The sequence below is a fragment of the Bacillus sp. TH13 genome (assembly GCF_016651175.1).
Classification (GTDB): Bacteria; Bacillota; Bacilli; order Bacillales; family Bacillaceae_G; genus Bacillus_A; species Bacillus_A thuringiensis_S.
The window spans coordinates 1-115343 of record NZ_JAEKEJ010000025.1 but is presented as its reverse complement, the minus strand read 5'-3'; the positions used below and the strand labels follow the sequence as shown (position 1 = coordinate 115343).

Sequence of the window (115343 nt, the reverse complement as noted above, 5' to 3'; positions counted from 1 at the left end):
ATACAATGGAAGGCTTATACCGTTTAGATAAAGAGAATAAACCAATCCCAGCTGCGGCAGAATCAAGTACGAAGAGTGAGGATGGTAAAAAATATACATTTAAATTACGTAAAGATGCAAAATGGTCAAATGGTGATCCTGTAACAGCGAAAGATTTCGTATTTGCATGGCAACGTTTATTAGATCCAAAAACAGCTGCTGAGTATGCATTTATCGCATTCCCAATTAAAAATGCAGAAGTAATTAATAAAGGAGAAAAACCTGTAACTGAACTAGGGGTTAAGGCAGTAGACGATTATACGTTAGAAGTTGAATTAGAACAAGCAGTACCATACTTCTTGAATTTAGTAGCATTCCCATCGTACTATCCATTAAATGAGAAATTCGTAAAAGAAAAAGGGGATAAATACGGTTTAGAATCTGATACAACTGTATATAATGGACCGTTCGTTCTTACTGATTGGAAGCATGAGCAAGGTTGGAAACTGAAGAAGAATGATCAATATTGGGATAAAAAGACTGTAAAATTAGATGAAATTAACTATAGTGTTGTAAAAGAGCCAGCAACTAATGTGAATTTATATGATAGTGGTCAAATTGATTTCGCTTTATTAACAGGTGAATTTGTTGATAAATTTAGAAATAATAAAGAGGAATATGGGGTGTATAACGAACCAAGTACGTTCTTTATACGTTTAAACCAAAAACGTGGTGGACAAGATACACCATTAAAGAGTAAAAAATTACGTGAAGCAATTGCCCTATCAATTGATAAAAAGAATTTAACAAATGTTATTTTAAATGATGGATCAAAACCTGCAGATTATTTAGTGCCGAAAGGCTTAGCAGCTGGACCTGATGGGAAAGACTTCCAAGGAACGTTTAAAAACGGCATTAAACCAGATGCGAAAAAAGCAGCTGCTGCATGGGAAGAAGCGAAAAAAGAACTTGGAAAAGATCAAGTTACAATTGAGTTTTTAAACTATGATACTGGTAATGCGAAAAAAGTTGGGGAATATGTAAAAGATCAAATTGAGAAAAACTTAAAAGGTGTAACAGTAAATATTAAACTTCAACCGTTTAAACAAAAACTTAAATTAGAATCAGATCAAGATTATGATATTTCATATGGTGGATGGAGCCCAGATTATGCGGATCCAATGACATATTTAGATATGTTTGAAAGTAAGCACTCTCATAACCAAATGAGTTTCTCTGATCAGAAATATGATGAAATAATTAAAAAAGCTGGTGGGGAATTAATGACTGATGCGAAGAAACGTTGGGAGGAGCTAGGAAAAGCAGAGAAATTACTTCTTGAAGAAGATGTAGCCCTTGTACCTTTATATCAAAGTGCTAGATCTTATGTTATGAAACCGCATGTAAAAGGTGTTGTTAAGCATAATATTAGCCCAGAATACAGCTATAAGTGGGCATATGTTACTGAAAAATAATAACAGTTGTGAAAGTGCTTCAAAGCAGTCTACCTGCTTTGAAGCACTTTTTTTATTGTACAATTCAATGCGAAAATGGAAGAGTAGAGAAAAAACGAAAGGTAGTAGATGGGGGATATCTGTAGTATGGTCATAGAAAACAGACTGTTAATGTTAAGTAAAATAAATTTTCTAAATATTTTAAAAATAACTTTACAAAACTAGAAAAAACAGTAGAATATTAATTAATAAGAATTTTCTGATAAATATTTATCAGAAAATCTCTCAAAATGAGTTTCGTACATATAATTGGGGGAGGGTACAAAAATGAAGAAAAAGATGAAAAAGTTCACGGCGGTTGTAGCGCCAGTTTTAGCGATGAGTATGGCGTTGACAGCGTGTTCTGGATCTGGTGGAGAAAAGAAAACAACTACGACGTCTAGTGGTGGGGAAGATAAAAAGTCTGATATTAAATATGCAGCGAAGCAAGTGTTAAATCGTACAGAGAATCAAGAAATTCCGACAATGGATACTTCTAAGTCTACAGATACGTTAGGGGCACAAATTTTAGGAAACACGATGGAAGGATTATATCGTCTTGATAAAGATAATAAGCCAATCCCGGCTGCGGCAGAATCTAGTACGAAAAGCGAGGATGGCAAAAAATATACATTTAAACTACGTAAAGATGCAAAATGGTCAAATGGTGATCCTGTAACAGCGAAAGATTTCGTATTCGCATGGCAGCGCTTACTTGATAAAAATACAGCGGCAGAATATGCGTTTATTGCCTACTATATTAAAAATGCAGAGGCAATTAATAAAGGTGAAAAACCTGTAACAGAATTAGGCGCAAAAGCGTTAGATGATTATACGCTAGAAGTAGAATTAGAAAAACCAGTACCGTATTTCTTAAACTTATTAGCATTCCCGTCATACTATCCGCTAAATGAAAAATTCGTAAAAGAAAAAGGAGATAAATACGGTTTAGAAGCTGACACGACAGTGTATAACGGGCCATTCGTTATGGCTTCATGGAAACATGAACAAGGATGGCAGCTAAAGAAAAATGATAAATATTGGGATAATAAAACTGTGAAATTAGAAGAAATTAATTATAGTGTAGTAAAAGAAGTTGCGACGAAAGTAAACTTATATGATACAGGATCAATTGACTTTACATTACTATCAGGAGAATTTGTAGATAAATATAAATCGAACAAAGATGAGTACGGTGAGTATTCAGAAGCAAGTACATTCTTCTTACGTTTAAATCAAAAGCGTAACGGACAAGATACACCGTTAAAGAGTAAAAAACTTCGTGAAGCAATTGCTTTATCAGTTGATAAAAAAGGATTGGCAAATGTAATTTTAAATAATGGATCAAAAGCAACTGATCAATTGGTTCCAAAAGGACTTGCGACAGGACCAGATGGTAAAGATTACCAAGATACATTTAAAAATGGTTTGAAATATGATCCGAAAAAAGGTGCAGCAGCTTGGGAAGCAGCGAAAAAAGAACTTGGAAAAGATCAAGTGACAATTGAATTACTAAGTTATGATGATGGAACTGCGAAAAAGATTGCTGATTATGTTAAAGATCAAATTGAGAAAAACTTAAAAGGTGTAACGATTAATACAAAGATTCAGCCGTTTAAACAAAAATTAAAATTAGAGACTGCACAAGATTATGAAATCTCTTATGCAGGTTGGAGTCCAGACTACGCGGATCCAATGACGTTTATTGATATGTTCGAGTCGAAGAGCCCATATAACCAAATGAGTTACTCAAATGCCAAATATGATGATATGGTATCAAAAGCAGGTAATGAATTAATGGGTGATGCGAAGAAGCGTTGGGAAACGTTAGGGAAAGCTGAAAAACTATTCCTTGAAGAAGATGCTGGGTTAGTTCCTTTATATCAAACAGGAAGAGCGTATGTAATGAAACCGAATGTTAAAGGAATTGTGAAACACAATATTAGTCCAGAATATAGCTTTAAGTGGGCTTATGTAACGGAAGGGAAATAATAAAAAAGAGCGTTTTAAAGGTAGATAAATGATTTTTAGAACGCTCTTTTACTATTGAATTAAATAGAGAAGAATAAGAAAAGTGGTACTTACATATAGTAGATGTGGGAGAATTCGTATAGTAGTAATAGATTGTTATTGAAGTAAATGAATTAATTATTATGAATATTATTAAAAATACTTTACAATTCGAGAAAAATTAGTAGAATAATAATTAGTGATAATTTTCTGATAATTTAAAATAGAAATCTCTCAAAGTTAGTTTCGTACATATAATTGGGGAGGGTACAAAAATGAAGAAAAAGATGAAAAAGTTTACGGCGGTTGTAGCGCCAGTATTAGCAATGAGTGTGGCGTTAACAGCATGTTCTGGATCTTCTGGTGGGGAGAAGAAAACGACTACGACGTCTAATAGTGGTGGGGAAGAGAAAAAATCCGATATTAAATATGCGGCAAAGCAAGTAATGAATCGTACAGAAACGAATGAAATTCCGACGATGGATACTTCTAAAAATACAGATACGTTAGGTTCTCAAATTTTAGGAAACACGATGGAAGGGTTATATCGTCTAGATAAAGATAACAAGCCAATTCCAGCAGCGGCAGAATCTAGTACGAAAAGCGAGGATGGCAAAAAATATACATTCAAATTACGAAAAGATGCAAAATGGTCAAACGGTGACCCTGTAACAGCGAAAGATTTCGTATTTGCATGGCAACGTCTAGTAGATCCAAAAACAGCTGCTGAGTATGCGTTTATTGCTTACTATCTTAAAAATGCAGAGGCAATAAATCAAGGGAAAGCAGAAGTTTCTACATTAGGTGTAAAAGCAGTAGATGATTATACACTTGAAGTCGAATTAGAAAGACCAGTACCATATTTCTTAAATTTAATGGCATTCGCGTCATACTATCCATTAAATGAAAAGTTCGTAAAAGAAAAAGGAGATAAATACGGTTTAGAGTCTGATACGACAGTTTATAATGGACCGTTTGTACTTACTGATTGGAAGCATGAGCAAGGATGGAAATTAAAGAAAAATGATCAGTATTGGGATAAAAAGACAGTGAAACTGGATGAAATCAATTATAGTGTAGTAAAAGAAGGGGCTACTAGAGTAAATTTATATGATACAGGTGCAATTGATTTCGCACTTTTATCAGGAGAATTTGTTGATAAATATAGAAACAATAAAGAGGAGTTTGGAGCATATTCAGAAACAAGTACGTTTTACTTACGTTTAAATCAAAAACGAGGTGGGCAAGATACACCGTTAAAGAGCAAAAAATTACGTGAAGCAATTGCTTTATCAATTGATAAGAAAGCTTTAACGAATGTCATTTTAAATGATGGCTCAAAACCAGTGGATTATTTAGTACCAAAAGGTTTAGCAGCTGGACCAGACGGTAAAGATTTCGCAGAAACGTTTAAAAATGGTTTAAAACAAGACTCTAAAAAGGCAGCGGCAGCCTGGGAAGAAGCGAAAAAAGAACTTGGAAAAGATCAAGTAACAATAGAGCTATTAAATTATGATACTGGTAATGCGAAAAAAGTTGGGGAGTATGTAAAAGATCAAGTTGAAAAGAATTTAAAGGGTGTAACAGTAAATATTAAACTTCAGCCATTTAAGCAAAAGCTAAAATTAGAATCAGACCAAGATTATGATTTCTCATATGGCGGCTGGAATCCAGATTATGCGGATCCGATGACATATCTTGATATGTTTGAGACAAAAAATTCGCAGAACCAGATGAGCTACTCAAATTCAAAATATGATGACATTATTAATAAAAGTAAGACGGAATGGATGGCTGATGCAAAAAAACGTTGGACAGAGTTAGGGAAAGCAGAAAAATTGTTACTTGAAGAAGATGTAGCGCTCGTACCTTTATATCAAAGTGGTAGATCGTATGTTATGAAACCAAATGTAAAGGGAATTGTGAAACATAATATTAGTCCGGAATATAGTTTCAAATGGGCGTATGTAGAAGAGAAATAGTAAAAGGAAAAAGCGTTTTCAAGTTGCAACATTGCACTTGAAAATGCTTTTTTTCTGTGCACTATTTTTTTCTGGATGAATATATGTATTATAGAAAACTTGAAGGAGAATCCCATGAAGCGAAACACATACATCGATTTCCTAGCTTATTACGGAATAGGAAGTGCTCATCCTGGTGGCTTTACGTTAACAAAACAATTGTTAGCACACCTGCCTTTTAAATATGGAGCGAATGTCCTTGAGATAGGTTGCGGTACGGGGAAAACAGCAGCGTATATGACAAGGGAATTTGGTTATAAAGTAACAACGGTTGAAAAGAATGAAATTATGATTCAAAAGGCAAAAGATAGATGGTTGTTTGAAGGGTTAGATATACAATTAATTGAAGGAAATATAGAGAATTTACCGTGTTTGAATAACTCATTTGAGTTCGTACTTGGAGAATCAATCATCGCTTTTACAGACAAAGAAAGGGTTATCTCGGAGTGTTATCGTGTATTACAGCAGGATGGTAAGCTTGTTGTCATTGAAATGATTATTGATAGGCACATTGATAAGGGTGAGGAAGAAAAAATCGTCCAATTATATGGCATGAAAGAACTATTAACTGAGAATGAGTGGGTACAATTATTTCAGAAAGCAAATTTTAAAAGAATCACAATTGCTGGCGGTGGCACGATTGCAGAAACGATCTCTGGCTATGTAGAAGAGCCAGAATGGAATGTATCCTCACATATTCCGAATGAGTTATATGAGGCGTGGGTACAGCATGAAAATGTACGGCTTATGTACCAACACATTTTAGGGTATCGTATTTTTATATGTGAAAAATAAAGAAAAAGAGTTGGCTAAAGGTAGTCAACTCTTTACTATGTTAAATGAAAAATAATGCAGCTAATGTAATTCCGAAGATGAAACCAAATCCGAGTTCAACACCCCAGCCACAACCGCCGCCACCCCAGCCGCCGCCACCACAACTACCGCAACCACGGCCACCACATCCGCAACTGCTGAATCCACCACCGCATCCAAATCCGCAACTATCACATCTGCTAAGGCCGCCGCAAAGGTCACAACCACCGTTTGCATAAGCATCATAGTATCCGAATCCTGAATCAAAAGATGAGCGCTGTTGCACCGGTTCGATCCATACAGAGTTTTGTGTCAAATCGATTATTTTACCTAAATGTATACGGCCATCACGGTCTTCAATCCGAACAACTTTTCCGAAATAACGTTGGCATGTATCATAACATTTTTGTCTATGCATATTCTTTCCTCCTTCCGCATTACAGTAATACGATATGTAAGGGGGACAAGTGCGGCTTGTACGAATGCCCTATCTATCATAATTGTTATAGGAAAGGGGAAATATAAGAAGAGGATATATAAGGAGGAAAAGGCATGAAATCTACAGATCAGTTTCAGACATACGAAGTACCATGGGAAGATTTTATTGAAGCGTTACGAGAGGAAATGAAGAAGCAAGTAGGGGCAGATATTATTGATACAGTAGTTTGCAATTTAGAAGATGGTTTTGAAGTGTATACATATGTGCAGGGGGATTTAGATTTTGAATATAAGGAAGCGCTTGAGAGCAAATACGGAAGTGATGCGAAGACACCTAATGTGTTAACGATAATGTTATTAGCTAGTATTTATAATACAGGTGAAGAGAATATACGCTTGCATGCGGATAATAAAGAGAATCCGATTGTTGAAGTGTATGTAAAGCAATGAAACACGCTGTGAAAGGCGTGTTTTTTATTTGTCACGCTATTTGTGGGCAGTAAGACCCCCACCTCAAAATTCAGCGGAAGCAAAGAAGTTAGGTAGGGGATCTACTGCCCGTAAATGCCCGATTGGTGAAGGCTAATAATCAGTGGGGGATGAACAAAACCCCATTGATTCAAGTTTCACTTTATATGATAAAATATTAGAAAATTGAGAAAGAAGGTGAAGGATTGGGAATTAAACATCTTAATTTAACAGTTACAGATGTAACAGCAGCTAGAGAGTTTTTAGAGAGGTATTTTGGTTTAATTTGTAGTGGAACAAGGGGGAATGCCTTTACAGTTATGCGTGATAATGATGGATTTATACTAACGTTAATGAAAGGAAAAGAAGTTCAGTATCCAAAAACATTTCATGTAGGATTTCCACAAGAAAGTGAAGAACAAGTAGATAAGATAAATCAAAGATTGAAGGAAGATGGATTTTTGGTCGAGCCTCCTAAGCATGCCCATGCGTATACGTTTTACGTTGAAGCACCTGGTGGATTTACAATAGAAGTGATGTGTTAAGTCAAAAATCAAACTTTTTGTTATGTGTTTTTAAAATAAAAAGTAGGAAAAGTCTGTTTTAAGTGTGGAGCTTAAACAGGCTTTTTTACTTATATAATTGGATAGAGAATGCTAGAAGGAATATTACCAAGTGTCTGATCTGTTTACATAATAAAGTTATGGTGGGTTAGTTGTCCTAAAATACAAGTCATATATCTTGTTTCCTCTCATAAATTTAAACATAGGAATTTGTCTACAAAGGTGGCGAAGCCTCATCATGAAAATCCGAATTTGTGCCACGTTCATGTTGTTTCTATTTATATGTTTACCTTTATCAGCTTTTGCAAAAGGAGAGGAGGCAAAGGAAAGGGTCGTTTCACTTGTATATGACGATTCGGGCAGCATGAGAAATAACGATCGCTGGAAATATGCCAATTATGCTTTGCAAAGTTTAGTTGCGCTATTAGATGAAAAAGATAAATTTTCTTACGTTCCAATGAGTAAGCCGAATGATCCATTAAACATTTCGTTAACGAAGGATAAAAGGCAAACAGAAATTGAGGGAATTGGAGCGTGGAAAACGTATTTAAATACTCCATTTAGCGCGGTAGAAACGGCGATGCAATCTATAAAAAAGGAAGCAGATATAGATGGAAAACGTGAATTTTGGCTTATTGTATTAACTGACGGGGCATTTAATGATTTAGAGAAAGATAAGGTTGGCGGAAAAGAACAAATTTTGCAGAAATTAGCCCAGTTTAAGAAAGAAATGGATGCAAAAAAAATATCGTTACATCCAGTCTTAATTACGATGGAAGAAGATTTAGGACAACAAGAAAAAGAACAATTAAACACGTTCAAAGAAATATGGAAGAAAGAGATAAATGGTGTTACGATGCCGTCAAGCGGAGAAGATGGCATTGTAAAAAGTGTAAATCAAGTGGCAGCATTAGTTGCAAATCGTGATCCATTCTCCTCTGTTGAATCGATTGTAAAAACGAAAGTAGTGGGGAAAAGAGTAGAGATTACAACACCGTTTCCATTAAAGCGTATGACGCTTGTACGACAATCGCCTTCTCTGCCCGATTATCAGGTCACACAAATTTCTAAACCATTACAATTACAATCTTCTTTTTCCATACATGCACCAGGAGAAGCAAAATTGTTCGGAAATATAGTTCATATAAGTACGGAAAATCAGGAAGTTATTAAACCAGGAACTTATACGATAGAAGTGGACCAGGACATTGAGAAAGAAGGACTACAAGTACTAGTTGAACCGGCGCTTAATTATACGGTTTCTACTTATGACAAAGATGATAGTAGTCAAAAAAATGTAGAGGAAATGTACGAAGGTGTTACTGCTGTTATTGAAGCGAAGCCTACGGAGTTGCCAGTTCAGTCTTCTTACTTTCAGGCAGAAGTAGAAATAGACGGAAAACAATATCCGATGAAGTGGGATGATAAAAGGCATGTGTTTTATTACGAAACTAAGCTTGGTAAAGGGTTAGTACGCGGGAAAGTTCATATGAATATAAAGGGGTTTTATAGACAGACGAAAGAATTTAAAATTGAAACAGCTGAGAAACCAAAATTATCACTTCAAACTGTTACAAAAGATTATGAAGAAAAAGTGACAAATTTAGAGAATAGTAAACCATTTGTTTTGCAGCCACAGTTAGATGGTAAGCCGATGACAGAAGAAGCTGTAAAAAAACTATTAAAATCTACTGGTGTCACATCTAAACAATCAATCAATTATGAAATAACGCAACATGGAAATCAGATCTATGTTTATCCTCGTCCCTATTACTCCGACACATTTAATTTTACAGATACCGGCACCGTAGAAGCTACCATCGTAATGCAGGATTCAAAATTACAAGAAGTAAAGAAAAACATAATATTCCATATTCAAGATGCTCCGTTTTATGAAAAATATGCGCTTATTTTTAAGTTTGTCATTCCTATCACTTTATTACTACTAGTAGTAGGAATCATTGTTTTAGGATGGATTGTTCGGCCAAGATTTCACCGGAAAGCACTACTGTATTATGAATGGGATCAAGAGGTAGCGAAAGATTGGCTATATCAATCTGAACCAGAATTACTTCGAAATAAATGGTGGAACCATTATTTTGGTATCCCATTTAGAGCAGAAAGAAAAACAGTGCAATCCGTTACGTTTATAGCGAAGAAAGGTTCGAAATCTGTCTTTGTAGCGAAAGAATCACAAGTAGTTGGAATGATTATTGATGGGATGTTTATAACAAAGGATGAAGTAGGAATGGAACATAAGACACTATATCCAAATGAACTTTTACTAATTGATAGGGGATATGGTAAGGAGATTTACAAGTACGAATGTGAATAGTAGATAGGGAAAAGAAGGGGATGGAGTATTGATTCTCTTTCCCTTTTTTCAAACAAGCAAGAATAGGAAGGTGGTTCACATGACATTACAAGTTCCAACAATATTAATTGGTTTAGGTGGAATCGGTAGTACTGTGACGCATCAAATATATGAAAAATTGCCTGAAGAGCGCCGGAAAAAGGTAGCAATGCACGTATTTGATACAGATGTGAATACATTGAGTAAATTTGATCATATTCGAAAGTTTAAGACACAAACGAGTTCTAGTAAAACGCCCAGGGAGTATATTGCAGGAGATCCAACAATCCCAGAGTGGTTTCCGATGGATCCGACTATACTTGATAAACCATTAACAGAAGGAGCAGGACAGTTACGCGTCATTTCACGTTTAGCGTTACGTGCTGCGATGAAAGAAGATAAATTAACGTCCTTTTGGCAAGAAATTGAGAAAATTTTTCCGGTTACAAGTGATCAAACAGAATATGGTGTGCGTGTCATTATAGTAACATCACTAGCAGGCGGAACAGGTTCGGGGATGTTTCTGCAAATTGCATTATATTTACGTGAAATGCTTCGGAAGAAATTGCAGCATCATAACATTTTAATACGCGGTGCGTTTTTAATGCCGGATGTTTTAGTAAAGACGAGAACAGTTAGTGCGAAAGAGTTTGAAACGGTGCAAGCGAACGGCTATGCATCGTTAAAAGAATTACATGCTATTACACTCGGTTCTACTGGGCAATTATCAAAACGCGGCGGTGTAACAATTGAATTAGAGTATCGCCCTGATCAAGTAGATGAAGACGGAAGAACGAATCATACAATTAAACAACATCATTTACCGTACAATTATTGTTTCTTATACGATTACGAAAACCTACATGGACACCATTTACACAATTTATCAGACTATATGGAACAGATGGCAAATACGATTTATTTACAGTTATTTAGCCCGATGTCCACAAGTCATTTTGCGCAGGAAGACAATCAAATTCAGCAATTGGCAGAATCGAGCGGAAAAGGGCGATATTGCGGAGCAGGAACGGCAAAGCTCATTTATCCATATGAACACGTGTTAAAATATTGTGCTTTAAAATGGGCTGTGCAAGGTTTAGATGAATCGTGGCTACATTTAGATCAACTATTTCAAGAGAAGAAGCAAAGATATGACCAAGATGTAAAACGTGGTATGCAGCGTGAAAAACCTGAACGTGGCAAAAGTTATTTAGAGGATTTGGAACATCTTGCTACCCGTCCAGAGCAAGCGCATATTTTCTATAGACAAATGTATAATGAAACGCGTGAAGGAGCAGAGGGTGGTAAGCTTGGAGTTGCGAAATCAAAACTATTTTTAGAGGCAGTAGAAAGTTATGTACAACGTACGGTGCAAAAAGATGAGGAATTAAATCGTCTGCAACATGAGTGTAAAATTTCAGCTGCGAAACTGAAAATGATGGAACAAATGAAAGGTGAAGTAGCAAGAGTGGATCATGCGGTTCGTTTATATGCCTATGCGATTCCGAGCCGTGTACATGAACATGTAACGACACTTTTATATGACATGATTGAATCAGATCGCTTTTCACCAAGTGGTTCTGAAGGGCAGTCCTATCAATTAAATACATGGTTTTTAAAAAAACAGATCCAGTTCACCCAGTAGCAGCACGTTTTATGTTATATGAAATTCGAAAGCAGTTAGTAGAAAAAATGAATCGACTACATGAAAATAATGAACAAAAGCGTAATGTAATTCAAAACTACGATAAAAAATTTAATGTGGGTAATATTGATGGGACGGTAACGGCTGTACGCCGAGTGGAAATTGCTCAACAACAAGGCTGGTTTGGAAAAATGATTAATAATCAGCAACGTTTATTCAAAAGAGAATTTGAAGACATCGTAACGCAATATGTACACAAATTAAATGAATATCGAAAAGAAATGCTATTAGAACTTGTATATCAATCGCTATATCAAGCAGTGAATAAAATGATTCAATATTGGGAAAGATTTTTTGATAATTTACATGAAACACGTGAAAATTTACTGTTCGAAATCCAAAAGCGCAGTAAGGAATTTGAAGGAAAAACAAACCCGACGAATGTATATGTATTAGCTGAGGAACAGCTGCAAGAAAAGATATGGCAAGATATGCAGCAACATTTAAATTTAGGTGTATTACCGAAAGATATATCAGCGGAAATTTATATGAGTTTGTACGGGGAATATTGTCGTGATGCGAAAACAGAAGAGATTCAGTCGAAAAAGGTAGAGGATTTCTACCGCGAACATATACTGAGCTATTGTTATGACGAACTGCAAGTACGCTATCGTGATAAATTAGAACTGAATATTATTGAAGCGTTGCGAAAAGAAGCAGATTATAAGAAACGTGATCGCGATGAATACGTTCGTGAAAAAATTGAAGACCTGTTCCATTTAGCGAGTCCATTCGTTCCGAAAGTTGCTCATCATAGGGAATTACAATATTGGGGTATACATCCTTCTTTAAAGAAAGAGCTGCAAGAGGAATTAATTCAAGAAATGTTTAAAGAAAAAGATACAGTACATGAAGCCTTTTCACCATTTGAAGTGATCTGTTATCGAGCGCATTATGGCTTATCGCTGCAAGACTTTCCTAAATTATCATCAGGACATATTTCAAACGGATTTATGAATGATAAAGGTGACTATTTCCAATCGTATTATCGCCGTGTAAACAAATTAAATAGTAAAAAATCTAGTTTAACGCCGCATTTGGATAAGTATTGGCACTTACCAGCCTTTATGCCAGATTTAAACGCGACTCAAACAAAATTAGATTATGATAAATGTAATCGTGCATTACTATACGCATATATGTATCGCTGGATTAGTTTAGTTGCTGTTGATGGACAGTTTGTGTATCAATATAACGGTGTAGGACGTAGCTTTTTAATTCAGTCGATGGGGAAAAATATTTCAAGCGAAAGTTATAAATTACACAGAGCGTTGCTTCATAATCCGTTTATTTATGAAAACATCTTGTCACGATTTGAAGAAGAGCAAGAAAAGGCGATGATACAAGGTGGACATTTATATACACATCCGTTCGTATTAGGAGCCCAAGATGTAAGATGGCTTAGAAAAGAACATGTCCACAATCTTTTAGATATGATTTTAATGTATGACCGTGAAGCGAAGTATGATCCGACGTTAGAAGAAACATCAGATGAATTATTAAGACTATTCCTTGATGAAATCGAGTTGTATTTCCAGAACTATTACGGTACAGGTGCTGATATGGTGGCAAAGAAAGAAAAAGAAATGTTTATTAAACAATTGTGGGATCGCTCGCATGCGAAAGGATATGTAGATCCAAATAGCGCTCCGTATAAAAAATGGCAAAATTTATTAAGTGTTCAAGATGAAGAAGAAACGCCAAAAACGAATGTATAATGAATGAAAAGGGAATCCTTAAAAGTGGTAATACAACTTTAGAAAAGAGGGATTCTGATGCCGTTTTTAGGAAGTGTATATCAAATATTTGGGTTATATCCGGAACTTTATTATGGGATGATTTCAGCGGAGCTGCAAGAGGAAGCTCAGAAGGAGCATCTTGAAAATAGTAGTGCAGAAGCTGAAGTGGAAGAATAAAAAAAGTGCAGATGAAAATCTGCACTTTTTTGTTAGTATTAAAATGGTGACATAACCCCAAACGAATTATTATTTTTAAATAATAATTCGTTTGGGGTTATTATGATTTTTATTGCATTGTATGTAATGAAAATTGTATGAAAATCAATGTAATAAAATGCGTATGAATATTAAGTTGGAAAACAACAATGTTTTCGAGAAAATAATTATGTATAAAAATAACATTTGATACATAATTAACTGATTATTTTTGAGTGATTTATTATTGACAATATAATTAATTGTATGATAAATTCAATCAGCATTCTTAATGGTTTTTTGGTACGATTAATATTTTGAAAATTCAATACGACATAAAAAGATTGATTTTTCTGTTTTTTTGAGGTGGTTACTAAGTCTATAGGGGAAGTGAACTATGTATATTTTTATTTTTAAAATAGAACAGTAATAAAGAATGTAACAAGTAAGAGATAAACTTGAAAAAGAGGTTTTAAAGAATGAGTCTTTTCATAAAGAAAGCAATGGATGAAGAAAAGAAAAAAGTATTGAATCAAACTTTAGGAGCGATTGATCTAACTCTTTTAGGTATTGGAGCAATTATTGGTACAGGTATTTTCGTATTAACTGGTATTGTAGCAGCGAAACATGCTGGTCCGGCGATTGTATTATCTTTTGTATTAGCGGCAATTATATGTGCATGTGTGGCTTTCTGTTATGCTGAATTTGCATCTACAGTTCCAGTTTCGGGAAGTGTATATTCATATACATATATGACACTAGGTGAGATTTTTGCATTTATAGTTGGCTGGTGTGTTATGCTGGAGTATTTATTAGCGACTTCTGCGGTTGCAGCAGGCTGGTCAGCATATTTTCAGTCATTGCTACTAGGTTTTAATATTCACATTCCTACGATTTTTGCTTCGGCACCAGGAATGGGGAAGGGTGGAATCATTGATTTACCAGCAGTTCTTATTATTTTAGTTGTTACATTTTTATTAAGCCGTGGTGCAAAAGAAAGTGCACGAATAAATAATATAATGGTTATTATTAAACTGGCTGTTATTGTAGGATTTATTGTTGTAGGGACACAATATGTAAGACCAGAGAATTGGCAACCATTTCTACCGTTTGGTTTTCACGGTGTGGTAGGGGGCGCTGCTACTGTATTTTTTGCTTTTTTAGGATTTGATGCAGTTGCAACAGCCGCAGAAGAAGTGAAGCGTCCACAACGTAACGTGCCAATTGGGCTACTTGTTTCCTTGTTCATTTGTACCGTTCTATATGTAGGTGTTTCATTCGTGTTAACTGGAATGGTTCCGTTTACGGAATTAAATGTTGCTGATCCGGTTGCATATGCGTTGCGCACTGTAGGAGAAGATAGAATTGCTGGGTTGTTATCGGTGGGAGCGATAGCAGGGCTAACAACAGTTCTGTTAGTAGCTATGTTTGCATTTGTTCGTGTATCTTACTCGATGAGTCGAGATGGATTGTTACCACAAAGACTTTCAAGTGTCCATAAACGTTTACAAACTCCATTTTTTAATACGTGGGTTACAGGTATACTAGCAGCTTTATTAGCAGGATTAGTGGATTTGAATTTATTAGCTAATTTAGTGAATATGGGAACGATAACAGCGTTTGTGTTTGTATCTATAGCTGTCATTGTATTAAGAAAGACACATCCTAATATGAAGAGGCCATTCCGTGCTCCTCTAGTACCTTTTTTACCTATCGTTTCGATAGTAAGTTGTATATATTTAGCTTTGAATCTTTCTAAGCTTACTTTAATTAGTTTTGTTGCATGGATTATAATAGGTGTTTTCATATATTTTGTATATGCTAAAAAACATAGTAATGTTAGAAATAGAAATAAAGTATAGTCCATTGAAATAATACTTGTAATGGAAATGCAAACACGCTACTTATTCATATAAGAACAAGTAGCGTGTTTTTGCTATTTAATAATCCCATTTTCTAAAATTTTAATAGTTGGTGCGACTTTCACATTAGCTTTTGAAAAGGCACTCGGCCAATCATCTTCAACTTGTTTCCATTCTTTATAGTGAAATGCTCTCGCATAATCACCAAATCCAAATGGATCAAGTTGCTGTTTTTGAATGTTGTGGATTAGATCGTTTAAATCTTTGTTTAGCTGTTTTGTAATAAGAGAAGTTAATTTCTTTCTATCTTTGTCTATATCCATGTTGAATGTAAGTTCAGATACGGAAACTTTAAAATCCATTGCAATATTAAATTTGAAGTGTTTATCGTTATAGCCTGTGTGAATGTCACGATTCATGCTAAGAACATTTATTGTTGCGAAATCTTTGCCGTCTGTATCTTTTAAATCACTATTATTTTCAACTTGAGTAGAAGGGATCTTCATTGTAAGAGAAACTGGTGTATTGGCCTTCTTTTGTAATAGAAGAAGGAGGGCACTTTCATATCGATTTAAAGACATCTTATAGATTCCGCGAGAAGTTAATAGTGCGGAACCGGTAACGATAATATCTTTCTTTCCTTTTTTTATTTCTGAGATAGCAGGTGTTATACCTTTATTAAAAGTTTGTCTATGAAATTCATGGAATGTCGTAAACACGGTCCGATTGTATAGTTTATTCGTATTAATTAAATCTGTTAAATATTCAGGAAGAGCAGGCTTATCTTTGAAATTATTATATATAACAGAAGAAATGGGGCCATCTACTGCAACCATGCGCATATTTCCTGTATTTTTAGGGTCGCGATACCAAACATCCAGATAAGGCATAGCTCCTTCTTGTTTTAAAAAATTCGTGCTAAACAATATGAGCTGTAACTTTTCTGTGGACACTAAACCGCTGCTTGAACTGTTAAACGTATCTTTTGCTTCTCGAGGTGTATGTACTTTCGCTTCATGAATTTCGTACTTTTTCTCTACATCTTCATTAAAAATAGGATTTACGTGATACACAATTAATTTTCCTTTTGCTTTTGCGTCAAAACCGTAAATTAATGAGATGGATTGTTTTTCTAAATCAAGCCGATCTTCACAACCTACTAAAAAAATTATGAGAAAACAAAATATAATAAAATGAATAAAGCGTCTCATTTAAACTTTTCTCCTTTTCCAATGCTGATAAAGTGTCATGTATAAGAGAAATACAACTGGGAATAGAAAAACGATAAAATAACTAGCAGTTCCCCAAAATTCCCGCAACGCACTTATCTGATAAGAAGAAGGGATATAAAAGAATAAGATGAAAATACACCCGAATAATAAAAAATAAATAGGTAATGAACTCCCTTTTTTGTTAAGTAATTGATTAATTCCATCTGAAGCAGTGAAAATATAAGGAATACAGGAATCAAAAATAATAAAGAGATAAAATGACAAAAAGATAATTTCAAATCGCTCAAGAAATGAGAAATGAAACGGTGTAACAAGAGAAAGAGTCGGCCATAAAAACTTTGTTATACCATCTGGACTAAAATAAATAAAAGAAACGAACGTGATTTGAAGATAAATAAATAACGTAATCAAATTCGCAATAATAATTCCTTTTTTGCAGATGCTTTGTTAGTTAAATAAGGATAAAGGACAAATGCAAACTCGAATCCGAGAAACGCAATGATAGTTGATTTCACGGTGTTTAGAATTGGTAGCCATCCTTCCTTGATGAGAGGAAGAAGATATATGAAATACCCATCTTTAAGAGGAATAAATAATAATAATGGCATCCAAAGTGTAAAGATGACAGTAAAAACAGCAAAACGACTAATAATAAGTGCCCCTTTACATGCAAGCATAAGCATTGGAATAGATAACAAAATCATAATTAAAGACATAGGAGATCTAGGTAAAATCCAAATATGAATAACGTATAAGAGGGAAAAAATTAAGGAAACAGCTGCGAGTACGGCATATAAAATCCAAAAAATCATTACTACTCTTCCTAGCCATTTTCCAAGATAGCGTATCAGCACATCAAGTAAAGTATATCCTGGATGTTTTTCCATGATTTTTACAATACATAGACTGACTAAAGTAGTAATGACACATCCGATAATAATAGACATCCAGCCATCTGTATTCGCTCCTTGTGCAACTTCACGCGGAAGTGTAAGTACGCCGAACCCGACTTGAACACCACTAATAGTTAAAATGTATTGAAATAAAGTGATCTCCCTCTTTGCACGTTTTGTCACTTATTCTCCTCCTTTTCCTCAACATCTCTTTGCCGGTTATCTTGTTTTAATTGTAGAGATAGTGGCCGTTTCTTCATAATTTTCCATGGGAAACGTACAAGGGTATCTTTTAAATCCGAAGCATATGACGGAGAAAAAGGACTACCATATGGCACACCAAGTGATTCCATAGAAAGAATATGGATGATAATAATTGCCATTCCAACCATAATTCCAATGACGCCAAATAAAGAGGCGGCTATCATCATTGGGAATCGAAGAAGCCGAATTCCTGCTGACATTTCTAAGTTGGGAATAATGAAGGAGGCAACCGCAGTAATTGATACGACGATAACCATAACGTTACTAACAATCCCAGCTTGAACCGCAGCTTGTCCAATTACAATTCCTCCTACGACGCCGATTGTTTGTCCAACAGGCCCAGGAAGCCGAATCGCTGCTTCTCGGAGCATTTCGAGAACTAATTCCATTAATAAAGCTTCTAATATGGGGGGAAAAGGAATTTTGGCTCGAGATTCTCCAATCGTTAACAACAATTTGAGCGGAATCACTTCATAATGGAAGGAAATCATAGCAATATAAAGAGCTGGAGCAAATATTGCAATAAATAGCCCAGTGAAACGAAGGAGTCGTATAAAAGATGGAATCATAGGTCTGAAGCTGTAATCATCTATCGTCTGGAAAAAGGATGAAAAGGTCATAGGTCCTATTAATACGCCTGGTGAGCGATCTACAACAACAGCAATTCTCCCATTCAAAATATGATGTGCCGTTGTGTCAGGACGTTCAGTGATAGACAATTGTGGGAAGAGAGTATAAGAATTATCTTCAACAAATCCTTCTAATTCACCGGTAGTAAGAATAGCATCTACTTTGATTGATTCGATGCGGCATGCCATATCTTGTACAATATCTTCGTTTGCAACATCTGCAAGATAAAGTAAAAAAACTTTAGAGGTTGCTCGTTCGCCAACAGTGAATTCTTTCACTTTTAATTCGCGATTTGGAATATAGCGACGAATAAGTGCGATACTATCACTTGCCACTTCATTAAATCCTTCGTGTGAGCTTTTTATGGAAGTCTCTGTTGTAGGTTCTTCAATACTCCTTTTTGGCGCCGCTTGTGTATCTAGTTCTAAAGCTGATAATTGACCGTTTATAAATAAAATACTTTTGCCATGTAAGAGAGATTGCTCAATGTCTATCCACTTCTGAACTTTTTTAATATTCCCTATAGAAACAGAAGATTCCCAAAAATCATCTTCATTCCATTCTTTAAATAAGAGAGGCCGAAGAATATCTACATTAATAACAGTTTTATCTACAAGTCCTTCCATATATATAAGAGCAGCTTCTTTTCCGTTTTTTAACGGGAAAGTGCGTGTAATTAATTCTGGAATACCACTAAATAATTTGGATAAGTGTTTAAGATTAAGCGGCATGGAGGAAGAAATTTCTTTATTTAATACAGTTTCAGATTGCTCGTGTGTAGAGAAAGATTTTTCGCCCTTTATCCATTTTCGAAAAGATCCCATATATTCACCTTATTCCTCGTTGAACTTTATATGGGTTATTATGGATAGTTACATACAGACATATGCGCAGTTTAAAATTTATATTGTATATTTGTACATTTAACGCTATAATTATAGTGTTAAAGATGGAATCGTGATATGACCTGTTATGAATCTATCGTTTTATTTATGAATAAATGGATTGGTATTTTAGCAAGATGTGCTAATAAACTACTCCACCATGATGATAGCGTGCCAAAAATATGGTGCGTATATTTTCGTGGTGGAGTTTTTTTATTCTCAAAAAGGGGGAAAGACCATGAATGACAACATGGTTCATATTACAATTGACGGAAAAAAGTATACAGCGGAGCCTGGTTCGACGATATTGGGTGTTATTAATGAGAACGGGATTGAACATCCGCAAATTTGTTACGTGCCAGAAGTAGATCCTATTCAAACATGTGACACTTGTATTGTAGAAGTTGACGGAAAGTTAATGCGTTCTTGTTCGACGATAGCAACGGAAGGTATGAACATTGAACGTGCTTCTGTTGGCGCAAAAGAAGCACAAACAGAGGCGATGGATCGGTTACTAGAAAATCATTTATTATACTGTACAGTATGTGACAACAACAATGGGAACTGTAAACTGCATAATACAGCAGAATTAATGGAAATCGAACATCAAAAATATCCTTATGAACCGAAAGTTGATGTAAGTGAAGTTGATATGACGCATCCGTTTTATCGCTATGACCCTAATCAATGTATTGCATGTGGTCAATGCGTTGAGGTGTGTCAAAACTTACAAGTAAATGAAACGTTATCGATAGACTGGGAAGCGGAACGCCCACGAGTTATTTGGGATGAAGGAGTAAATATTAATGATTCTTCATGCGTTAGCTGTGGTCAATGTGTAACGATTTGCCCTTGTAACGCTTTAATGGAGAAAACGATGCTCGGTGAAGCTGGATTTATGACGGGATTAAAGCCAGATATTCTTGAACCGATGGTAGATTTAATTAAAGAAGTTGAGCCTGGGTATAGCGGTATTTTTGCGGTATCAGAAGTGGAAGCGGCTATGCGTGATACTCGTACGAAGAAAACGAAAACAGTATGTACATTTTGTGGTGTAGGTTGTTCATTTGAAGTGTGGACGAAGGGGCGTAAAATCCTTAAAGTACAGCCATCTTCAGATGCACCAGTTAACGCAATTTCCACTTGTGTAAAAGGGAAATTTGGTTGGGATTTCGTAAATTCTAAAGAACGAATTACAAAACCTTTAATTCGTAAAAATGGAACGTTTGTTGAATCTACATGGGAAGAAGCACTGAATGTAGTTGCAAATAAATTAGGCGCTATTAAAGAAGAGTACGGTAAAGGTTCTATCGGATTTATTTCTTCCTCTAAAATTACAAATGAAGACAATTATGTAATTCAAAAATTAGCTCGACAAGTATTTGGAACGAATAATATTGATAACTGCTCACGTTATTGCCAATCACCAGCAACGGATGGTTTGTTCCGTACAATTGGTATGGGCGGTGATGCCGGAACGATTAAAGATATTGCGCAATCTGGTCTTGTTATTATTGTAGGATGTAATCCAACGGAAGGTCATCCTGTTCTAGCTACACGTATTAAACGTTCACATAAATTACACGGACAAAAGTTAATTGTAGCTGATCTTCGTAAAACCGAAATGGCAGAGCGATCAGATGTCTTTATTAGTCCAAAACAAGGAACAGATCAAGTTTGGTTAATGGCTGTTACGAAATATATGATTGATCAAGGTTGGCATGATCAGGAATTTATTAATGAGAATGTAAACTTCTTTGAAGATTTCAAAGAAAGCCTAGAAGAATATACACTTGAATATGCAGAAGAAGTAACAGGTATTTCAAAAGAAACACTTATTCAAATGGCTGAAATGATTCGTGATGCAGATGGTACATGTATCCTTTGGGGTATGGGGGTAACGCAAAATACAGGTGGTTCTGATACTTCCGCTGCAATTTCAAACTTACTTCTTGCGACAGGGAACTATCGTCGTTCAGGAGCAGGTGCATACCCACTTCGAGGTCACAATAATGTACAAGGTGCTTGTGATATGGGTACTTTACCAGGATGGCTTCCAGGATATCAGCACGTTACTAACGAAATGGAACGTGCGAAATTTGAAACTGCTTACGGAGTGAAAATTGATAGTGAACCAGGTCTTAATAATATTGAAATGCTTCACGCAATTGACGAAGGAAAAATGAAAGCAATGTATCTTGTCGGAGAAGATATGGCTCTTGTAGATTCTAATGCAAATCATGTACATGAAGTGTTATCGAGCCTTGATTTCTTCGTTGTGCAAGATGTTTTCCTTTCTAAAACTGCTCAGTATGCAGATGTTGTATTACCAGCAGCGCCATCTCTTGAGAAAGAAGGTACTTTCACAAATACAGAGCGCCGTGTCCAAAGATTATATCAAGTTCTTCCTACGCTAGGAGACGCGAAACCAGACTGGTGGATCGTCCAGGAAGTTGCGAATAAACTAGGTGCAAACTGGAATTATAGCCACCCAAGTGAAATCTTTGCTGAAATGGCAAGTTTATCACCATTGTTCTCGCAAGCGAGCTATGAAGTGCTTGAAGGATGGAACAGTTTCCATTGGGGAAGTTTTGATGGAACGAATACACCACTTCTGTTCCAAGATGGATTTAACTTCCCAGATAAAAAAGCTCGTTTTGCGATTGCTGACTGGGTACGTCCAGCTGAATTTCCAGCCGAGTTTGACCTTCACATTAACAACGGTCGTATGCTTGAGCATTTCCATGAAGGGAATATGACAAATAAATCAACAGGTATTCAAACGAAAGTACCTGGTGTTTTCGTTGAAATCTCTCCAGACCTTGCAAAAGAACGTGGCGTAAAAACAGGTTCGTTAGTTCGTCTTGTCTCTCCTTTTGGAGCATTAAAATTACGTGCACTCGTTACAGATCGTGTAAAAGCGAATGAGTTATATTTACCGATGAACTCTACAGATAACGAAACAGCAATTAATTTCTTAACAGGTCCTGCTGTGGACGTACGTACGAATACACCTGCGTATAAACAAACGAAAGTACGTATGGAAGTGTTAGAAGTTGATGGCGAAAATCCGATGCCAAAAGCGAACCCACGCAATAAAAAACGTCACCCTCAAGCTGGCATTGAGGTACATCGTAAGTGGGCACGTCCAGGGTATGTGCATTTAACGGATAAGTAGGAGGAGAAAACTATGGCTGCACCTATAAAAATGATTCAAAAACAAGAATTAACTGAGGAAGAAATAAAACAGCAAAAATTAGATGATTTAAAAGAGCTTCTAACTAATAATGAAGAAGCTCTAAATCAGATGTTTAATATAGTAGGGGAATTAAATGACATTGGAATGCTAGAAGCTGCAAATTCTATGCTAAAAGCGAAAGAACCAATTGCAAAGATTGTTCTAGGTCAAGTAACTCGTGAGCCTGTTACAAATTTAATTAATAATATGATGGGCGCTGCAGGTGCGTTAACTGAACTTGACCCAGAACTTACGAAAAAGCTTATAGGTAGTTTATTAGTCGGGCTAGAAGAAGGTAATGAACATCTAGAAAGTAATAAAAAAGTAGGGGTATTCGATCTTATGAAAGTATTGAAAGACCCAGATATTAACCGTGCTATCGGGTTTGGGCTTCATTTCTTAAAAGGTATGGGGAAAGGGTTAAAAGACGAATAAACTTCATGAAGTGAACCTTTTCGCCCAAATATTTGTACGAAATAGTTTGGGCGGAAGGCTCATTTTGGTAAAATATATAATAAAGTAAAATGAGGCTTTTGGGAGGTATGATTGTATGTCAAAAAAAGTACATGAATTTAATGATATGATACGAAAACTTCGAAAGGAACTTTTCGGAAAAGGACCAGAACGAATTCATACTGTTTTTGCAGAAAATATGGCTATAGCGACTCTTTATGGAAACTTAACACCTACTGAAAAATTCATTTCAAGTACGATGGACGGTGCGGAAATGGTTCATATGGCTAGAACGAAAATGATTCAAGAAGTGTATGCTGCGAATTCCCGTGAACATTTGGAGGAACTTGTTGGAGCGAAATTAGTGAATTTGTTTTCAGATATGAAAGTAGAAGAAGATATTGCAGTTTCGGTATTTGTTTTTGATAAAAATATAACGTGAGAGAAGGATACTGATCGTGAAACCGATACAGGTAGAAAGAGAAATCTTTCGTTATGAACAAGGGGCATTTAAACATATAGAGGACAGCATTGTAACAGAGTTTCCTGTCACCATTAAAATGAACGGACAGGAGTTTGTTACAATGGTTAGTACTCCAGAATATATAGAAGATATGGTGATAGGCTTCTTAGCGTCTGAAGGAATCATTCGGAAGTATGAGGATATTGATAGCATATGGGTACAGGAAAAAGAAGGATTTGTACATGTAACAACGACAAAAGTAAATCCGTATTATGAACAAATGCAGAATAAACGATATATTACGTCTTGTTGTGGTATGAGTAGGCAAGGATTTGTTTTTGCCAATGATGCACTAAGTGCAAAAAAATGCAGGGTGTCCATGTACAGGTTGCGGCAGAGGATTGTTTTCGGTTAATGAAAGAAATGCAGCAATCTGCGGATACGTTTCATCATACTGGCGGGGTTCATAATGCAGCTTTATGTGATGTGAATGGTATTATTTTAAGCCGAATGGATATTGGTAGGCATAATGCACTAGACAAAATTTACGGTTATTGTTTAAGAAACGATATTTCTATAAAAGATAAAATCATTGTTTTTAGTGGTCGTATTTCTTCGGAAATATTATTGAAAGTTGCAAAAATCGGTTGTGAAATTATACTATCAAAATCAGCTCCAACTGAGTTAGCTTTGCAACTAGCGGAAGATTTAGGTATTACGGCAATAGGATTTATTCGTAATCACGCCTTAAATGTATATACCCATTCAGAACGTGTTTTAAATATAAAATAAAAGTGAGGCAATGAAGATGAAATCAGTTACATTAGACAAGTTGCAACGTCCGTTAAAGGATTTACGTATTTCAGTTACTGACCGCTGTAATTTTCGTTGTCGGTATTGTATGCCAGAAGAAATATTTGGTCCTGATTACTCGTTTTTGTCTAATGACAAAATTTTATCTTTTGATGAAATTGAAAGGATAACTCGTATTTTCGTATCTTTAGGTGTGAGAAAATTACGGATTACTGGCGGGGAACCGTTACTTCGAAGAGATCTTCCGCAGCTTATTGAGCGGCTTCATAAAATAGATGGTGTGGAAGATATCGGTTTAACAACAAATGGTTCACTACTGAAAAAGTTTGCTCCTGATTTATATAAGGCGGGACTATCACGTGTAACAGTTAGTTTAGATTCCCTGGAAGAAGAGCGGTTTTTCTATTTAAATGGTAATAGGAGCAAAGTGCAAAGGGTTCTGGAAGGAATACAGGCTGCAGCTGAAGTTGGAATGAAAATTAAAATAAACATGGTCGTTCAAAAGGGAAAAAACGAAAAGGACATCTTGCAGATGGCGCAATATTTTAAGGAAAACAAGCATATTCTTCGTTTTATTGAGTATATGGACGTTGGAAATTATAATGGGTGGGATTTAAAAGAGGTCGTCTCTAAACAAGAAATAGTAGATACGATTCATCAAGTTATGCCGTTAGAACGGATAGAAGCAAATTATTCTGGTGAAGTGGCTACTAGGTATCGTTATATAGGAAGCGATGAGGAAATAGGTATTATTTCATCAGTAACAGATTCTTTTTGCTCATCATGTACGAGAGCTCGTATTTCTGCAGAAGGAAAATTATATACTTGCTTATTTGCTTCTAAAGGAAATGATTTAAGAGAATTGCTTCGTTCTGAACATACAGATGAGGACATTACAGATGTAGTACGCGATATATGGAATAATAGGGAAGATCGTTATTCAGATGAACGCTTAAATCATACAAATAAGAAAACAATACCTAAAATTGAAATGTCACATATCGGTGGTTAATATATAAAGCTAGCGTCATAGTGAAAAATGGAAAATTTACAAGAGTTGTGGATTTTCTATTTTATAGTAAAAGTGATGATTGATATCTCTGTAAAAGATGTGCAGAGAAATTAAGCAGCATTCAAAAACCTTTATTTTGAGGAGGTTTTTTGAAGCTGCTTTTTTATTTGGAGAAAATGGAGGAATGGGTAATGGCATTTCATAAGCCGGAACAAATTGCTGAGCTTGTCATTGAGGCCGGTGTTCAAAAAGTAAGACAGACATTGCCAGCGATGCTTATTCTCGGTTTTTTAGGAGGAGCGTTTATTGCGATAGGTTTTTTACTTAACATTCGAGTTTTAGGGAATTTACCTGAGCGCTGGGGGAGTCTAGTGAATGTTTTAGGAGGAGCAGTATTTCCTGTTGGACTCATGCTCGTAGTATTAGCAGGAGGAGAATTAATTACGGGAAATATGATGTCACTGTCTATGGCGCTTTATGCAAAGAAAATTACATTGATAAGTGTACTGAATAACTGGGTTTGGATTACTCTCATGAATTTTATTGGGGCAATTTTCGTTGCGTATTGCTTTGGACATCTTGGTGGATTAACAGAGGGAGAGTATTTAAATAAAACGGTAGCGATAGCGGAAGGGAAGTTACATGAATCATTTGGGAGAACTTTAATTTTAGCAATTGGTTGTAATTGGCTCGTTTGTCTTGCTCTTTGGCTCGCTTACGGGACGAGTGATTTTGTCGGAAAAATCATCGGAATTTGGATTCCAATTATGGCATTTGTAGTGATTGGATTTCAGCAAGTAGTAGCAAATATGTTTGTCATTTCCGCTGTTATTTTTGCTGGTCATCTAACGTGGATGGATTTGGCTAAAAATTTTGTTCCTGTTTTTATTGGAAATGTAATTGGAGGAGCTGGGTTTGTTGGTTTTGCTTACTTTGCTTGTTATCAGAAACAACATTCTAATATGAAATAGAGTTCTTGAGAGGAAGGGTATGTAATGGCTGATCGGTATTCACGACAACAGTTGTTCAAACCAATTGGGAGTAAAGGACAAGAAAAAATTCGAAATAAACATGTGTTAATTGTAGGGGCAGGCGCATTAGGAAGTGCAAGTGCCGAAAGTTTCGTACGTGCAGGTGTTGGCAAGTTGACGATTATTGATCGTGACTACGTTGAATGGAGTAATTTACAAAGGCAACAATTGTACTCTGAACAAGATGCGAGAGAGAAAATGCCGAAAGCAATTGCTGCAAAAAATCGGTTAGAACAAATTAATTCGGAAGTACAAATACATGCTTTCGTAATGGATGCAACTTCAGAAAATATGGAAGGTCTATTAAAAAATGTAGATGTAATCATTGATGCAACAGATAATTTTGATATTCGATTTGTAATAAATGATTTATCACAAAAACATAATATTCCTTGGGTATATGGTTCTTGCGTTGGATCGTATGGTATGAGTTATACAATTATTCCGCAAGAGACACCGTGTTTACATTGTATGCTGAAAAATATTCCTGTTACAGGTGTGACATGTGATACCGCTGGAATTATTAGCCCGACTGTTCAAATCGTCGCAGCATATCAAGTGGCAGAAGCACTCAAAATTTTAGTGGAAGATTTCTCAGCAATTAGCAAAACATTTTTCATGTTTGATATATGGAGTAATCAAAATCATTTTATAAAATTAGGGAAAATAAAAACAGACGCTTGTCTCTCATGCGGTTTGAATCGAACTTATCCTTATTTATCATACGAAAATCAAACGAAAGCAGCTGTTTTATGCGGAAGAAATACAGTTCAAATTAGAACAGTAGACAATAGGAAATACAATTTTGATGATATAGAAAAAGTATTACAAAAACTGGGGAAAGTAGATCGGAATCCGTATTTACTATCTTGCCAATTCGATGATTACCGCATCGTTGTTTTTCGGGATGGTCGTGTTTTTATTCATGGTACAAATGATATTTCGAAAGCGAAACAACTATATTATCGCGTATTCGGCTAATAGAAAGGGTTGTCAACAATGGAAAGAAGAGTAGCAATTACGGTTGAAGAAGCTGTTCGTAAAGTGATGGGATTTGCTGATAAAGGCTTAAAGGAGCTATTACCGATTGAATTAGCTTATGGGCGTATATTAGCAGAGGATTTAGTAGCTGACCATGATGTACCGTCATTTAATCGTTCGCCGTATGATGGATTTGCTATTAGAGCAGAAGATACTAATTTAGCAAGTTATGAAACGCCAATTGTATTTGAAGTAGTGGGTGAAATTGGTGCAGGATCGCTATTCCATGAGAAAGTAGGTCCGTTTCAAGCAGTTCGAATTATGACGGGAGCACAAATTCCGAATGGGTGTGATGCAATCGTTATGTTAGAGCTGACTCGTCAATATGAGGAGGCAGGCAACAATTACATGGAAGTGAAGCGATCATTCAAAACAGGCGACAATATTTCTTTTCAAGGTGAAGATGCTCGTAAAGGAACGGTTCTTGCAAAGAAAGGATCGTACATTAATCCAGGTATTTCAGCTCTTCTTGCTACATTCGGTTATAGTGAAGTACCAGTTGCGAGAAAGCCTGTAATTGGACTGTTAGCAACTGGGAGTGAATTACTGGATGTCAATGATTCATTACAGCCAGGGAAAATCCGAAATAGTAATACGTATATGATATTGTCTCAAATTCGAAGAGCAGGCGGCAGAGTAAAATGTTTTGGGAAGTTTAGTGATGATTTTAATACGTGTTTTACAGCTGTGAAAGAAGCGCTTGGCCAAGTAGATATGTTAATTACAACGGGCGGTGTATCAGTAGGAGATTACGATTATTTACCAGCTATTTACGAAAAGCTAGGTGCCTCTGTTCTTTTCAATAAAGTTGCAATGCGGCCAGGAAGTGTTACGACTGTAGCGCAATTACATGGCAAGTTATTATTTGGTTTATCAGGAAATCCATCTGCTTGTTACGTAGGATTTGAATTGTTTGTAAGGCCTTGTGTTCGGACGTATATGTTTAGTGAAAAAGCACATATGAAAAGAGAAAAAGCGTTATTAGGAGAAGATTTTCTAAAACCAAATCCATTTACAAGATTTGTGCGAGCAAAACTGACATATAAAGAAGGGCAATTAATTGCTTATCCGTCAGGGTTTGATAAATCTAGCTCGGTTTCTTCCCTAGCAGAGACAAATATATTTATTGTACTTCCAGGTGGTACGAGAGGTTATAAAAAAGATATGTTCGTAGATATTCTCTTGCTGGAAGATAATGAAGGTAGTGAATGGCCTTGGACATTTTATAAAGTGAGAGGTGTTTCTAATGGGACAAGCACTATTTGAAATCGTAGATATTCCGATTTTAGTTGAAGCAGTAACGAATAAAGTCGCAAGAAGAGAAGCAGGTGCAATTACAACATTTATTGGTACCGTGAGAGAACTTACAAAAGGAAAACGAACGCTACATTTAGAGTACGAAGCATATAAACCGATGGCAGTAAAACAACTTACAAGAATTGGTAAAGAAATAAATGAAAAGTGGCCGGACGCAATAGTAGCAATTACGCACCGTGTAGGGCGGCTAGAAATCATGGATATTGCGGTAGTCATTGCAGTTTCATCACCGCATCGTAAAGTAGCGTATGAAGTGAATGAATACGCGATTGAACGTATAAAACAAATCGTCCCAATTTGGAAAAAAGAATTTTGGGAAGATGGAACGATGTGGATTGGAGACCAGCTTGAAAATACGGCATATCCAGAAGGAAAACCGAAGAAGGAAGAATGAGAAGATGATTACAATTTTATTGTTCGCAAATTTGCGTGAGGAAGTCGGATCGGATCGATTCGTAATTTTAGAAGAACAAGAAATGACAGTTCAGCAAGTAAAAGAATGGCTGAAAGCAAGTTATAGTTTACAATCGCTTGATAAAGTGATGGTGGCTGTGAATGAAGAGTTTGTAACAAATGAAGAGATGATAAAAGCTGGAGATATAGTCGCATTAATCCCGCCTGTTAGCGGGGGATAATAAGCTTTTTCGCCAAGAAAATGTTGTATATAAATTCGAATACGAGAAAGGATGAGTGCTATGATTACGCAAGAACAAATAATGAATGCATTAAAACATGTAGAGGATCCGGAGTTACACAAAAGTATTGTAGAATTAAATATGGTTAGAAATATACAAATGAATGGAACAGAGGTTAAACTTGAAGTAGTGCTAACGATTCAAGGTTGTCCATTAAAGGCAAAAATTCAACAAGATGTGGAAGAGTCTCTTCAGGCAGTTGGTGCATCTAAGGTAGATTTGAAATTTGGTTCTATGACACAAGAAGAACGAGCTGCGCTAACAGAGAAGTTAAAGAGAAATAGTAGAACAGAAACTGGTATGCCGAGCATGCTTCGCCTTGATTCAGGGGTACGATTTATTACTGTAACGAGTGGTAAAGGTGGAGTTGGGAAATCAACAGTGACAATTAATCTTGCAACTGCTTTAGCTCGTATGGGCAAAAAAGTGGGGATATTAGATGCAGATATATATGGTTTTAGCATTCCAGCTATGATGGAAACGAATCAAAAACCGACGATGATTGATCAAACAGCAATTCCGGTCGTTAGTCACGGTGTTAAAATTATGTCGATGGGATTTTTTACGGAAGGAAATAACCCGGTTATGTGGCGCGGACCGATGTTAAATAAATGGATTCAAAATTTCCTTGCGAATACGCACTGGGGAGAATTAGATTATTTACTTCTTGATTTACCACCTGGTACAGGAGATGTTGCTATTGATGTTGCAGCAATGATCCCGCAGGCGCAAGAAATTATCGTTACAACACCACACAATGTAGCTTCGTTCGTAGCATCTAGAGTAGGTGTTATGGCAAAGCATACGAAACACAAGATTTTAGGGATTGTAGAAAATATGGCTTATTATGAAGAGCAAGATGGATCGAAAAACTATCTCTTCGGAAAAGGTGGCGGCGAAATGCTTGCAGAACAATTGCAAACAGAAGTAATTGCCAAAATACCTTTTGCAAAACGTGAAGAAAATAACGGTTCATCTGTATATGATGAAGATTCTCTTGTTGGAGAAGTGTTTACATCGTTAGCTGAGGATATTATTTATAGAGGATAGAGGGGGAAGTTTAGTATGGCGTGTAACATTGATCATTCTATTGAAGATGTGATGAATAAGCTTGAAAGTCAAAAGGATTTTTTACCGGAAGTGATTTTTAAAGAGTTAAAGGGATTTTTGCAAGGGAATCATTCACAGGAAATATTAAATGATGTCTTTCATCTTCTAAAGAAGTATGACTTAGTGAGTGAAGAAGAACGAGAGACGAGAAATACTAAATTATTGCTGATTATAAAATAAATACGCTTTGGCTTTTGTTTTTTTGCAGAAGGGGTGAATGTAATGAATATGAAAAAGATGATTGAAATGGTAGAAGCAACTAAAGTGACTGACGAAGAATTATCGATTTCTACTTTACATCAAAAGCTTGTGAAGTTGTATAGTCAAAAAGATTGTGCAGAGTATACAGAGTTATTAAAATATATTTTATCATTATCCGTGCAGCTGAAGCTGAATCTCGTATTGAAATATTTTGGTGTGCGTCCGGTTGTTGCTGCAGACGAGCGTATGCAATTTCAAGAGATATTTAAATGCTTAGCTAAGAAAGATGAGAATGGGGAATGTTTTCTAAATTTTGTTTCTTTATATGTAGGGCTAATTGTAGTTCTTCATTTTGATGAGAAAGTGATTGAGAGCAGTTTTTTTGATGATATGGTAGTGGGTGAATGTAATGAAATATAAGATTTTGCTCATAACATTTTTCTATTTAAATGCTTTAATTGCGATTTTAGTTGGTTATGTAAATATGAAGGTAACTAATTAAGAAAAAGGAATGAAACTAGTTTAATAAAAAGAGTTCTTCAGTTGTTTCCGTCGTTTTTTCGTGTTACCATTAAGCGAATTTTTCATAAGGAGAGAAAGCGATGAAATGGATTTATTTTCTTATTATTAACGTTATAGCTTTTAGCCTTATGGGGCTTGATAAACGAAAAGCAAAGAAGAAACAGTGGAGAACGCCAGAAAGTACGTTGTTTTTATCAGCGGCAGCTGGGGGAGCAGTTGGAGCTTGGATCGGTATGTATATGTTTCATCATAAAACTCATAAAAAGAAATTTGTTTTCGGCATACCGTTACTTGTTGTAATAACGGTATATTTATTATTCGTTGTATGAGAAATGTCGAAAGAAATGCAGATTGATTATTGGTAAAGTGAGTATGTGAGACCGTATAATGGAGAAAAAATGAGAAGAGGAGAAAAAGGAAGATGGGGAGTCAATCAGCAGAGCAAAAAAAAGGGATACTATATGCGGCTGGTGCTTATACGATGTGGGGAATTCTACCGATTTATTGGAAATGGGTTGAGGAAGTTCCAGCAGATGAAATATTAGCACACCGCATCGTTTGGGCGTTTGTTTTTATGTTACTTGTATTAGGTGTTACGAAGAGGTTTCGCCAGTTTATTGGGGAATTTGTGAATCTTTTTAAACGACCTAAATTATTAATGTCATTAACAATAGCTTCAGTCTTGATTAGCGGAAACTGGTTTGTTTACATATGGGCCGTTAATCATAATCATGTTATTGAAGCGAGTCTTGGCTATTATATTAATCCGCTTATTAGTATTTTACTTGGTACAGTCGTTTTAAAGGAAAAGTTAAACTTTTGGCAATATGTTGCAGTTGGTTTAGCAGGAGTAGGGGTTGTCATTTTAACAGTACGTTTCGGATCTATTCCGTGGGTTTCTCTTTCACTTGCCTTTTCATTTGGATTATACGGATTAACGAAAAAACTGTTAAACTATGATGCTACAATTGGACTTACGATGGAAACGATGTTAGTGACACCGTTTGCAATCATTTACCTTGTTATGACAGGAGCACATGGTTTCGGCTCATTTGGATCTATTTCAATGTTATCAACGTTACTTTTAATAGGAGCAGGTATTGTAACAGCATTACCACTATTTTATTTTGCAAAAGGAGCACAACTTATTCCGCTTTATATGGTGGGATTTTTACAATATATTGCGCCAACAATTAGCTTAATTTTAGGTGTATTTGTATTTGGTGAACATTTCACATCTACACATATGATTGCATTTTTCTGTATATGGGTTGCTTTATTTGTATTCTCGGTAGCGAAAACCAAGTTTTTAGTGCAGAAACAACCGAAATTTATAAAAAATAAATCAGCAAAAGTATCATAATGCGTAGTATTTTCTACGCATTTTTCTTTATACTTATATTATATAGAATTTCCATTATAGTCAGTAAGGAGCTGAGAACATGGAAACAATTTTACATAATGATCCGCTTATGGCAGCTGTAATTTCATGGTTTTTAGCACAATTAACGAAAGTAGTCTTTAAATTAGTTAAAACGGGTGAATTTGATTTTGCAAAGTTTTTTGCTTCAGGTGGGATGCCAAGTTCTCATGCTTCAACAGTTACAGCGCTTGCTACAGGAGTTGGAGTAGTGGAAGGTGTGGAAAGCTCGATGTTTGCGGTTGCTGCTATTTTTGCCATTATTGTTATGTATGATGCTTCAGGAGTAAGGCTTGCAGTAAGTAAACAAGCAAAAATATTGAATGACTTTTTTCATGGTAGAGAAACAGAATATAAGAAGTTAAACGAACTTGTTGGGCATACACCGTATGAAGTAGTAGTCGGTGCTTTATTAGGGATTATTGTCGGAGTAGGATATTGTTTATGAGCAGAACATTTTATATGTTCTGCTTTTCTTTGTTTTTATACATATTCAGCTACCTTTTTGAATATCGTTATACGGATTTCGAAAGGGTGGGTGAGTAACTTGTTATTATATGAAAAAGTGCATGAAGAAATAGCGAGAAGAACAACTGCACTTCAAACGATGCAACGGCAAGATGGTACTTGGCGGTTTTGTTTTGAAGGAGCGCCACTAACAGATTGTCATATGATTTTTTTATTAAAATTATTAGGTAGAGATAAAGAGATAGAACCGTTTGTAAAAAGATTAGCATCACTCCAAACAAATGAAGGAACATGGAAATTGTATGAAGATGAAGTGGGTGGTAATTTATCTGCTACAATTCAATCTTATGCTGCCTTACTTGCATCGGAAAAATATACAAAAGAAGATGCGAATATGAAGCGAGCGGAAATGTTTATAAATGAGCGCGGGGGGGTGGCGCGTGCTCATTTTATGACGAAGTTTTTATTAGCGGTTCATGGAGAATATGAATATCCTTCTCTCTTTCATTTGCCAACACCAATTATGTTTCTGCAGAATGATTCCCCCCTCAGTATATTTGAATTGAGTAGCTCAGCACGTATTCATTTAATTCCGATGATGTTGTGTTTAAATAAAAGATTTCGAGTAGGGAAAAAGTTATTGCCAAATTTAAATCACATTGCAGGCGGGGGCGGAGAATGGTTTCGGGAGGACCGATCTCCAGTTTTTCAAACGTTATTAAGTGAGGTGAAGAAAATTATAACGTATCCACTTTCTTTGCATCATAAAGGATATGAGGCAGTAGAACGTTTTATGAAAGAGCGTATTGATGAAAATGGAACATTATATAGTTACGCAACTGCCTCGTTTTATATGATTTATGCTTTACTTGCATTAGGGCATTCTATTCAATCACCAATTATTCAGAAGGCTATAACGGGAATCACATCTTATATATGGAAGATGGAGAGAGGGAGCCATTTGCAAAACTCTCCGTCAACTGTATGGGATACAGCTTTACTCAGTTATGCTTTGCAAGAAGCTCAAGTTCCGAAAGCAAGTAAAGGAATTCAAAATGCATCAGCGTATTTACTAAGAAAACAGCAAACGAAGAAAGTAGATTGGAGTGTACATGCACCGGATCTATTCCCAGGTGGTTGGGGCTTTTCGGATGTGAATACGACGATTCCAGATATTGATGATACAACTGCTGTGTTAAGAGCATTGGCGCGAAGTAGAGGGAACGAAAATGTAGATAATTCTTGGAAGAGAGCGGTTAATTGGGTTAAAGGATTGCAAAATAATGATGGTGGTTGGGGGGCTTTTGAAAAAGGGGTAACGAGCCGTATATTAGCAAATTTACCAATCGAAAATGCAAGTGATATGATTACAGATCCTTCTACACCAGATATTACAGGAAGAGTGCTAGAGTTTTTCGGGACATATGCGCAAAATGAATTGCCCGAGAAACAAAAACAAAGTGCGATAAATTGGTTAATGAATATACAAGAGGAAAATGGATCATGGTATGGGAAATGGGGAATTTGTTATATATATGGTACATGGGCAGTGTTGACTGGTTTACGGTCACTAGGAATACCATCTAGCGATCCATCATTAAAACGAGCAGCTTTATGGCTTGAACATATACAGCATGAAGATGGTGGCTGGGGAGAATCTTGCCAAAGTAGTGTGGAAAAAAGATTTGTTACTTTGCCGTTTAGTACACCATCACAAACGGCATGGGCGTTAGATGCTCTCATTTCGTACTATGAAAAAGAAACACCAGTCATTCGCAAAGGTATTTCATATTTGCTCTCCAACCCTTATGTAAATGAAAAATATCCTACTGGAACAGGTTTACCAGGTGGGTTTTATATTCGTTATCATAGTTATACTCATATATATCCGTTGCTTACCTTGGCTCATTATGCAAAAAAATATAGAAAATAAACCAAGAGATGTCTCTCGGTTTATTTTGTTGGGTAGTAGGTCCCTTTTGAAAAGAATAAGGTTGTGATGTACCTTATTTTTCGGTTGATTGGCGTTTTTGACGTGCATCAGCGGCATTTGCACGTGCGTTTGCTTCTAAGTCATTGTGGTCAGCGAGTTCGCGAGAGAACTCAACATCAATGCCATCAGTTGCTTTGTTTTGTTTGAAATTCTTTTTGTTCATTCGACACAATCTCCTTGCACTTTATCCCGCATAACGGGTAGTAAAATTCCCACCTCAAAATTCAGATGGAACAAAGAAGCTAGGTGGGAGATTAACTGCCAGTAAATGCCCGATTGGTGAGGGCTGATAATCAGTGGGGATGAACAAACTTCCCACTGATTAAAGTTTCACTTTATGCGACGTTGCAAAGTTAGTTTGACACAAATAGACTTTTTTATACAAAGAGGAAATGGAAAGCAAGGAGCCGAAATATACAGTATAAGTAATAGAAATGGGGGATAGGAATGGAGTTTTTAAATGGGAAAACAGCTGTTGTAACAGGAGCTGCACAGGGAATTGGAAAAGAGATTGCAAGGGTTTATGCAAAACTAGGGGCGAAAGTATTAATTAGCGATGTAAATGAAGAGAATCTACAAAAAACGACACGTGAGTTATCAGATGAAGGATATGAAGTGTGCTCATATCGATGTGATGTGAGTAATCAAAATGAAGCAAAGTCGTTAATTGAATATGGGGTTCAAAAATTTGGTACATTACATATTTTGGTGAATAATGCTGGAATTACAAGAGACGCAATGTTACATAAAATGGAGAAGTCTGCTTGGGAACAAGTATTACAAGTGAACTTAACTGGAGTTTTTTATTGTATGCAACCAGCGCTTCTTTACATGAGACAACAAGGGTATGGACGCATTATTAATATATCTTCAATTAGTAGAGAAGGAAACATAGGTCAAGCAAATTATGCGGCTACAAAGGCAGGAGTTGTAGGTTTAACGAAAACAGCAGCGAAAGAAGTTGGAAGTTTCGGTATTACTTGTAATGCGATTTGTCCGGGGTTTATGGATACAGATATGACCAAAACGATACCAGATAAAGTGAAAGAAAAGATGGTTGGCGCTATTCCAGTTGGTAGAATTGGAACGCCAGAAGATATTGCGAACGCAGCAGCCTTTTTAGCATCAGAATACGCATCCTATATTACAGGTGAAGTATTAAATGTGAGCGGAGGACTGCAAGTTTAAAGGAATACATAATGAAAAGAACCTGACCAGGTAAGTCAGGTTCTTTCTCATTAATTTAAGTTAAGCCAAACGCTCTTCACTTCTGTATAGTTATTTAATGCGTAAGACCCCATTTCACGGCCGAGGCCAGATTGTTTAAATCCTCCAAATGGAGATGCTGCATCAAAGACGTTATAACAGTTTACCCATACTGTACCTGCACGTACTTTACTTGCAACATAGTGTGCAGTTTTAACATTTTCTGTCCATACACCAGCAGCTAAGCCAAATTGCGATTTATTCGCACGTTCAATTACTTCATCAATATCGTTAAACGGTATTGCAGAAATAACTGGACCGAAAATTTCTTCTTTTGCGATCGTCATTTCATCATTTACGTCAGCGAATACTGTAGGAGAAACGAAGTAGCCTTGATCGAATGGATTACTTCCTCCGCAAAGTACTTCAGCGCCTTCTTCAATCCCTTTTTCAATGTAGCCCATTACACGTTTTTGTTGTTCTTCGGAAACGAGAGGACCAATTGTTGTTTCAGGGTTAAGACCAACACCTTGATTTAGTTTTTTAGAATAGAGGACGAGATCAGCCATGACATTATCATACATTTTCTTCGGAACAAATAAGCGTGATCCAGCAGAGCATACTTGTCCTTGGTTAAACATAACACCAGAAAGTGCACCAGGAATCGCGCGAGATAAATCAGCATCTGGCAAGATGATATTTGGTGATTTACCGCCTAACTCAAGTGTAACTCGTTTTAATGATTCGGATGCTTGTCTCATAATTTGTTTACCGACAGGAGTAGAACCGGTAAATGCAATTTTATCAACGAGTGGATGATTAACGAGAGCTTGTCCAGCTGATTCACCAAATCCAGGTACGATATTAATAACACCTTTCGGGAATCCAGCTTCTTCAATTAATTCAGCTAAGTATAGAGCAGATAGTGGAGTTTGTTCTGCAGGTTTTAAAACGATTGTACATCCTGTAGCAAGCGCTGCTCCCATTTTCCACATTGCCATAAGAAGCGGGAAGTTCCAAGGGATAATTTGACCAACGACACCAACAGCTTCATGGCGTGTATAGTTAAAGTAATCACCGGAAACAGGAATTGTTTGACCAACGATTTTCGTAGCCCAGCCAGCGTAATAGCGCATATGCTCAATTGCAAGTGGTATGTCTGCTGCCATTGTTTCACGGATTGGCTTTCCGTTATCTAATGTTTCGAGCTGTGCAAGCTCTTCTTTATGTTCTTCCATTAGATCAGCTAACTTGTACATGAGACGGCTTCGCTCAGCAGTGCTCATACGAGACCAAGGACCTTCGTCAAAAGCCATACGAGCTGCGACTACAGCTTTATGAATATCTTCGCGACCAGCTTCAGAAACGACGGCAAGTGTTTCACCAGTTGCTGGGTTAGGTGTTTTAAATGTTTTTCCGGAAGCGCTTTCAATGAAAGATCCATTCACATATAACTTTTTTGTACCTTGAAGAAACTTTTCTACCTTTTCATGAAGATTTACAGCTAGTTGACTCATTGTATAACCCCCTTGAAAATATAATGTAAACGCAGTACGAGACGGCGCTTATTCCGAAATCAGGGATGCGGAAACTAGATGGAAAGCCTCTAATTAAAATCATAATTAATAAATACTGAAAATTCAAATTTCATTTGTGTTACAATTGTAAAAAATATGTAATGTAAGAGAATCTTCTATATGATTATAAAAAATCCTGCTTGTTTTTGCTTTCTAGTAGGAAAAACTAGAAGAACAATGGTACAATAATACATCGTGAGAGGAGGGGTGAAAATGAAAGATTATCATGATGATCCACGCTTTCGAATAGCCCATAGAGAAGCGTTAATTGGTCTTGGACTTGCTATTATTAATTTTATAATATGGTACGGATTTGCTTATGGGCTTGGTAGTAAAAATCCGAATGAATATACATATGTATTAGGTTTTCCCGCATGGTTTTTTTATAGCTGTATCGTTGGATTTATCGTTATGGTTATTTTACTTAGTTTAGTTGTTCGTTTTGTATTTCAAGATATTTCACTCGATGAGGAAGAAAAAAGTGAGGAATAGTAGATGAATTGGTATGTAATCATTCCAATGATAATTTCGTTTATCGTTGTATTTTTAATTGGTGTATATGCTTCAAGACGCGTGCAAGCGACTGCTCATAATAAATTTTTACAAGAATATTTTCTTGGTGGGCGTGAGCTAGGCGGTTTATTATTAGCGATGACAATGATTGCTACGTACGGTAGTGCAAGTAGCTTTATTGGTGGCCCTGGTATTGCTTACAATATGGGGCTTGGATGGGTACTGTTATCTGCGATTCAAGTTGTAACAGGGTATATCGTTTTAACGGTTATCGGTAAAAAGTTTGCAATTATCGCTAGGAAGATGGAAGCAATTACTCTTATCGATTATTTAAAAGGGAGATACAATAATAAAGCAGTTGTTATACTCTCTGCGTTATGTATTATTATCTTTTTATTTTCAGCGACAGTAGCCCAGTGGGTCGGCGGTGGTCGATTAATCGAGTCACTAACGGGTCTATCGTATACAACAGCACTATTTTTATTTACTTTTTCTGTACTTGTGTACGTATTAATTGGTGGATTTCGTGCAGTTGCTCTATCAGATACATTATTAGGAATCATTATGTTAGTTGGAACAACAATCATTTTAATTGCTACTGTCATTGCTGGTGGTGGAATTGAAAAGATTATGCAGGAACTTGTTCAAATTAATCCAAAGTTAATTACACCACTCGGAGCAGATGGCAGTTTAACAAAATCATATGTTACATCATTTTGGATTTTAATTGGAATTGGCGTTGTAGGCTTACCGCAAATTAGCGTGCGTGCCATGTCTTATAAAAATTCAAAAGCTATGCACCAAGCTTTAATAATTGGAACCGTTGTCGTTGGCACAATTATGATCGGTATGCATTTAACAGGTGTATTTGCAAGAGTAGTACTTCCAGGTATAACGGTACCAGATAAAGTAATGCCGCTACTTGCGATGGAAGTGTTACCACCGTGGTTAGCTGGAGTTTTTTTAGCCGCACCAATGGCAGCGATTATGTCTACAGTAAACTCTTTATTATTACTTGTAAGCTCGTCAATTATTAAAGATATATACGTAAATTACATAAATAAAGATGCAGCAGACAGTACGATAAAAAAAGGAAGTTTGTGGATTACTGGTATTGTAGGACTACTCGTTTATGCAGCGGCGATTAAACCACCAGATTTTTTAATATGGCTAAATTTATTTTCTTTCGGTGGATTAGAAGCAGCATTCATTTGGCCAATCGTATTAGGGTTATATTGGAGAAAAGGAAATGCTACAGGAGCGCTTGCTTCCATTTTCGTTGGAGTAGGTTCATATATGTGTATTCATCTTTTCTATCCAAATCCGTTCGGTATACATACAGTTGTCTTCCCAATTTGTTTTGCATTTATCGCTTATGTTATTGGAAGTATGAGTGCTGTAAAAAAAACAGTATAGGTTAGCTGAAAAACGTAGTCCTTATAAGACTGCGTTTTTTCGTATGAATTTGTTCTTTTTTATTCTGTATATCCACGTTTATTCATAAGTTAATAACAACTGAGGAGATGGAGTTGAGGTCGATGAAAAAAGTGTTATTTTTAGGAGACCCAGGAATTGATGACTCTTTAGCGATTATGTATGGATTGTTGCATCCTGATATTGATATTGTTGGGGTAGTAACGGGATATGGGAATGTAACACAAGAAAAGGCGACAAGTAATGCCGCATATTTATTGCAAATGGCAGGACGGGAAGATATACCTGTTATTAATGGTGCGAAAATTCCTTTATCCGGAGATGTTACAACGTATTATCCAGAAATTCATGGGGCAGACGGTTTAGGACCAATTAAACCTCCAAAAACTTTTTCGCCAAATATAAAGCCTTTTTGTACATTTTTTGATCTTCTTGAAAAATATAAAGGAGAATTAATAATAGTCGATGCTGGTAGATCAACAACATTAGCGACAGCATTTATTTTAGAAAAGCCGATGATGAAGTATGTGAAAGAATATTATATAATGGGCGGTGCTTTCTTAATGCCTGGCAATGTAACACCAGTCGCAGAGGCGAATTTTCATGGTGATCCCATTGCGTCACAATTAGTTATGCAAAATGCCAAAAATGTGACATTAGTGCCACTTAACGTTACATCTGAAGCAATTATTACGCCGGAAATGGTAAAATATATTACGAAACACTCTAAAACGAGTTTTAATAAGTTAATCGAGCCGATATTTACGTATTATTATAAAGCTTATAGAAAGTTAAATCCGAAAATAAAAGGAAGTCCAGTGCATGACGTCGTTACAATGATGGTTGCGGCAAATCCATCCCTTTTAGATTATGTATATCGTCGTGTCGATGTAGATACAGCTGGAATTGCAAAAGGAGAGAGTATTGCTGATTTTCGGCCTCAACCTGATGCAAAAGCATTAAAAAATTGGTTGCGAATTGGTTGGTCGTTACACTATAAAAAGTTTCTTGAGGATTTTGTGAAATTTATGACGTAGACATAATAGGAGCATACAAGTTAAAATAATGGAGATGGTTATTTAAATGACCATCTCCATTATTTTGTTTTTAAATGATAAATAGAGAAGAGTTACACAATAGGAGAGGAATTTTACTTGAAAAAAACTATAGTATGCGCAGTAATTGTGGGTATTTTTGTTTTGCTAATATCGGGTAACTTTTTAGTGAAAAAAGTATGGAGTTCAAATAATGATGATGCACAGTATATTGCATCTTTTATTGAAGAACATAAAGATGAAAAAAATAGTGCGCTTCTAGTAAAGAGAAATGATAAAGTTGTTTATTCTGTAAACCCAAATGTTGTATTGCCAGTTGCTAGTACGATGAAATTAATTGTGGCGCTTGAATATACGAAACAAGTTACTGAAGGGAAAATTGATTCGTCTAGTTTCGTGTCGATTAATGATGTGAATCGCTATTATGTACCGAATACAGATGGTGGTGCACAAGATAGATGGCAAAAGTATTTGGAGAAGACGGGCAAGATAACTGAAGGAGCGGTTTCTTTAGAAGAAGTGGCAAAAGGAATGGTTAAGTTTAGTTCGAATGCAAATGCTGAATACTTAATGGAATTGTTAGGATTAGATAACATCAATCGAAATTTACAAAGTTTATCACTTCCTGCACATCAACCACTATTTCCAATCGTTTCATCTTTGTATATCCCAGGATATTTGCATAAAGAATTACATGTTCCAAAATATAAAATAGAGAAAAAGTTAAAAGAAATGTCTCAAGAGCAATATCGTGAATATGCGATGATTATTCATGAACGCTTAAAGAAGAAGGGACCATTATTACAGAAGGAAATTCCGCTTTATTTAGAGGAACGTTACGACAAAATTTGGTCAGATAGATTACCAGCAGCTTCTGCAAATGATTATATGGTATTACTTCAAAAGGCAAACCATAAAGGTGGCTTGACAGAAGCTGAAGAAAAAGTGTGGGCGAATATCGTTGAAACAGATATGAGCGCTAAAAAATATCGTAAAACATTTAGACATGCAGGGCAAAAAAATGGCTATACGCCATGGACAGTTACAAAAGCAGTTTATGCGATGGATAAACGCGGGAACTGTACAGAAATAGTGTTTTTAGCCAATAATTTAAATGAGGACGACAGTGCAGAAATACGGAAACATTTAGCAAACTTACATTTCCAAGTGTTGCAAAGTGATAAGTATGATGCAACTTTTATTAAATAAACTCGGTGCAGAGAGCACCGAGTTTATTTTTATCCCGCTTTAATGGGCAGTAAGACCCCCACCTCAAAATTCAGGGAAAGCAAAGAAGTTAGGTGGGGGATCAACTGCCCCTAAAAGTCCGATTGGTTCAACTAATAATCAGTGGGGGATGAAGAAAACCCCCACTGATTAAAGTTTCACTTTATGTACAAGCACTTTTTTCCTATCTCTGGGTATGATGGGTAGTAATACTTAGGTGAGAGGGGAAAAGGTGATGAAACAGAGTAAGGAAGAGTTTATAAAGAGTGAAGGCGCTGATTTCCCTGGAAAAACATATGTGGATTGTGTATTACAACATGTATTTGATTTTCAACGAAATTACTTATTGAAAGATATGTTTCAAGTGCATAAAGCACATATTACGATGCTGACTGAAGAAAGTCTAATGAAAAAGGAAGAAGCTAAAGTTATATTAAACGCTCTTAAAAAGGTAGAGGGAATTCCAAAAGATCAATTGCTATATACAAAGCAGCATGAAGATCTCTTTTTTTTAGTCGAACATTTAATTTCTCAAGAAGCGAAATGCCATTTTGTAAGCAATATGCATATTGGTAGAAGTAGAAATGATATGGGGGTAACGATGTATCGCATGAGTTTAAGGCGATATGTATTACGATTAATGGAACATCATTTGGTATTGCAAGAAAGTGTACTGCAACTTGCTGCTGATCATAAGGAAACGATCATGCCAGCTTATACACATACACAACCAGCACAGCCAACAACATTTGGTCATTATACTTTAGCAATTTATGATACGATGCAAAGAGATTTAGAAAGAATGAAAAAAACGTACCAGCTTTTAAATCAGTCTCCAATGGGGGCGGCTGCACTCTCTACAACAAGTTTCCCGATTAAACGAGAACGAGTTGCTCATCTACTTGGATTTACAAATGTAATTGAGAACTCATATGATGCTGTTGCCGGAGCAGATTATTTATTAGAAGTTAGCTCGCTACTTATGGTAATGATGACGAATACGAGTAGATGGATTCATGACTTTTTGTTGTTAGCAACGAAAGAATATGACGGTATTACTATTGCAAAGCCATATGTACAAATAAGTAGCATTATGCCGCAAAAGCGAAATCCAGTTTCCATTGAACATGCCCGTGCGATTACGAGTAGCGCTTTAGGAGAAGCATTTACAGTATTTCAAATGATTCATAATACACCATTTGGTGATATTGTCGATACGGAAGATGACTTGCAGCCATATTTATATAAAGGGATTGAAAAGGCAATTCGTGTTTTTTGTATGATGAATGCAGTGATCCGAACGATGAAAGTAGAAGAAGAAACGTTAAAAAGTCGTTCCTATAAACATGCAATAACGATAACGGATTTCGCCGATGTTTTAACAAAAAATTATGAAATTCCATTTCGGCATGCTCATCATGCAGCAAGTGCTATTGCAAATATGTCATTGGAGCAGAAAAAAGAACTACATGAATTACACTTCAAAGAGGTAAATATGTATTTGCAAGAACATTTTAAAATAAATTTATTAGAAAAAGAGTGGAATGAAATTATATCGCCAGAAGCATTTATTCAAAAAAGAAATGTATACGGTGGACCGAGTAAAAAAGAAATGGAGCGTATGATTAAAAATCGAAAAGAGTCATTTCAAAAAGAAGAAGAGGTATTTGAAAAAGAAAAACAGAGAATTTTACAAGCTGAAACTGATTTGAATATGTTAACTTCGCATAGTATTGAATCGTAAAAGAGGGATTTAATGAATTAATCGCCAATACTTAATGAAACTATAAATAGAGGGAAGAGATTGTCGATGATTCAATTACATGTATACGAAGAGATTCTTAATTTTAAAGAAGAGGTTACACCATTTTTAGAAAAGAATGAGCAGGAAAATAATCTCATATTAGGTGTATTACAAATGGTCCAACAACCGATATTTATGGGGATAGCGAAACAAGGAGAAGAAATTGTAGTTGTATTTCTTCAAACAGAAGAAAAGAAACAAATCATTGTTGCTACGTCTGAAATTGAGGAAGAGGATATCGTGGAACTTGCAAAAAAATTAACGAAAGTATATTCAAATGTTCCTGGATTGATTGGTAATAAGAAAATTGTACAGAAATTAGCGGAAGAGATTGCCGTGTTAGAAAATAAGAAAACGAATGTTGTAATGGAGCAAGGTGTGTATGCATTACAACAAGTTAAGAAGAAGTGGACCGAGGATGGGGCTTTTCGAGAAATAGGTAGTGATGAGCTACTATTAATAGAACAGTGGATTTATCAATTTTGCGAAGATGTGAATCTTCCTATTACGAAAGAAGAAGCAAAACAAACGGCACATACACTAATCATTACTCATCGTTTATTTGGTCTAGAAGTAGACGGAAAACTCGTTTCTGTAGCTGCAAAAACGAGACCAACTAAAAATAATATAACAGTTAATTTTGTATATACGCCGAAAGAAGCAAGGAAAAAGGGATACGCATCTAAGTGTGTAGCGGCACTTAGTCAACGTTTGTTAGATGAAGGTTACAAGACGACTACGTTATATACTGATCTAGCGAATCCGACATCTAATAAAATTTATCAAGAAATCGGTTATGAACAGATTGCGGAGTCTGTGCTCATATTTTTAGAAAAGTAGAACAAAAAGGCGTGCTAAAATAGCACGCCTTTTTGTTATTCATCAATTCTAATAACCTCGCCTTGAGGGAAGTCCTCAGTTTCTAGTAAGTTACGAATAGCTTTCGCAACATATTCAGGTGATAATAGTTTTCCTTCTTCTTTTAATGCAATGAAGCGGTCCGAATTTATGAAATCTTCTTTATTTGTTTCACGAATTTGTGCTTGCATACTTGTATCAACAACACCAGGTGCAAAAGCGACGATTTTTACTGGATATTCTTTTTCTGCTTCCTCGGTTGCTACGCACTGTGTAAACATATTTACACCAGCTTTCGTTGTACAATAAGCGCCCCATCCAAAATAAGGATTTTTTCCTGCACCAGATGAAATGTTTATAACACGTTTAGCTACTTTCCAGTCTTTCGTATGTTTCATAAACGTAGATGTAAGAATCATAGGTGCAAGTAAATTAATGTGAACGTTCGTAATGAATTGTTCGCTTTCAGCTTTTTCAATTGGCTTCATAGGTGCAACTGTACCCGCATTATTAATTAAATGAATAGAGGATACATTGTCTTTTTTAATAGATGAAATGATCTCTTTAAAGTTAGTTTCTAAGTTATGTACATCTTGAAGATCTAGGGAATGAAAAATACAATTGCTGTTATATTGCTCTGCAAGTTTAGTAAGCTCTTTATTTTCTCTTCTAGAAATAGAGATGACAGTTGTATTTTTTTCTAACAATTGTGTGGCAATAGCCTCCCCTAAACCTTGTGAAGTTCCTGTTATAATAACGTAGCGCATAGTTTTATAAACTCCTCTCATATGTGCGGAATTTTGTTGGACAACGTACATCCCATAGGTTGTCTACATTTTATAGTATAGAGCACTTTTTACTATAAATGAAATGAGATGATTGTGTGCCTTTTATAAATCGTTTTACGACAACAGTACCTGGTGCCGTCACGTTCACTGGGAATACGCTGGGACTTAGCCCTACATCACCTGCACCAGGTAATATTTTTGGTACACTTGCTGTGTTTACGACAGTAAATACAGCGCTACAAGTACCAGGATTCCCAGCAGGGACAACAGATGAATGGCAATTGAATTCTTCAAGTGCAATTTTAAATCTTCCAGCGGGAAGCAGTGTGTTATATGCAGAATTAGTTTGGGCTGGTACTTTCCGGACTGATACGGAAGATGTGTTACCATTTTTAAATGATAACATTACATTCACAACGCCAGCAGGAACGTTTTCTGTTACGCCAGATCCTGTTACCGCGCAGCAAGGTTCAGTAGGAAATCAGTTTTATTATGCTCGCTCTGCCAATGTAACGAATCTTGTTAGTGCAGGTGGAGCAGGAACATATACAACGGGTGCTGTGCCAGCTGCAAGAACTTCAGCCGACCCAACAATCAGTCGTTCAACTGGATGGACGCTTGAGGTTGTGTATCAAAATGCCAGTTTACCACTTCGAAATTTGTCAGTATATGCAGGTCAAGAAATTATTGATGCTTCATCACCACCAGTTGATGCTACTATTTCAGGATTTGCTACTCCAGCTACAGGAGCTGTAACAGGACGAGTGCTCGTAACTGCTCAAGAAGGTGATTCTAACATTGTTGGAGATCAACTTCGCTTTGGACCGAATGCAAATGCTACAGTTGCATTATCCGGCCCGAGAAACCCCGCAAATAATTTCTTTCAGTCACAAATTTGTAACGACATTGGAGAGTTAGATACCACTGGAACGTTTGGAGATTTGAATCAGCCTTTAGGGATAGCTTTAGCCGTTCGAAGACAAGGGTGGGATATTACAAATGTAAATGCCTCTGCATCATTAGTAAATAATCAAACGTCAGCAACGGTTCGATTCGTTACTAATGGAGATGGATATGCTGCAGCTGGTTTTGGGGTTCAAATTGATGCAACGGGGCCAATTATTAATCCTGTTAAATCGGTCAATAGAACAGTTGCAGGAGTTGGAGATATTCTTACCTACACAATTACAGTTCCTAATACAGGTACAGGAAGCGCAGAAAATGTTATATTACAAGACAGTATTCCGAACGGAACGACGTTTGTTACAGGTAGTGTAACAGTAGGTGGAGTAACACAGCCGAATGCGAACCCTGCTAATGGAATTAATTTAGGCACACTCCCAAATAACACGCAAAGAGTTGTTACATTTCAAGTGCGAATAACATCGTTCCCAAACCCAAATCCTATTTCAAATCGTGCAATGGTGTCATATCAATTCCGTCCTTTTGTAGGTAGTCCACCTATTACTAGTATGTCTTCTTCAAATACAGTACAAACGACAGTGAATCAAGCAACTATAAGTATGCAAAAATCTGTAGATTTACAGACCGCAACAATTAATGATGTATTAACGTACACAGTTAATGTCACAAATAATGGAAACGTTACTGCAAACAATGTTCTTTTTGTTGATAGTATACCTGCTGGAACAACATTTGTCGCAAATAGCGTTACAGTGAATGGCGTAGCACGTCCAGGAGCGAATCCAGCAAGTAGTATTAATCTAGGAAGTATTAATGCTTCGCAAACGACTGTAGTGCGCTTTCAAGTTCGAGTAACATCTAATCCTCTTGTCAATCCAATTCCCAATCGTGCAAGTGCAACATTTACCTTTACTCCAGTTTCTGGTCAACAACCAGTTTCAGGGCAAGCGACAAGTAATACTGTAGTTACGACTATCAATATAGCTGATATAAGAACGAGAAAAACAGTGGATAGAGCTTTTGCGACAGTGAATGACGTTCTTACGTACACTGTTACAATTGAAAATACAGGAAATGTACTTGCGACGAACGTTATTTTTCAAGATCCGATTCCAATTGGAACGACATTTATCGCAAATAGTGTGACTGTGGACGGGGTTTTACAACCTGGGGCAAATCCAGCGACTGGGTTTACGGTAGCCAATATATCTCCTGCTGGAAGTAGGACTGTTACATTTCAAGTACGAGTAACATCTACGCCGTCAGGCGGTACGATTGCGAATCGCGGAAATGTGTCTGCTAATTTCGTCGTTATTCCGAACCAGCCGCCAGTGACGATTAATAGACTAACGAATACGGTTGTGACACAAGTTAATACAGGAAGTTTAAATGTAATAAAAGAAGTGAATACAACACAAGCGGCAGTAGGGGACACTTTAACATATACCATTGCCGTTCAAAATACAGGAAACGTTCCGTTAACAAATGTGGTTTTCCAAGACGCCATTTCTACCGCTGTCTCATTTGTTGCAAATTCTGTAACAATTAATGGAGTAACACAAAGTGGATTGAATCCGAATACTGGATTTCCTCTTCCTAATATTCCTGCGGCTCAAACAGTTGTAGTCACATTTGACGTATTAATTGTACAGGATCCAGAAAATGAAGATATTTTAAATCAAGCAAATGTAACAGCAAGTTTTCAAGTGAATCCGAGTGAACCACCCGTAACAATCAATGTTCCGAGTAATATTGTGAATACAACTGTACAATCAGGGAACTTTGAAGTTGTGAAATCAGTGAATACGGATGTTGCAACGGTAGGGGATGTTTTAGTATATACAATTGAAATCATAAATGCAGGTAGTGTACCAGCTACAAATGTATTTTTCCAAGATTCAATTCCGCAAGGGACATTATTTATTGAAAACAGTGTATTTGTTAATGGTGTTTTACAAGAAGGAGTAGATCCAGAACTTGGATTCCCATTAAATGATTTGCCTACTGGCACGAATCTAATTGTTACGTTTGAAGTGTTAATTGATGAAATTCCCCAAGGAAATAATGTTGTAAATAATGCGAATGTCACTGGAGATTTCCTTGTAAATCCAACAGAGCCACCAATTACTGTGACGGTTCCAAGTAATACTGTTATGACAGTTGTGAATTCCTCAGGGCTAAATGTAATGAAGAGTGTAAGTGCTACTGAAGCAGGTGTAGGAGATACACTAACATATACAGTTGCTATACAAAATAGTGGAACGGTAGTAGCGACAAATGTATCATTCCTTGATCCGATTCCATCTGGAACAACGTTTGTAGCGAATAGTGTAACAATAAACGGGACACCTCAACCAGGTTTAAACCCAACAACTGGATTTCCACTTGCTAATATTCCAGTAGGAGGTATGGTGACGGTCACTTTTCAAGTGACAATCACGAGTGTACCACCAAATAGGGCGCTTCCGAATAATGCAAATGTCACTGCCGATTTTCAAGTAAGCCCGTTGCAGCCGCCAATTACAATTGTAACAATTAGTAATACCGTTGTGACACGAGTGAATGTAGGATCAATTAATGTAATAAAAAGTGTAAATACACCACAAGCAGGTGTAGGAGATACGTTAACGTATATGATTCTTATTCAAAATACAGGAACTGTTTCTGCAACGAATATTGTTTTTCAAGATCCAATTCCGTCTGGTACTGCCTTTGTAGCAAATAGTGTGACGATAAATGGAGTCGTACAGCAAGGCGCGGATCCTATGGCAGGTTTCCCGGTACCAAATATTCCGGTCGGGCAAACGGCTACGATTACGTTTCAAGTTACAGTGACGAGTGTTCCGAGCGGTGGAAATATAAGAAACCAATCGAACGTTACTGCAAGTTTTCTTATAAATCCAGCAAACCCTCCAATAACGACTGTTACAAATAGTAATTTTGTAGTGACGCAAGTAAACACAGCACAGTTAAATATACAAAAATCTTCATCTGTACAACAAGCAGCACTTGGAGAAACTTACACGTATTCTGTTGCCATTCGAAATAACGGTACAGTAACAGCAACGAATGTCTCTTTTATTGATCCAATTGCGTTAGAAACAACATTTGTAGCAAATAGTGTAACGATAAATGGAACGCCACAACCTGGATTTGACCCAAATGTTGGTTTCCCACTTCCTAATATTGTAGCTGGAACATCCTTGACAGTAACGTTCCAAGTTACGGTAGTTGCACCGTCTACACGTGGAGCAGTATTAAATACAGCATCTGCTACAGCCACTTTCTTATTAAATCCTTTACAACCACCTGTAACAACAACGAACTCAAGTAATACAACGGTAGTTACAATCCCATTACCTCCTCCTGGTGAAGTAACAGCAACAAAAACAGTTGATGTTGCAACTGGGGCTGTTGGGGATGTATTAACGTATACTGTGCTAATAACGAATGTAGGGATTATCCCTGTTACAGATGTGTTCTTCCAAGATGTCATTCCAGAAGGAACAACATTTGTCGCAAATAGTGTAACGATAGGTGGAGTGCAGCAACTTGGTTTAAATCCAGAAATAGGATTTGCAGTTACGCCATTATTAATTGCTGGTGGAAGTATTGAGGTAACATTCCAAGTGACGATTACAGAAATTCCAGATAATGAAGTCATATTAAATGATGCAGACGTTACATTTACTTCACAACCAAATCCGCAGGAACCACCGATTACGGAAACGATATTAACGAATTTAGTCGTTACGACAATTAATATAGCTTCGATTTTTCCATTGAAACTAGTAGATAAAGAAGTAGCGACTGTAGGAGAAATATTAACGTATGATGTATTGATTTTTAATTTCGGAACAGTGCCAGCGATGAATGTTCAATTTATCGATACTACTTCCGCCGGTGTAGCATTTGTACCAGGAAGCGTGAGCATAAACGGGGTACCAGCACCAGGATTAGATCCTTTCATTGGTTTTACAGTTCCAGATATACCTGTAGATGATTTTGTACTCGTCACATATCAGGAAGTGGTTACAAGCATACCAGAAGGTGGAACGATTGTTAACTTTGTAGACGTTACAGCTACTTTTTCTGTAAGTGAAACAGAACCGCCTATTACGGAAACAACGACAAGTAATACGACATTAACAGAAATCAATGAGCCTGGTTTGAATGTTTTAAAATCAGTAAGTCAGCCGGTTGTTGCAGTAGGCGATACAATCACATATACAACAGTTGTTCAAAATACAGGGACAGTGCCAGCAACGAATGTTCAATATAGTGATGTATTACCTTCCTCTATAGCATTCGTGCCGAACAGTGTAACGATAGACGGTGTGTTACAACCTGGATTCAATCCGAATAATGGATTCCCGCTTCCAGATATAAATCCAGGTGAAAGTGTAGAAGTCACATTCCAAGTAACTGTTGTTAGTGTGCCAACAAACGGAACAATTGCCAATACGGCAAATGTAACGGGAAGTTTTGTATTAGTACCAGGAGAACCACCAGTTATAGTAAACCAACCGAGTAATACAACGCTTACAACTGTAAATAGAGGGCAATTTAATGTTATTAAACAAGTAAATAGGGTTGCTACTCTCGTTGGAGATATATTAACGTATACGATTCAAATAACGAATACAGGAACAGTAACAGCTAATGATGTTCAGTTTGTTGATACCATTTCAGCAGGGGCGTCATTTGTACCAAATAGTGTAACGATAAATGGAGCCCCGCAACCAAACTTAAATCCGATTACTGGATTTGGAGTTGGAGATATACCGGTAGGTGAAACAGTTATAGTGACGTTTCAAGCGACAGTTACAAACATCCCGTCATCAGGAACAATTACGAACGTTGCAAATATAACAGGAAGCTTTACTTTAGTGCCAGGAGAGCCACCGGTTGTAGTAACAGAGCCGAGTAATACGACGATAACTAGAGTGAATAGAGGACGATTCAGCGTTATAAAATCTGTAAATAAAGAAGCGACACGATTAGGAGATACGTTAACGTATAGTGTGCAAGTTACAAATACGGGAACGGTAACAGCAACGAATGTTCAGTTTATCGATGTTCCATCACCTAGTTTAGAATTCGTTCCTGGAAGTGTACAAATAAATGGGATTCCGCAAGTAGGTTTAGATCCATTTGTAGGCTTTGCATTGCCTGATCTTGCAGTAGGGGATAGCGTATTAATTACATTTGAAGTAAATGTAATCGCAGTTCCGCCTTCTAGTAGCATTATGAATACAGCAAGAGTAACGGGTGATTTCGAATTGATTCCAGGAGAACCTCCGTCTACAATTACAAATTCAAGTAATACGACGGTTACGCCGGTAAATAGAGGCAGCTTAGATATGCTAAAAGAAGTAGATCATTCAGTTGTTGGCGTAGGAGAAAAGGTAACGTATACTGTTCGTATATTAAATACTGGTACTGCTGATGCAATGAATGTTCAATTTATCGATGTGCTATCTCAGGAAGCTGATTTCGTCCCAAATAGTGTAACGATAAATGGGGTTCCGCAACCGGGGTTAAATCCGCAGATTGGATTTACGATACCTGATATACCAGTTGGTGAGACGGCACTTGTAACATATGAAGCTACGATTACAAGTTTTCCGGATGGTGGAACAGTAGTAAACGTTGCTGGAGCGTTAGCAGAATATATTTTAGTACCAGGAGAGCCGCCAGTTACAGTGATGGACACGAGCAATACAGTTATTGTAACGGTAAATACTGCAATCTTATTTGTTGCAAAAGGAGCAAACTTTGAAGTAGCAATGATAGGGGATGTTGTCACTTACGGAATCGCTGTTATAAATGATAGTACAGTTCCTGTGACCAATATTGTGTTAACAGATATCATTGATCCGAATACGCTATTTATAAATGGTACGGTAACGGTAAATGATGTACCTCTTCCATTTGCTAATCCGAATACTGGTATTCCGTTAGGTGATTTTCAGCCAAATGATGCAGCAATTATTAATTTCCAAGTTGTAATAACAGGAGGGCAAGTAAATAATTTAGTTACAAATACTGCTACAGCGAATGGGCTCGCAACTGTAAATCCGAATGAGCCGCCAGTAGTAGTTGAAGGTGATAGTAATACAGTTGTTATCCCGTTTATTCCTCAAAATGTCTCAACGACAGTCGTAAAAACGGCAGATTTACAGGCAGCAACAATTGGAGATGTCATTACGTTTACGACAGTCATCACAAATACGGGTGATACTGTAATGCAAAATATTCGTTTTCAAGATATGTTAGATAGTAGTGTTCGATTTGTTCCTGGAAGTGTAACGGTTGATAATACGCCAGTGCCGAATGTAAGCCCGGCAGTAGGGTTTCTTATCGGAAGTTTAAATCCTGGTGAAGCAAGGACAGTTTCGTTCCAAGTAGCAGTACAGAGCGCGCCAAATGGTTCAGGAAATTATATAAATCAAGCGAGTATTCGTTTTGAACATCAAGTAGGCACAGTATTGCCACCTGTTACACAAATAGTAGAAAGTAACATAGTTGTCATTCCATTTGTTCCAACGATTGAACAAATTTGCGAAACAAACTTTAATTGCTTAGATAAAATTCCATTTCAATGTTCTCCGTGTAATCATTTGCAAATAAATAAAAAATAAATAAAAAATAAATACAGAAAGAGCATCCTTTTTTCCGGATGCTCTTTCTGTATTTATCATGTAGATTCTTTTTCGGGCGAGGTGAAAAATTCGTCGATTTTGTCGGAGAGTAGTAATGGAATGGCTCCTTTTATAACAGAAATGTCCCAGTCCCACCATGCGAGATTCTCTAGTTTGTCAATCGTTTCTTGCGGGAAACGATATCGAACAAATTTTGCAGGATTACCAGCTACAATTGCATACGGGGGTACGTCTTTTGTAACAACGCTTCTGGCGCCGATAATGGCCCCGTTACCAATTGTAACACCAGATAAAATGCAGGATTGATAACCAATCCATACATCATTGCCGACTACGATATCACCTTTTGAAGAAGGGTGACCAGTAATATGTGCTCCTTCATCAAAAAGTGCATTAAATGGATAAGTTGTTATCCAGTCTGCGCGATGTTCACCGCCAAGTATGAAAACGACTTCTTCTGCTAATGAACAAAACTTACCTATTTTTAATTTTGTTTCATCGTTCCAAGAAAAAATGGTTGGCCCTACTTTACTATAAGTATAATCACCAATATCATATTTATTATATTCAGGTTTTTGATTTAAATATAACACGCTTCTTCAGCCTCCTTTCTCAATTAAGCGATACGTATGGAATATTATATGCAAGATGTAGTAATGTGAACTGTATTTATAGGTGAAATGAACAAAAGGGAGTGGGATGTATGCGATACGAAATGGGTTTATATAATAAACCGTTTCAGTCAATTCAATCAGGAAAAAAAGTATATGAAGTACGCCTATACGATGAAAAACGTCAACTAATAAACAAAGGCGATGAAATCGTATTTACGAATCTTACGACAACAGAAATGATGACGGTAAAAGTAACGGAAATAAAGCGATACGAGAGCTTTAAAGCTATGTATGAACAAATCGATAAAAAATTATTGGATTGTGAAAATGATAGTTTAGAGGAAATGTTAGAAAGTACATACAAAATATATACGAAAGAACAAGAAAAAAAGTGGGGAACAGTCGCGATTCGAATTGAGGTAATAACATGATAAGAAATCGCGGGGCGGCTATCATTGTACAGGAAGGAAAAATCGCTCTTATAAAACGTATTCGAGAAGAGGAAACATATTATGTTTTTCCTGGAGGAGGGATTGAGGAAGGTGAAACGCCTGAAGAAGCAACGAAAAGAGAGGTATACGAAGAATTAGGGGTACATATAAAAGTGGAGCACCTTATTGCAAAGGTAAAATATAAAGGAAATGAATATTATTATGCTGCCTATATTACAGGCGGAGTGTTCGGAAACGGAACAGCTGAGGAATTTCAGCGGGAAGGTAGAGGAAGTTATATTCCGTTATGGATACCGATAAAAGAGTTGGAAAAAGTGAATATAAAACCTTATGAAGTAGTCGGAAATATATTTAATCATTATAAAATATAACGTCTGACAACATACAAAAAAAACCATTGACATAGGCTTCTGATTTAAGTATTGTATTCGAGTATGTTTATAATCAGGAGGTTTATATGAGCAATCAAACTACTACACATCATGTGAAAATGACAACAGCGGATCCATCTGGAATTGGTCTATTTGGATTAGCGATGGTAACACTTGTAGCATCATCTCAAAAGTTAGGCTTAACAGATGGCGTTTCACTTGTATTACCATGGGCAATCTTTTTAGGAGGATTTGCACAAATCTTTGCTTGCATTCACGATGCAAAGCATAACAATACATTCGGTACGACAGCATTTGGTGCGTACGGCCTATTTTGGTTAGGTGTTGGAATGACTTGGTTAATTCAACTTGGAGTATTTGGCGAAAAATTAGCACAAGCTGCAGATTCAAAACAGCTTGGTGTAGCCTTTATCGGATATTTGATTTTCACAATCTTTATGACGATTGGTGCAATGGAAACACATAAAGTATTATTTATGATCTTCGTCCTTATTGATTTCTTATTTATTGGTCTTTCATTAAGTACTTTAGGTGTTATGCCGCACGCAATGCATAATTTAGCAGCATATTCTGAACTTCTTATTTCATTATTATCGTTCTATGGTTCAGCAGCAGCAGTGTTAAATACACACTTCGGAAAAGTTGTTTTACCAGTAGGAAAGCCTTTTGGTATTTTTAAAAAGTAATAAAAAAGCACAGATGATTGTATAGTCATCTGTGCTTTTTTATTTATCCCGCTATTTGCCGAGCAGTAAGACCCCCACCTCAAAATTCAGCGGAAGCAAAGAAGTTAGGTGGGGGCCCTGCTGCCCGTAAAAGTCCGATTGGTTCAACTAATAATGAGTGGGGGATGAACAAACCTCCCACTCATTAAAGTTTCACTTTATTTGAAATAAGTAATGTGAAATGTAAATAAAAGTAGAAAAAATCAATTGAAATTGATTCTCATTATTAATATAATGAGAATGAGAATCATTTATTGTTAGAGGGGGATGCCAAAGTGGCAAAAATTTTAATCGCTTATGCAAGTATGTCAGGAAATACAGAGAGTATTGCTGATTTAATTAAAGTTAGTTTAGATGCTTTTGATCATGAAGTAGTATTGCAAGAAATGGAAGGCATGGATGCTGAAGAATTATTAGCTTATGATGGAATCATTTTAGGATCTTATACGTGGGGCGATGGTGAATTACCATTTGAAGCGGAAGATTTTCATGAGGACTTAGAAAATATAGATTTAGCTGGGAAAAAGGTAGCGGTATTCGGATCCGGTGATACGGCGTATGAACTATTTTGTGAAGCGGTAACGATATTTGAAGAGCGTCTTGTAGAACGCGGTGCAGAGCTTGTACAAGAAGGGCTGAAAATTGAATTAGCTCCAGAAGATGAAGAGGATGTTGAAAAATGCAGTAATTTTGCAATTGCATTTGCTGAGAAGTTCTAAGAATGGGAGTGTCAACGTGGAGACAATGTTAAGTGCAACTGCTATTACAAAGTTAAGAGATGGAAAACTGTTGTTAGCTACTACATATAATGGCTTATTTATTGAACAAGACGGAGAATGGAAACGAATTTTAAATGGTTTTCAAAAACGAATTAGGGATTTACATAGCGAAGATAATGTAGTTTATGGTGTAGGTGACGAAGGGATTTTTATTCGTAGTATGAATGGTGGAGAGAACTGGACAATTCAGCGTTTTCCAACAAAAGCAACGAGTTGGAATGTATGTAGCAATGTACAAGGAACTGTCATTGCTCATGGAGAAAAAACGCTGTATCTTTCTAATAATTTCGGTTCGACATGGGAGACTATTCATCCGTTTCTTGAGTATGGCAGTGCGGCACCGTCTATTCGATCGTTATTTTTATATAAGCATTACTTATTTATTGGTACGAAAATACATGCTAAATATGGTGGTGTTTGGCTCTTTGATTTGAAGACACGTAAATTAAAGAGGATTAAAATTACGATGAATCAAATGATCTCCGCGTTGACTTTACACAATTCTTATTTAGTAGCGGCAAGTGGATCGTGCAAGGGAGTTAGCGGGAATATTTCTTATTGTAAAATAGATGAAAGTATTGCGAGTGAAAAAATATATTGGCATACATGTCAAAGTGAGCAGAAAGCAAGTAGTTATTTAGACTTAAGTGTAGATCAACATGTTTTATATACAACTTCAACACAAAATAAGGCGGGTATTAGTAGTGTGTGCCGTGTGCTTCTTGACGAAGGTATTGTTACAGTATGTGATTCAGTTAAAGGGCACGGATGGCGCATTGTTAATCAAAAAGATGGTTATGTAGTAGCCGGATCAGGCGAATTAAAAGCAATGCAGTGGGAACAAAAAATAATTTAAGAAAAAAACTTTACTTTTATTATATTGATATGATATAGTATGTTTAAACCATTTTACTTTTAATAATATAGAGATTTAAATGAGCTGTAACTTCCGAGGAGGATAGCAATGTTAAATCTCCTCAGGGGTTGCAGTTTTTTAATATCTGGCTTATTATTGTAAGGTGGTTGAAAATGAATATGTACATATAGGTACATTGTAGGAGGATTTTTTTCATGCAAAACGGTAAAGTAAAATGGTTTAACTCAGAAAAAGGTTTCGGTTTCATCGAAGTTGAAGGCGGAGAAGATGTATTCGTTCATTTCTCAGCTATCCAAGGCGAAGGCTTCAAAACTTTAGAAGAAGGTCAAGAAGTTACTTTCGAAGTAGAACAAGGTAACCGTGGACCTCAAGCTACTAACGTAAACAAGAAGTAATTTTTGAAAAAAGAAGGGCTCGCCCTTCTTTTTTTGCATTTTTATAGATGTCCTCCTACTTACATATCATAACAAGACTGAATTTTCATTTATTTATTCGGAGTATTTTTGTATAAAGTACATGAATAAATAAATACTGAAAATAGATTGTTTGTGTGAAAAGGAATTTAGAAAGAGGTAAATAAATTGAAAAACGCTACACATTTTATTGTGTTTGATATTGAGAGGAATTTCAGACCGTATAAATCAGAAGATCCGTCAGAAATAGTTGATATCGGAGCTGTAAAAATAGAAATAGGTACAATGAAGATAATTGAAGAGTTTTCGGAGTTAGTAAAACCAAGTGCACGATTAACTCGTCATACGACAAAATTGACTGGAATTACAAAGGAAGATTTAATTGGTGTAGAAAAATTCCCTCAAATTATAGAGAAATTTATTCAGTTCATCGGCGAAGATTGTATATTTGTTTCATGGGGAAAAGAAGATTATCGCTTTCTATCTCATGATTGTGCATTACATGGTGTTGAATGCCCAAGTATAGAAAAAGAAAATAGAATTGATTTGCAAAAATTTGTTTTCCAAGCGTATGAAGAATTATTTGAACATACGCCAAGTTTACAATTTGCAGTAGAACAGCTCGGTTTAACATGGGAAGGGAAACAGCACCGTGCTCTAGCAGATGCTGAGAATACAGCAAATATACTTCTTAAAGTATATAGCGAGAGAGATATTCATAAACGATACAAAAGACATGGCGAACTGGAACTTGTAAAGGACGGGAAACTAACGGAAAAAGCGAAAAAAAAGATGCGAAAATGGGTGTTTAAAGAACTAAAGAAAAATACAGAACGCTCTTTTGAATGGAGTACATTTGAAAGTAGTGACACGTGGGAAAGTATTACGGAAAGATATTATATAAGTGAAAATACAGTAGAACTGCTGAAAAAACATTTTCGTACGGCAGTGCGAAAAGCAGAACGGCAGATTAAGTATTTGGCTGAGATGGAGGAGAATGTAGAGGTTAAATGACATTCTCCTCTATTTCTAACTACATAAATTTAAATTCATCGTATTAAATAGCAATTAATTTGTTGCTGTAATTGAGCAGTCATTATTGCTTTGAAATTTAGGGCGTTAGTTAGAATGTTAATCTGTTGAGGAGTAGTTAATTTTTCAAATCCTTTTGCATGTGCAAAGAAATGTTGTAGGAATTTTTTCTTCTCTTCAGTTAATCTTTTATGATTTCCTATTGGAAGACCTGCACATTTATATAAAAATTGTTTAGTATTACTTTTTAACTTTAAATCACTAATCCAATTCATAGTTTTTTCAGTGGTATGGCTGTTTATGTAGTTTTTTGGAACGGTTACTCTATAATTGTAATCCCGTAAATCGTTTTTAGTAAAACCTGTCTGTTTTAAAACTTGTAATAGAGGGAAATGATTTTCCTCAAGTTTATTTAAAATAAATTGTCTATTGGTTTTATTAGAATCGCCTTTGTTATGAAGTCTACGAAGTATTTTGAGGTATTGTGAAGGTTTTTCTGTAAAATCTTCAATAATACAGGGGATTTGTTTTATATGTGGATTATTAGTTATGAAATTGTAACAATCGTATTTTCCAACTAAAATGTATTCATCTTTTAGAGGATGCTTTTCGACTGGTAAGAGTAAATCAAATATATCAAGATATTCAATAGTACTGTTCATTTTTTTAGAATAAGATTTTGTAATGTGTGGATTATACAATAGACTTATTTTTTCAATAGGAATCATGCTAACTTCAGTTAAAGAATGAGGATTATGGTAAATGATCATATGTATTTACCTCCTTAAATCAAATATATAGCATTAGAAAGTTGTCTTATGATAGCAATAGGAAAATACGTGATTAATGTGAAAAACCCTACCTCTATAAAAGAGGTAGGGTTTTTTGCAGTTGTTCTATTCAATTCCCTCTGGACTATAGCTATACTGCTGCTTATTCTCAATCCGCTCAATCACATCTTGCAGCTCATCTGGCTTCAGAAACTCAATAGGAGAGAAGCCTTTTTCAAACGTAAGTGTGTCTGCTTCAATCATAAGTACATATCGGTCATTTACCTTCGCAATATGTATTTGATCCCCGAAATCAGCAAGCAGGGCCTTCACAGAGATATGATCTGCTTTTAGTTTTAATTCGACTTCAGGAGCGTGCTCGACGATTTGAGCGGTTGCTTCCATTACTTCTTCGGTTGAAAATTGTTCCATAATTTCGCGTTTCGGACTGGCAGCCCATACTTCCATCGCTTGGTCGAATTGTTCGCGTTCTTCCGTACCTTCTTCAAATACATCTTCAATTTGGTCGTATACCATGTCCATTACTTGTGTTTTCATAATTTCAGGAATAGAGCGTTCATATTCGACGAATTTTAAGAAGTCTTCAAAGTAGCGGGCATGTGATGCTTGGTGTATTTTTAGTTCGCCTACTTCAACCATACCTTCTTCAGGCATGTACGGATATTGGATAGATTTCATATTCTTTGTTGTGATGGCCATTTCAACGTTACGAATCAGTGTTGATTCATCAGAAATAGAAGCAACCTTGGGTTCGAAGTCGCATTTCATTACGAATACGAATGGATCATCAAAGTATTTGCGTAGTTTTGCCTGAGCAATTAAAAATACACCACCGCGTACAGCGCTTGTGTCAAGATATGTATAAACGAGAGGTTCGCTCATATCTTTGAAGTTTTCTTTTGTTTCTGCAAAGCGAATACGATTAAAAAGGTTGTAATGAGGGTTTGAATCAAGTTCGTGCCCTTCCTCTACAATAAAGCGACCAATTTTTGTTGGGGCTTGTTCTGTTTTTGCATGACGTTCTACTTTTCGCTTCGATATTTTTAATAACTCACCATTCAAAAATTCTTTTAAGGAGCTATCTTCATATTCTTCAGCGTCTAAAGTTTGAAAATGTTTGTAGCGTTTATCAACTGCTTCACCTTTTCCTTCTACTTGTACAACATAAAAGGAAAGATAATTTATTTCAAAATCCATATTTATCACCTTGTTTCATTTCATTAACTCTTATCAGTATAGAGATGGAAAAAACTTTCGTCAATTTATATAAGGAAGGGGGAGCCCCTTCCTTATATAAATTTTATTTTCTCGATTAAAATCCGTCTTCTAATGCTGCGAATGGAATGTTTAGTCTGTTTTCTACTGTGCGTAAACGTTGGTTTAAGCGGTTTAGTCTACGTGTATGGCGCTCAACTGTATTTTCTAGTTGACGTACTCTTTGTTCAAGCTCATTTACGCGTCTTTCTAATTGACGATTTCCAGTGCCAGGAAAAGAGATTGGAAGTTGGAATTGTCTATTTTGGTCATATGGATTCGTTTGCTCTGCTTGATCTATATAAGATTGATATTGTGCTTGTAAGTCATACTGTGGTTGTTGGTACGCATATTGATTATATGGATCATATGGATTGTAGGGATACATAATAACATCCTCCATTTCTTTAAAATAGGTTGAATTCACCATAATGTATGTGCAAAAGCGGAGCGGTGGCACGGCAAATACCTATTTATGTTGATGGGATTTCTCTTTATCCCGCATTAACGGGCAGTAAGACCCCACTGATTAAAGTTTCATTTTATAAAAAATAGCTTGAGGGTTTTTGATTTGTATTTCTTTTGCTTAATGGTATATACTGGATAAAAGGGAGAGTTTACATAAAAGTTACAATTCTATCAAACTCAAACTTCTATGTAAATATGTATAGACATTTGTAAAAGAAAAGAGTAATTTATATAGAGTGAAAAATAACTTGTAACATTTTATAAACATATTGTAAAATGATTGTAACAAAACATACATAAAAATGAAATAAATACATAATAGTGATGTTGGGGAAAGGGAGAGAGTATATTGTTCCGTAAAGTAAAGGGTATATTAGTTGGGGTGTTATGTGTAGCTGTAGTGAGTGGCTGTGGTACAAAAGTAAGTGATGTTGCATTGGTAAGTGATATTGGTGGGCACACTGTAGAGGCTAAAGCAGAAGTACAGGATACTATTAGTTTAGTTGATGGTCGAACTGGTACTGAAGTGAAAAAATTAGATTTATCTGGTTTAGGCTATTTTGAAGATGAAGCGAAATTTAAAAAGTCTGTAACAAAGGTTGTTGGTGAGGTTGGAAAAAGCGTCGACAAAAAAATGGTTCCTTCACGTATAGCACCTGATGGAAGTTGGCAAGAAGGAAAACCTTCTTATGAATTAATGGAAAAAGAATTAGTAGATAAATTGTTAAATGTTGGTATGTGGGATGCTACGTATCAGTTGCCGATCGTGGAGAAAAAACCAGTCGCAACATTAAGTGATGCGCAAGGAAATGGTACGGTAATTGGTAGATATGAAACGAACTTAGGCGGTTCAACAGGTGGCCGTATTGAGAATATTCGTTTGTCAGCAGCGAGCATAAATGGAGTTGTGTTAGCAAAAGGAGACCGTTTCTCTTTTAATTCATTAATCGGTGATACAACACCAGACAAAGGATATCAATTAGGGAAAGAAATAGTTGATGGTAAATTAGTAGATGGATACGGTGGTGGTGTTTGCCAAACATCTTCAACTTTATACAATGCAGCAGATCAAGCTGGCCTGAAAATGGTGGAGAGAACTACACATTCTAAAACGGTAGGTTATGTTCCTCAAGGAAGAGATGCTACAATTGCATATCCATATTTAGATTTAGTATTTGAAAATACGAATGATGCACCTGTGAAGCTTTATATGGGCATTCAGGGTGGAAAGCTAGTTGCTGAAGTACATAAAATGAGATAAGTATAATACCTTTATAAAAAAGCCATTATTTCTAAGTTTGATAGAATTAATGGCTTTTTTGTGCAATCAATATTACACCTCAAGATATAATGAATAGGAGTAAGACAGTCTAAAAAAGCATTGAATTTAATTCGTAGTTTTCTTATTGACATTATTAGTAATGAGGTGTATTCTTCATAATAACAACTAAATAAATGGAAAAATTTATTGGTTTTCTTATCAAGAGAGATGGAGGGGCTGGCCCGATGAAATCTCAGCAACAGGCTATATCAAAGTACTGTGCTAACTCCAGCGAACGCAATAGGCGTTTGAAAGATGAGGAGAAATGGATTCACATTTAACTCTTCTTATATGCGTAAGAAGAGTTTTTTGTTTAGAGAGGGGGGGATAGAGTGAAGTTTGATCTAACGTATTTTTTAGAAAGTTTTCCGCAATTATTTAAATATGTATACATAACTTTAGGGATTACTGTAGTTTCAATGATTATTTCCTTCTTTATAGGCATCGGCTTGGCGATCATAACGAAAAATAAAACGAAATATTTATATTCAATTGCAAGAGTGTATATCTCTTTCTTTAGAGGAACCCCGTTATTAGTTCAATTGTTTGTTTTATATTTCGGATTACCACAAATCTTTCCGACATTTACAGTGCTTACAGCTATGCAAGCAACTTTAATTGGCCTAAGTTTAAATAATGCTGCTTATTTATCAGAGATTATTCGAGGTTCATTAAATGCTGTGGAATCAGGGCAAATGGATGCCTGTTTATCAGTTGGAATGACAAAGGCGCAAGCGATGCGACAAATTATTTTTCCGCAAGCTATTCGTGTCGCAGTACCGTCACTTGGAAATAATTTTGTTGGATTGTTAAAAGAATCTTCGTTATCTTTTGCACTTGGGGTGGCTGAAATCTTAGCACAAGCGAAAATGCTAGCGGCACAATCATATCGTTATATGGAAAGTTATTTAGCGGTAGCGATAGTATATTGGATTATTACAATCGTAATTAGCTGGGGACAGAAAAAGTTAGAAAAGAAACTTGATGCACCATATTTGTAACAGAAATGAGGTGATATATATGATTGAGATAAGAGATTTGTATAAGTCTTACAAACATAATGAAGTACTAAAAGGAATTTCACTAACTGTAAATAAAGGAGAAGTAGTAGTCATTATTGGACCTTCTGGTTCGGGGAAATCGACATTATTAAGGTGTTTAAACTTATTAGAACAACCGAATGATGGCAGTATTAGAATTGAAGATTTAGAGATTCATGCAAAGAAACTTTACAAAAAAGAAATAATACAATTGCGTCAAAAAACGGCAATGGTTTTTCAAAATTATAATTTATTTAAAAATAAAACAGCATTGCAAAATATTACAACGGCATTAACGGTTGTACAGAAAAAAGTGAAGAAGAGGCAAAGGGAATAGCGAGAGAAATATTAAAACAAGTAGGCTTAGCTGATAAAGAAGATTTTTATCCAACAATGTTATCAGGAGGGCAACAGCAAAGGATAGGGATTGCTAGGGCAATGGCTTTAAATCCCGCAGTATTATTGTTTGATGAACCGACTTCCGCACTTGATCCAGAATTAGTGAATGAGGTATTGCAAGTTATTAAAGACTTGGCAAGACAGCACATAACGATGGTTGTTGTTACACATGAAATGAATTTTGCAAAAGAGGTGGCGGATCGCGTTATATTTATGGCTGATGGCATTATTGTAGATCAGGGAACGCCAGAAGAAATTTTCCGAAATCCACAAAATGAACGTACGAAAAAGTTTTTACGACAATTGAATGCTTCAGAAGAAGGCAATCATTTCGTTATTTAGGAGGAAGAATTGTGAGGAAATCATCATTATTACTAACATTAGCATTAACAGTATCAGTTGGACTTTTATCAGCTTGTGGTTCAAATACAGCAAGCGAAAAAACAAATGAAAAAGTAGTAAAAGTTGGGACATCTGCCGGTCGTAGTCCATTTATTTTTAAAGAGGGTGAGAAAGTAAAAGGCTTTGATGCTGAAATTATTGAAGCGGCTGCTAAAAAGGCTGGGTATAAAGTAGAATGGAATGTTTCTGATTTTGAGGGCTTATTTGGCTTATTAGATTCAGGACGAATTGATACAATTGCAAATGAACTATCAGTTTCTCCGGAAAGAAAAAAGAAATATGATTTTTCAATTCCGTACGTGTATTCTGGCTCTGTATTCGCGGTGAAGAAAGATAATCATACCATTAAATCGCTAGAAGATTTAAAAGGTAAGACTGTAGGTGTTGGGCTTGGTACGAGCTGGAGAGCAAGAATTAAAAGCATTAAATAAAAATAATGCTTTTACAATTAAAACGTTCTCAGAGGATCCGACAGCAGAATTGAATGAAGTAGGACTTGGACGCGTCGATGCCTATTATAATGATAAAGTTCAAGTGGAAACAACTATAACAAAGGCGAAATTAGACAACGTCAAAATAGGATTTGGTCCACTTGAATGGGGAGAGATTGCATTTCCATTTGCAAAAAAGAGTGAAAAGTTAGAAGATATAAATAAAGCATTGAAAGAATTAGAGCAAGATGGCACATTAAGTGACATATCGAAAAAATGGCTAAAAGTTGATGCTACGAAAAAACAAAATTAAGGTGTATTCGTTGAATGGAGTTATCGCCTATCAACTGATATAAAAAATTAGAGAAAACTAGAGAGGAAGTTATTCATGGTACAAATTCATCCGAAAACACGTATTGGTCATGTTGAATTTAAAGTGAAAGATTTAGAGCGTCAAATTGCTTTTTATGAGAATGTTGTAGGATTAGAGGTAATTAAGCAAGAGGGGAATAAAGCATATTTAGCAGGAAAAGGTAGTAAGAATACATTACTTGTTCTTGAAAAGTTAGAGGACGGGGTACTGCAAGAACCGCGTACGACTGGTATATATCATGTAGCCTTTTTAGTTCCGACTCGTGAAGCTTTTGCTTCTGCGCTATTTGGGGTTCTTCGTAATAAGAATGTAATTGACAGCCCGGCTGAACAAGAAGAGCGTTATACATATTCAAATGAAATTTTACCAATTTCAAGGTTTAATAGTGCAAGTGATCATACATATAGCGAAGCGTTTTATTTACAAGATTTAGAGGGGAATGGTATTGAAATTTATGCAGACCGTCCGCGTGATCAATGGGGAGAAGGACCAGGAGGAAGTACGCCACTAGATTTAAAAGAGCTGGCAACACTCGTTGATTATGAGGCTGATGGATTACCTGCTAATACTGTCGTTGGGCACGTACATTTACGAATAGCTGATGTAGAGAAATCACACGAGTTTTATGTAGAGACAGTAGGGTTTGAAGTGCAACAACGTGAAGATGACTGCTTATTCATTTCTGCAGGAGGATATCATCACCATATCGGTGCAAATACGTGGAACGGAGTAAATAATCCACACCCACCAGTACATGCAACTGGACTAAAGGTATATGCGATTGTATTACCGCATAAAGAAGCGTTAGATGAAGTGAAAGAAAGATTAATAGAAAAACAACATGAAATAAATGAAACTACAAATGGGTTTGCGGTAGTAGATCCAAGTGGTATTACAGTGCAGTTTGAAATAGAAACAGTGTAAAAGAAGCGAGAAAGTGTATAATCACTTTCTCGCTTCTTTGTGATCATTCATAGCTCAATCCAATATCTTCTTACTACATTCCCATCTTCCTCAGTGAAATCATCATCACGAAGCCCGCCGTTATGTAAAATCGTTTTTTCAGAAGCGGTATTCACTGCGTCGCAAACGACAAGTACTTTCGTGATGTCTAATTCCTTCGTTTTTTCTAATGATAATGCTAGTAATTTCGTAGCATAACCTTTTCTTCTTTCAGAAGGGCGAATTCCATAACCGATATGACCGCCAGCGTTAAATAGATGTTCAGTTAAACGATGACGTATATTAACAGCGCCGACAATTCTATTATTATCTGTAACGAGCCAATATGTAGAATCTGGTACCCAAGTTTCAGGGATATTTATTCCGTTATGCGCATCGAGAAGTTCTTGAACCATAGCTGGGAAGTTGGCAGGATTTTTTGTGATAACCCACGGGATCATTGTTTCACCGCTATCTTTCCATTCGTTATAGAAATCTAAGTATTCTTCTTGTAAATCAGTAGTAGGTGTAAGTAATGAGACGTTCATTGTTAGTAAGCTCCTTTAGTTATGTAGTTTTTATAAAAATTATGACACAAAATGAAAGCGTTTTCTAAATTTTCTCAACCTAATTTTATGTAATTCACCTTTGTTTTTTTAGAAAACTAGTGGAGGTTTAAAATTAGAAGTTATTTATTTTATGTTAATATTTAAAATATTAACATAAAACGGTCGGATTATTAAGTTTATTTCAGTGGTATTCTTTCGTATCGATAAATGGATGTTTGTGATAATTTTTGTTTTATCTATCTATAATGAATGAAAGGGGGAAGTGCCCGTGAGTGTAGATTTTGATTTTATTATACGAATCGGTGTTGCTGGCTTGTTAGGAGCAATGATTGGTATTGAAAGAGAAATTCGATCGAAAGAAGCTGGATTAAAGACTCATTTTCTCGTAGCGGTAGGAAGTGCGTTAATAATGGTTGTTTCAAAATATGCCTTTTCAGATATTGTGTTTGAAGAGCATACGTCTCTAGACCCAAGTCGGATTGCAGCACAAGTCGTTAGTGGAGTTGGTTTTTTAGGTGCAGGCACAATTATTATTCAAAAGCAGGTGGTGAAAGGATTAACGACCGCGGCTGGTTTATGGGCTACTGCCGGCATAGGATTAGCAATTGGAGCGGGAATGTATGTAGTAGGCATTGGAGCGACGATTCTCGTTTTAATTGGTTTAGAAATTGTAAGTCGTATTTTTAAGGTGCAATTTTTATTTCCACAAAATATAACAGTGCAAATGTTTGTAAATAAACATGAAGCGGTACAACAAATATTAGAAACACTACAAGTGAAAGGCATCCCAATACTCTCATATGAGGTGGAAGCTTCACAGCAAGGTACAGAAACTGTTTATAAGGTAAGGATGCAGCTGAAAAATATATCGTCAGAAGAAAAGAATGCGTTTATTCAGCATATACAAACATTACCGGAAGTTACGTTTATAAAGTTAAAATCATAGTGTTGAAAACGAGGATAGATGTAGCAGGAAATTCGCTATTATCTATCTTTTTTTTGATATAAAACGCACATAAAGTCAAGTGCGAATTTTGCGCAGCAAGGATACATATGTGAACGTTCCCTTATTTTTTCTCAATACAGGACAAAAAGTAAAAATAGTAAAATAATGGAGCGGGACACTAAAAATGTAAGGTAGGGGAGAGCATGAAAGGCTATTCAAAAAAAATGTTAGTAGGGGTAAGTTTTGCTAGTTTAATGTTAGGGAGTTTTCAAGGGGGAAGTTTGGCAGAAGATACTAAGGGAGAGCAAGTTTCTTATCGAAATGTGCTCAAAATGGAGCCAGTCGGTGTGCAACTACCAGTACAAGAATTAGCTCATCCATCGAAAGTGCTCGAAAGCAAGTCTTTTGAGAAAAGGCTACAATTCTCTGATTTATCACAAAGACCACCTGAGGTAAAAAAGGAAAGTAAGCAATTAGCTGTAGCGAAAACTTATACAATGGCTGAATTAAATCAATTAAGCAATCAGCAGTTAGTAGATTTACTTGTAACAATTGATTGGGAGCAAATTACGGGGCTATTTCAGTTTAATACAGACAGTCTGGCATTCTATCAAAATGATGATAGGGTGCAGGCGATTATTGATAAATTGAAGCAGCAAGGACAAGCCTATACGAAGGGTGATTCAAAAGGGATTGAGACATTAGTAGAGGTATTACGTTCAGGATTTTATTTAGGATTTTATAATTCGGAACTTAGTAAATTAAATGAACGGAATTATCATGATAAATGCTTACCTGCATTAAAAGCGATAGCTAACAATTCAAATTTCAAGCTGGGTACATTAGAGCAAAATAGAGTGGTATCATCATACGGAAAGTTAATAGGAAACGCTTCGAGTGATGTGGAAACGATAACATCGGCTGCAAAGATTTTTAAACAATATAATGATAATTTTTCTACATTAGTAGATAATGTTTCAGCTGGAAATGCTATTTACGATATTATGCAAGGTGTTGATTACGACATTCAATCGTATTTGTACGATACGAGGAAAGCACCGAAAGATACAGTATGGTATCAGAAAATAGATAGTTATATTAATGAATTAAGTCGTTTTGCATTAATGGGAACGATTACAGCAAAAAACGGTTGGCTTATTAATAATGGCATTTATTATACAGGTAGACTCGGTACGTTCCATAGTACAGGAACGAAAGGGTTACAAGTTGTAACAGATGCGATGAAAATGTATCCGTATTTAGGGGAGCAATATTTCGTAGCTGCTGAGCAAATCGCGACGAATTATGGCGGAAAAGATGCAAATGGTAAAGTGGTGAATTTAGATCAAATAAGAGAAGATGGAAAGAAAAAATATTTGCCAAAAACGTATACGTTTGATGATGGGGCAATTGTTTTAAAAGCTGGAGATAAAGTGACAGAAGAAAAAGTAAAACGTTTATATTGGGCGGCAAAAGAAGTGAAGGCACAATTCCATCGTACGGTTGAAAGTGATCAACCTTTAGAAAAAGGAAATCCTGATGATGTATTAACGATGGTTATTTATAATAGCCCAGCAGAATATCAATTTAATCGTCAATTGTACGGATATGAAACGAATAACGGTGGTCTTTATATAGAAGGAACAGGTACGTTCTTTACTTATGAACGTACGCCAGAAGAAAGTATTTATAGTTTAGAAGAATTGTTCCGACACGAGTTCACGCATTACTTGCAAGGTAGATATGAAGTACCAGGGCTTTGGGGACAAGGGAAAATATATGAAAATGAAAGATTATCTTGGTTTGAAGAAGGGAATGCTGAATTTTTTGCAGGGGCAACGAGAACGGATAATGTTGTACCGAGAAAGAGTATTATAGGAGGATTATCTTCAAATCCAGTAGAGCGTTATACAGCAGAGCGAACGTTAAATGCAAAGTATGGAACATGGGATTTCTATAATTATTCCTTTGCTTTACAATCGTATATGTACAATAAGAGATATGATATGTTTGATAAAATACATGATCTTATTAGGAAAAATGATGTAACAGCATATGATGCATATCGCTCTACATTAAGTAAAGATGCGAATTTAAATAAAGAATATCAAGATTATATGCAAATGCTAGTTGATAATCGTGAGAAATATAACGTGCCATTAGTATCAGACGATTATTTAGCAAATCATTCATCGAAACCAGTTTCAGATATTGCGGCAGAAATAACGACGGAAGCAAAATTGAAAAATGTATCAGTGAAGAAAAATAAATCACAGTTCTTTAACACATTCACACTACAAGGAACATATACAGGAACTGCAGCAAAAGGAGAATATGAAGATTGGAAAACAATTACACAAAACGTTAATGATACGTTAAAACGTTTAAGTGCAAAAGAATGGACAGGCTATAAAACGGTAACAGCATACTTCGTAAATTATCGCGTGAATGCATCAGGACAATTTGAATATGATGTTGTGTTCCACGGTATTAATACAGAAGAAGGTGCAGAGAATAAAGCACCAGTTGCGTTTATAAACGGTCCGTATAGTGGAAATGTAAATGAAGCAATTTCATTTAAAAGCGACGGATCAAAAGATGAAGACGGGAAAATTACTTCATATAAATGGGAGTTTGGAGACGGTACTGTAAGTAATGAGCAAAATCCAACTCACGTATATACAAAAGAAGGAGCGTATACAGCGAAATTAACAGTAACAGACGATAAAGGAGCAACTAATACTGCTACAGCGACTGTAACTGTTCAAAAGAAAGAAGATAACAGTGTAGAAAAAGAACCGAATAACTCATTCCAAACAGCAAACAAACTGCAGTTAAATCAAGTTTTACGTGCTAGTTTAGGAAATGGCGATACAAGTGATTTCTTTGAAATTAATGTGGAGACTGCTAAAAACCTTCAAATTAACGTAACGAATGAAAATAATATCGGAATGAACTGGATACTTTATTCTGAAGCAGATTTAAATAATTATGTTACGTATGCTCAGCAACAAGGGAATAAACTAGTAGGTAGTTACTACACGTATCCAGGTAAGTATTATTTACATGTGTATCAGTATGGTGGGGGGACAGGGAACTATACGGTGGAAGTGAAGTAGTAAAAAGGGAGTTGCCTTTTTCAATAAATGGCACAAGGTCTGTACTTTAATGAAAAAACAACTGCAGGAAATGTCCCTAATGATAATAACAAATTAAGTATCGAGAGATATTATATTTACATTAAACCAATCTAATCAGTAAATGAGATAAGATCGATGAACTATTATTTCATCACGATGTAAGAAAAGTTATAAATATTAAGTGCGTTTCATGTAATTAAACTAAAGGATCAGAGTGTATCTGTAACAATAGATAAGCTCTGATCCTTATTATTTTTAATTAACGCACATGAATTTAAGATAATTAATAAGTAAGCTAACTAGCGGGATTCTTAAAATTCATTTATGTAATTAACTAAACAGAAAATTTTTATCACATTAGCAAGGGATACTAATAGAAAAGCGTGTCCCTTTACCTAATTCACTCTCTATCTCTATATCTCCGTTTAATTCTTTAATAATACTATAAGCAATCATAGTACCAAGCCCGGTTCCTTTTTCTGTTGTTGAATAGAATGGCAAAGCAATTCGTTTTATTTGTTGAGATGACATCCCAATTCCTGAATCAATAATATCAATTATGATATTTTCTTTTACTTTTTGTATATTTATTTGTAATAATCCACCATTTTTCATAGCCTCAATTCCGTTTTGGATGATGTTGTTTAGACAGAGTTTGAATTTTTCGGGGTCCCCATTTATATAAAAGGAATCTGTACTATTTTGTTTGATTTCAACTTTGTATGATAGAGCGAGTGGTGAAATAGTATCTTTCACCTGATTTAAAATGTGATTAATATCTATTTTCTCTTTTAGGGTGTTCTGTGATTTGGTTAAAGATAAATAGTTATTAATAGTAGATTGTATTTGCTGCATTTCAATTAACATGATTTCTAAGTACTGATCCTGAGATGGCTTAGAGGCATGTTTTTCATTTAATAATTGAGTGAATCCATGTACCGTGGTTAGTGGATTGTGGATTTCGTGTGCAATTGACGCTGCTAGTTCGCTAGCTATATAAAATTTTTCAGCCCGTTGTAGCTTTTCTTTCATTTTATATTTCTCGATCATTCCCTCTATTAAATAAACTGCTAATAATACTGTGAAAATATTAATGATTATGTAATTTAATAAAAATTCTATGAGAGTAGAGTCTATTTTCCCTCCTGTATTTATTTGAGTTACAATACCGCAAATAGAAAGTGAAGCTGTACATACTAAAATAAGGAGTAAGCTTAATAATACTTTTTTTTCTTTAACATACATAGGTAATAAGTAACGAAAGAGCATTGTTATACCAAAAATAATAGTAAAGATAATAAATGATGGAAGAACGCCATTTCCGCCTAAGTAAAACCGATAAGAAAGATATAAAATTCCTATAAAAACAATGTTTTTTGTATTTCCATATAGAAAAACTAATATTATAGGAATAAAACGTAAATCATAAATAAATCCCACATGTAAATGAAAAGGAAAAGTCATACAAAAAATAATAGCAATGGAGGAAAGGATAGAAAATAACATATTATTACATGTTGTTTTTTCTTTAAATTCTAGCCAAAATACGTGATAGCTAAGGATACAAATTATTATAATAAAGGTATTTAATAAAAGAGTAGAAATTCCCATAGTTTTGCATCTCCGATAGTTTGTAAGTAAAATTATGTATGAGTTGGACATAGATGTTTAGTATTAGTAGACTTTTTATCTAAAAAGGAAGGGTACTTGAAAAGTGCTGTTATATTACTTGTATTAAAATTGATAAGGAAAATAGAAAAAATCTATTTAAATTTATGTACATATGAAATTATAAACTAACTTTTTAATAGGTGAAATTTGGATTTAGTTACTGATAATATAAGATTTATTTTAAGTATGAATATTCTGTGAAAATGATATGCGTGGTGACTCCTGTTTTGTAGCCTTCGTTATATTAACATGGAATATATCAAATTACAAAGTGAAATTTTAGAAAAATTTTATTAGTACATTTTATCTGAAATAGAAATGCTATTTATTTGAGGATTTTGGTACTTAATCGTATAAAACTTTGTTAGAAAAAGACTTTAAAATTTACATTTTTTTATGAAGCGTAATATTGTAGCTTTATCTATGTGGGGTTCTCAATAACCATTAAGGCGGAAAGGTAAGATATATAGATTTATAGATATGAATTATTACATAAAAACGCACTTAAAAAAGGATGTATGATTGTAATAGAATACAAACATCAAGGGGGAACTTAAAATGAAGTTAAATAAACTAGTGCTTAGTTGTGGAGTAGTTTCAGCATTAACACTTGGTGTGTTAGGGAATAATACTTATGCTGAAGAAGTACACAAAACGAATGATCCAATTCATGTAGTTGAACATGTTTCTGCAGACTTATTATTAACCCAAACAATGGATTATAGTGGAGAGGCTGTAACTTCTTTCGTATATGATGGGAGTACTGACTTAAGCTTCTCTATGAAAAATAATGGTCAAAATACAATGGGATATAGTGTAAAAGGTCCAAATACAGAGCTAATTGTTGGTGGTTATATAAAACCTGGAGAACAACAAATTAATGTTACAAATGTACGGAATGCTTTATCTCCATTACCGATTGGAACATATAAAATTTACGTTTCAAATGATGATGGTTCTAAGGGGAAATTCCAAGTTTCAGTAAGAGCTATGAATTAAAATTAAAACGCTTTGCTTTTAAGTTAATTTAATCTTTACTTATCGGAAAGAAGCTAAATTGAATTGAGAATTACCGATAAAAATGAAAACGAGCACCTTATCTAATTTGAGAGGGTGCTCGTTTTTTGTTATTAAACAGAAAACAATTACTTCCAACCACCTTTAAATATATTTTGATATTTCCATCGCTAATCTACTAGTTTGTATTAACGAGAGAATGTCTACTATAAAAGATATTAAAATAAAGATGATGTAACATTCAGCTAAATTATATGGGGAATAGAAAAACCACCCTTATATGAGTGGTTTTTAGTAATTATTTTTAGGTTATACATTTAAAATTAGGCTAAGTTATAGAAATAATAAACATTTAATCCCGCATTAACTGGCAGTAAGACCCCCACCTCAAAATTTAGCGGAAGCAAAGAAGTTAGGTGGGGATCGGGCTGAATAAAGTTTTACTTTATTCTTTGAATGAAGAGTCACCCTTATATCTAAATGAAGGAGCGTAATAGAGAATTAATAGATTAAAAGAGGTGTATAAATTACGCGGATTAACAAGAAAATGAAAAGGCTATTTTTAATAGGGGAAAGCTTAATAGAAGATTAATAACTGGAGCAAAGGAATTGCTATTTATATATTTAACATACATATTTGTATTTTAAATTGTAGGCGTGTTTTAGAATTTGTATATAGTAAATTCGTTAAAAAACTTGATAAATAATAAAATGTGTAAATTTTTTTGACTATTTCATTAAAATTATTTAATATTTGTAATTTATTGTTTTATAATGATAATCGGGTCGATCGTGAATGTTTTAGATATTGCGATATATACTCGGATTAATTTATTCTAGGGAGGTTACAAAATTGGGTAAGAGAGTCATTATAAGAGTTTTTACATTATTATCAGTACTGGCATTATTCCTTAATGTATTTTTACCTAGGGCTAGTGCAGAGGTTATGACGCATGAGAAATATTCAATGGACTGGAGTTATAGTAATAGTCTAGGTAAGTACATTCGAACTGAATTTATTAAAAATTCAAGTGGTCAAATTGCTTATTGCTTAACTCTTGGATTAAAATCACCAAATGGTGAAGATCTTCCTGAAATGGGGGAAACAGATAATGTAGTATATAGAGTCTTATTAAATGGTTTCCCGCAAAAAAGTATAGAACAGCTGGGAGTAGCTAATAAAAATGAGGCGCATTATGCAACGCAACTTGCGGTTTGGAATGCATTAGGTCAACTTGATGTAAATGAATTAAAACATGAGAATAAAAATGTTGAAAAAGCAGCTAAGGCTATTATTAGTAATGCTAACAATAGTGAAGAGACTCAAGATGTTTTTATGAATGTGATTCCTGCTGAAAAGCAACAAGCAGAATTAAAGGGTGAATTCTTCGAAACAAATCTATATACAGTACAAACAAATGCTAAGAGTGGTTCTTATAAGGTAGTAGCGAAAAATGCACCTAATGGAGTTAGAATTGTTAGTGAAAATGGAGAAGTGAAAGATCAGCTTTCAGTTGGAGAAAAATTTCGTATCCAAATTCCTAAGAATACAAAAACGGGTGAATTTAATTTAAGTGTTGCTGCTAATTTAACTAAAGTTCAAGCAATTGCTTACCGTGGTACGGATACTGTTCAGAATGCTACAGTACTATTAGAAAGAAATGAAGAAAAGCTTAGTAGTGATCTTGCAGTAAACTGGGAAGCAGCTGGTTCTTTAAAAATTAAAAAGGTTGGAGAAAATGGAGAAGTTTTAGCTGGTGCAGTATTTGAGGTCTTTAATGCAAATAATGAATCAGTTGGAAAAATCACGACTGGTGCTGATGGTATGGCAGAATTAAACAACTTACCAATTGGTACTTACACATTAAAAGAAATTAAAGCACCAACAGGCTATGTTTCAGATGATAAACCACAAACTATTGAAGTTAAGACAGGAGAAACAGGAGCTGTCCAAATAGTAAATAACAAAGTAAAAGGTAACATCGAAATTAAAAAGCTTAGTGATTCAGGAAAGGTTTTACCAAATGTTGAATTCACAGTCTTCACTGAAGATGGTAAAGAAGTGAAAAAAGTAGTAACAAAAGAAAATGGAATTGCAAACGTTGAAGGTCTTACGTATGGTAAATATTATTTCTTAGAGACACAAACACCTAATGGATATATTGGAAATAAAACAAAGTATCCTTTTGAAATTAAGGAGCACAATAAAACACTTACTTTTACAGTGGAAAATACAGAAGTAAAAGGTAGTGTAAAATTACTTAAAGTAGATAATGAAGATATTAGTAAAAAATTAGAAGGTGCAGAATTCGAGCTAAAAGATGCAAGTGGAAAAGTAATTGGTGAATATAAAACAGATAAAAATGGTGAAATTAACGTCAAAGATTTAGCGTATGGTAAATATTCATTTGTAGAAAAGGCTTCTCCAAATGGTTATGTTCTTGTTAAAGAACCGATTATGTTCGAAATAAAGGAGCATGGAAAGATTATTGAGTTATTGGCAGTTAATCATCTTATCAAAGGTGAACTAGAAATTACAAAGGTAGATGTAGCTGATGGAAATAACAAGCTTCCAAATGCAGAATTTACGATTTATAACGAAGCAGGAAAAGAAGTAGTAAAAGGAAAAACAGACGATAAAGGAATCGCTAAATTTGAAAAGTTACCATTTGGAAAATACACATATAAAGAAACTGTTGCACCAAAAGGTTATGTATTAAATGAAGAAACGTTCTCTTTTGAAATTAAAGAGAATGGTCAAATCATTAAACACATTGTCAAAGATGAAAAGATTCCTTCAATAAAAACAACAGCTACTGATAAAACAGATGGTACAAAAGAAATGCACACGTCTAAGTCTGTAACAATCCAAGATAAAGTGGAATACAAAGATCTACAAGTAGGTAAAGAGTACACTTTAAAAGGGAAATTAATGAATAAAGAGACTAATAAACCATTAGTTGTAAATGGTAAAGAAGTAACTGCTGAAACGAAGTTTACACCAAAAGAAGCAAATGGTTCTATTACACTAGATTTCACTTTTGATGCAACTGGTTTAGAAGAAAAAGAAGTAGTAGTATTCGAAGAGTTACTGAAAGACGGAAAAGTTGTTACGACACATGCTGATATCAATGATAAAGGTCAAACAGTTAAGTTCGTTAAGCCATCAGTAAAAACGAAGGCTACAAACAAAGCTGATGGTGGAAAAGAGATTCATTCAAAGGATTCTATCACTATTCAAGACAAAGTGGAGTATACTAACTTAGTTGTAGGTAAAGAGTACACTGTAAAAGGTAAACTTATGAACAAAGCTATTAACAAACCATTATTAATTGATGGAAAAGAAGTAACAGCTGAAACGAAGTTTACTGCAAAAGAAAAGAACGGTTTTGTAACATTAGACTTTACTTTTGTTGGTGCTGAACAGCAAGGAAGAGAAGTAGTCGTGTTTGAAGACTTATTACATGAAGGGCAAGTAATTGCAACTCATGCTGACATTAACGATGTAGGTCAAACAGTTCGATTTGTAGAACCTTCTATTAAAACGACAGCTACAAATAAAGCTGATGGTTCTAAAGAGTTAGACGCTTCTAAATCTGTAACAATCCAAGATAAAGTGGAATACAAAGACTTAATCGTGGGTAAAGAGTACGTTGTAAAAGGTAAACTAATGGATAAAGCAACAAACAAGCCATTATTAGTTGATGGTAAAGAAGTAACAGTAGAATCTAAGTTTACTGCTAAAGAGAAGAATGGTTCTATCACACTAGATTTCACATGTAATGCTTCTGCATTACAAGGTAAAGAAGTAGTAGTATTTGAAGAACTGTATCAAGATAATATATTAGTAGCTATTCACGCTGAAATTGAAGATAAGGGACAAACAGTGAAATTTAAGGAGGTAAAGCCGGAACAACCTAAACCAGAACAGCCGAATTCGGATGAAAATACTCCAACACCAGAGCAACCTAACGAGCAAGTAAAGGAACAACCACAACCTAAGAAAGAAATTCAATCTCAAATTGGGTGGTTACCGCAAACAGGTACTAATCTTACAAGTTGGATCTCTATGGCTGCAGGCGCATTACTGTTAATTGTGGGGGAGTTATTTTCTTAAAACGTAAAAATGCATAGAAATTAAAAATAAGCACATCTGTTTTTATAACAAGATGTGCTTATTTTTATCATTTTAGCCAAGAAGACTCCTATATTTAAGTCTGAATGGCATTTAAAATAGCAAATTTATTTGTAGTAAATAATACATAATTTTGTTTTACTGTTTTAATTAAAATACGGTCTGTTGTCCCATAAGCTGTTCCAATACGTATTACATCTACGTCTTCAACACCAGCATAGGTAGCATCTTCGGTAACCTCAATCACATCACGTAATGGAATTGTAATCTCCGCCAATTGCCATGAAATAATTAACTCTTCATTTGTTTTTTTACATTAATGCCTAGCATTATACCAAGACCCTTCAATAATAATATGCTACACTTTTAATCTTATTATATAAATTTTTAGATTTTTTATCTATATGTAGGAATAGAATTTATTTATATTTGTGAGCATCTTAATGATGTCAAACAAATAGAAGGATATACAGTCTTTCTATTAGGAAATATGTTAAGAACAAAAGTTCACTTCAAATTAATATGAATTTGATATGGTTGAGATATTATGAACGAGAAACCGTAAGATTTGCAGGAAGGAAATGAATAATGAGACTTAAATTAGTAGGGATTTTCAGTTGTGTAATTATGATGTTAGGTATTTTTATAATTTACACCAATCAATCTATTGGTAAAGAACCAGATAAGACGAACTATGAATCTCGTGAAAACTCCATAAATAAAGAGAAAGATAGTAGAGGAAAAGGGCAATCAAAATACAATGAAAGTTCTTTTGCTAGTATACAGGCTGTAGTTAATAAGGAATATGGATTACCCGAAGACTATAAACCAGAGGATTTAGTTGTACCAAATGTACCATTCGCATTTAGTGGAACGGTAGAAAAGAGCCACCTCCGTAAAGAGGCGGCAGAAGCACTGGAAAAGTTATTTGATTTAGCAAAGCAGGAGGGGATTCAGTTAAATGCTGTTTCGGGATTTCGTTCCTATGACTATCAACAACGACTGTATGCAAACAATGTGAAAAGAAAAGGACAAGAGCATACAGATCGCTTCTCGGCAAAACCAGGACATAGCGAACATCAAACAGGGTTAACAATGGATGTTTCTTCTAAAAGTGCGAACAATGAATTAGAGCTATCCTTTGCTAATACGAAGGAAGGAAAATGGCTGAAAGAAAACGCGCATCGTGCAGGGTTTATCATTCGTTATCCTAAGGGGAAGGAAAGTATTACAGGTTATGCATATGAACCTTGGCATATTCGCTATGTAGGAGATATTGCTGAAAATATATATGAACAAAAGCAGACTTTAGAAGAATACATGAATCTATGAAAATAGAATTGAAGAATTAAACGGGCTATCAATAGACGTGAGATTGTAAAAGGCAGGGATATAAATTAAGGTGTTTTTAAATTTTTTTGGTGAAGAGGGAAGGTATCCCTCTTCTTTTTTCATTCCTTGTAAAATTTGAGGATGTCTTAAGAGAGTGAAAAGATGGATTGTGTGGGTGTATTAATAAAGGCTACTTTCGGTGGTTTCTAGAGATGTTTTTGAGGGAATCCAATATTATAAGTTGTAGTATTCATTGCAGCAATTGACTATATTATAGGAGCATTCACGTTGGGTTATAACAGAGAATTATAGAGTAAAGTAGGATTCAAAAGCATTGTTAAAAATGTGGTTGTTATAAGTTATTTTCCTATCAAAACAATTAGTCTTTGTTCAAAATTTAAGATTGTTATTTTATTATATCTAGTAACTATTTATATTATTTAATAATTACTTGATTTACTATTAAGGTGGTTATCTTACAAAATTGTAAGGTTATTTTAATTGACACTCGTATGTATAAGTAACTATACTGGTTACACAATGTTGGTGAGTATATTTAATAATCTTTATCTATAAGTGTATGTCCGAGGATTATTTTTGGAGCAATAGTCCGATTTTAAATTGATTATCTGCTATATAGTAATATAAACAACTTAATCTATTCTTTATTCAAGGTCGTATTATTTAAAGATTAATTATAAATGATATATTTACCAAATTGTAATAACTTGATAGAGGTGTTACATTTTGAAATACAAATTAATTGCTACAGGAATTCTTGCTGGAAGTCTATTATCCTACTCATCTAATACATTTGCAAATACTCATAAGTTCCCAGATGTTCCTGCATGGGCGGACAAATCCGTTAATTATTTAGTTAATAAACAGGTATTGAATGGCTATCCAGACGGAACGTTCGGTTCAAATGACTCATTAGACAGAGCTTCGGCTACAAAAATTATGACAAAAGTTTTAGGTATACAAATTGACTCTAATGCAAAACCATCATTTACAGATTCACAAAACCACTGGGCTACTCCGTATATTGCTGCTGCTGAAAAAGCTGGTATTGTTAAAGGTGAGGGTAATGGGATCTTCAATCCATCCGGAAAAGTAACTCGCGCTGCTATGGCTACGATGCTAGTAAATGCATATAAACTACAAAGCGCAGCAAATCATAATGAGCAGGTTAAATTTGAAGATTTAAAAGGGCATTGGGGAGAAAAATATGCCAATATTTTAATCAGTTTGAAAATTTCCAATGGTACTGAGAACGGTTGGCAACCAAATAGATTTATAACACGTGCTGAAGCTGCTCAACTTACTGCAAAAACAGATATGATGCAACATCGTTCCAAAAATCCATTAGAAAGTAAAACAATCATTATTGATCCTGGACATGGTGGCGAAGATCCTGGGAAATCCACAAAGGGATTACCTGAAAGTAAGATTGTACTAGACACTTCTTTACGTCTACAACAATTACTTGAAAAGCATACACCATTTACAGTTTTATTAACTCGTCAATCTGATAATAGACCAGGACATGATCAAAAAAGTTCTTTACAGGAACGTGTTAAATTTGCTAAGAAAAATCAGGGTGATATCTTTATAAGCGTACATGCAAATGCTTTTAATGGTAATGCAAAAGGGACAGAAACATATTACTATAAATCTTCTAAATCCGAAAAAACAAATCCTCATGTGGAAGAAAGTCGTGTTTTAGCAGAAAAAATTCAAACACGTTTAGTAGAGGCACTTCAAACACGAGACAGAGGAGTTAAACATGGAGACCTTCATGTAATAAGGGAAAATGACATGCCAGCTGTGTTGACGGAACTGGCGTTTATAGATAATGGTATTGATTACAGTAAATTATCTACGGAAGATGGCAGACAAATTGCAGCAGAAGCCATTTATGAAGGAATTTTAGATTATTATGAATGGAAAGGAAATAATGTATCTGAATATAGGCTGTAATAAGTAATTGAAAATATAGTAATTCTCGAAATGAAGAATTCTATAATTTTTTTGTGTTTTTTAAACAACAATTTTAAATTTGTATTTAAAATTGTTGTTTAAATCGTTATTTTATGTTTAAATAATGTTGATAATAGTTATCAATGATAGTGAGAGGAAGATTAGTGAAACAGGTGTTTTTAGTTAGTGTCATAAAAGTTAATGAATTTCTATATTGTATGGCTATGAATCTATCTCTATTTTTGTGAACTAGAAATAATATATTTATATCTTTTAAATGTTTAAGAAGGAGTGGCTGTCTGTATGAAAAAAGCAAAAGAAATAGCTAAATGCGTTGCGGTAGCGTCCGTTATTATGTCTGGATCATTTAGTTTACAAGCAACATCTGCATTTGCAGATTCTAAAGGAACTGTAGAAAATCTTCAAAATGGTGGGAAGGTCTATAATAGTTTTAAAACTACTTATGACATGAAGCAGAATATCAAAAATTCGATAAAGGTTTCTTTTATTGAGGATCCTTACGCAGATAAAAAGATTGCAATTGTTACCACTGATGGTAGTAATATAGATGCTAAATATACAGTTAATAGCGGGTACTATAACGCAGGCTTAAAATGGCCATCAGCTTATCATACTGAAGCAGAAATAACAAGTGGTGATAGTGCTCAATTCCATAAAGCTGCCCCAGTTAATACAATGACTTCAGCAAAGGTCACTTCTGAGGTAGGGTATACACTTGGTGGAAGTGTTAAAGTAGGAGTAAATGATAAAGGGCCAAATGCCGATGCAAGTATCACAGGTAGCTTTGCTTGGAAAGAAAGTGTATCTTATGATCAAGTAGATTATAAAACGGTATTAGAGACTCACACAGATAAAAAATTAAATTGGAAAGTAGGATTCCAATCATTTAATTTCCCAGAGTGGGGAATTTATAATCGTGATTCATTCAATACTTTCTATGGTAATCAACTATTTATGAAATCACGTAGTTATAATGAAGGAACGAATAATTTTGTTTCAAAAGATACAGTACCAGCTTTAACAGGATATGGTTTTTCTCCAAACGTAGTAGCGGTTATTACTGCTGATAAAACAGAAACTACATCAGATTTAAAAATAACAAATCGTAGAATTTCAGATCAGTACAATATTGAGTGGGTAAGTTCAAAATGGTGGGGAACAAATAATAAAGATACATATAATGAATTCTTTACGAACCACTATAAATTAGACTGGAAAAACCATCAAGTTACTCTTGATAACCAAAAAGCCCTTGAAGAACAAATGAATAGTATCAACAGCGTGAATGATAAACTTAACAAAGGAAAAGGGAAATTATCTCTTTCAATGAATGGAAATCAACTCAAAGCTACGTCTAGCAATGCTGGTTATGGTATCAGTTATGAAGATAAAAATTGGGGTATCTTTGTAAATGGTGAAAAGGTCTATACTTTTAATGAAAAATCAACTGTAGGCAATATATCTAATGATATTAACAAATTAAACATTAAAGGACCTTATATCGAGATTAAACAGATCTAGTCAGAAAATGATGAACGATTGATGGATAATTATCTCATCAAGATACGAGTATACTAGTTTATCCCGCATTAACGGGCAGCCCGATTGGTTCAACTAATAATCAGTGGGTGATGAACAAAACCCCCACTGATTAAAGTTTCACTTTATTTTAAATCTATATAATGTAATGAAAGGACCAAAGTTTATCTATAAAATGGATAAACTTTGGTCCTTATTATGTTTTTATTCGCACACGAAATTAAGATGAAATTAGATGTTTTTTGTCTATTCTTTTACTCAATTAGAAAAGAGCGTAAAGTATTTGAAAGCTATTGATGCTACACAAGGGGATATTGTTTAAAGTAATCAGAACTTCATCGGTTGTTAAGTTACCACTTTAAATATATAATTAAATTTCATTAAAAAGATACTCTATTCAAAGTCCTTATTGGGTTTTTGAAGTGAAATATATACTATTTGAGGTGTGTGAAATGGGGAAATCTCGAGAGCAGACGATGGAAAATATCTTAAAGGCTGCTAAGAAAAAATTTGGAGAGCGTGGCTACGAAGGTACGAGCATACAAGAAATCGCAAAAGAAGCGAAAGTGAATGTTGCTATGGCTTCTTACTATTTTAATGGGAAAGAAAACCTATATTATGAGGTATTTAAGAAATATGGTCTTGCTAATGAGCTACCCAATTTTCTTGAGAAGAATCAATTTAAACCTATCGATGCCCTTAGAGAATATTTAACGGTTTTTACTACACATATAAAAGAGAACCCTGAAATTGGATCATTGGCATATGAGGAGATTATTAAGGAAAGTGCACGATTAGAAAAGATTAAACCGTATTTCATAGGTAATTTTGAACAGTTAAAAGAAATATTACAGGAGGGTGAAAAGCAAGGAGTTTTTCATTTCTTCTCCATAAATCATACGATACATTGGATCACTTCTATTGTTTTATTTCCCAAGTTTAAAAAGTTTATTGATTCTTTAGGGCCAAATGAAACGAACGATACAAATCATGAATGGATGCCAGAAGACTTAGTGGACAGAATTGTTACTGCATTAACAGATAAACCTAACGTGTAAATTATTCAGTATTTACGAATTCTATTATTACTATTTAAAGCCTAATTTCTCAATGTATTGTAGAGAAATTAGGCTTTTTTCAACACGTTATTAAGGTTTTTATAGTTCAAGGACTCAGGTTAATGATTATATTTTCAAGTATTCGTTTTGAGCTACATAGATATAGTTTTTGTTGCAACTGTTTGTTGAAATGCTTTATCATGCTCAACAATAACCATTGTGGGATTAAATTGTTGAATAAGTTCTTCAATCTGCATACGGGAATAGATATCTATAAAATTTAGTGGTTCGTCCCATATATATATATGGGCTTTTTCACATAAACTTTTAGCGATAAGCAGTTTTTTCTTTTGTCCACCAGAATAATGAGATATATCTTTCTCAAATTGAATTCGGTCAAAGTCCATCTTACTTAGGATGGATTTAAATAAGGTTTCATCAATCTTGTGCTCTTCAATGAAGTCTGATAGCGACCCCTTCAAATGAGAAGTATCTTGTTGAACATAGGAAATGATGAGTCCTGTACCTAAAGTAACTAAGCCTGTATGCTGTATCGGATGTCCTAGAATTAGTTTTAGGATACTACTTTTTCCGCTCCCATTCGTTCCATCAAGTACAATTCGGTTACCTTGTTCAACTATGAAGCTAATCGGCTCATTCACAATTTGGTCATTGTACTTAACGGACACGTCAACCAAAGTAACCAATTCATTTGATTTAAATTGCAATTGTTCCAATTTTAATGACTCAGTTTTTTCCACATTTTTTAGTAATTTTGACTTTTCCTCAATAGCTTTTTGTTGCCTTGATTCAAGGTTTTTTGCTCTTTTCATCATCTTGGCTGCTTTATGTCCTACAAACCCCTTATCCAACTTAGAGCCTGAATTCCTCGTTCCATTTTTTGAAGCTTCCACGTCATGAGACCAACTTGCTGAACGCTTGGAAGACTGTTTTAATCTCCCTATGTCCTTTTGTAGACGCTCATTTGTAGCCTTCTCGTGCTCTTGCTGTCTATCAAAATTTAACTTCCAAGAAGAATAGTTACCACTTTGAATTTCAATATTTGCTCTATTAATAGATAGGATATGGTCAACGCACCCATCTAAAAAGATTCTGTCATGTGAAATTAAAATAAATCCTTTTTTCTTCCTTAGATAATTAGAGACTATCTTTCGTGCATCTGTATCTAAGTGATTTGTTGGTTCATCAATTAATAGGAATTGACCCGCATTTAAAAACAGTGCAGCAAGCAACACCTTTGTTTGTTCCCCATTTGATAATGTTTTAAATGGTCTGTACATGACCTCAGCATCAACATTTAAATAGGATATCTCACGTAGAAATTCCCAATCTGCGGCTTGGGGGCAAATTTCTTCAAGGATTTCATGAGTGAATTTGTTCCTATCTGAAACAGAGTAGGGGAAGTAATTGAATTCTACCGAAGCAAGGATTTTCCCGCTATACTCATAATTCCCTAACAATAAATTAAAGAATGTCGTTTTACCTCGTCCGTTTCTACCAATAAATCCTAGCTTCCAATCCGTATCTATTTGGAAGTTTACACTTTCAAAAATATTATCAAAGCTACCTGGGTATGAAAAAGTTAAGTCTTGGACCTTTATCATTGACATAATAATTCCTCCTTTATATATCGAAACGTTTCATATAAAGTCGGAACATCCATCCATTTTTTAATTCCTCTATATAAGTTTGATGGATATTAACGACTTATATAGAGCATTACATGTGTAACAATAGTGTCTGAAGTACTCATTTTTCTCGCTCCTTTATTTGTGAAGTACATTTAACAATTAGTAAGTTTCAACTAAGCTAAACGGGAATAAAAAAATCCCCCAATTTGTAATCGGAAGGATTAGTCTTTCGTCTATACTTAATAAGTACTTATTAATCATTTGAATCATGACAAATAAAGTATGAACTGAATTTTAAAAATGGATAGACTAACCCTATATTTTGTAGTTTGAAGTTATAAAATTCAACTTAAAATATAAATTAGTTAATCATTATTCATCCATCATTCCTTTCATAATTCTATTTTTAGAGTAACATTCTTTTTAGGGAGATGCAATATTAGCTTCAATTTCATCTAATCCTAGATCATTTATAATTCTTTGAGTAAGGAGATAAAATTTTACCTCTCTTTTTATAAACATCAAATTTTTGTTCAATAGGTCATGTCTTTTGTCCGTTAAAAAGGGAGGATATGAAATTGACATCAACCTTTGTCGTAACTATAATAGTTACAGTTGGTTCCGTAAACTAATTCGAATTGCTATGTTAATGATAGTATATTTTCATTCCTTTTTAAGTGTGACAGGTAGCAACTAACTATAATCCAATAGAGGATTAGATTATATCTCATATTTAAAGAGTGGATAAGTTGTACCCGCCAAATTTGCGATGCGCAAATACTTAAAAAACTACATTTTTCAGCTTACCCTTTTTGGAATCCTCAGTATTGATAATTGTAAACATCTACAAAAAGTTAACAAGACTGTTGTATGTAGAAAGAAATCTTTTAAAAAGGTCATAATATGGATAATAGGTAGCACACATTTAAATTTAGTAGGAGCTGTGCCACTATCAAGACATTTTTTAATAAAAGTATAGAAAAAACTCAAGAAGGTGAGTCCATTGCGCAAACATGCATATATGCAATTTTATGTATTGATATTGGCTTTAATAGCTTATATAAGCTTTTGCTTTATATTTATATTTGTTTTTCCAAGTCTTTATTTCGTATCAGATTTTAATATCCGACTATCATCTTTAGTTGTTGAAACTACTGTATTTATCTCACTACTGTATTCTATATTATCCAGAAAAATTAAGTTAGGAGTATTCTGGGTTTGCATTATTATTGCGATAGGGTGTTTCTTGATAGGGAATTTCATATCTACTTTTCAAGTACTTAATGTAGAATTACCAATAAAAAATTTTAATATCTCTGATGTATTTTTGTTGCTTTTCTTATTCTTCTTTCTCTTTGCGTTCTTTTATAAAATCATGATGGAATGTAATAAATGGGAGAAAGCATATTTACTTTGTGATTTATGCATTGTTGTTACTGCTATTTTTACATTAGAGTGGTATTTATTTAATAAACCTTCTGCAAATATCTTATTCTTATCAATTGGAGATGTTTTTCTCTCATTTATTTTTCCGATTATAGATTTATTGCTTCTATTACTTGGAGTTACACTAATCTTTCGACCTGCTATTTTCAATGCAAAAAGCAAATTGTATATTTTTATCCTAGTATTAACTGGATTAGCTATTACGGACTATTTGTATTTTTACTTACAAGGCGATTTGTCAGAGCGTTCAGTTATATTTTTAAGGTGTTTGTATAGAGTTTTCCTATTATTTATTGCTATTGCTGCTACAATTCCAAAGGATGCTTCTTCTAAAAGAAATTATTTTATTATTAATCCGACATTTGGAGAGAAACTTCTTGGCATATTCCCTTATCTTGCAGTTGCAATCTTAATTGGCTTTACTTTGAAAGAGCAAACGTCTTCAGCTACATTGATTACGGGAAATTGTATTGCTTTTGTATTTGTACTGATTCGTCATACAATTGTACGAATGCAAAACAAAGATTTAACTGAAACATTAAAAGTGTTTAATAATCAATTAGAACAAACAGTATCTCAAAGAACAAGGGATTTAATAAACAAATCTAATGATTTGGTAAAAAATCAAGAAAGATTTAAGTCATTATATGAGTATCATCCGGATCCTATTTTAACGATTGATTCAACTGGTATCGTATTAAATATAAACCAGGCTGGAAGTATGTTATTAGGAAAAGACAGTGCTGCATTAATAGGGAAAGAGTGCTTCTCTATTTTTTTAGATGAAGATAAATCTGAATTGGAAGCGGCTATAAAGAAAGGGAGACGATGTAGTTCATCTTCACTACAGTTGCGTGTGAAAAATAACAATGAGAAGGACATGCTGTTTTGGTATGTCACTATAGTTCCTATTATGATAGAAGGTCAAACTTTTGGGAGTTATGTAATGGTAAAAGACATAACGAGGATGAAACAACAACAGGATGAGATAAATTACCTTGCATTCCATGATACGGTGACGGAGATTGGAAATCGTATATTCTTCCAACAAGAATTAGATAGATCCATTAAGCGTGTGCAAAAAACACAGGATAAATTTGGGCTCCTGTATATTGATTTAAACCGCTTTAAGACTATTAATGATACACTGGGCCATTCCATTGGTGACAGGGTTTTAAAAGAAGTTGCCAAACGTTTTAGGACATGTCTTTCACCGACAATTCCTCTAGCAAGAATAGGTGGTGATGAGTTTGCAATCATTGTCCATAACCAAACAGAGCAACAGCTATTGAATTTGTGTAAAACTCTATTTCTTATAACTGAAGAACCATTCGTAGTAAATCAGCATAGTTTTTACTTATCTCTTAGTATAGGAATAGCAGTGTATCCATTTGGAGGAATAAATACTACTACACTTTTACAACACGCTGATATCGCTATGTATAGCGCAAAGGAAAAAGGTAACAATGCTGTTTGTATGTATGACGAGACATTATCTCAAAAAGTAACCCGTCGATTACGATTAGAACAGGATTTACCAAATGCAATTGAAAATAATGAGTTGTTTTTATTGTATCAACCACAAATTGACAGTAAGGAAGGTAAGGTTATTGGTGCAGAGGCTTTAATACGTTGGCAACATCCAGAACTTGGGCTGATTTCTCCGTTTGAGTTTATACCTATCGCAGAAGAAACGGCGCAGATTATTTCAATTGGGAAGTGGACGTTACAGAAAGCGTGTCGACAACTGAAAGAATGGCATTCTGCGGGCTTTTCAAATCTAAAGATGGGGATAAATTTATCAGCTATAGAGTTTGAACAGAAAGATTTTGTTCAAACCATTATATATACCATAGAAGAGATAGGAGTACCTGCTAATTCGATTAATTTGGAATTAACAGAGCGAATCGCCATGGTAGATGAAAAAGAAACTTTATCAAAGTTAAAAGCATTAAAATCATTTGGTGTACATTTATCAATTGATGATTTTGGTACAGGTTATTCTTCATTAGCGTATTTACCTCTTTATCCAATTGATACTTTGAAAATTCCAAGAGAATTTGTTAATAGGATTGGAACTTCTACTGATGGAGGTGAAATTATACAAACCATTATTTCACTTGCTCATACTTTAAACATGAAAGTGATAGCAGAAGGGGTAGAAACGAAAGAACAATTAACAGTGTTACAACGTAATGCATGTTATCTAATTCAGGGCTATTACTACAGTAAACCTGTAAATGAAGATGAATTTATTGGTTTTTTAAGTACAATACAAAATGAATAAATGAAAAATCAGTATATGTATGAAATAAAGTGAAAAGAGGTTCTATCCATATGGATTTGAACGTCTTTTCACTTTATTTTCAGTAGTTATGCAGCAAGGATTCAGCCTTTGAAAGTAAAATAAGTATCTATATTCCTTGTATTTTGGGCTAATGGGATATGAGGTGAAAGTTGCTTATTGTGAAAAAGAATTAGGGACAGCTTGTATATTCTTAAAGCAATCTGAAAAAGGATTAGCAGTTTGTATGGAATTAGGAAATGAAGAGTATGTATATCATTTCAATATTTTACGTTCTCTTAATGAAGATGAAGCAATTAAACTCTTAGAAGAAGTGAAAAAAGTATTTCTTACTTCGAAAAGCAAGGTTTATGGGATTTCGTAGAAGAATATGCAGATCTAAAAAAGGAAGAAATTATACAATAATCACATGCTATCATTTTTAATAGCTAATTAACAAAGGGACTCCAATTATGGAGTCCCTTTGTTAATGGGGTAATGCTTTGGTTTATCTAATTATAGCAATATTTGTAAAAAGTGTAAAGGGGTCCTAGTTTGGAGGGGGAATTATTTAATCTTTTTTATTTAATAAAAGGGATAATATTTAGTTATCTGCGCTTCTTAATTATGTTTTCTATCACAATTTGAAGTGAATTTCAGTTAATCTTATTTATTTTATAGGAATTATAAGTTATACTAAAAGTAGGTGCAAAATGTACCATTTGAAAAAGAGTGAATTGCAAAAAGGAATCCGTAAAGGATTCCTTTTTCAGAGTGTTGGGAAACCCTTTAGGGTTCCCCACACTCTGGAATCATTTTGATTTTAGCGAATAAAAACAACATAAAATAATAGAGTTTCAAAAAAATAGCCCTCCACCAGACCTTTTTTGGTCAGATGGAGGGCTATTTTTTTCATGTTTTGACAAGTTGCGGTAAGATAAGCCTGCATTTGGACAGACTTCAGCCCCCGAAATCGAGCATATCGATAGCCATGTAGTTCTTTGGCGTCCGCAAAGCTTCGCTCTATAGTTGAACAGCGTACTTTGTACAACTTTTTCCCTGTAACTGTTAGTTTGTTTTTTCTAGCGATATCCTTATATTTCTCCCATATATGATGAGTGATAACTTTTTGTTTTTGTTTCTTTGAAAAACATACCTCACGTAGCGGACAAACAGCGCAGTCTTCTGGGTTGGATTTATAGTGACGATATCCTTCACGATCCGTTGTCGCATACTCTAAAATACACCCCATCGGACAAGCAAATGCATTCATTTCTTCTACATATTTAAATTGGCTTTTTGGTACTTCTTTATTTCGTTTTCCAAATCGGCGATACCCCATCACCATAAATATATTTCTCTCCGATAATTTCTTACAGATATACCCTGTAAAATAGCCTGCATCAAGAGCTACAGCTTCCACTTTAAATCCGAATTTATCAATTTGAGCTTGTAGACGTGCTAAATATGGCTCGGAATCTGCCATATTTCCAGCCGTTACATAAGTATCTGTAATAATATTGTACTTCGCATCAGTCGTACGATGGTCTAAGAAATGAAAACCGTTCGGTTTTCCATCTCTCATTAAAAATCCACTATCTGGATCCGTAGTACTTATACGAGTTTTTTTAGTGGGAGTATCACTTTCCTTTCTAGGTTTTAATTCTTTTTTTCGTGTACCTCACGATCTTCAATTACCGCAGCTTCTAGTTCATCTATATAAAACTTTGCCTTTTCTTTTTTATATTTATGTACAAACTTATTTTTATTAGCATTGGCCTTAATGTGCGTAGAATCTGTCATCAGCGCACGTCCTCCCACCATCCGGTGCTCTGTCGCTTGCCTCACGATCTCATCAAAAATTTCTTCGAAAATATTTGTATGAATAAAGCGAGTACGACGATTCCAACTGATTGTAGAATGATCTGGAATAGTATCTGATAGAGAAAACCCTAAAAACCAACGGTAGGCGATATTCGTTTTAATCTCTTTTTCCAATTGACGCTCCGAACGAATACCGTAAAAATATCCAATAAACATCATTTTAAATAAAACGATAGGATGGATTGACGGACGTCCATTGTTTTCACAGTAATAAGGGCGTAACTTCTCTTCAATAAAATCAAAACTAATTGTCGCTTCGATCGCACGAAGGAAATGATCTTGTGGAACCAACTCTTCTACAGAAACAGATACACGTTCATCACGATGATTTTTTAAAGCACCCATCATAAAAAATCTCTCCTTTACCTCTTTTTATCAGTGTTGACACATAAAAAGAGGTTCAGACACAAAAACAGGCTGTGGAGAAGACTTTCTCCACAGCCTGAAAAAGGAATCCGTAAAGGATTCCTTTTTTGTTTTTTTGAAAATGAAGCAATGTTCTAATTATCTCATTCATTTTTATGAATACGCTGCGATCTTATAAACTAAAAAGGCTTTTTTTGAAAAGTGCCATATTCCTGTAACAAAACAAAGGTATGTTATGTGTGTTAAATATAAAGAGAAAGAAGGAAAAGTTGTGAAAAAAATTTTGCCAATTGTTGCGTTATTAGGCATGATGAGTTTTGGAGTACAGGAAATGAATGTAAGAGCTGATACATACCACAAGGGCGATTCGAAAATTAGTTTTTGGGATTCGAAAAGAAAGGGTACTAATTTCATGAATAGTACGTCATTACCTGAAAACTATAAAAGTGCAAAAGAAGCTAATATTGAATATGTACGTTTAGCACCTGATAAATGGGCAAAAGATAAAGATTTTCTATTTGAGGATAAACCAGATACTTCTGGAAAGGATTTTCTGATAGGTAATGCAGATAACTATCAGGGATTAGTAAAGGAGGATTTAGAAAAATTAAAGGCGGATTTAGATGCCGCACAATCACAAAGAATGAAAGTTGTTCTTACAATGTTATCTTTACCTGGTGATCGATGGCGCCAATTTAATAATAACAAGAATGACGACAGAATATGGGAAGAAGAGAGGTATCAAGAACAAGCAAGTCAATTTTGGAAAGATCTTGCTTTGGAGCTAAAAGATCATCCCGCAGTGATTGGTTATAATATTATAAATGAACCGCATCCAGAAACAGCTAAAAATAATAGATATAATGATTTTTGGACGGAAGATTACGAGAAATGGTATGCAAAAGTAAAAGGAACGACAGCTGATTTAAACAGATTTTATGAAAAGGTGATTAACTCCATTCGTGAAGTGGACAAAGAAACACCGATTATTTTAGATTCAGGTTTATATGCTACTCCATGGGCCTTTAAATATTTAAAACCAGTAGAGGATAAAAAAACACTATACGCATTTCATATGTATGAACCATATGAATTAACGAGTCAAGGTGAAAAACAAAATAAGGAATATCAATATCCAGGATTAGTAAAAGTAGGAGATTTAGAGAAACCTGTAATGTGGAATAAGCAGGGATTAGAGAAATTTTTGAAGCCAATCCAACAATGGTCTAAGAAAAATCATGTATCATCTAATCGAATTATTGCAGAGGAGTTTGGAATTAACCGTACTGTTCCGGGAGCTACTCAATACATGCAAGATCTTATTTCTATCTTCAACCAAAAAGGTTGGCATAAATCATTCTATGCATTCCGTGAAGACACATGGACAGGGATGAATTATGAATTGGGAACAGGAAAAATAAAATGGGATGAAGAGGGTAAACCGGTGCCTCAAGATAATTCACTCTGGGAAGTAATAAAAAAAGATTTACAACCACATAAATAGTTTAGAATATTTGTCCTAAGGACTAAATGTAAGCATCTAATTCAAGTAGAATTAGATGCTTTTTTCAAAAAAGGTGGAAGCTTAAACAAATGTAGTTGCAATTGAATTAACCTTTAAATTGAAAAAGTTTTATGAATTTTTTGTGAGATTCCAACCCTTAAATGTTGAAAATTATTTACTGATTTCTCCAATTGGATATATTTCTCCAATCGGATGGAAGTTTAGAATACAGAATCAAAACATAATAAGCTGTTATCGATGAGTTTATCGTAAAGTTGTTATTTAATGTGTCATCAAATAACATTTATATACAATAATACATAAAGCAAAGGAGATGTTTATGAAAAAATATAGAGTAATAGATACAACTTAAATAGTATGAATAGTTTAGATTGTAAAAACATGAAGAAGAAAACAAAAAATCCTTAAGAGTACTAAGGGAAAATGAAGGAGATAATATGGGGAATAATTCAAAACATAAAACTAGAAAAATACTTGCGGCTACTGCTACAGTAACTATGCTTGCGACTGGAATGATTTCTTCATCGGATGTCTTTGCGGAGCAAAAGGAGCAGCAAAAAAGTTTATCGACATCACTGCAAAATGAAAAGTCAGTTAAATCAGAAAATAGAACATTTACAGTCCCAGGAAAAGGGGATGTTGAGGTACTGAAACAACAGGAAAGAAAAAGTATGGCATTTAGTCCATATGAACCAACTGGTTTATATGCAAAGCCAAATGAACAAATAACGATTAATGTAGAAGGTAATCAAGATATTCAGGTATATATTGGAACGTATTCGTATGATGCTTCTTGGAGAGAAGATTCTAAGATAAAATCATTTACATTAAAACCAGGTATAAACACAATCCAATCTCCAAATGGGGGGCTGATTTATTTTTATAATAAACAACAAGGTGGTACCATTCGAACAACAATTACAACAGGCGGAATGGCTACGCCTTTCTTTGAACTAGGAAAGCATACGAAACAAGATTTAATTAACATGCTGGACCAATATCCAAATGCACATGCAGTGGAGTTAAAAGGAGAACGTGTATTAATTACGGCCAGCCCTGCACGTATTAAGAAATATTTGTTGGGTTCTAATACAGATCCTGTACAACTCTTAAAAAAGATGGATGAAGCTACTCGAATTCAAGACAAAGTAGCTGGATTATCTGAAGAACAAGTAGATAAACATTATGTTCATTACGTAGAAGAAAATCATTCTCCCGATTATTATATGTATGCGACTTCTTATCGAACTGCATATGTAGGAGATGCAATCCAATACGTGTTAGATATTAATAAATTTATAACAGATGGCTGGGGCCCTTGGCATGAGGCAGGACATTTGAGACAACAATCGCCCTGGAAGTTTTATAATATGACAGAAGTACAAAATAATATATACAGCCTTTCTGTAGAAAAAGCATTTAATCAACCATCCAACTTAGAGAAAAGTGGAATTTATCCAAAAGCATTTCAATATCTAGAACAAGTGAATAAAAATTATGATGAAATTAGCGATGTTTTTGTAAAGCTTGTTATGCTTTGGCAACTACAGTTAGCGTATGGAGAGGATTTCTATCCTAAATTGCATCAATTGTATAGAGACATGCCTTCAAGTGAACTTCCACAAACTGATGAAAATAAAAAACAATTATTTATGATTTCAGCATCAAAAGTAGCCAAACAAAATTTGATTCCTTTCTTTGAGAAGTGGGGATTACGTCCAAATAACGATACCATTCAAAAAGTAGCTGCATTAGGATATCCAATTTTAACAGCAGAGATTTGGAAGGGGACGGATTCTAATCCAATTAAACCAGATATGCCTAATGAAAATAATATTTTAGAAGGAAACCAGTTTGCATGGTCGCTGAAAGGGATTGGAGATTTTGAATTCGCAAAAGTAAATTTAAATAAATCAACAGAAGAAATGCAAATTGATCTAAAAGCAGGTGTACCACATAACTACTTTGATAGTACATATGCAAGTATTAAAGTGCAAAACACATCAGGTAAAGTAGTATATAACAAGGAGTTTTATGGGAATAAACAGCAAAATGCTGGAACACAAAAAGTTTCAGTAAAGACCGGCGATTTTATTGAGCTTACACATTTAGAAGGCGGAGAGAGGGCAACATTAATAAATTTAGATAATAATAAACGTGAAAGCCTTGATAAAAAAGTAATGTATGAAGTTACAAAGGATGGCCTGAAAAAAGTAAATCAAATTGTTAATCCGAAACCAGATACAGAAGCTCCCACACAGCCACAAGGATTATATGCAAGTAACCTTACTTCTAACAGTGTAGAGCTAAAATGGAATCCTTCTACAGATAATATAGGTGTAAAAGAATATCAGGTATTACGAGATGGACAATTGATTCAAACCGTACAAGGAACGACATTTATTGATCAAAACTTAACAGCTAATAAGGAATATAAATATGCAGTGAAGGCTGTAGATGAAGCTGGAAATACATCAATTCAAAGTGAAATTCTTCCGGTAAAAACCAAAGATCAAAATGTATCTTATGAAAAATGGGATCCAAAGAAGGCATATATAAAGGGCGATAAAGTAGAACATCAAGGGACAGTGTATGAAGCGGTTCAAAATCATCAAGGAAATGGTGACCCGAATTGGATATTTGCGTTATCTTTATGGAAACCACTTACAATCAAATAACATGTAAGAATCAGATGTGAAGATAGAACAACAAAAAATTGGGGCAGTATTTTAAAGATTTACTGGATGTTGCTTGAATTTTGATAGATTTCTCTACTAAGTTATTATTCAATAATAAAAATTAGAAAAGGATGTAGATTAGTGATTAGTCAGAAAACGAAGACAAGATTTAATAAAGTTATTATAATGACCGCAGCATGTAGCATGTTTTCTATGTTTGGAACGTCTATTTTACACACTAAAGCTGCAACACATTCAGCTGCTCCAGCAGTTTATGTGAGTCCCCAAAATATACCTGCCTCAGATATTATTAGTATAGACTGGTCACCAGTTCAGACACCACCTTATACGTACTGGGCTGTACACAACTGGAATGCAGGTGGTGAAGCTGGAGGATATGCTGGTTTTCAACAACAAAGTGGGTTTGATGAAAATGGAAAACGTACTTTACATTTTGCTTTATGGGATCCAATTTCCTCTAAAGAAGCAATAAAGGCCGAATACTTATCTCCGAATTCGCAAGCTGGACCCTTTGGAGGAGAAGGAACAGGAATGAAGGTTCAAACAACTTATGGTTGGAAAGACTACAATTGGTACACAATGACAATGCGTTCATGGCAAGAAAATGGTCATACTAAATTTGGACAATGGATGAAAGATGTAACAAAGAATAAATGGCATCAAATTGCAATTATGGACTTTCCGGTTGCTAATGCTGCATTTAATCATGGATTAGGAATGTTTCAAGAAGACTGGGCTGATAGTGGACAGAATGTTCGAGAAGCGCGCCTAAAAAATGGTTATAGCCGAAAATTAGTTGATAAACAATGGAGTTCTTGGAATAATCAAAGTATTTCTGGAACGCATGATAATACTTATCAATATGATGGAGGATCTACTTCAGAATATGTATGGGTCAAAGCAGGAGGTAATACGCAGTCTACTATTGGGTCAGGAAAAATATTCACGCTAAATCAACCTACTCAACCTGAAATAGGAAAACTAGATTTTGATATCCAATCTATATATTATGAAAATGAAAAATTAAATGTATCTTGGAAACTAAAAGAAAATAGTACACCGCAATTTAAGGGGAAAATTGAAATTTATAACAATGAAAATATGACGGGCCAACCTATGAACGTAATTAATGATATTAAATCTTATCAAAATGGAATCAGTCAATCTATATCATTACCAACAAATGCTTATGCAAAAATTGTATTAACGGATATATTTGATCAAACTGTTGAGAAAAAGGTACAAATCAAAAATGAGTCTCCAAACATTTTTGAAGGTAATGAATTTGCATGGTCGCTGAAAGGGATTGGAGATTTTGAATTTGCGAAAGTAAATTTAAATAAATCAACAGAAGAAATGCAAATTGATCTAAAAGCAGGTGTACCACATGACTACTTTGATAGTACATATGCAAGTATTAAAGTGCAAAACACATCAGGTAAAGTGGTCTATAACAAAGAGATTGATGGAAACAAACAGCAAAATGCTGAATCGCAAAAAGTTCCAGTCAAAGTAGGCGATTATATAGAGTTAACACATCTAGAAGGTGTACATAGAGCTACTCTTACAAATGTAGATAGTAGTAAACAAGAAAGCTTTGGAAAAAAAGCAATATACCAAGTTACAAAGGAAGGTCTGAAGAAAGCAGAAAAAATGCCCGAAGCTACAATTTTAGATGGAAATCAATTTGCATGGTCACTAAAAGGAATTAGTGATTTCGAGTTTGCAAAAGTTAATTTTAATAAGTCGACAGAAGAAATGCAAATCGATTTAAAAGCAGGCGTACCGCATCATTATTTTAATGAAACGTATGCGAGTATTAAAGTACAAAATGCAACAGGGAAAGTAGTATACAATAAAGACATTTATGGAAACAAACAACAAAATGCTGAATCGCAAAAAGTTTCAGTTAAAGTAGGAGATTATATTGAGTTGACACACCTAGAAGGTGTGCATAGAGCTACTTTAATAAGTGTAGACAGCAGTAAACAAGAAAGCTTTGGAAAAAAAGTCATGTACGAAGTTACAAAAGAAGGCTTGAAGAAAGTAGAAAAAATGCCAGAAACAACGGTTTTAGATGGAAATCAATTCGCTTGGTCATTAAAGGGATATAATGATCGAGAAATCGCGAAAATAGAATATAACAAAGCAACAGAAAAAATGCAGCTTAAATTAGAAGCGGGTATACCCCATTCTTATTTTACTAATACGTATGCAAGCATTAAAGTCCAGAATTTATCCGGTAATATTTTGTACAATAAAGAAATTATAGGAAATAGACAACAAGCTGCTGAGAGCCAAACCGTTTCAGTCAAAGTAGGAGATTGTATTGAGTTTACTCATATAGAGGGAGAAGCACAAAAGGAAAAGACACGCGCCACACTTACTAATCTTGAGAATAGTAAACAGGAGTATATGGGAAAGAAAAGAATATATCAGGTTACCTCTATGGGATTATTAATAAAGTCATAGATTTCACTACAAAAGTTAAATTATAAATTTATATATTATATAAAAATCTTAACCATTATATGCATTAAAAAATTCTCAAGAGAATATAGATTGGCGGGTATAGTATGAACATATTCAAAGGGCTTCTAATTTCATCAATTGCAATGACCACATTTGTAGGAACAGATCTAATCCTACAAAATGATAGTATTCATAATAAAGTTTACGCTGAATCTTATAATGTCACATACAAAGAAAGAGATTCACAGGAAGAAAGATTAATTGTAAAGTTTAAAAATCAAATTGACTTACCTTATGAAGATGGTATTGAGAAACGAATAAAAAATGGGGATTATGATAACAATTTAAAGAATTTATTTTCCGAAAATACAGAACTTACTTTGAATCGTCTGTTCTCATCTGTAAATCCGATAGAGATTGAAAAATTATCAGTACAATCTAAATCAGTTGCTAATGAATCAGCTAATAATTTATTAAATTATTATATTGTACAAGCTCCTAATAACATAGAAATAGAATTATTACTGAAAAAATTTGAAACATCTCCTCTCGTAGAGGAGGCTTATATACAAGAAAAACAAATTTTGACACCCCCTGAAATACAGTTACCAGATTTATCTGTTAATCCGTACGATGATCCTAGATTTCAAAATCAAGGATATCTTGAAGCGGCACCAAAGGGAATTAATGCCTCGCATGCTTGGAGCATTAAAGGTGGTGACGGGAAGGATACAACTTTTGTGGATATGGAATATGGATGGTTATTGAACCATGAGGATTTAGTCAATAAAAATATTAAGCTTATGTCGGGACAAAATATAAGCCAGCATAGAGCTCATGGTACTTCTGTATTAGGAATTGTTTCATCTGAAGATAATCAAATTGGAAATATTGGAATTGCACCAAAAGCAAATGTAAAAGTAATATCCCAGATCAGGGATAATGGAATTTATAATACAGCGGATGCTATTTTAAGTGCTGTACATAATTTACAAGCGGGAGATATTCTTTTATTAGAGGCACAAGCTTCGTATGATGGGTATGGGGATAAATATTTACCTGTAGAAGTACATCCAGATATTTTTGATGCAATTCGTGTTGGTGCAGATAAAGGGATTATTATTATAGAAGCTGGCGCAAATGGTTCAAACGACTTAGATAATTTTAAAGATCGTAATGGAAAAAAGATCTTAAATCGAAATAGTCCAGACTTCAAGGATTCAGGTGCTATTATGGTTGGGGCGGGATCATCAAATGTTCCACATAAACGTTTATGGTTTTCAAATTATGGAAGTCGATTAGATGTATATGGATGGGGAGAAAATGTTGATACAACATCAGCAAATCCAAGTCAAAATACTACAAATTTATATACATCAACATTTAGTGGAACATCAAGTGCTTCACCAATTATTGCTGGAGCAGCAACTTCGATTCAAGGTATTGCTAAAGAACATCGAGGTTCTCCTTATACACCAGCCGAATTAAGAAATATCTTAAGTAATCCGAATACAGGAACAAAATCTCAAGATCCGTGGAATGATAGAATAGGTGTTTTACCTGATCTAAAATCTATATTAGATAACTTAGGTTTTAATTCAGATATCCCGGACTCTTCTAGTATTTTAGAAGGAAACCAGTTTGCATGGTCACTAAAAGGAATTAGTGATTTCGAGTTTGCAAAAATTAATTTCAATAAGTCAACAGAAGAAATGCAAATCGACTTAAAAGCAGGCGTACCGCATCATTATTTTAATGAAACGTATGCGAGTATTAAAGTACAAAATGCATCAGGAAAAGTAGTATACAATAAAGACATTTATGGAAACAAACAACAAAATGCTGAATCGCAAAGAGTTCCAGTCAAAGTAGGAGACTATATTGAATTAACACATCTAGAAGGTATTCATAGAGCTACTTTAACAAATGTAGGTAATAGTAAACAAGAGAGCTTTGGAAAAAAAGCAATATACGAAGTTACAAAGGAAGGCCTGAAGAAAGTAGAAAAAATGCCAGAAGCAACAATTTTAGAAGGAAACAAGTTTGCCTGGTCATTAAAAGGATATAGTGATAGAGAAATTGCAAAAGTAGATTATGATAAAACGGTAGAAGAGATGAAGGTAAAACTAGAAGCAGGTGTACCACATTCCTATTTTGCTAGTACGTATGCGAGTATTAAGGTCCAGAATTCTTCTGGTAACGTTCTGTACAATAAGGAAATTGTGGGAAATAAACAACAAAATGCTGAAAGCCAAACTGTGCCCGTCAAGGTAGGGGATTACATTGAATTTACCCATATAGAAGGAGAAGCAACAAAGGAAAAAACGCGAGCAACTTTAATTAACCTTGAAAATAACAAAAATGAAACCATTGGAAAAACAGCAAGATATCAAGTTACAAAAGAAGGCTTGAAGAAAGTAGAGAAAATGCCAGAAACAACGGTTTTAGATGGAAATCATTTTGGGTGGTCTTTAAAAGGATATAGTGATAGAGAAATCGCAAAAGTTGATTATAATAGGACAACAGAGAAAATGCAGGTGAATTTAGAAGCAGGCGTACCACATTCTTACTTTAATAATACGTATGCAAGTATTACAGTAAAGAATTCGACCGGTAGTGTTGTGTATAATAAGGAAATAGTGGGAAATAGACAACAAACTGCTGAAATCCAAAAGGTGCCCGTAAAAGCGGGAGATTACATTGAGATTACCCATATAGAAGGGGAAGCAGTAAAGGAAAAGACACGCGCTACACTTATTAACCTTGAGAATAATAAACAAGAATATATAGGCAAAAAAAGAACCTATCAAGTTACTTCAACGGGATTAAACAAAATAGATTAACATGAAGAACCTTCTAATTATTAGTTAGATGCAAATAGCCGTTCATTATGAACGGCTATTTGGCTTTTATTTAAAGAAAAGTGAAATGAAAATACTCTCTCTTTTGTATATACTCTCCTTGCCATCAACTGCTACATTTGTTTATCAGGGGGAAAAAATTTTAAAAATGTGCTTGAGAATTGATAAATGTTTAAGTGTTATAGATTTGAGAAAAAAGAAACAGAATAGTAAGGTATTTATTGATAAATCCTCTCCTGTATTACAATATTTTACATATTTGGTATGATGTATATGAGTTCTATGTATATTAAGGGAGGAATGGGAATGAAGAGGTTCATAACATGTGCAAGTGGTAATACAATCTCAAAAAAGTTAGTTTTAATGATGTTGCCGATGGTTTTAATGATATTGATGATTACACCATCGAATGATGTATCGGCAGCCAATCTATCAAAAGCAGGTTCACTAAAAGGCGTGAATTTATTTAATGGAAGTTGGACAGTTGCTATACAGGCAGCAAATTTACAATATGTTTCTGCTGAGCCTTTGGGAAATGTAATAGCAAATCGTAATGCAGTTAATGAATGGGAGAAATTTGAATTAATTCCGACTGGGGAATTATATACGTACGCTTTAAAAGCTAAAAGTAATGGGAAGTATGTTTCGTTTGAGCCAAATGGTAGAGTAGTAGCAGATCGTACATCAATTGGTGCATGGGAAAAGTTTATCTTATATAATGGTGGAGACAATAGGATATATGTATTACAAGCACTAAGTAATGGTAGATATATATCAGCAAATGGTGGTAGAGAATTAACAGCTACTAGTTATGTAGCTGGAAGCTGGGAAAGATTTGTTATTGTATACTTCTAAACTTTGAAGTGTTATATACCTAAATGACAATAGCATGTTTAGTTTGTATAAATACCTAATACAATAAAGTGTTAAGTATGTAATACAAGTGTATATTAACGTGTAAAAGGGCTGCAATAATTAGCGGTCCTTTTTGCATGTTAAATAAGGACTTACTGAGGTTATAATGAAAAGAAAAAGAACCCTATAGGGTTCTTTTTCAAGGCATATTAACAGTAAGGAGAATCATGAAATGCTACTTCAAATCTTTATTAGGGGAAAGATTTTGAATAAGCTTAACATACATCTATTTTTACATAAATGTAATATATAGTAAATTGATAATGTTTATACTTACTATTACTAATATTCAATTAAGATAGTTAACACTATTTGTATAGTGTTAATGAAGTGCATATTTAGAAAACTAATAATGGCCACAAGTTGGTTATATATGTCTAATATTATATTTTATTTGCTAAAAGAGCTTAGAGATATATCATTTTAAAAATTAATTAACATTTAAACAATTTTAACTGAAATTGGGTGTGTATTAACTAAAAGTAAATAAAATAAACAAAGACCCTGTAATAAATACAGGGCCGGATACAGGGTTAAGGGAACGCATAGTTTCTTAAAATCATAATAGCATATATTCTTTGTATAGCTACATGAGGATTTTGACAGAATTAAGAACAAGGCAGAAATCTGTAAGAAAGCAAATATATTGCTGGAAATTTGATTCGAAATTAAACTATAGGGCATATTGAAATAAATGGAAACTCTTGAGTACCGTGATTAAATATGAGGTTTAGATTAGAGGGATAATTGGATCTTACTGAAAAGGCAAAATGTTTTTTAGATTAAAAGAAGAAAAGACATTTTTGGGTGCCTTTTCTTTAGGTAAACAGTTTACATATTGCTGAATTATACACGAAACCATAATTCGACTATGAAGTAAATCTTAATATAATCCTAAATGATAAAATATGTAATATTATATTTGAGTTTTTAATTATTTTATTGAATATAGAGTAGCAATGTAAATAAAAGGGCATGCATTCGTATCTGCAGCCCTTTTTAGGAGGAATTCAAGACACCAATAGGACACGTATTGGTAAACAGGTTCAAAAATAGTATATGTGAAAAGAAAAAGTCCTATACCAAAAGTAGACAGGACCTTATTTTTTACATTTTCAAAAATGAAATTCTGTCCTTTTTGAAATTAGTACAACACACACTTGGTTTGTAATAAAGTTAGAAAAAGTATACATGAAAATGGCAGACAACTATTTTGTTGCCTGCCGGTGCCAGTGGGTTGAATGAGTTAGTCAATTCAATAAATTACTACCCGATTACCAGAAGAGTGAAGCCGCTAGTTCAAACGGCTTAGACATAGTTTTCTTAATAAAGAAAAAATTATGAGTAAAGATTTTGTTTGCTCTATATGAAAAGATAAATAGGTATTCATCAGACAAGGATAATTTAGCATACCTTGAATAGGGTGAAGGAACGAATTAAAGAAAAGGATTTTTGTTTAGGAAGGGACTGACTCAGGAATGGGACTTTCGGACAGGGTTTGGGGGGCGATGATTGCCTTTGGCATTGCGACTAATATCATTGCTTGTATGATGGCAGTATACATTCAAAAATATGAGCTAATGATAAATCATCTTACAAATATTTTATTTTTAATAATTATCTCTTTAACGTTTATTAAGATGAAAATGAACAAATGGGTGGCTTTAGGATTTACATTTGTTGTAATAGAGAAAGGTATTAAGGCGGGATATGACTTCTACACACATGATTATTATGGTGTCAGTTGGAGTTTAGCTATCATTGTCTATTGCATATACGAGATGAAAAAGTATCATATTGAAATAAATGAATAGTCGCAACAATAAGATGTTAGTAGGCGTAATTTTTTTAATAATATAAAAAAGACACTGCAAGAGTGTCTTTTTTTGAAAATACTCTATAATTAACTTTGGGGAAGGTAATGTTAGAGTATTCGTTTAGCATTATCTTTATATTTGATAAACCATGAAATCGAAAGATTTTGTGGTTTATTTTTTGAACAATAGATATTACAGTATTGGCAGTGAGCTATTGATCATTTTAAGCATTAGGAGAGAATGGATTAAAAGTCTAACATCGAATAACGGTTCCGGAATATAGTGTTGCGAAATGATCTCCCATATCCCAAACGGTACTTGCCTGTATATAGCCCTTAAAGCCTTCTGAAGAATAATAAATCTCTTTTGGTATACTTTCTTTAGTTTGGAAATGTGCTTTAGAGTACTTTACATAATGGTTTTTAACAACTTTTACATCTGGAACAATAGTGTTTTTTTGTTCCAATGTTGGCCTAGCACTAGAAGGTGATATGAATTTTACAGTGTCTTGGTAATTAGGATCTAAGGTGTCAGCTTGTACACTGTGTGACGAAACAATTGTGCTTAAACTACTTCCCGCGATTAAAGTTGCAAATACTAACTTTGAGAATTTTGTTAATCTACTCATTTTATAATCTCCTTTTTATTATTTTGTAAGGTATCTCCTTACAACTCACAGTCTATATCCACTACAAAAGGGTGTACATATATATTGATAGACAAAATTCTACAAAATACAGCATGTTTTTAGGGTTTATGTATAATAATCCAATGTCTAATAATCTATCAAAAGTAAAAAGGTAGGTCTTATATAAAAGAAAATGAATAATTTATGCAGGTAATGTATATGGAATTATTGTTTAAATATTCTAAAATGAGTTGATAAAGATGTTGTAGGTTTTTTGGAAAACAAATAATTCCCTAGGTGAAATTTGAAAGGAAGATTCTCTGTTAGAGTTTTTTATAAGGGAATTCATTTTCGTAGATTCAACATGTAAAAATAACTAAAAGAGCAAGTGTTTCAATGGGTAAAAAGCTATGTTGAGTCTTTTTTCTCTGTTGGTGGTCGTCTAATCAATGAAATGACGGATGCTCATGATAATTTGTGTCTAGCAAGATTCGTGTATAAACGAATGAATTAAGAAAAGGGCGAAATATTGGATAACTCGAAATAGATGCCTTTAAGTAATGTTGAAGATGAGGAGGAAATTTGGGCAGAACATTAAAGCAAAGAATAGGTTTAGAAAATACCTATTTTAGATTTGAATAATCAACAAATAAGGGAAGCACCAACTCAAAGGTGTCTTCCCTTATTTAATACTTTTTATCAATAATCAATATTAACAGAGCCTAAATAAAAAAGTGAGAAAAATGATAAACATTCTTCTCACTTTCATCAATTAGGGTGGCATATACATAAATATGCGTTTGGGTAGATTTTTGAATGAAAAATCCACATGCATAGTATAACAAAAAAATAGAGCTTTTCGCATGTAATATTGCATATAAAAAATAGCAAAGCTTTAAATTTTAATATTACGAACTTATATATACGTGTTACAATGTAATTCTCTAATTTATTTTATCCAGCTATTTAGAATTTATGTTTTAGTTAATTTATTATGGTAAGAATTTCATCCGATTGGATTAGCGCTAAACTAGATCTTTATCCAAACAAATCCAATAATTATTTTTTAAATGAAGTATATGTTGCATCCAGTTTATTTGGAATAATTCGTAGTCTAATAATTGCTGAATCTAGAAAAATAACATATTCGAAAGGAGGACAGATAAAACTCTGCCTGTGAAATTTAAATCACTAAATGTTAAAGTTCGGATAATAGGATGTAATTGTGGTTTCATTTCGAATGGTACCATAAATGAATGTGGAAAAATAAAGGAGAAAAATTTAAATAAACTATATAAGTAGTAAAAATGAAAAGGAGAAGTATCTAGTGTTTAATATAAAAGAAAGATTGGGACAAATAAAGCTTAAAACGAAGTTGTCTATGGCATTTATAGCAATATTAATTATACCAAGCCTTATCGTAGGAGTATCATCTTATAATAAAGCAAAAACAGATCTTAATGAAACAATTCTACAATCAGCAAAAGATAATATAAGTATTTTAGATAAGATTGTTGATGATGAATTAGAAAATAAGCATACAGATGTCACTCATTTTGCAAAGGTACTCACACAAGGGGATTATAATCCTGAACAATCGCAAAATGTACAGAGTAAATTTGATCAATATATACAGTTACATCCAGAGATAGAAACGATTTATACGGCATCCAGTAACAATCAATTTATTCATGCACCTGTTGGCAAAATACCAGAAGGGTTTAATCCGTTAGAAAGTAGTTGGTATAAGGATGCAGTAAAAGCAAATGGAGAGATTATTGTTTCATCTCCCTATAAATCAAAGTCTACAGGAAATATGGTAATTGCAATTGCAAAGCAAAATGCAGATAAAAGTGGTGTCATTGGCGTAGATTTGAATATTACAGATATCGTAAAAACATCCAAAATGATAAAAATTGGAAAGCAAGGATTTGTATCTATAGTTAGTCAAGATAAAACTATAGTTGTTCATCCATCACTAAAGCCTGGAGAGAAATTAGAGAAAACTTTAGCGGATGAATTGTACAAGACAGAAGATGGAGTAATTACTTATAGCCTCAATGGCGAAGATCGAAACATAAGCTTTAAGACAAATAAAAAAATAGGTTGGAAAATAGCTGGCGTAATGCCTACGAAAGAAATTGAAGAAGCTACTAATCCTATTTTTTATAAAACGCTCACTATAATAGGGGCTTCATTATTGTTAGGTGGAATTGTAATTCTATTCATACTCAGATCTATAATTACTCCACTAAGACAATTAGTCATTTCAGCTCAAAGAATTAGTCAAGGAGATTTAACCGAGAAAATAGATGTTCGTTCAAAGGATGAACTTGGTCAATTAGGTGGTAGTTTCAATACAATGGCAGAGTCGTTACGTAATATTATTTCTCAAATTAACACATCTGCAGGACATGTAGCTGCGTCTTCTGAGGAACTAACTGCTAGTGTAGAGCAAGCAAGTGTTGCGACAGAACAAATTACAAAAGAGATGGAAGAAATCTCGAACAGTGCAGAGGTTCAAAATAATGAAGTTGAGTCTGGAACTGAATTAATTGGTGAGGTAACACGAAATATTCAATATGTAGCTGAGAATGCATCTGAAGTATCGGCTTCATCCATATACACAAAACAAAAAGCCAATGAAGGTGAACAATTAGTAGAACAAACTGTAGCACAAATGCAGTCTATTCATCACTCTGTTTCTCAATCCGATAATGTAATAAAATTATTAGATAAGAAATCGCAACAAATTGGAAGTATATTAGAAGCGATTCAAAATATTGCGGAACAAACAAATTTATTAGCATTGAATGCAGCAATTGAAGCAGCTAGAGCAGGAGAACAGGGGCGAGGGTTTGCAATTGTTGCGGATGAAGTTAGGAAGCTAGCAGAGCAATCATCCGAATCTTCGATGGAAATTGGAAGCTTAATTAAGGAAATACAAGCAGACGTACATGAGACTGTAAAAGCTATGAATGAAGTGGGAGTAGAGGTACAGTCGGGAATTAAAGTTGCGAACGATACAAAACAAAGTTTTTATGAGATTTCAAAATCTGCAAATGATATTGTGTCAAAAGTGCATGGTATGGTGGAACTATCTAATACTATGACTACTGATGCAATGAAAGTCGATACATCGATTGATCAAATAGCTATGGCTGTAAAAGAGAATTCTTCAAGTATGCAAACGATAGCTGGTTCATCTGAGGAACAACATGCTTCTATGGAAGAGATAAATTCTTCAGCAATACAATTAGCACAGATGGCAGAAGAACTTCAAGAGTTAATTGGTGGATTTAAGATTTAAGTTGAGATTCTAGGAGAGAATGCTAGAATCTTGTTACAGAGTGGAAATGCATAGTAAATAAGTATAATATGTACTCTTTATGCGTATTGAACAGGCAGAAAAGCCATTAAAAAACCCTCCATTTGGAGGGTTTTTTAATACATTTACATTAAATTTGTGGTGGTGCACCACCATAATCGCCAACACTATATGAAGGAGCAGGATAATGCCCATGAGTAGCAAGCTGATCTGTTTTAGAAAACTGAAAAATTCCCACCGTTAATACCCCAATAAAAGCAATGCCTGATAATAATAAGCTAATTTTTTTCATTATTTTAACACTCCTTTTGCGATTGATTTTTGTCTTGCTTGATAACAAATATGGAAATAGTCACTTACCTTTTGGTGGTTCTCTAATTGTCTACATTTTGTGGCAAATAATTCAGCGTATTCGACAACATATTCCCATAATTCTTCTTCCTCAAAGTATAAGATTCCTTCTTGAATGATTTTTTCTAATTCTTCCAATGGAATATTTTCGTTTAATCTTTTTAAAATAGAGAAGTGGTGTGTGTATTCTTCGTTATGAATTTTTCTGCAAATCTGTAATCCCTTATCAATGAGTTGGCTGGCCGTTGATTGTTCTCCTAATTTATAATGTTCCTTAGCTTGTAGGAAGATGGCCTTGAAGTGTGTAGGGATTTTCTCTGTTACTTCTGAAAGGTGACGAATAGCTAAAGTAGACATACTTTGATCAGAATACAGCCACCCCATAGTATTTTTTACGTATAACAAGGAATCTTCTTCCCTATTTTTTTGTAGTAAATCAATTGCACAATGTAGATATTCTTCTGCTTGTTCGTACTGTTTTAAATAGATGCAGCAACCACCTAGCAAACTATTACAAAAAGCTGTTTTTACTTCATAACCTTCATACTTTGAAAAGATTGCTCTCGATTTATTTGCGTATTCGATAGAAGCGAGATTGTTATAGGTATGGTGATAGAAAGTAGCAATTCTATAGTAAAATTCAGCATGTTCAATTTCATCTGGTATAGCTACCAATATTTTTTCTGCTAGTTTATAATGTTCCTCTGCCTCAGTATAATTTGATATAAAAGTGGAATGAATGGATTTGAAAAAGTGATAATAGAATCGTAGAAATTGATCTGTAGGCATATCATAATCGCTAATAGTATCAAAACTATTTTGTTGAATACCAAGGCTATCTGTTAAGACCTTGTAACGAAATTCGAGTAGTGAATAGTATAGTAACAAATTTTGATCCTGATGTTCTTGATCCGGTTCAATGCTTAACTTATTAATTTTTTCATCAATTTTCTTTTTTAGATTAGTAGCTTTTATAACTTGTTGAGATAGCATAGCTCGATACCAGTCGTTCAATAGAGAGGTTAATTGCTCATTTCCCTTTACTGAAACACTCATAATATACGCCCCCATTTTCTAAAAAAATCCTAATCCAATTTAATTATAAACATCATAACAAAATAGAAGGAAAAATGGAGTGATATTACAATATTTTTCAAGAAAATTCATAAAAAATAATCAATTTATGTCGAATATACTTAGAATAAAACATCCAAAAATTATCAAAAGATAATAGGAGTCTTTATACGTTCTATCAGGTGAACTTAGAAACTGTGATTGAAGATTTATGAAATTTTCTTTTCTTAAAACGGATCAATTACGTATTAATTTTCAAATTATTTTATCGGATACATATAGTATGTATCACCATCAAATGTATAAATCTTGCGTATGTAAATAAGAAGAGAATAAAGAAAACAAAAGAAGAACTTGTAAGAATTTCTACAAGTTCTTTTTTGGATAATGTAAAAAGGTGAAACAGACTATCTCATTATTTGTAATAGTGAAATTATCTTACTTATGGTTTTGTTTTATAGAAGATGTACTATTATATTTGAAGATTTGTTCTTAATGTTGATTAAAGGCAAATTAAAGACTGGTAGGGGAGAAGTGCATAAAAGAGAAAGCCTTCTTTACTTATTCTGAAAAGATAATTCAAAAAGCAATTTGTGTATAGAATAAGCAATGCATGAATTCATCGACATTGGTGATAATAAATAAGAGAATCATAAGCATGAACTTTAGTGGAATAGCTACAAGAATGGGATAATTATAAAATTGTTAAAGCTCAGTATAATTCTATAATAGTAGATATAATTATTGGAATTTTTATCTTAGTTACTTTTCGGGTAGGATAAGTAGAAGAAAATAGAAAGTTTTTCTTTGAAGAAAGCTCTTTTGACAGGAATAGATTTTTTCATAACTAGAACAAATAAATTAATAATCGCATATACTGTATTGTCGTTAAAGCAAGGCATTATTTTCTCAGAACAAAGGAATCACTAGAAAAATATGTGATTCCTTTATTCTACAGTATAATGTCAATAATTGATTTAAAATAACTGAGGAAATAAAATCTTTGTTAATGGATAATTACATCATTTTAGGTATAGTAGGTTTATAATTTAGACTATAAAAATTAATGTGTCTTTTATTATTTTAGCTAAGAGGACTCCCTCCTTAAGGAATTCACAGTAAGTATGAGTAAGTGGGAGTAGTTCAAAGCATGCAATATTGTTTGATTTGGCTAATACATAGATTTATCATCTCAGAACTGGTGTAAGAATTATAATGTTTATACCATTCTATTGTATTTTCTAAAGTTTGTTGTAGGGACCATTTTGGTTGCCAATCAAGATTGAATTTTGCTTTGCTAATGTCAAGGTTTAGTAAATTTGCTTCATGAAAATTTATTGTCCCTATATTTTCTGCTGTCCAATCCCCACAGCCCCAAATATCTAGTAAACTTGTCACTAAATTTTCTACTGGAACAATATTGCTTAGGGATGGCCCGAAGTTCCATGCTCCTGAATAAAGGATACCATTATTTATAATTTTTTCTGTAAGGAGTAAATACCCGCTTAAGGGTTCTAGTACATGTTGCCAGGGTCTAATAGCAGTAGGGTTTCTAATAATAATCTTTTTGTTTGATTCTAATGCTCGTATACAATCAGGAATAATTCTATCTATTGACCAATCACCACCACCAATTACATTACCAGCTCGAACGCTTGCAATTATTTTCTTGTGGTGAGAAAAGTTTTCTTCTGAAAAGTAAGAATTTCGATAGGAAGAAATTAAAAGTTCGCAGCATCCTTTGCTTGAGCTATATATGTCATGGCCACCCATAGGGTCAATTTCACGATAACCCCAAGGCCATTCTTTATTTTCATAGCACTTGTCACTTGTCACCATAATTCCTATTTTAGCTGATTCATGTAATCGAATTGCCTCTAGTACATTCATAGTTCCTACAACGTTTACCTCGTATGTTTCTCTAGGATATTCATATGAATACTTAACTAGAGGTTGGGCAGCTAAATGGAATACAATTTCAGGTTTATAATCTGTAAAAACCTTATTTAATTTATTAAAATCCCTAATGTCTCCACGAATATCAATTATATTATTTTGAAGGTTAGTAATGTTAAAGTTATCATTTTTATTTTTAGGATCCAATGAATATCCGATTACAGTAGCACCTAATTCATTCAACCATAGGGATAACCAAGAACCTTTAAAACCAGTATGTCCAGTAATTAAAATTGTCTTTCCGTAAAAAGCATTATTAAAGTTTTGATTTAACAATTAGTCCACCTCCTTTAGTACCCTATTTTTAGGGGGTTAGGTATAAATGTTTATTATTTTTATACCAATTAACAGTTTTTATAATTCCTTCTTCAATATTAATTCTAGGTTCCCAGGAAAGAGAGTTTTTTATTTTTTGCACATCTGCTTCAGGAACCCATCTTTCATTAGTTCTAGAGGGAATTGCACCGTAATTTGGTCTGGAATTGGTTTTCAAATGTTTGAATAATAATTCTACATAATGTTTCAAGGGGGAAATAGTGCCACTCCCAATATTAAAGATTTCATTTTGTACAGTAGTATTTTCTACTGCTAGGATACAGGCATCTATTATATTTTCTATATAACAATAATCTCTTAATTGATTACATAAAGTTAAATTTACATCTTTGTTTCGTAATACTTGCAAGATTATATAGCTAAAAATTTTATGTGGCTCCTCGCTTTCTCCGAATATGCCAAAAGGTCTTAATGTTATAAGATTAATGCTGTTTTCGCTAGCAATTTGATGGGCGAGTATAGTAGCAGCAGCTTTGGTACTTCCGTAGATATCCACAGGAGTTAGTAACATATTTTCATGAATAGGTTCCATCTTGTTACCGTATTCAGAACTACTCCCAAAATTGATGATTTTTTTACAATTCACCAATTTTGCTGCTTGAATAATGTTACATGTCCCTATAATATTTGTTTCTATAGCATGCATGTAATCTGTATGGGCAGAATTTACACCATAGGCTGCCAGGTGAAAGATATAATCCGGATTAACTTTCTTTATTGCATCTTGTACTTGTTTTTTATCTCGTATATCTATTTCATAGGTTTCAATATTTTTTATAATATCCTTTAGTCTCCAAAAATTTGATGGTGTTCTTATGAAAAGAACAATTCGTGCTTGTAAATTTAAAAGTCTTCGTGCCAAGTGAGAACCAATAAAACCGTATCCACCAGTAATAAGGAAAGTTTTATTTTTAAATGAAGTAATCATAGTGAAAATCTATCCTTTATTAAGATTTGTTTTTAAATAAGGAGAGTATCAGTCTTAATTGTGATGAGGGGAGGAGTATTTAAAATAATTTTTTATTGTCGTTGTATCAATTTGGTCAGCAAATAAAGAGGAGGGGATTTTTTGAAAAGTATTATGAAGGGTATGACATGTCTTGTTCAATTGTTCAATATAAGGAATGTATATATAATCTAAAACTTCTGGAGGTAATTCTAAAGTTTCTTGTTTCCATAAATCGAACTCATTTGGATTAATAATTTGCATACTTCCAAAATGAAAAGCTATTAATTCATCTTGATCAATAAAAACTTTTTTATCTGTTTTTGATATAGAACTGCTATTTAAAATGACATTCCAAGGTGCTGCATCAATACCTTTATGAGTCATGATTTTAATATTAGAAAAGATGTTAGGAATGTGATTTAAATATTTTTGGTCACCCCATCTATTCATTTCAACATCATAATGATTATTGCAATATTCTAGGCATTTATCTTTCCACCATGTTAAAATTTCTTTACTATTTTGATCGTTTTTGAAGCCTACTAAACCAGCTTGGTATATACCGTGTATGTTTTCAATTTCAGTAGAGCTTCTTTGAGGGCAAAGGAATACAGAGTATTTCCACCATTCATCAAGAATGATATTAGGTGCTGTAAAGAAATACATATCAGCATCACAATATATAATGTGATCAACTTCCGGATAAAGACTAAGGACATGTAGACATAGGGGCGCTTTTAATGTCCAACAATATTCTTGTAAACTTCTATCATTTTTTATACTGAGGAGTTCATGATTTTCAATATTTTTTACCGAAATTAGTATGGCGTGCTTTAATTTTAATTTCTCTAATATTTGATAAGTTAAATCATCCATACAACAGATCCATACAGTAAATTTAGCGTTGAAATTTTCTAAGGAATAATAAGAGGTCAATCCTTGAATTAATCGTTCTTTACTTATAATCATGGAAAAGTTCATAAAATGATTGGATTGATTCATTTTCTTCTTAATTGTGAATCTTTATATAAGGTTTGAGCTTTATTTATATCTTTTTTACTTAAAAATTGTTTAGTATCTTTATTGAATTTATCTTTTAATTGATTTAAAACAAATTGAATTCTCTCTAAATACGGAGTGTAAATATGGTTTAATATATTATTGGGTATTGAAATTGCTCCCAAAGACCAAAGATCAAAATCATTTGCATTAAAGATAGTAATACATGCAAAATGGTAAACAACTAGTTTGTCGTTTTCAATAAATACATCGTTTTTAGTCTTGTCAATTTTATAATCGTTATTATATATACAGTTCCAAGGCGCAGCATTTATACCTAAGTTATTTGAAATTTTTACTTTTGGAAAATATATAGGGATATAATCTAAATACTTTTGGTCTCCAAATTTCCCCTCCTCAGCCTCGGCACTGCACCAATCTAGACATTTATTTTTCCACCATCTTACACTTTTTAGTCCATAGAGATCATTCTTAAATCCAATTAGCCCAGCCTGATATTTTCCATACATTTTTTCTACCCAATCACGATCTCTTTGGGGGGTAAGGAAAATGGAGTATTCACCCCATTCCTCAAAAATAATATTAGGATCAGAGAAAAAGCATAAATCACCATCACAATATAGAATAGATGGTAAATCATAATTGACCAATAAATATTCTATCAAGACAGATTTTAAAGTCCAACAATATTCATTTACTTTTCTTTTTCTTTTAATTGCTTTTAGTTCACTATCTTCTAATTCTTCAACTTGTAAAAGGTTTACATTAATTAAATTCATTTCTTTTAATAGTGAATATGCAAAAGGGTCTATACAACAAATCCACAATGTGAATTTTTCTGAGTACTGCATTAATGATTGCTGTAAAGCAATGATTTTCAAGACATATTCACTACCTACAATGACACAGAAATGATTATTTAGATCATGTTGTTGATTATAGAATTGGGGATTCATTCTTTTTTGAGTATTTTTTTGGAGAGATTTGAAGCTTTAATTCCTGTTGAAAGCGGGTTAACTATTTTCTCATTAGAGGGGATATACAATCGAGGTAAACTTATTTTTTTATCATTAGAGTTCAATGTTTATTCAGTCCTCTCCACTAAAATTTATTAGGATTCCAACTTTCATCTACAGTTTTTAAATCTTTAGGTGTATCGACACTAGCCCAAAAGTCATTGTGTTCATAGACTGCGAGCTCATTGTCTTTTATTAAATTGCGAAGAGGATCTTCTTCTAGAACACAATCATCACTATCACCTAAATAATCGAATATTTCTTTGTTAAATACAAAAAAACCGCCATTAATTACTTCATCAAGTAATGGTTTTTCTTTAAAATCAATAGCAATTCCATTTTCGACCGCCAATAGGCCATATTGACTATTTTTTTTAATTCCAGTTAATGTAGCAATTTTTCCTTTTTCTTTATGGAATGCTATTAGTTGATCAATATCTATATTTGCTAATCCATCGCCATAAGTTAATAAAAAGGTTTCACCCTGTACAAAGGGTTCAAGTTTTTTTAGCCTTGCCCCGGTCATTGTATCAATTCCTGTATTTATAAAGTGTATATTCCAATTTTCTAATTCCTGAAGTAGCGTATATTGATTGGTTTTAAAATTCAAACTAAAGTCATTCTCTTTCCAGCTAAAGTCCATAAAATATTCTTTAATTTTCTCACCTTTATATCCTAGGGGCAAAATGAAATCAGAATGTCCATATTTTCTATACCAATTCATTATATGCAAGAGGAGAGGCTTTCCTTGAACTCGAACTAATGGTTTGGGAATGTCCTCTAAAATTCCTTGCATCCGAAGCCCTTTTCCGCCACACAAAATTATGACTTTCATAAATTTCTTTCCTTCCTCTCTATATATTTTACTAATTTAAACTATGTAGTTTGTTTGATAAATGTATACACGGTTGTACCATAATGACAATCAACTAAAAAATATATGTTAGATTTATAATTCAAATGCTGATTAAACGTGAAGAATACGCACTGTAGTTTATTCTCAATCTTATGTAAATTAGGTTATTTTAAAATCAATGCTTTATTTTATTTAATACTAATGAAAGAAATTGCTTGTTTGTAGGATAAAAGAAGGGGAGGGGAATCAAGGGAATTGAAGAAGCTTATAATGAAAAATCTAAGAAGGAAATTAACTATTTAAAGGAAAAGTGAACAAATATTACATTGTAGATTTTACAAATTTAAAAAAGAGCACCGTATAAAGGTGCTCTAGTGATGGAATCAATTTTGTAAAGAACCATTTATTCAATAAAGAAGGACTTA

General features: G+C 34.4%; 80 protein-coding genes, 7 pseudogenes and 1 riboswitch (1 of these 88 running past the window's edge). Of the genes and pseudogenes, 64 read left to right on the top strand and 23 right to left on the bottom strand.

Translation table 11 applies throughout. The features are described 5' to 3' along the window. The 4 genes from JFU02_RS08790 to JFU02_RS08775 form a co-directional block, all read left to right on the top strand. Positions 1 to 1454 carry the 3' portion of a peptide ABC transporter substrate-binding protein gene (locus tag JFU02_RS08790; protein ID WP_000727527.1) on the top strand. The gene continues 250 nt to the left of window position 1, outside the view, so 1454 of the gene's 1704 nt are visible here — the last part of the coding sequence; its start codon lies beyond the left edge, outside the window; the stop codon is at positions 1452 to 1454. A gap of 306 nt (positions 1455 to 1760) precedes the next feature. After that, positions 1761 to 3464 (top strand): peptide ABC transporter substrate-binding protein, encoded by a 1704-nt coding sequence (locus JFU02_RS08785; protein ID WP_086407543.1) that lies wholly within the window; start codon positions 1761 to 1763, stop codon positions 3462 to 3464. Positions 3465 to 3757: 293 nt separating this feature from the next. Further along, a complete protein-coding gene (locus JFU02_RS08780; RefSeq protein ID WP_000728480.1) occupies positions 3758 to 5464 on the top strand; it encodes a peptide ABC transporter substrate-binding protein in 1707 nt (568 codons plus the stop codon). 114 nt (positions 5465 to 5578) lie between these two features. Further along, on the top strand, positions 5579 to 6298 hold the full coding sequence (locus JFU02_RS08775; protein ID WP_098838345.1) for a class I SAM-dependent methyltransferase: 720 nt from the start codon (positions 5579 to 5581) through the stop codon (positions 6296 to 6298). Between the two features lie 40 nt (positions 6299 to 6338). On the opposite strand, the gene JFU02_RS08770 is transcribed toward JFU02_RS08775, so the two are convergent. Then, a complete protein-coding gene (locus JFU02_RS08770; protein ID WP_000554969.1) occupies positions 6339 to 6734 on the bottom strand; it encodes a hypothetical protein in 396 nt (131 codons plus the stop codon). 134 nt (positions 6735 to 6868) lie between these two features. On the opposite strand from JFU02_RS08770, the gene JFU02_RS08765 reads away from it, so the two are divergent. The 6 genes and pseudogenes from JFU02_RS08765 (at position 6869) to JFU02_RS08740 (ending at position 15639) form a co-directional block, all read left to right on the top strand. Beyond that, positions 6869 to 7204 (top strand): hypothetical protein, encoded by a 336-nt coding sequence (locus tag JFU02_RS08765; protein WP_000842886.1) that lies wholly within the window; start codon positions 6869 to 6871, stop codon positions 7202 to 7204. A gap of 224 nt (positions 7205 to 7428) precedes the next feature. After that, the gene (locus JFU02_RS08760; protein ID WP_061665768.1) at positions 7429 to 7767 is read left to right on the top strand and encodes a VOC family protein; all 339 of its coding nucleotides are present in this window, start codon (positions 7429 to 7431) and stop codon (positions 7765 to 7767) included. Between the two features lie 256 nt (positions 7768 to 8023). Next, the gene (locus JFU02_RS08755) at positions 8024 to 10120 is read left to right on the top strand and encodes a vWA domain-containing protein (RefSeq protein WP_000702066.1); all 2097 of its coding nucleotides are present in this window, start codon (positions 8024 to 8026) and stop codon (positions 10118 to 10120) included. A gap of 79 nt (positions 10121 to 10199) precedes the next feature. Then, positions 10200 to 13561: pseudogene (locus tag JFU02_RS08750) on the top strand (tubulin-like doman-containing protein). Positions 13562 to 13618: 57 nt separating this feature from the next. Further along, the gene (locus tag JFU02_RS08745) at positions 13619 to 13759 is read left to right on the top strand and encodes a hypothetical protein (RefSeq protein WP_001116193.1); all 141 of its coding nucleotides are present in this window, start codon (positions 13619 to 13621) and stop codon (positions 13757 to 13759) included. Positions 13760 to 14256: 497 nt separating this feature from the next. Next, positions 14257 to 15639, top strand: coding sequence for an APC family permease (locus JFU02_RS08740; RefSeq protein WP_061665765.1), 1383 nt, complete (start codon positions 14257 to 14259; stop codon positions 15637 to 15639). Positions 15640 to 15713: 74 nt separating this feature from the next. Here the strand turns inward: JFU02_RS08740 and JFU02_RS08735 are convergent, their stop codons facing one another. The 3 genes and pseudogenes from JFU02_RS08735 to JFU02_RS08725 form a co-directional block, all read right to left on the bottom strand. Then, complete coding sequence (locus tag JFU02_RS08735) at positions 15714 to 16850, bottom strand: Ger(x)C family spore germination protein (protein ID WP_098838346.1); 1137 nt, start codon at positions 16848 to 16850, stop codon at positions 15714 to 15716. After that, a pseudogene (locus JFU02_RS08730) lies at positions 16851 to 17947 on the bottom strand (endospore germination permease). Next, the gene (locus JFU02_RS08725) at positions 17944 to 19482 is read right to left on the bottom strand and encodes a spore germination protein (protein ID WP_000534544.1); all 1539 of its coding nucleotides are present in this window, start codon (positions 19480 to 19482) and stop codon (positions 17944 to 17946) included. Before JFU02_RS08725 ends, JFU02_RS08730 begins: the two are co-directional and overlap by 4 nt. Positions 19483 to 19780: 298 nt before the next feature. Between JFU02_RS08725 and fdhF the strand changes: the two genes are divergently transcribed. The 17 genes and pseudogenes from fdhF to JFU02_RS08640 all read left to right on the top strand — a co-directional run bounded on the left by fdhF (position 19781) and on the right by JFU02_RS08640 (position 35259). After that, entirely contained in the window at positions 19781 to 22720 is a 2940-nt protein-coding gene (gene fdhF / locus JFU02_RS08720) for a formate dehydrogenase subunit alpha (RefSeq protein ID WP_061665764.1), read from the top strand. A gap of 12 nt (positions 22721 to 22732) precedes the next feature. Then, positions 22733 to 23215: a helical membrane plugin domain-containing protein gene (locus tag JFU02_RS08715; protein WP_000729897.1), complete on the top strand. Its 483-nt coding sequence runs from the start codon at positions 22733 to 22735 to the stop codon at positions 23213 to 23215. Positions 23216 to 23330: 115 nt separating this feature from the next. Next, positions 23331 to 23675 carry a Na-translocating system protein MpsC family protein gene (locus tag JFU02_RS08710; RefSeq protein WP_000039582.1) on the top strand — a complete coding sequence of 115 codons (345 nt, stop codon included), beginning with the start codon at positions 23331 to 23333 and terminating at the stop codon, positions 23673 to 23675. 16 nt (positions 23676 to 23691) lie between these two features. Then, positions 23692 to 24488 (top strand): annotated as a pseudogene (fdhD, locus tag JFU02_RS08705) (formate dehydrogenase accessory sulfurtransferase FdhD). A 16-nt stretch (positions 24489 to 24504) separates the two neighbouring features. Next, positions 24505 to 25521 carry a GTP 3',8-cyclase MoaA gene (gene moaA / locus JFU02_RS08700; RefSeq protein WP_201070792.1) on the top strand — a complete coding sequence of 339 codons (1017 nt, stop codon included), beginning with the start codon at positions 24505 to 24507 and terminating at the stop codon, positions 25519 to 25521. A gap of 191 nt (positions 25522 to 25712) precedes the next feature. Beyond that, positions 25713 to 26492 (top strand): formate channel, encoded by a 780-nt coding sequence (locus JFU02_RS08695; RefSeq protein WP_000863998.1) that lies wholly within the window; start codon positions 25713 to 25715, stop codon positions 26490 to 26492. Positions 26493 to 26516: 24 nt separating this feature from the next. After that, positions 26517 to 27533: a molybdopterin-synthase adenylyltransferase MoeB gene (locus tag JFU02_RS08690; RefSeq protein WP_000785265.1), complete on the top strand. Its 1017-nt coding sequence runs from the start codon at positions 26517 to 26519 to the stop codon at positions 27531 to 27533. Positions 27534 to 27551: 18 nt separating this feature from the next. Continuing rightward, entirely contained in the window at positions 27552 to 28859 is a 1308-nt protein-coding gene (gene moeA, locus JFU02_RS08685; RefSeq protein WP_086407539.1) for a molybdopterin molybdotransferase MoeA, read from the top strand. Then, entirely contained in the window at positions 28840 to 29304 is a 465-nt protein-coding gene (moaE, locus tag JFU02_RS08680) for a molybdopterin synthase catalytic subunit MoaE (protein ID WP_098838347.1), read from the top strand. The genes moeA and moaE overlap by 20 nt, the downstream gene beginning before the upstream one ends. 4 nt (positions 29305 to 29308) lie before the next feature. After that, the gene (moaD, locus tag JFU02_RS08675; RefSeq protein ID WP_000628493.1) at positions 29309 to 29545 is read left to right on the top strand and encodes a molybdopterin converting factor subunit 1; all 237 of its coding nucleotides are present in this window, start codon (positions 29309 to 29311) and stop codon (positions 29543 to 29545) included. Between the two features lie 60 nt (positions 29546 to 29605). Then, a complete protein-coding gene (locus JFU02_RS08670) occupies positions 29606 to 30655 on the top strand; it encodes a P-loop NTPase (RefSeq protein WP_086407537.1) in 1050 nt (349 codons plus the stop codon). 15 nt (positions 30656 to 30670) lie between these two features. Beyond that, entirely contained in the window at positions 30671 to 30895 is a 225-nt protein-coding gene (locus JFU02_RS08665; RefSeq protein WP_000752367.1) for a hypothetical protein, read from the top strand. 42 nt (positions 30896 to 30937) lie between these two features. Then, positions 30938 to 31336, top strand: coding sequence for a hypothetical protein (locus JFU02_RS08660; RefSeq protein WP_061665761.1), 399 nt, complete (start codon positions 30938 to 30940; stop codon positions 31334 to 31336). A gap of 182 nt (positions 31337 to 31518) precedes the next feature. Next, the gene (locus tag JFU02_RS08655) at positions 31519 to 31767 is read left to right on the top strand and encodes a DUF1294 domain-containing protein (protein ID WP_000871350.1); all 249 of its coding nucleotides are present in this window, start codon (positions 31519 to 31521) and stop codon (positions 31765 to 31767) included. A gap of 92 nt (positions 31768 to 31859) precedes the next feature. After that, positions 31860 to 32801, top strand: a complete 942-nt coding sequence (gene rarD / locus JFU02_RS08650; protein WP_000535541.1) for an EamA family transporter RarD — start codon at positions 31860 to 31862, stop codon at positions 32799 to 32801. Between the two features lie 79 nt (positions 32802 to 32880). Continuing rightward, positions 32881 to 33306 (top strand): divergent PAP2 family protein, encoded by a 426-nt coding sequence (locus tag JFU02_RS08645; RefSeq protein WP_000447819.1) that lies wholly within the window; start codon positions 32881 to 32883, stop codon positions 33304 to 33306. A 99-nt stretch (positions 33307 to 33405) separates the two neighbouring features. Beyond that, positions 33406 to 35259 carry a terpene cyclase/mutase family protein gene (locus JFU02_RS08640; RefSeq protein ID WP_061665760.1) on the top strand — a complete coding sequence of 618 codons (1854 nt, stop codon included), beginning with the start codon at positions 33406 to 33408 and terminating at the stop codon, positions 35257 to 35259. A gap of 73 nt (positions 35260 to 35332) precedes the next feature. Here the strand turns inward: JFU02_RS08640 and JFU02_RS08635 are convergent, their stop codons facing one another. After that, on the bottom strand, positions 35333 to 35482 hold the full coding sequence (locus tag JFU02_RS08635; protein WP_001035808.1) for a YfhD family protein: 150 nt from the start codon (positions 35480 to 35482) through the stop codon (positions 35333 to 35335). Positions 35483 to 35766: 284 nt separating this feature from the next. On the opposite strand from JFU02_RS08635, the gene fabG reads away from it, so the two are divergent. Continuing rightward, positions 35767 to 36507, top strand: coding sequence for a 3-oxoacyl-ACP reductase FabG (fabG, locus tag JFU02_RS08630; protein WP_000395040.1), 741 nt, complete (start codon positions 35767 to 35769; stop codon positions 36505 to 36507). Positions 36508 to 36557: 50 nt separating this feature from the next. Here the strand turns inward: fabG and dhaS are convergent, their stop codons facing one another. Further along, a complete protein-coding gene (dhaS, locus tag JFU02_RS08625; protein WP_000080279.1) occupies positions 36558 to 38042 on the bottom strand; it encodes an aldehyde dehydrogenase DhaS in 1485 nt (494 codons plus the stop codon). A 273-nt stretch (positions 38043 to 38315) separates the two neighbouring features. On the opposite strand from dhaS, the gene JFU02_RS08620 reads away from it, so the two are divergent. From JFU02_RS08620 to JFU02_RS08595, 6 genes are all read left to right on the top strand, one after another. Further along, a complete protein-coding gene (locus JFU02_RS08620; protein WP_000656239.1) occupies positions 38316 to 38594 on the top strand; it encodes a YhdT family protein in 279 nt (92 codons plus the stop codon). 3 nt (positions 38595 to 38597) lie between these two features. Beyond that, positions 38598 to 40031: a sodium/pantothenate symporter gene (gene panF / locus JFU02_RS08615; protein WP_201070789.1), complete on the top strand. Its 1434-nt coding sequence runs from the start codon at positions 38598 to 38600 to the stop codon at positions 40029 to 40031. Between the two features lie 122 nt (positions 40032 to 40153). Then, positions 40154 to 41086, top strand: coding sequence for a nucleoside hydrolase (locus JFU02_RS08610; protein WP_201070786.1), 933 nt, complete (start codon positions 40154 to 40156; stop codon positions 41084 to 41086). A 117-nt stretch (positions 41087 to 41203) separates the two neighbouring features. Next, complete coding sequence (locus JFU02_RS08605; protein ID WP_000751366.1) at positions 41204 to 42313, top strand: serine hydrolase; 1110 nt, start codon at positions 41204 to 41206, stop codon at positions 42311 to 42313. 253 nt (positions 42314 to 42566) lie between these two features. Continuing rightward, positions 42567 to 44075 carry an argininosuccinate lyase gene (gene argH / locus JFU02_RS08600; protein ID WP_000813975.1) on the top strand — a complete coding sequence of 503 codons (1509 nt, stop codon included), beginning with the start codon at positions 42567 to 42569 and terminating at the stop codon, positions 44073 to 44075. A 66-nt stretch (positions 44076 to 44141) separates the two neighbouring features. Next, entirely contained in the window at positions 44142 to 44975 is an 834-nt protein-coding gene (locus JFU02_RS08595) for a GNAT family N-acetyltransferase (RefSeq protein WP_000615388.1), read from the top strand. A 35-nt stretch (positions 44976 to 45010) separates the two neighbouring features. Here the strand turns inward: JFU02_RS08595 and JFU02_RS08590 are convergent, their stop codons facing one another. Then, entirely contained in the window at positions 45011 to 45760 is a 750-nt protein-coding gene (locus JFU02_RS08590; RefSeq protein ID WP_001271055.1) for a (S)-benzoin forming benzil reductase, read from the bottom strand. 116 nt (positions 45761 to 45876) lie between these two features. Between JFU02_RS08590 and JFU02_RS08585 the strand changes: the two genes are divergently transcribed. Then, positions 45877 to 53349: a DUF7507 domain-containing protein gene (locus JFU02_RS08585; RefSeq protein WP_201070785.1), complete on the top strand. Its 7473-nt coding sequence runs from the start codon at positions 45877 to 45879 to the stop codon at positions 53347 to 53349. A gap of 56 nt (positions 53350 to 53405) precedes the next feature. Here JFU02_RS08585 and JFU02_RS08580 read toward each other — a convergent pair whose 3' ends face one another. Beyond that, positions 53406 to 53963, bottom strand: coding sequence for a CatB-related O-acetyltransferase (locus JFU02_RS08580; protein WP_000966307.1), 558 nt, complete (start codon positions 53961 to 53963; stop codon positions 53406 to 53408). Between the two features lie 110 nt (positions 53964 to 54073). On the opposite strand from JFU02_RS08580, the gene JFU02_RS08575 reads away from it, so the two are divergent. The 7 genes from JFU02_RS08575 (at position 54074) to JFU02_RS08545 (ending at position 58636) form a co-directional block, all read left to right on the top strand. Next, positions 54074 to 54415 carry an ASCH domain-containing protein gene (locus JFU02_RS08575; protein WP_001268349.1) on the top strand — a complete coding sequence of 114 codons (342 nt, stop codon included), beginning with the start codon at positions 54074 to 54076 and terminating at the stop codon, positions 54413 to 54415. Then, entirely contained in the window at positions 54412 to 54807 is a 396-nt protein-coding gene (locus JFU02_RS08570) for an NUDIX hydrolase (protein WP_000620828.1), read from the top strand. Before JFU02_RS08575 ends, JFU02_RS08570 begins: the two co-directional genes overlap by 4 nt. 86 nt (positions 54808 to 54893) lie before the next feature. Then, positions 54894 to 55514 (top strand): acetate uptake transporter, encoded by a 621-nt coding sequence (locus tag JFU02_RS08565; protein WP_000070938.1) that lies wholly within the window; start codon positions 54894 to 54896, stop codon positions 55512 to 55514. A 314-nt stretch (positions 55515 to 55828) separates the two neighbouring features. Further along, complete coding sequence (locus JFU02_RS08560; protein ID WP_001062758.1) at positions 55829 to 56272, top strand: flavodoxin; 444 nt, start codon at positions 55829 to 55831, stop codon at positions 56270 to 56272. A 16-nt stretch (positions 56273 to 56288) separates the two neighbouring features. After that, a complete protein-coding gene (locus JFU02_RS08555; protein ID WP_000449490.1) occupies positions 56289 to 57188 on the top strand; it encodes a WD40/YVTN/BNR-like repeat-containing protein in 900 nt (299 codons plus the stop codon). Between the two features lie 215 nt (positions 57189 to 57403). Beyond that, the gene (gene cspB, locus JFU02_RS08550) at positions 57404 to 57604 is read left to right on the top strand and encodes a cold shock-like protein CspB (protein WP_001179150.1); all 201 of its coding nucleotides are present in this window, start codon (positions 57404 to 57406) and stop codon (positions 57602 to 57604) included. Between the two features lie 186 nt (positions 57605 to 57790). Further along, positions 57791 to 58636, top strand: a complete 846-nt coding sequence (locus JFU02_RS08545) for an exonuclease (RefSeq protein ID WP_000786411.1) — start codon at positions 57791 to 57793, stop codon at positions 58634 to 58636. Positions 58637 to 58671: 35 nt separating this feature from the next. On the opposite strand, the gene JFU02_RS08540 is transcribed toward JFU02_RS08545, so the two are convergent. From JFU02_RS08540 to JFU02_RS08530, 3 genes are all read right to left on the bottom strand, one after another. Beyond that, positions 58672 to 59424, bottom strand: a complete 753-nt coding sequence (locus JFU02_RS08540) for a hypothetical protein (protein ID WP_061665756.1) — start codon at positions 59422 to 59424, stop codon at positions 58672 to 58674. 126 nt (positions 59425 to 59550) lie between these two features. Further along, the gene (locus tag JFU02_RS08535) at positions 59551 to 60642 is read right to left on the bottom strand and encodes a DUF3900 domain-containing protein (RefSeq protein ID WP_061665755.1); all 1092 of its coding nucleotides are present in this window, start codon (positions 60640 to 60642) and stop codon (positions 59551 to 59553) included. 115 nt (positions 60643 to 60757) lie between these two features. Further along, entirely contained in the window at positions 60758 to 61087 is a 330-nt protein-coding gene (locus JFU02_RS08530) for a hypothetical protein (protein WP_000283711.1), read from the bottom strand. A gap of 429 nt (positions 61088 to 61516) precedes the next feature. On the opposite strand from JFU02_RS08530, the gene JFU02_RS08525 reads away from it, so the two are divergent. From JFU02_RS08525 to JFU02_RS08505, 5 genes and pseudogenes are all read left to right on the top strand, one after another. Further along, complete coding sequence (locus tag JFU02_RS08525; RefSeq protein WP_000488994.1) at positions 61517 to 62428, top strand: VanW family protein; 912 nt, start codon at positions 61517 to 61519, stop codon at positions 62426 to 62428. A 213-nt stretch (positions 62429 to 62641) separates the two neighbouring features. Continuing rightward, positions 62642 to 62750, top strand: a riboswitch (SAM riboswitch). 70 nt (positions 62751 to 62820) lie between these two features. Next, complete coding sequence (locus JFU02_RS08520; protein ID WP_086407530.1) at positions 62821 to 63489, top strand: amino acid ABC transporter permease; 669 nt, start codon at positions 62821 to 62823, stop codon at positions 63487 to 63489. 19 nt (positions 63490 to 63508) lie between these two features. Next, a pseudogene (locus JFU02_RS08515) lies at positions 63509 to 64269 on the top strand (amino acid ABC transporter ATP-binding protein). 11 nt (positions 64270 to 64280) lie between these two features. Beyond that, positions 64281 to 65073 (top strand): annotated as a pseudogene (locus JFU02_RS08510) (amino acid ABC transporter substrate-binding protein). A 75-nt stretch (positions 65074 to 65148) separates the two neighbouring features. After that, the gene (locus JFU02_RS08505; protein ID WP_061665754.1) at positions 65149 to 66057 is read left to right on the top strand and encodes a VOC family protein; all 909 of its coding nucleotides are present in this window, start codon (positions 65149 to 65151) and stop codon (positions 66055 to 66057) included. A 47-nt stretch (positions 66058 to 66104) separates the two neighbouring features. Here the strand turns inward: JFU02_RS08505 and JFU02_RS08500 are convergent, their stop codons facing one another. Continuing rightward, positions 66105 to 66623 carry a GNAT family N-acetyltransferase gene (locus tag JFU02_RS08500; protein ID WP_061665753.1) on the bottom strand — a complete coding sequence of 173 codons (519 nt, stop codon included), beginning with the start codon at positions 66621 to 66623 and terminating at the stop codon, positions 66105 to 66107. 289 nt (positions 66624 to 66912) lie between these two features. Here JFU02_RS08500 and JFU02_RS08495 point away from each other — a divergent pair, with 289 nt between their 5' ends. Beyond that, entirely contained in the window at positions 66913 to 67590 is a 678-nt protein-coding gene (locus tag JFU02_RS08495; protein ID WP_000109723.1) for an MgtC/SapB family protein, read from the top strand. Between the two features lie 203 nt (positions 67591 to 67793). Beyond that, a complete protein-coding gene (gene colA, locus JFU02_RS08490; protein ID WP_201070783.1) occupies positions 67794 to 70709 on the top strand; it encodes a collagenase ColA in 2916 nt (971 codons plus the stop codon). A gap of 378 nt (positions 70710 to 71087) precedes the next feature. On the opposite strand, the gene JFU02_RS08485 is transcribed toward colA, so the two are convergent. Then, on the bottom strand, positions 71088 to 72341 hold the full coding sequence (locus JFU02_RS08485) for a sensor histidine kinase (protein WP_000513026.1): 1254 nt from the start codon (positions 72339 to 72341) through the stop codon (positions 71088 to 71090). A gap of 618 nt (positions 72342 to 72959) precedes the next feature. Between JFU02_RS08485 and JFU02_RS08480 the strand changes: the two genes are divergently transcribed. Next, positions 72960 to 73400, top strand: a complete 441-nt coding sequence (locus JFU02_RS08480) for a hypothetical protein (RefSeq protein WP_000773521.1) — start codon at positions 72960 to 72962, stop codon at positions 73398 to 73400. Positions 73401 to 74271: 871 nt separating this feature from the next. Then, the gene (locus JFU02_RS08475; protein WP_481748751.1) at positions 74272 to 77535 is read left to right on the top strand and encodes a VaFE repeat-containing surface-anchored protein; all 3264 of its coding nucleotides are present in this window, start codon (positions 74272 to 74274) and stop codon (positions 77533 to 77535) included. 94 nt (positions 77536 to 77629) lie between these two features. On the opposite strand, the pseudogene JFU02_RS08470 reads toward JFU02_RS08475, so the two are convergent. Then, positions 77630 to 77883, bottom strand: a pseudogene (locus tag JFU02_RS08470) (SunI/YnzG family protein). Positions 77884 to 78141: 258 nt separating this feature from the next. Between JFU02_RS08470 and JFU02_RS08465 the strand changes: the two are divergent. The 4 genes from JFU02_RS08465 (at position 78142) to hlyIIR (ending at position 83483) form a co-directional block, all read left to right on the top strand. Then, positions 78142 to 78885: a M15 family metallopeptidase gene (locus JFU02_RS08465; protein ID WP_001237443.1), complete on the top strand. Its 744-nt coding sequence runs from the start codon at positions 78142 to 78144 to the stop codon at positions 78883 to 78885. A gap of 747 nt (positions 78886 to 79632) precedes the next feature. After that, positions 79633 to 80865 carry an N-acetylmuramoyl-L-alanine amidase gene (locus tag JFU02_RS08460; protein ID WP_061667738.1) on the top strand — a complete coding sequence of 411 codons (1233 nt, stop codon included), beginning with the start codon at positions 79633 to 79635 and terminating at the stop codon, positions 80863 to 80865. 303 nt (positions 80866 to 81168) lie between these two features. Further along, on the top strand, positions 81169 to 82407 hold the full coding sequence (hlyII, locus tag JFU02_RS08455; RefSeq protein WP_061667739.1) for a hemolysin II HlyII: 1239 nt from the start codon (positions 81169 to 81171) through the stop codon (positions 82405 to 82407). A gap of 470 nt (positions 82408 to 82877) precedes the next feature. Beyond that, on the top strand, positions 82878 to 83483 hold the full coding sequence (gene hlyIIR / locus JFU02_RS08450) for a hemolysin II regulator HlyIIR (RefSeq protein WP_000520486.1): 606 nt from the start codon (positions 82878 to 82880) through the stop codon (positions 83481 to 83483). 152 nt (positions 83484 to 83635) lie between these two features. On the opposite strand, the gene JFU02_RS08445 is transcribed toward hlyIIR, so the two are convergent. Then, on the bottom strand, positions 83636 to 85114 hold the full coding sequence (locus JFU02_RS08445) for an Lsa family ABC-F type ribosomal protection protein (protein WP_000061803.1): 1479 nt from the start codon (positions 85112 to 85114) through the stop codon (positions 83636 to 83638). 1024 nt (positions 85115 to 86138) lie between these two features. Between JFU02_RS08445 and JFU02_RS08440 the strand changes: the two genes are divergently transcribed. Both JFU02_RS08440 and JFU02_RS08435 read left to right on the top strand, forming a co-directional pair. Beyond that, positions 86139 to 88868, top strand: a complete 2730-nt coding sequence (locus JFU02_RS08440; RefSeq protein ID WP_141526848.1) for a sensor domain-containing protein — start codon at positions 86139 to 86141, stop codon at positions 88866 to 88868. A gap of 151 nt (positions 88869 to 89019) precedes the next feature. Further along, on the top strand, positions 89020 to 89250 hold the full coding sequence (locus JFU02_RS08435; RefSeq protein WP_003308601.1) for a hypothetical protein: 231 nt from the start codon (positions 89020 to 89022) through the stop codon (positions 89248 to 89250). Between the two features lie 438 nt (positions 89251 to 89688). Here the strand turns inward: JFU02_RS08435 and JFU02_RS08430 are convergent. Continuing rightward, positions 89689 to 91097 (bottom strand): IS1182-like element ISBth7 family transposase gene (locus JFU02_RS08430; RefSeq protein WP_097821175.1). Its coding sequence is split into 2 segments (ribosomal slippage): positions 89689 to 90539 and positions 90539 to 91097, totalling 1410 coding nucleotides; the frame shifts between segments, so codons are not numbered across the junction. Positions 91098 to 91350: 253 nt separating this feature from the next. Between JFU02_RS08430 and JFU02_RS08425 the strand changes: the two genes are divergently transcribed. From JFU02_RS08425 to JFU02_RS08400, 6 genes are all read left to right on the top strand, one after another. Then, entirely contained in the window at positions 91351 to 92619 is a 1269-nt protein-coding gene (locus JFU02_RS08425; protein WP_061667742.1) for a glycoside hydrolase family 5 protein, read from the top strand. A gap of 458 nt (positions 92620 to 93077) precedes the next feature. Next, the gene (locus JFU02_RS08420) at positions 93078 to 95318 is read left to right on the top strand and encodes a M60 family metallopeptidase (RefSeq protein WP_086790624.1); all 2241 of its coding nucleotides are present in this window, start codon (positions 93078 to 93080) and stop codon (positions 95316 to 95318) included. Positions 95319 to 95459: 141 nt separating this feature from the next. Beyond that, on the top strand, positions 95460 to 97811 hold the full coding sequence (locus JFU02_RS08415; RefSeq protein WP_201070772.1) for a putative mucin/carbohydrate-binding domain-containing protein: 2352 nt from the start codon (positions 95460 to 95462) through the stop codon (positions 97809 to 97811). Positions 97812 to 97915: 104 nt separating this feature from the next. Continuing rightward, the gene (locus tag JFU02_RS08410; protein ID WP_201070770.1) at positions 97916 to 100654 is read left to right on the top strand and encodes a putative mucin/carbohydrate-binding domain-containing protein; all 2739 of its coding nucleotides are present in this window, start codon (positions 97916 to 97918) and stop codon (positions 100652 to 100654) included. Positions 100655 to 100978: 324 nt separating this feature from the next. Further along, entirely contained in the window at positions 100979 to 101527 is a 549-nt protein-coding gene (locus JFU02_RS08405; RefSeq protein ID WP_000819406.1) for a fascin domain-containing protein, read from the top strand. Positions 101528 to 103065: 1538 nt separating this feature from the next. Then, complete coding sequence (locus JFU02_RS08400) at positions 103066 to 103401, top strand: hypothetical protein (protein WP_000524426.1); 336 nt, start codon at positions 103066 to 103068, stop codon at positions 103399 to 103401. Between the two features lie 256 nt (positions 103402 to 103657). Here JFU02_RS08400 and JFU02_RS08395 read toward each other — a convergent pair whose 3' ends face one another. Next, entirely contained in the window at positions 103658 to 104032 is a 375-nt protein-coding gene (locus JFU02_RS08395; protein ID WP_000088966.1) for a hypothetical protein, read from the bottom strand. 1327 nt (positions 104033 to 105359) lie between these two features. On the opposite strand from JFU02_RS08395, the gene JFU02_RS08390 reads away from it, so the two are divergent. Further along, positions 105360 to 107342, top strand: coding sequence for a methyl-accepting chemotaxis protein (locus tag JFU02_RS08390; RefSeq protein WP_201070767.1), 1983 nt, complete (start codon positions 105360 to 105362; stop codon positions 107340 to 107342). Between the two features lie 148 nt (positions 107343 to 107490). On the opposite strand, the gene JFU02_RS08385 is transcribed toward JFU02_RS08390, so the two are convergent. From JFU02_RS08385 to JFU02_RS08360, 6 genes and pseudogenes are all read right to left on the bottom strand, one after another. Then, entirely contained in the window at positions 107491 to 107652 is a 162-nt protein-coding gene (locus JFU02_RS08385; protein WP_000724107.1) for a hypothetical protein, read from the bottom strand. Further along, positions 107652 to 108767: a Rap family tetratricopeptide repeat protein gene (locus JFU02_RS08380; RefSeq protein WP_000116955.1), complete on the bottom strand. Its 1116-nt coding sequence runs from the start codon at positions 108765 to 108767 to the stop codon at positions 107652 to 107654. Before JFU02_RS08380 ends, JFU02_RS08385 begins: the two co-directional genes overlap by 1 nt. A 1161-nt stretch (positions 108768 to 109928) precedes the next feature. Next, positions 109929 to 111017, bottom strand: a complete 1089-nt coding sequence (gene rfbG / locus JFU02_RS08375) for a CDP-glucose 4,6-dehydratase (protein WP_086406908.1) — start codon at positions 111015 to 111017, stop codon at positions 109929 to 109931. Positions 111018 to 111045: 28 nt separating this feature from the next. Beyond that, positions 111046 to 112005, bottom strand: coding sequence for an NAD-dependent epimerase/dehydratase family protein (locus JFU02_RS08370; protein WP_000633064.1), 960 nt, complete (start codon positions 112003 to 112005; stop codon positions 111046 to 111048). A gap of 54 nt (positions 112006 to 112059) precedes the next feature. Next, positions 112060 to 114127 (bottom strand): annotated as a pseudogene (locus JFU02_RS08365) (glycosyl transferase). Positions 114128 to 114147: 20 nt separating this feature from the next. Further along, positions 114148 to 114897, bottom strand: a complete 750-nt coding sequence (locus JFU02_RS08360; RefSeq protein WP_086406909.1) for a sugar phosphate nucleotidyltransferase — start codon at positions 114895 to 114897, stop codon at positions 114148 to 114150. Positions 114898 to 115343 lie beyond the last annotated feature (446 nt).

Coding starts and splice junctions, on each gene's coding strand:
- JFU02_RS08785 (WP_086407543.1), top strand. CDS start 1,761: ATGAAGAAAAAGATGAAAAAGTTCACGGCGGTTGTAGCGCCAGTTTTA.
- JFU02_RS08780 (WP_000728480.1), top strand. CDS start 3,758: ATGAAGAAAAAGATGAAAAAGTTTACGGCGGTTGTAGCGCCAGTATTA.
- JFU02_RS08775 (WP_098838345.1), top strand. CDS start 5,579: ATGAAGCGAAACACATACATCGATTTCCTAGCTTATTACGGAATAGGA.
- JFU02_RS08770 (WP_000554969.1), bottom strand. CDS start 6,734: ATGCATAGACAAAAATGTTATGATACATGCCAACGTTATTTCGGAAAA.
- JFU02_RS08765 (WP_000842886.1), top strand. CDS start 6,869: ATGAAATCTACAGATCAGTTTCAGACATACGAAGTACCATGGGAAGAT.
- JFU02_RS08755 (WP_000702066.1), top strand. CDS start 8,024: ATGAAAATCCGAATTTGTGCCACGTTCATGTTGTTTCTATTTATATGT.
- JFU02_RS08745 (WP_001116193.1), top strand. CDS start 13,619: ATGCCGTTTTTAGGAAGTGTATATCAAATATTTGGGTTATATCCGGAA.
- JFU02_RS08740 (WP_061665765.1), top strand. CDS start 14,257: ATGAGTCTTTTCATAAAGAAAGCAATGGATGAAGAAAAGAAAAAAGTA.
- JFU02_RS08735 (WP_098838346.1), bottom strand. CDS start 16,850: ATGAGACGCTTTATTCATTTTATTATATTTTGTTTTCTCATAATTTTT.
- JFU02_RS08725 (WP_000534544.1), bottom strand. CDS start 19,482: ATGGGATCTTTTCGAAAATGGATAAAGGGCGAAAAATCTTTCTCTACA.
- fdhF (WP_061665764.1), top strand. CDS start 19,781: ATGAATGACAACATGGTTCATATTACAATTGACGGAAAAAAGTATACA.
- JFU02_RS08715 (WP_000729897.1), top strand. CDS start 22,733: ATGGCTGCACCTATAAAAATGATTCAAAAACAAGAATTAACTGAGGAA.
- JFU02_RS08710 (WP_000039582.1), top strand. CDS start 23,331: ATGTCAAAAAAAGTACATGAATTTAATGATATGATACGAAAACTTCGA.
- moaA (WP_201070792.1), top strand. CDS start 24,505: ATGAAATCAGTTACATTAGACAAGTTGCAACGTCCGTTAAAGGATTTA.
- JFU02_RS08695 (WP_000863998.1), top strand. CDS start 25,713: ATGGCATTTCATAAGCCGGAACAAATTGCTGAGCTTGTCATTGAGGCC.
- JFU02_RS08690 (WP_000785265.1), top strand. CDS start 26,517: ATGGCTGATCGGTATTCACGACAACAGTTGTTCAAACCAATTGGGAGT.
- moeA (WP_086407539.1), top strand. CDS start 27,552: ATGGAAAGAAGAGTAGCAATTACGGTTGAAGAAGCTGTTCGTAAAGTG.
- moaE (WP_098838347.1), top strand. CDS start 28,840: ATGGGACAAGCACTATTTGAAATCGTAGATATTCCGATTTTAGTTGAA.
- moaD (WP_000628493.1), top strand. CDS start 29,309: ATGATTACAATTTTATTGTTCGCAAATTTGCGTGAGGAAGTCGGATCG.
- JFU02_RS08670 (WP_086407537.1), top strand. CDS start 29,606: ATGATTACGCAAGAACAAATAATGAATGCATTAAAACATGTAGAGGAT.
- JFU02_RS08665 (WP_000752367.1), top strand. CDS start 30,671: ATGGCGTGTAACATTGATCATTCTATTGAAGATGTGATGAATAAGCTT.
- JFU02_RS08660 (WP_061665761.1), top strand. CDS start 30,938: ATGAATATGAAAAAGATGATTGAAATGGTAGAAGCAACTAAAGTGACT.
- JFU02_RS08655 (WP_000871350.1), top strand. CDS start 31,519: ATGAAATGGATTTATTTTCTTATTATTAACGTTATAGCTTTTAGCCTT.
- rarD (WP_000535541.1), top strand. CDS start 31,860: ATGGGGAGTCAATCAGCAGAGCAAAAAAAAGGGATACTATATGCGGCT.
- JFU02_RS08645 (WP_000447819.1), top strand. CDS start 32,881: ATGGAAACAATTTTACATAATGATCCGCTTATGGCAGCTGTAATTTCA.
- JFU02_RS08635 (WP_001035808.1), bottom strand. CDS start 35,482: ATGAACAAAAAGAATTTCAAACAAAACAAAGCAACTGATGGCATTGAT.
- fabG (WP_000395040.1), top strand. CDS start 35,767: ATGGAGTTTTTAAATGGGAAAACAGCTGTTGTAACAGGAGCTGCACAG.
- dhaS (WP_000080279.1), bottom strand. CDS start 38,042: ATGAGTCAACTAGCTGTAAATCTTCATGAAAAGGTAGAAAAGTTTCTT.
- JFU02_RS08620 (WP_000656239.1), top strand. CDS start 38,316: ATGAAAGATTATCATGATGATCCACGCTTTCGAATAGCCCATAGAGAA.
- panF (WP_201070789.1), top strand. CDS start 38,598: ATGAATTGGTATGTAATCATTCCAATGATAATTTCGTTTATCGTTGTA.
- JFU02_RS08610 (WP_201070786.1), top strand. CDS start 40,154: ATGAAAAAAGTGTTATTTTTAGGAGACCCAGGAATTGATGACTCTTTA.
- argH (WP_000813975.1), top strand. CDS start 42,567: ATGAAACAGAGTAAGGAAGAGTTTATAAAGAGTGAAGGCGCTGATTTC.
- JFU02_RS08595 (WP_000615388.1), top strand. CDS start 44,142: ATGATTCAATTACATGTATACGAAGAGATTCTTAATTTTAAAGAAGAG.
- JFU02_RS08590 (WP_001271055.1), bottom strand. CDS start 45,760: ATGCGCTACGTTATTATAACAGGAACTTCACAAGGTTTAGGGGAGGCT.
- JFU02_RS08575 (WP_001268349.1), top strand. CDS start 54,074: ATGCGATACGAAATGGGTTTATATAATAAACCGTTTCAGTCAATTCAA.
- JFU02_RS08570 (WP_000620828.1), top strand. CDS start 54,412: ATGATAAGAAATCGCGGGGCGGCTATCATTGTACAGGAAGGAAAAATC.
- JFU02_RS08565 (WP_000070938.1), top strand. CDS start 54,894: ATGAGCAATCAAACTACTACACATCATGTGAAAATGACAACAGCGGAT.
- cspB (WP_001179150.1), top strand. CDS start 57,404: ATGCAAAACGGTAAAGTAAAATGGTTTAACTCAGAAAAAGGTTTCGGT.
- JFU02_RS08540 (WP_061665756.1), bottom strand. CDS start 59,424: ATGATCATTTACCATAATCCTCATTCTTTAACTGAAGTTAGCATGATT.
- JFU02_RS08535 (WP_061665755.1), bottom strand. CDS start 60,642: ATGGATTTTGAAATAAATTATCTTTCCTTTTATGTTGTACAAGTAGAA.
- JFU02_RS08530 (WP_000283711.1), bottom strand. CDS start 61,087: ATGTATCCCTACAATCCATATGATCCATATAATCAATATGCGTACCAA.
- JFU02_RS08505 (WP_061665754.1), top strand. CDS start 65,149: ATGGTACAAATTCATCCGAAAACACGTATTGGTCATGTTGAATTTAAA.
- JFU02_RS08500 (WP_061665753.1), bottom strand. CDS start 66,623: ATGAACGTCTCATTACTTACACCTACTACTGATTTACAAGAAGAATAC.
- colA (WP_201070783.1), top strand. CDS start 67,794: ATGAAAGGCTATTCAAAAAAAATGTTAGTAGGGGTAAGTTTTGCTAGT.
- JFU02_RS08485 (WP_000513026.1), bottom strand. CDS start 72,341: ATGGGAATTTCTACTCTTTTATTAAATACCTTTATTATAATAATTTGT.
- JFU02_RS08480 (WP_000773521.1), top strand. CDS start 72,960: ATGAAGTTAAATAAACTAGTGCTTAGTTGTGGAGTAGTTTCAGCATTA.
- JFU02_RS08465 (WP_001237443.1), top strand. CDS start 78,142: ATGAGACTTAAATTAGTAGGGATTTTCAGTTGTGTAATTATGATGTTA.
- hlyII (WP_061667739.1), top strand. CDS start 81,169: ATGAAAAAAGCAAAAGAAATAGCTAAATGCGTTGCGGTAGCGTCCGTT.
- hlyIIR (WP_000520486.1), top strand. CDS start 82,878: ATGGGGAAATCTCGAGAGCAGACGATGGAAAATATCTTAAAGGCTGCT.
- JFU02_RS08445 (WP_000061803.1), bottom strand. CDS start 85,114: ATGTCAATGATAAAGGTCCAAGACTTAACTTTTTCATACCCAGGTAGC.
- JFU02_RS08435 (WP_003308601.1), top strand. CDS start 89,020: ATGGGATATGAGGTGAAAGTTGCTTATTGTGAAAAAGAATTAGGGACA.
- JFU02_RS08425 (WP_061667742.1), top strand. CDS start 91,351: ATGTGTGTTAAATATAAAGAGAAAGAAGGAAAAGTTGTGAAAAAAATT.
- JFU02_RS08420 (WP_086790624.1), top strand. CDS start 93,078: ATGGGGAATAATTCAAAACATAAAACTAGAAAAATACTTGCGGCTACT.
- JFU02_RS08410 (WP_201070770.1), top strand. CDS start 97,916: ATGAACATATTCAAAGGGCTTCTAATTTCATCAATTGCAATGACCACA.
- JFU02_RS08405 (WP_000819406.1), top strand. CDS start 100,979: ATGAAGAGGTTCATAACATGTGCAAGTGGTAATACAATCTCAAAAAAG.
- JFU02_RS08400 (WP_000524426.1), top strand. CDS start 103,066: ATGGGACTTTCGGACAGGGTTTGGGGGGCGATGATTGCCTTTGGCATT.
- JFU02_RS08395 (WP_000088966.1), bottom strand. CDS start 104,032: ATGAGTAGATTAACAAAATTCTCAAAGTTAGTATTTGCAACTTTAATC.
- JFU02_RS08385 (WP_000724107.1), bottom strand. CDS start 107,652: ATGAAAAAAATTAGCTTATTATTATCAGGCATTGCTTTTATTGGGGTA.
- JFU02_RS08380 (WP_000116955.1), bottom strand. CDS start 108,767: ATGAGTGTTTCAGTAAAGGGAAATGAGCAATTAACCTCTCTATTGAAC.
- JFU02_RS08370 (WP_000633064.1), bottom strand. CDS start 112,005: ATGATTACTTCATTTAAAAATAAAACTTTCCTTATTACTGGTGGATAC.
- JFU02_RS08360 (WP_086406909.1), bottom strand. CDS start 114,897: ATGAAAGTCATAATTTTGTGTGGCGGAAAAGGGCTTCGGATGCAAGGA.